Below are 115,343 nucleotides of genomic sequence, written 5' to 3' on the forward strand. Positions count from 1 at the left end.
AAAATTCAAAGTATGAGGTGATTTCATTACGAATAGCTTGTTGTGTAATCTCTATTCGCTGTTGTGGCGTTAAATGTGGAAGGGCGATTTGTAGGTTTAGTTCTATACTTTTTGATGTTTTAGTAATTTTTAAAGTATTGATTAACCCTGCCAACATACGAGCAAAAAAACGTCCAAATTTAATTGGCTGGCGGCTAAAAGTTTTGAGTAGGAAATAGTTCATGCTTTTTATATCTAATTTGGGTCATCTATCGCGGGAAAAGGAAGCAATAATTAAAAAAAGATAAAATTATTATAAATGAAATCATATTATTTAGACAGTTTTTATCAAATCAACGTATATAATGACATCATTTTAGATTAATTTGGATTGGAATTTTATGTCCGATTGGCCGCCAAAACCACAAAATGAACCTATAATCCCTAAACAAAATGGACCAGAATGGCAAATTCTCGAGAAGGCTGTACTTGCCTCTGTAGAGGAACAGCGTCGAAGTCGCCGTTGGGGTATCTTCTTTAAAACATTAACTTTTATTTATTTGTTATTCATTATTGTACTCATGGGTAAAGGCTGCTCAACCAGTAAAGAAGGATCTGCTGTAAGTAGCAGCAGTGCTCATCTGGCAGTGGTAGATATTATTGGAACTATTGACGCTTCAAGCAATCAATCTGTGAATAGTGAAGATACCAATAAAGCGCTTAAGCGTGCTTTTGAGGCATCAAACAGTAAAGCTGTTGCACTTAATATTAACTCACCAGGCGGTTCTCCAGTTCAGTCTGATGAAATCTGGCAGGAAATTCGTTATTTAAAAAAACAGCATCCTGATAAGAAGGTTTACGCCGTTATTGGTGATATGGGTGCATCGGGTGCATATTATATTGCTTCTGCTGCAGATGAGATTATTGTCAATCCATCGAGTTTAGTGGGCTCAATTGGTGTCATCATGCCTAACTATGGGATTACTGGTTTAGCTCAGAAACTTGGTATTGAAGATCGCACTTTAACAGCAGGAACGAATAAAGACATTTTAAGTATGACAAAACCGATTGATCCTGTGCAAAAGCAGCACATTCAATCTGTTCTTGATAATGTTCATACTCATTTTATTACCGCAGTTAAAGAAGGACGTGGAAAGCGTTTGAAATCTAATGATCCAGCTATTTTTTCTGGTTTGTTCTGGACTGGTGATCAAGCAATCCAGTTAGGTGTTGCTGACCGTTCAGGTAACATTACGAGCTTGATGCGTGAACTAAACCTTGATAATAAAGTTGACTACACAATTGAGCGTAACCCATTACAATCAATTTTAGGTCGTATGGGTGCACAAATAGGGCAAGGGGTAAGTGAATCTATTGCTCAAGAAGTGCAGACTCGTCAAAGCGCAAAATTACAATAAAATCTGTTTTAGGATAGCGGTATGTCAATGAAACCAGTTATACACTTTGCTCATGCGAATGGCGTACCCTCAAAAGTGTATCAAAAACTGTTTGACCAGTTGAAAGGGGAATATGACATTATTTATGTTCCCCTGATTGGTCCTGATAAGCGTTATCCTGTGACTAACCATTGGCCTTCTTTGGTTGATCAGGTGATTGATAGTATTGTGCGGCAGGCTAAAGGACGTAAAGTCATTGGACTTGGGCATTCTCTTGGTTCAGTTTTAACTTTGATGGCTTCTTTTCAGCGTCCTGAACTCTTTTCTCAAGTGATTATGTTAGACCCGCCTCTTATTTTAGGACGATATTCATTTGCATTTCACATGGCAAAACTATTTCGTCCTAAATTAGTTGATGCGATGACACCAGCAGGTTTATCTGCACGTCGTCGTGAACATTGGGAGTCGAGAGAACAGGCGGCCGAATTACTGCGTCCTAAAGGCTTTTATAAAGATTTTGATGAAGATTGTTTTCAAGCTTACATTGACTATGCTTTAAAAGAAGACTCGGTCCGCGGTGGAGTTACTTTAACTATTTCTCGTGAAGATGAAGTTGCAATTTTCCGAAAAAATCCTTCTTGGTGGTGGCTACCTATGCCAAAACCTAAGATGCCCGTACATTTAGTGGTGGGGAAAAAAAGTGATTTCTTAAAAAGAGGCTTTCCTCAAATGGCAAAGCGAAAAATGGGAATCCCGTTTACTGTGGTTGAAGGGGGACATATGTTCCCTCTAGAACATCCTATTGATACAGTGAACTCTATAAAGAAATTGATTCATACTCAGCCAAATTAATTTTTAAACTTATAAAAAAAGGACATGCTAGCATGTCCTTTTTTTATTTTTGCTTGTAAGTAAAATACTTTACCAATTTGCAAAACGAATAGGGTGTTTAAGAACTTGATCACGGAAATAGGCTTGGCCATTTTTCCATGTAAGTTGACCGTTACATAACCACTCTGCTACTTGTGGGTAAATAAAGTGCTCAAGTGTATGTACTCGATCTGCTAATGAAGCGGCAGTATCATGTTCTTTTACTTCAATGGCTGATTGAGCAATTGATTGACCAGAATCTAGTTCAGCAGTTACAAAGTGTACGGTACAACCATGTAAACGATCACCTGTGTTTAAAACACGTTGATGAGTGTTCACGCCTTTGTAAGCTGGAAGAAGTGAAGGATGTATGTTCAGCATTTTCCCTTGCCATTTATTGACAAAGGTGGGAGTTAAAATGCGCATGAAGCCGGCTAAAATAACTACATCCACTTGCCAAGCTAAGAGTTGTTGATGCATTGCTTCATCAAACACTTCACGAGTTGGAAAGTCTTTATGCGAAATAACAGCCGTAGCAATATTAGCTTTTTGAGCACGCTCTAGGGCATAAGCATCTGCTTTATTAGACAGTACACCTACAATTTGCCCTGATAGATTTGCATCTATCAAGGCTTGTAAATTACTGCCGTTCCCAGAGACTAGAACAGCAATTTTTATCATGCAAAGATCACACGAATTTTTTCGTCTGCACCTTCCACTGATTCAGCATTTTCTTGGATGTGTCCAATTTTCCAAGCTTTTTCACCTTGAGCATTAAGCACTTCAATTGCTTTTTCCGCATCATTTGCATCAACAGCAATGACCATACCTACGCCACAGTTAAACGTACGGTACATTTCAAAGCGTTCTACATTGCCTTCGCGTTGTAGAAGTTGGAATAATTCAGACCATTCCCAAGAAGCTTCATCAATGACAGCTTGTGCACCATTTGGTAATACACGAGGTAAGTTACCTGGTAAACCGCCACCAGTGATGTGTGCCATAGCATGTACATCAACTTGTTTGCATAGCTCAAGAACTGGTTTTACATAAATACGAGTTGGCTCCATTGCTACATCAGCAAGAGGACGGCCATCAATCGTTTGAGTTAAATCAACATTTTTAACGTCTAAAATTTTACGTAATAATGAATAACCATTTGAGTGAGCACCACTTGATGCAACACCAATAAGCACATCACCAGACTTTACTTTAGAGCCATCAATAATTTTACTTTGCTCAACAACACCAACAGCAAAACCAGCAAGATCGTAATCTTCGCCTTCATACATGCCTGGCATTTCTGCGGTTTCCCCACCTACAAGTGCGCAACCTGCAAGCTCACAACCTTTACCAATACCAGTAACAACATTTGCAGCAACGTCAACATTTAAGTGACCAGTTGCATAATAATCAAGGAAGAATAATGGTTCTGCACCACAAACTAAAAGGTCATTTACACACATAGCCACAAGATCTTGGCCGATTGTGTCATGACGATTAAGATTAAGTGCCAAACGTAATTTAGTTCCTACACCATCGGTTCCAGAAACTAAAACAGGCTCTTCATAACCTTTAGGAATTTTGCATAGTGCACCAAAGCCACCAAGTCCGCCCATTACTTCAGGACGACTTGTACGTTTAGCGACTGACTTGATACGATCGACCAGTGCGTCGCCCGCTTCAATGTCGACACCCGCATCTTTATAGCTTAAACCGGTATTTGGGGTAGAAGTTGAGTTGCTCATAAATGAAGTCTCCGCATTGGCGGCAGATTATAACCTGAATATACGAAACTCTTATGTTATTTATGCTCGAAAATGCTATCTTTAATAAAAATATTTTTTCATTTATAACGATTAAATCAAAAAAGGCTAGATTTTATGCAAGATCGTATACTGCGCCGTATTTTTTTACTCGCAGGTATTGTATTGCTGGTATGGGTATTGTACTTACTCAAGCCTGTAGTCATTCCTTTTATCGGCGCTTTTTTCCTGGCTTATTTATTCAGTCCACTTGTTGATGTTCTGGTAAAAATCAAATTGCCTCGCTGGTTAGCAATTAGCGTGGTGTTTATAGGAATAGGTGTAACTCTAACCATCGCTTTGTGGTATTTGGTCCCTCTAATCTGGAAACAATTGGTTTATGCCCGAGATAGTATTCCAGCTGGTATTCACTGGATTAACGCTACCTTTTTGCCTTGGGTATCTTCAACTTTTAATCTACAGGCAATGGAAATTGACACAGAGCAGATGTCTAAAGCTGTGATGGAATATGTTCAAACCAATTATAGTGCCGATAGTATTCAGTCAGTGTTATTAAAATTGGCCCAGTCTGGTTTGAATTTTATTCAGATTGGTGGAACAGTTGTTTTAATTCCAATTATTGCTTTTTATTTTTTACTAGACTGGGATCGTATGTTACAGAACTTACGTCGTCTCATTCCACGTCAATATGAAGCAACTACCTTGCAGATCGTTGGTGAATGCCATAGTGTTTTAGGGGCATTTGTTAAAGGTCAGTTTCTCGTCATGCTATTGCTAGGCATAGTATATGCGGTTGGTTTGCAGCTCATTGGTTTGGAAGTTGGTCTTATTATTGGTATGGTGGCTGGCCTTGCTAGTATTATTCCTTATTTAGGATTTGCAGTAGGTATTATTGCAGCGGTTATCGCAAGCTTGTTCCAGTTCGGATTGGACTGGATGCATTTATTACTCGTTGGTGTAGTTTTTATGATTGGCCAAGCGGTAGAGGGCTATATTCTACAGCCATTCTTACTGGGCGATAAAATTGGTCTATCTCCTGTAGCAGTTGTTTTTGCAGTATTGGCAGGCGCGCAGCTTGCAGGTTTCTTGGGAATGTTAATTGCATTGCCTGTTGCGGCTGTTATTGTAGTGTTGTTGAAACACTTAAGAGATAACTATGAAAGAAGCTCACTTTATGCTTCACCGTCTGCGTTAGTCATACAACAAGGTGATATTAAGCAAATTCATGTAGAAACCGAAAGCACTAAGCTTGATCTTGAGGTTAAAACACAGCAAGATACAGATAAAATGAAACCATCTGACCAGAAATAATTTCAAGGTTAATTCGATATATGCGTCAACTCCAACTGGATATAGAACCTCAACTTGATGCCCGAATCAGTGATTTCTCGGGACCAAGTTGGGGGAATGTAGTCGATGCTGTGCGTCAACTACATGCTGGTCTAGTCAGTAGGTTTTACATCTATGGTGGGGCAGGGACAGGTAAGAGTCATTTACTGTCTGCAATTTGTGACTCTTATTTAGAAATAGGCAAATCTGCAATTAAAGTTTCTTTGCTTGAACTCCTTGATGCTCCTATCGAAGCAATTACTTCTTTAGAGCATTATGACCTTGTTGCTCTGGATGATATTGAATCGATTAGTGGTGTGCCCCATTGGCAAAAAGCTGTCTTTCATTTAATGAATAATCACGAAGGGCAGTTGGTATTTTCTTCGCGTGTAGCACCTATCGAATTAAAGTTGGAATTACCAGACTTACAATCACGACTTACCCAAGCTGTCAGTGTTAAGGTGCCGAGTGGAAGTTTATATGCGGATCGCTATGCTTTGGTTACATCTGTAATGTCTAGACGTGGTATTCATTTTGATCAGCAAATTGTTGACTATTTATTGTTACATGGCCCTCATCAAGCTTCTCTTTTACTACAGACAGTTGCCCAATTAGAAAAATTACTCAAAGGCGAAAAAACAAAACTTTCGAATGCAACTTTAAGGCAAATTTATGCTTTGATTGATGAATATCAACAATAGATATTCTTTCATTTTGGTTTATTGCCTTGCCTAAATTTATAAAAACCTATTAAAAATAGAGTCTCTGGCATAAGATTTCTAATTTCAGAGCACTTGTATTTACATCTTTTTAAATTTCCTTCTAATTTTTAAATGAGTCAATTTTTGTATTTAAAAAAGTTTTTTGAATGTATGAAGCTTTTTGTAATCTGGTTCAAAAATGACTCTACAGACCGACCAAAATGTCTTGAGAAATTCTACTTGCTGTGACAAAGTACGCACAAAGGATGCGATTGCAAAAGTGAAAATTTTGCAATATTGACAAAAAAAATGAAAAAAGATGTAAGGAGATGGGTATGCTCAAACGGAGCATTGCTTTTGCTTTATTGGCTGCTGCTGGACACGCTTATTCTGCCGATATTCAAGTCACAAGCTTAATTGATGAAGATAAAGACGATACTCTATGTACGTTGCGTGAGGCCGTACAGTTTCTTAATTATCGAGCATCTTCCAATGCTGCTGATGTTGAAAAATATGCAACTGGTTATCACGGATGCGGAAATAAAGATGCCTCTTCAAATATTATTTTGAAGCGTGATAAAGAATATGCATTGAATAAAAGTATAACAATTACAGGGCCTCTCAATATTCTTACAGAGAGTGACTCTAGTTTTATTGATAATGATGCTCCAGGAACCCATAACGCTAGCATTAAAATGGCAGGTACAGACCGCCTGTTTAAAATTGATGATGATAATGTTGAAAAAACCTCTTTCTCAGTTTCTTTGAGTGACATTAATTTACAAGGGGCTGGCTCTAAAACTTCAGCATTAGATGGCGGGTTAATTTATAACCATGAACAATTAACTATTAAAAATTCACGTTTGCTTAATGGTTACGCCACTCGTGGTGGTGCAATTTATAATGCTGGTAATTTATCTAATACTACAAGAACAGCTGGTACAGTTACCCTTACCAATAATTTAATACAGAATAATAAAGCGGGTCAGGGAGCAGTTTTATATAGTGAAATGCCTCTTTATTACATTACTCAATCTGTTTTACGTGATAATGAAGTTACAGCCGCAGATAACGCTTTATTGTATGTTCAAACTAAGTTTGCAGATGAAAGTACTGGGGGATATTTAACTTCACGTGCTATTGGATTGAGTAATAGTACAATTTTTCATAATAAAGGTGGTTTTATTGCAAATATCCGAGATGGGATGTTTGTTAATAACATCACTATGATTAAAAATGACAAAGGACTATTTCTTGATGCTCCTCAAGGAAATGCTTCTGTTTCAAACAGTATATTAGTAGGGAATACTCTAAATTGTCAGGTAGGTACAACCGATAAAGCAGTTATACAAAGTAATTTGGTTACCGCAGAATGTAATCGAAATGCGACCTCAAAACTTCCAAATATTATCTATCCTAATAATGAAAAATTAATTGCAGGAACTACAGATGAAGGTGTCTGTGATGTAACAGCAAAAGAGGGATTGTTATGCCCATTTAGCACGCCTAAAGATAGCTTTTTAGGTTTTTTTAAACCTCGACTGTTAGAAAGTTATAATACTTTAGCTGATTCTTTAATTATTAATAAAGGTCGTTTATATAGTGATGCCACTTCAATCGGATTAGTAACCTGTGAAAGATACGATCAACGTGGTAAGAGTCGGAGTGGATATGATGAGCTCTGTGATTTAGGTGCAATCGAATATATTTTAAACACAGAAATGTCTTCAGTAGGTCAAGATATTAGATACGGCCAAGTTGCTAAATTTAATATTTTGGGTTCTTTAAGTGAAGCAGATCTAGTGACTCCAGCTACATGCAAGCGTTTATTTGGAGAGCGTGCTGATGGAAAAGAATGGCAACCAGGATGTCTTCGAATTAAACAAAGTACGGATACTCCAGTTTCTAAAGGTACTATAACTCTAGATCAAAATGGGAATGTAGTTTATACCCCGAATGGTAACTGGCATGGTGCAGATATTTTTAGCATTCAGGTTATTACGAGTGTGTCTCGTTTTAATGAAGGCGTAGAGTTTCAATATATTACTATCCCAACAAGAATTGTTCAGGACCCTGTATCTGGAATTGAAGATAAATCTGTCAGTACTGGCGGTGGGGGAAGTGTAGGCGGTGGTTTAATTTTAGGGTTATTTGGATTAATTGCATTACGCCGTTTCAAGTCATAAACAGGGATGTGGGCTATGAAAAATTATCAAAAAGCACTGGGTGTAATTACTGTTATCGCAGCAATGCCTTTAATGGCTCAAACAACAATAAAAGTTACAACATTTGCTGATGAAGATAATGAGAACATGAATGCATGTTCTCTACGTGAAGCTATTACAGCAGCAGAAATGCGTAAATCTTATGGAGGGTGTGAGGTTTCTGCAATTGATGCAAACTACACAATTCAACTAGAAGGAGGTATTTACACCTTAAATAAAGAATTAACCCCTAAAATTGGTTTGAATATTATTGGGAAAGAAGCGACAGATTGGGAGCGAAAAGGAGTTTTAACGAATGACTATCCAGCCCAAAAGGCGCTTGAAACTCGTATAAATGCTGGGGGAAAATCACGTATCTTTAATACAGCTGTTTACCAGCAACCTTTAACATTAACTAATATTATTTTAGAAAATGGTAAAAGTACTGAGTCTGGTGGTGCAATTTATGCTGGCGCTGATGTAACTTTAAAAAATAGTCAGATATTAAACTCACAAGCATCTAAAGGTGGAGCGATTTACCTTGGAGGTAATACTGCCAGTTTAACCATGAGTCATTCTTTAATTCAAAACAATGGCCAGACTTCAACTGAAGGTAGTATTCTCGCAATGAGTTGTATGTTTAATACTTCATATAGCGCGCGTACTATATCATTGGATTCAAATAGTTTTGTTAATAATGGATCGACTAGTTCGATAAGTGCTTTTAATTTTTGTGGTAGCCCTACAGCCTCCTTTACAAATAATACAATCGCAAAAAATATTGCCAGTCCGACTAACGGTAGTATTCTTAAATTTACAGGAGATGCTGATCCAGCAAAAAATCAAACCAGTAATTTAAGTTCGGCTAGTAGTTTAATATTGCAAAATAATACGATTGTTGAGAACTCAGCAAATACAACTTTTTTATATGATAAATTAGGTAATAAAAAATTAGATTTTAATGTATTAGCTTTTAATAACGGGTCTTATGCTTGCCGATATTTACTTGGAGCAGCAGCTGAGGAAAAAGATACTGGACTAGATTTGAGGTTTAATGCTTTAAATTTAACAGGCAATGCACCTAAATGTGATGTACCCAAAGAAGTAGTTCCTGAGGGCAACACTAACCTTGATGTAATAAATAATACTTTAAATACTTTATTAGAGCCTATAAAAGAGCCTAATGAAAATAATGGTTTTTTACCAATTTACTATCCTAAAAATAATTTTTCAGCGTCAGATTTAATTGATGTAGATTCAGAAAATAAAGTTACTTGCCAGACTCAAGACCAGCGTGGGTTAGCTAGGTTGGTAAGTAATACATACTATTATCAAACTTTAAATAAAAATAGTTGTGATATTGGTTCAGTTGAATTAATGAAACTTACGGCGGGTGATCTAGAAGGTTTAGGTAATATTTCATTTACGACTTTAATAGAGACATATCAAAAAAGCTATGATTTGTATGATAGCCTGCTTAAAGATCCAACTACACCATCAAACTTTATCGTTTACTATAAAGTCCGTTTAGCTGAATTTAAGGATTTACTTGATAAGTTTAAAAATGATACGGCTCATGTAAATACAAAATATCGAGCAATTTACATTGATTTAAAAAATTATGGTTTTCCTCTACCGACTGAAGACATTAACCATGTATTAAAGTTTTTTAATACGGCTGATTATAATGTTAAAGCAGAACCTTTGGGTGTGGCGCAAAAAGTAGAAGATTTAACTCCTGATACTAAAACTAAGGAAAACCAGAGATGTTTGTGGAATCCAGCAGTACAGCAAATTCTTTTTTATCGTGTTGATGATGATCCTACTTCAAGTACAACTAATGAATTTTGTAAATATACAATTACCACTAAAGCAGGTGTGGAACTTAGTAGTGGATTAATTAAAGCAAAATTTGCAAATATTGCTCCTGTTTCTGGAGATGGCACAATAACATTTAAGTATTTAGCAAATGAAATGATCCCTTTGAATTTACTCAAATATGCGAATGATGATGGTGATGGGCCAGTTAGTACACTTATTACAAAGCCTGATAAGCCTCAATTTTGGGTAAATGAAAAAGGTGTAGAGTTACCCATCTATTTACCAAGCAAAACTTCGAAAGATGGAATTTTTACGGTCGTTAAAGCAGATCGGGAAGGACCTTGTCCTGGTAAAGACAGTAAAAATACATGTTACGGTGGTAATATTTATATTCAAGCAAAAAATGTCTTTAACACTTTTAACGATACATTATCTTATAATGTCTATGATGCTAATGGATTAATTTCAGCGAAACCTGGGACAATTAATCTGATAAGTACCGCAACTACTACTGATGATTCTAGAAGTGGAGGCGGTGGTGGTAGCTTAGGAATTTTATCTATAGCATCTTTACTTGGTTTAGCGGTCTATAGACGCTACCGTAAATAAATTATATAAAATAAAAAGCCTCCAATTGGAGGCTTTTTTATGGAAAGTATATAAGTCATGAAACTCACGGTGTGTGAACTTCACATACTTATATTAATGTTCTAAATACTTATTCATATATTCTTCACGAATAGCTGTTCTTTCTTCACCATTCGCTTTAAGCATACGCTGACGTAAATCATTACGCTCTTGTGTACTCATTTTTTGCCATGCTTCACGCATTTTTTCTTTTTCAGCATCGGGGAGCTGAGTAAACCAGTCCATACGTTGCTGTAGGTTTGTACTTTGATTAGCTGGTAACTCTTTTAAGCTCTGGTAACGTTTAATAACTGCACGTTGTTCCTCTTCAGAAAGAGCATTCCATGTGTCATCAACTTGTGTATTGGCATCTTTAGAAAAAATCCAAAATCGTTCAAAACCTGCAAAACTGGTTTGCAAGAAACTTAATGAACAAAGGATAAGCGCTAATTTTTTAGCTGCCATGTTGTACTTTATCCTCACCCAAGACCATTAGCATTTCTAAATCTTCCACCATTTGTGGGGATAATTTAGGATTTACAATCACTTGATTTTGTGGCTTATCAACAATATCTGCTGAATTAGGTAAAATTACAAAACCTGTGATCGCTGCTGCAAGTGCAAAACCAGACATTTTCCAGACACTATAAAAAGAGGCTGGTTTTTGTTGAATATGGTCAAGCACATGATTCATGACCACTGTTTTATTTTTATGGTGATGTGCCAAACTATCAAGTTTAGACGTCACCTTTTTAGTGAAATCATCATGATTCATCAGAACCTCCCAAGGGATTTAAATGGGCCAAGTACTCTCTAAGTCCCTGAATTGCTCGGTGATAATGGGTTTTTACACTACCTTCGGTACAGTTCATGATCTGAGCTGTTGTGTGTGTGTCAAAACCTTCCCACGCACGTAACATAAATGCCTGTTGTTGACGAACAGGTAGCTTTGAAATCGCTTCTCGAATTTCTTCGATAGTTACTGCTTGATCGAGAAAATCCGCAGGATTAATGGCTTTTTCATCAACTACATCAATAATTTCGTCGTCGTCATTGTCCAGACTAACTTTTTTGAAGAATGAAAATGGGTTTGCTCTACGAGATTCTTTGCGGCGCCAATCCTGAAGTTTGTTGTTTAAAATCGTATAAAACAGGGGGTACCATTCTTCAGTACTTTTATCGGCATAAGATTTGTGTAAAGCAATAAATGCTTCTTGAACCAAATCCATTGCAATACCTTGTTGACCTTGGGTAGCGCTCTCCATCATCACCAAAGCACGACCAGTTACATCTTGCATGAAAACTTTCAGGCGTTGCTCAGCCGTGCTTGCATGAGCACTAGATGTTTCCGATCGAGACTTTTTAGGTGCTAAATCCATGGAGATGGAAAATCCTGTCATTGGACATACCCACCTTATCTTCAATATATCTCTTATATAACGTTGAAAAGAGGTGGGAGGTTGACAACAATCGGCTATTTTTTACTAGTGTAATTGATTTTTTTCATAAATATGTGAGATGTAAAATAAATTAACGTTTTATTGGCGTTGACGAACCATCTCAAAAAAACAAATAGATCCTGCAATTGCTACGTTTAATGACTCTTGTCCACCTGGTTGAGGAATAGTCACAGATTGTGCATGATCTAATGCGTAATCACTTGCACCTTGACCTTCGTTTCCTAAAATCCATACACAGGGTTTTGAAAGATCTTGTGAATAGAGGCTTGTTGAGTGATGAGAGCTCGTAACAAAAACTGGAATATGAAATTTTGGAAGAATATCTGTGAGTTGGAAGTTTTCAAAACAATGTAAGCTAAAATGAGCTCCCATACCTGCTCTTAAAACTCGCGGAGACCAAAGTGATGCAGAGCCTTGTGTGCAAATAATTTGTTTAATATTTGCTGCTGCTGCTGAACGTAGCAATGTGCCTACGTTACCAGGATCTTGGATATTTTCTAAAATCAAAGTATCTATGTTGTAATCGATCGTTGATGCAGTTTTAGGTAAATCGATAATAGCCAAACAAGGCAGACTCGTACCTAATGTACTCAAATCTCTATATAAAACTTCACTAATAACAAAGATATGACCTTGATGTAGATCGATTATTTCTTTTAAATCGTCGTGTTCTAATGCTTGTTCTGTTGTAAATAAAGAGAAAAGCTTCTTCTGTTGCTGTAGCCAAGCTAAACAAAGATGAGTGCCTTCAAGGACTGTTTGCTGGTGTTTTTTTCGGGCGTTACTAAGTTCGATTAATCCACGCAAATGTTTAATTTTTGCATTGTCTTTTGATTCTAAAAAAATAACAGCCATAAGGAAATATCCAACAAAAGGGCACCATCATACTATGATGCCCTAATTAATTAAAATTATTAATGATAGCTTGTTACGCGTTCAACTTCATTTTTAGAACCAATAATCACAGGAACTCGTTGATGAAGTTCTGTTGGTTCAATGTCTAAAATGCGAACACGGCCTGTAGTTGATGTACCACCAGCTTGTTCAATGAGCATACTCATTGGATTCGCCTCATACATTAAACGTAAGCGACCCGCTTTTTTCGGATCTTTTAAGTCATATGGATAAAGGAAAATACCACTGCGGCATAAAATACGGTGAATATCACCCACCATACATGCTACCCAGCGCATGTTGAAATCTTTTTCACGAACAGAGGTTTTACCTGCAAGTAATTCATCAATATATTGTTTTACAGGATCTTCCCAATGACGCTGATTAGAAGCGTTAATTGCAAACTCTTGAGTATCTGCTGCAACTTGAACATTGTCAGTAGTGAGCAAGAATGTTTGAGTTTCTGGGTCTAAAGTAAAGAATGCTACGCCATTTCCAACTGTTAAAGCCATCATGGTTGATGGGCCATAAAGTACATAACCAGCAGCAACTTGCTGTGTACCAGCTTGCATGAAATCTTCGGCTTGTGTTACCGCATTTTTTGCCGGCAGAATAGAGAAAATTGTACCTACACACATATTAATATCGATGTTACTTGAACCATCTAATGGGTCAAATAAAACCAGATATTTACCATTTTCTTGGGCTGGTGTGAACTCATCAAGCTCTTCAGAAGCAAGACCACCTACTTGTGGATGAGCTTTTAATGCATCGATTAAATAGTCATTAGAAATCACATCAAGTTTTTTCTGTGTTTCACCTTGAACATTTTCATTACCAGCACTTCCTAAAATACCAGCGAGCGCACCTTTTTGTAAGGCTTGATCGATAGTTTTACAGGTTGTGGCGATAGTATCGATGACTTGAGCCAACTCCGGTGTTAGATTCCCTTTTTGTTGTTCTAAAAATTGGGACAAGGTGAGGTTGGACATAGAAAATAGCTCCTGTGCTTCAAGCATCAAAATGAGTCAGATAAATACGTGGCATATTCTAGATGAGAATGTCACAAAATAAAAATTATCTTACTTTATTTGTGTTGGATTTATGCTTACAACCCCCATTTTAAGTGGTATGTTGATTATATAACAACGGACTGTATATTTTAGGAGAATCGAAATGACAACAAAGAAGTTTGATGCGACCCCAACTGCAGGTGAACCAATCAATCTAGATGAAATTTCGAAAGAGAATGTTCAGGATGCTTGGAAAGATTATGAGGCAAAACCTGAATATAAAGATTTTAATAAGCATGATTTGATTGAATCGATGCAACATTCTGAAGAAGAAAAGAAATCTTCCTAAGTTTTGTTATTATAAAAAAACGCTCATAAAAATATGAGCGTTTTTTTATGCATATTCTTTATTTTAATAAAGGGGGTACTGCTTCATAATTAATTTCAACGCGGCGGTTTTCTTTCCACGCAGATTCATCATGTCCTGCATTAACAGGAGCTTCTTTACCATAACTTACAGCTTCAAGTTGCTGTGGGTTTACGCCATTGGTAATTAAATAACTTTGCACAGCTTTAGCACGACGCTCACCTAAAGCCATATTGTACTCACGTGTACCACGTTCATCTGTATGACCAGTTAAAGCAACTTTTGAATTTGCATTTGCCATAAGAAATTGTGCGTGAGCTTGGAGAGTTTGATAGTCTTCAGTAGATAAGTCACTGCTGTCATAATCAAAATGAACAACGCGTTTAGCCAAAGCAGCTTTATTTGCCTCAGTTACACCTTTAGATGAAGCACCTGCCAAATTTTGAGCATTTAATGCTGCATCTTCACTTAAACCAGAAGTGTTTACCGTACTTGGATTTGTACCTGTTGTTGTAGTCGCTGCCGGTTTGCGGCTAGCACAACCTGTCATTACAAGTGCTACGCTAAGAAAGGGTAAAGCTAAATATTTGATTGATTTCATGATCATCTCCATCAATGGAATTAAAAGTTATTTTGGTGCCCATGCCGGTTCACGTACTTCACCTTGTTCACTTGGTAAATTCATACGGAAACGTCCATCAGTAGACATAATAGACAACAAGCCACGGCTGCCTTCACGAGTTGCGTAGACGACCATTTGCCCATTTGGTGAGAAACTTGGTGATTCATCTAAACTGGTTGGGGTAAGAATATTGGTGATGCCAGTATTAATGTCCTGAATTGCAACTTTATAACTGCTGCCACTTGGGCGATGAACAAGAGCAATCTTTTTGCCATCTGCACTCAGAGTTCCACGTGCATTAAATGAACCTTTAAACGTTAGACGTTTTACTGAGCCATCAGCAAAGGTATAACGATAGATTTGGGCAGAACCACCACGGTCAGAAGTAAAAATAAACGATTTTCCATCTGGTGTATAACGTGCTTCGGTATCAATTGCCGAGTCATTTGTCATACGTTTGACTTGGCGAGTTGATAAATCCATTTGATAGATTTCAGGGTTGCCATTCATAGATGCTGTAAATAGCATTGATTGGCCATCAGGTGAAAAACTCGGTGCGCCATTTAGGCCTTTAAAGCTTGTGAGTACTTCACGCGTCCCTGTAGATAAATCTTGTAAATAAATTGCTGGACGTTTGGTTTCAAATGAAACATAAGCAATTTTCTTAGCATCTGGTGTCCATGCTGGTGAAAGAATTGGATCACGAGATGACAAAACAGTTTTTGGTTGTTCACCATCCGTATCTGCAATTTGTAGAGTATAACGTTCTGCAGGAGTTGCCGGATTTCTGAGTACATACGCAATACGGCCACTAAAATCACCCGGAATGCCTGTAAGTGCCTGATAAATAGCATCACTCACCATATGGCCAGCTTGACGTATGCGTGAAGCAGGTACATTTAAAAGTTCATTTAAAATGTATTGCTGCTTTTGTACATCATAAAGTTGGTAATGAACTTCAAAACCTGTAGCTGTTTGTTTAATTTGTCCAGTAACTACATATGGAATTCCGGCAGCTTGCCAGTCAGAAGCTTGAATCTGATTGATTGCAGCATTAGCAGGTAAATTTTTAGATGAGCTTGTAAAGCGTCCAGAACGGTTTAAGTCAGTTTCAACAATAGGAGAGAGCCCATTGTCATTGTTAAACGGGACAATAGCAATTTTAGGTGCCTGATCTGGTGCTTTAGCAATTTCCAGATATAACTGGGCAAAAGCAGTTGTAGAAGCTAGAGGGCTTAATGCGGTGATCAATGCTAAAGATAGCAGGTGTTTGCGGCTCGTATTCATAAGTTTAAAGTCATAGCTGGTATTTTTGTGACTGTTGATTTTGTAGCATAGTTACATGCCTTAAACTATTTAAAGCATGTAACTCTTTCAAAATTATTGCGCTCTAAATGTAGAGGTAACACTTCTTGCTTCGCGCCTTGCATCTGGGTCTGATGGCATAGGATATGGCGCAGAGGCTTGAATTGCGGCCTTAATACTTGCATCTAAAGCATCATCTCCGCTTGAACGCGTGATTACAATTGAATTGACACTTCCCGAATCTGAGAGGGTAAAACGAACACCAACTGTTTTACCACTACTGCCTGTCGGGACATCCCAAGAGCGTCGAATTTTTTGCTCAAAATCACGTCTAGCTGAAGAAGCAACTTTTTTAGCTTCAGCTTTCTTTTGAGCTGCGTCTTCTTGTGCTTTTTGAGCAGATGCAGCTTTTGCCTCAGCCTCTGCTTCAGCTTTACGTTTAGCATCGTCAGCAGCTTTTTGTTGTTTGGCTTTTGCATCGGCATCGGCTTCGGCTTTGCGTTTAGCTTCGTCATTGGCTTTTTGCTGTTTAGCTTTTGCATCGGCGTCAGCTTTACGTTTAGCATCTTCATTTGCTTTTTGTTGTTTGGCTTTTGCATCGGCATCAGCTTTACGTTTGGCATCTTCATTTGCTTTTTGTTGCTTAGCTTTTGCATCGGCGTCAGTTTTGCGCTTAGCGTCTTCATTAGCTTTTTGTTGCTTAGCTTTTGTATCGGCGTCAGCTTTACGTTTAGCATCGTCAGCAGCTTTTTGTTGTTTGGCTTTTGCATCGGCTTCGGCTTTGCGTTTAGCTTCGTCATTAGCTTTTTGCTGTTTAGCTTTAGCATCTGCCTCAGCTTTACGTTTAGCGTCGTCATTGGCTTTTTGCTGTTTGGCTTTTGCCTCAGCTTCAGCTTTACGTTTAGCTTCTTGCTGGGCTAAAAGTTTAGCGTTTTCAGACTTTTGAGCCTCACGTTTCAGTTTTGCATCGGTCTCAGCTTTACGCTTAGCCTCTTCAGCGACTTTTTGTCTAGCCTTAGCATCTGCTTCAGCTTTCGCACTTTGTTCGGCTTTGCGTTTTTGTTCAGCTTCCGCTCTTGCTTTAGCTTCAGTTTGACGTTTAGCTTCAGCCTGCTGCTTTTGTGCTTCCTCTACACGTTGCTGCTCTGTTGCTTGTTTAGCTTTCGCCGCTTCCTCAGCCTTGCGTTTTTGTTCAGCTAATTTTGCTTGTTGTGCCTGTTCAGCTTTTTGCTTTTCAGCAGCGAGCTGCTGTGCAGTCGGAGGAGGGGGTACTGCTGGAAGATTTTGAGGAAGAGTTTCATCCACAATAGGGCTTAATACCTCTTTTGCTTCATTTGTAGCAGTTGTCTCTTGTTCAATTTCTTTCGCTAAAGGCGGGGGTAAATCTTCTGGCTTAACTAAAATAGTTGTTAGCTTTTTTGGCTGTTCAGGTGGTTTACTCAAGCCTAAAAAAAGCAAGCCAACAATGGCAATTGCATGAACTCCAATTGTAAAGCTCAATGCAATCGCATTTTGTTTAAAGTGTGGCTTTTGATTTTTATTCATAGCTTATTTTAAAGGCTCTGTCAGAAGGCCAACCTGAGTTAAACCTGCTTCTTGTAAACTTGCCATCAGTGATACGACTTCTCCATAAGGACGAGACTTATCACCATTGACTAAAACTGTGAGTTGTTTATTTTCTTGTTCAGCTTGCTTTTGTGCACCGCTTAAAACTTCTTCAAGTTTTTCACGAGACAATGGTTCACTATCTTTGTAATCTTCATACTGAAGATAAATATTGCCATCTTTACCAATAGTTACCATGGCTGGCATATCTTTTGATTCGATTGGATGGTTATTTGCTTGTGGTAAATCGACTTTAATACCACTAGTAATCATGGGAGCAGTCACCATGAAAATAACCAAAAGTACGAGCATAACGTCAATATAGGGTACGACGTTCATATCACTTTTTAGTGGTTTTTTTATGCGCTCAAAGCGCCCTGAACGCTGAATTGCCATTATGCATCTTCCTGTGATGAACCCACAGACTGACGTTGCAATAAAGCAATCATCTCTTCAGCAAATAAAGCACGATCAGAGTAAACACTTTCACTTTTAGACGTGAAGTGGTTAAAAGCCAATACAGCAGGAATTGCAGCGAATAAACCAATTGCAGTTGCAATAAGTGCTTCGGCAATACCCGGTGCAACAGTTGCCAGAGTAACTTGATCAACAGCAGCTAAACCGATAAAGGCATTCATAATGCCCCAAACAGTACCGAATAGACCGATATAAGGAGCTACAGAACCGATACTTGCTAAACTACCTAAGCCATATTCTAGGTGGCTCTGATCACGACTCAAACCTACACGTAAAATACGTTCAGTTCCTTCGATCGTTTGTGAAACAGGAGCCTGACGTTTTTTAAGTTTAAAAAATTCACTCAATCCTTGATAAAAAATATCTTCAAGACCTGAGCGTTTTGAGTTGAGTTGAGCATTGTTGTAAAGCGTATTGAGTTCAGCACCAGACCAGAACATTTTCTGGAAATGTTCATCTTCTTGATGTGCTTTTTTATAACTCATATGTAACTTGGCAATCAGATACCAACTAAAGATTGATGCTAATAATAAAATTAGCATGACCAACTGAACGACTGGACTTGCCTGTAAAATAAGGTCAGAAATATGCAGGGTTGATTCAATGTTTGTTGCCATAGTTACATATGCCGGTTGTTTTTTTAGTCTTGTTCCAATTCTTTACGAATAAGATCACGTATTTCTTCTGGAAGACGACGAGCTATCAGTTCTTTGCTTAAACATGCCAACTCAACCTCGCCAGAAGCAAGCAAGATTTCACCACGATAAATATTTTGTTGCAACACAAATGACGCAGCTTTACATGAAACTACACGTGCTGTAACAGTAATTAAATCATCCATTAAAATAGGACGCATGTATTTTACGTCAATTTTGTGTACGACAAAGTTGTAGTCTTTTTGATGCCAGTAATGATCAACGCCAGAAGCACGGAGCCATTCAGTACGGGTACGTTCCATATAGCGAATGTGGTTGGCATGGTAAACAATACCACCTGCGTCCGTATCTTCAATATAAACACGAATGTTGAATTCAAAATGATTCGCCATGAGAGGATTCCGTTTTAGTTCACTATAGAGCTTTGCATTTAAAATATGACTGCTGAATAAAACATCAATTTTATTCGAAGCCACGTATATGCTTTAAATACGGGGCAGTTTAGCAGATTGCATACTAAGTCCTATGGCACAACCTTTCAATTGCGATTGCTGTATTTCTAGTCTAAAAACGGTACATCTTATGGCTAGCATGCTTTTAAATTATGACGGTTTCCATGTGGTTTGAACTTGTTTTGATATATTCGGATAATCTAATACGAACCTTACATGTAACTCGGTTCCTGTTTTTAAGGCCTTGTCATCTACAATAAAATAAGGATTGTGATTCGGTGCAGCCTGACTTAAATCTTGATTTTCTGGTGTAGCTCCTAAGAAAACAAAGAATGAAGGCATCAGTTTGCCATAATATGCAAAATCTTCACTTGCACTCGCATTATGATCTAAAACATGTAATTTTGAATCTCCAGCAACTTTGGCTAAAGTTGGCTGAATAAGTTGAGTAAGGGTTTTATCATTCATGGTCACTGGTGCATAAGGTGCAATTTCAACTTTAGCAGTTACATCATTTGCTTGAGCATTATGCTCTATCATGACCGGTAAGATTTTTAAGATATTATTTCTTATTTGTTCGTTATTGGAGCGAATGGTCCCGATCATATTGACCTGTTCAGGAATTACATTTCCTGCAGTGCCGCCTTGAATATTGCCGATACTGATTACGCCCATACCTTCAGTCAGATCTGTTCTTCGGCTAATAAGACTTTGTAAATTATTAATCATCAGTGCAGATGCATAAATTGGATCTTTGCCTAACCATGGGGTAGAGCCATGGACCTGTTTGCCATTGACCTGAATACGTAAGTGATCTGCACTATTTAAAATGGCCCCATCTTTATAATAGAGATGTCCACTTTTCATGCCTGCCATGACATGCATTCCAAAAATAGCTTCTGGCTTATAGTCTTTAAAGGCGCCGTCTGCGATCATTTTTCTAGAACCGATTTGATCGCCATGAGTAAAATTATCTATATCTGCACCACCTTCTTCAGCAGGTTGCAAAACAAAAACAACTGTGCCCGATATTTTATCTTTATTAGCAGCCAAAATTTTTGCTGCGCCTAATAACATTGCAGTGTGTGCATCATGTCCGCAAGCATGCATCACATAAGTTTCTTTACCTTGATAAATTGCTTTTTGTTTACTTGCAAAGGGTAGGCCGCTTTTTTCTTCCATCGGCAGAGCATCCATATCAGCTCTAAGTGCGATGATAGGGCCGGGTTTGTCGCCTTTTAAAATGCCGATTACGCCAGTTTTTGCATAACCAGTTTTGACCTGAATGCCATAAGATTTCAATTCTTTTTGAACAAGGGCAGATGTTTTAAACTCCATATTGCCCAGTTCTGGATGTTGGTGAATGTTTTGTCTTAGCTGAATAATCTGATTTTCATTTTGTTGAGCAGCATCATTGACCCAATCTGCTAGGCTTAGCTGACTTATGAGGGCGAGTGGCAAAAATAAAGTGGCTTTCTTATACATGTCCTTATCCTAAAAATATTATTGTTCATAAGATTTAATATCTTGATTTCTTATAATTCAGTTTTTAAAAATATTAAAAAATCAATAAGGTATAAAGAAAGACTTAAAAGGTATCGAGTCGCTAATTGATTGATAAGACAATTGTTATTTTAGTTAAATAGAATAGTTAAATTAAAAAAAGGAAGAGAAAATTCTCTTCCTTTGGTTAGTTTTTAGGCTCAGGTGGGGTCAATCCAAACTGTAAATAAGATTGATTGGTTGCAATACGGCCTCGAGCAGTACGCATCACATAACCTTGTTGAATTAAATAAGGTTCAAGAACGTCTTCAAGCGTGCCGCTATCTTCAGCCATTGCTGCTGCAAGTGCTTCAACTCCAGCAGGACCACCATCAAAACGCTCTAGTAGCATGCTCAAATAACGTCGGTCTAGGGTGTCTAAACCTGCCTTATCAACATTGAGCATATCAAGCGCACGTTGCGCCATGTCATGGGTTACTTCACCTGTACCTTTTACTTGTGCATAGTCACGCACACGACGTAATAGACGATTGGCAATACGAGGTGTTCCACGTGCACGGCGTGCAACTTCTTCTGCACCCTCAACAGTAATGGGTACATTCATTAAGTTTGCAGAGCGCGACACAATATGAGTGAGGTCTTCTACAGAGTAAAACTCAAGACGTTGCACAATACCAAAACGGTCACGTAGAGGTGAGGTAAGTAAGCCCGCACGTGTAGTCGCAGCGACGAGTGTAAAAGGTGGTAAATCCAGTTTGATTGAGCGAGCAGCAGGACCTTCACCAATCATGATATCCAGTTGGTAATCTTCCATCGCTGGGTAAAGAATTTCTTCAATAACTGGAGAAAGACGGTGAATTTCGTCAATGAACAAGACATCGCCTTCTTCAAGGTTGGTAAGCATTGCAGCTAAGTCGCCCGCACGCTCCAAAACTGGCCCCGAAGTAGATTTAAGATTACCGCCCATTTCACGCGCAATAATGTTGGCAAGTGTGGTTTTACCCAAGCCGGGTGGACCAAAAATCAGCGTGTGATCGAGTGCTTCACCACGACCGCGAGCAGCGCCAATGAAAATTTCCATTTGTTCGCGTACTACAGGTTGCCCAATATAGTCGGCAAGTGAAGTTGGTCGAATCGCCCGATCAAAATGATCTTCTGGTTTTTCTGCTCCACTGATTAAACGGTCTTGCATAAGTGTTTTACTTCATCATTGATTTTAGAGCAGCGCGAATAATATCGGCTGATTCGGTGTAATCGGCTTTAACAGCAGCAACTGCTTTTTGTGCCTCAAGTGGCTTGTAACCTAAAGATTGCAAAGCTGCTTCTGCTTCTGCCACAGGAGAGTTTGCAGCAAACTGAATTTGAGGCAGGGTAGTCGCAGAAGAAGTTCCTTGAGCCAATGTTTTGAAACGGTCACGAAGTTCAATCATTAAGCGTTCAGCAGTTTTTTTGCCAACGCCCGGGACTTTGACCAACGTGTTGATGTCGTCATGCTCAATTGTATGCACTAGTAGCTCAACACTTAAAGTCGATAGAATCCCTAATGCCATTTTCGGACCGACACCATTTACTTTTAATAAGGTGCGGAAAATTATTTTTTCTTGAGCATCACTGAAACCGTAAAGCTGTTGAGCATCTTCACGGACAACCAAATGCGTCCATAACGTAACTTTTTGGCCTTTTTGTAATTGGCAAAATGTTGAAAGTGGCGTATCAATTTCATAACCCACACCATTTACATTCAGTAAGACAGTAGGGGCTTCTAGGGCAAACACTTCGCCAATTAAACATCCGATCATAGAGTAATTTCACTTATTCATAACTGTAAATCTGGTCGTTCTAACATTCATTGAAAACGACACAGGTTTTATTTCTTTCTATATCAAGCCAGCTTAAAACAAGCCAATTTTATTACCTTGTAACTCTTGAGCCAAGCTATAAGCCTGATGATCTGAGAACTTACTGATAATATCGAGTACTTGCATAATATTACTGTAGTGATTATTGCTAAAGTTAGCACCATACAGATTAAGGATAGACATTAAACGTTGTTCTTTAAAGCTCAAAGATTTATGTGGTGTGGTCAAAGGTACAAATGCATCCAAAATAGTCTGTAAACTTTGATGCGCAATAATTTCTAAACCAGACTTTTGTGGATGTTCAAAAATTTTATCACGTGCCAGATTTTTGGCTGTTTCGATACCAATGGCAATATCGGGTGAGCAATATTGTAAAAGGTTACCTTTAAGCTGACCGGTAATAATTTCATAATGATGTTTAGCAAAAGCCGTAGTAACTTCATCTACAAGACGTTTCATAACACGACCACGTAATGCTGAAATCTTTTGTTGCCATGTACTGTCTGGGTGTGACAATTCTTCAGGCTGACCATAATCGGCAATGAGGTTTAAGAAAATTGGTTCAACTTCTTGGTAACTCAGCATATTTAAGATAATGCCATCTTCTAAGTCAATTAAGGCATAGCAAATGTCATCAGCAGCTTCTAACAAGTAAGTCAGTGGGTGACGGCAATAATGATATTCACCTAACTGAATTAGTCCGAGCTGTTCAGCAATCTGTTTTAAAATTTCTTTTTCAGACTGATAACAGCCAAACTTTGCTCGCTGATGGGAAGGGCGATCACCTTGTGAAGCAATGGTTTTTGAAAGCCATGGATACTTTAAATAAGCACCTAAGGTTGCATAGGTTAAACGCATACCTCCATCATTTGGATGATAATCAATGCGGCTTAATAAACGTAATCCTTGAGCATTACCTTCAAACTGGCGAACATCGGCTTCTTCTTCGGGGCTTAGTTTCTTCAAAAAATCATCATGTGATGCATCATCGAACCACTCACGAATTGCATATTCACCTGCATGCCCAAAAGGTGGGTTACCAATATCGTGAGCCAGACAGGCTGCTTGAATAATTGCACCGACATCGGCAGGAGAAATCCAGACAGGTAATTCATTTTTTATTTTTTCTGCTGCGAGCATACCCATTGAGCGGCCAATACAGGAAACTTCAAGTGAGTGAGTTAAACGGGTATGAATGCCATCATGCTGTGCGAGTGGGTGAACTTGCGTCTTACGGTTTAGCTGACGAAAACTTTGAGAAAATATAATGCGGTCATAATCTTTATGGAATGGGCTACGAGCCAGTTCTGTACTGCTTTTTTTACTACCTAAACGAACTGCAGAAAGCAGCTCTAACCAACGCATTTGTTCCATTTATCATTATTCAAAACTGTAAAACCTGATCATGCCAAAAAAAAGTTAAAAGCACTAGCTTGGTGCGACATAGTTTGTCTTAGTTCAGGTTTTATTATGTTATTGAACAAACATGAAACAATTTATTTTTAGCTAGAATGCCTAAAAAAATGATTTTGAACAAAAAACTAATCACTTCTTGCAGAATTAGGTTACAGAATACTGATTCTACATCTAGCTGATTTTAGCAAGAAGCAGTAGAATATGCGCTCTCTCTAAAGTCACATTGCGGTAAGGTTCACAAGACCTGCCCGTGGAGCCAAAATCAACATGTTTATCGTGGCCGGTGCAGCAGCACATTCTTCTTTTAAGAAAGCTCAACTATTAACACGTTTATCGTCAATTAGTTCTGTTCAATCTTTTGACAGCCAATGGGTCTATTTGTTTGATCAAGCGCTCAACGAGCAGCAACATCAATCTGCTTTGCAATTATTGAATGACGGTGAGTCTTTTGAACTTCGTCAATCTGCAAGTGATGAGATTCAGATTTTAGTTACACCACGTGTGGGTACTATTTCACCTTGGTCTTCTAAAGCAACTGATATTTTCAAAAACTGTAATACGCCAGTGCATCGTTTAGAACGTGGTCTTTTATTTACGTTAAAAGGTGTTTCTGAACTTTCTAATGAAGTTAAACAAGTACTTCATGACCGTATGACAGAAACAGTTTTTGCTCAAATTGATGATGCAAAAGCATTATTTTCAGAAACGGCACCAAAACCATTAAATTCAATTGATATCTTAGGTCAAGGCAAAGAAGCTTTGGTTAAGGCGAATAATGAGTTTGGTTTTGCGTTATCTGAACAAGAAATTGATTACTTAACCGAAGCATTCGGTAAGCTTGGTCGTAATCCAAATGACATCGAGTTGATGATGTTTGCACAGGCAAACTCTGAGCACTGTCGTCATAAAATCTTTGGATCTGAATGGACAATTGATGGTGAAAAACAACCATTATCATTGTTCCAGATGATTAAAAACACTTATAAAGAATCTCCAACTGATGTGTTATCTGCTTATAAAGATAATGCTTCAGTGATTGTGGGTTATGATACGATGCGTTTTTATCCGAAAGCGGATGAAAATGGTCACTTTGTTTATAAATATAAGAGCCAAGCTGCTCATATTTTAATGAAGGTTGAAACTCATAACCACCCAACAGCAATTTCTCCATTTGCTGGTGCTGCAACTGGTTCAGGCGGTGAAATCCGTGATGAAGGTGCTACAGGTCGTGGTGGTAAACCAAAAGCTGGTTTAACAGGTTTTACAGTTTCGAACTTAAACATTCCTGGTTTTGAACAACCTTGGGAAGAAAACTACGGTAAACCTTCACGTATGGCATCGCCATTACAAATCATGATTGAAGGTCCATTAGGTGGCGCGGCATTTAACAATGAATTCGGTCGTCCTGCATTAAATGGTTATTTCCGTACTTTCGAACAGAATGTAAATGGTGAAGTGAAAGGCTTCCATAAGCCAATCATGATTGCTGGTGGTTACGGTAATATCCGTCCAGACCATGTAGAAAAAGATGCGATTCAACCAGGTGATTTACTCATTGTCTTGGGTGGCCCTGCAATGTTGATCGGTCTTGGTGGTGGTGCTGCATCTTCAGTAGATAGCGGTACAATGGGTGAAAGCCTTGATTTCGCGTCTGTACAACGTGAAAACCCAGAAATGGAACGCCGTTGTCAAGAAGTGATTGATACTTGCTGGCGTTTAGAAGACTTCAACCCAATCGTTTCTGTACACGACGTTGGTGCTGGTGGTCTATCAAATGCTATGCCTGAACTTGTGAATGATCATGAGTTAGGTGCGGTACTTAATCTTCGTAAGATTCCTTCATTAGAGCCTGGCATGAGCCCAATGGAAATCTGGTCAAATGAAGCACAAGAACGTTATGTTCTCGCAATTCGCCCAGAATCTTTGGATCAGTTCGAAGCAATCTGTGCGCGTGAACGTTGTCCATTTGCTGTGTTAGGTGAAGCAACAGAAGCGCGTCACTTAACAGTTGAAGATCCGTTGTTCCAAAACGATGCAGTTGATATCCCAATGCAAGTAATGCTTGGTGGTACACCACGTATGCAACGTTCTTATGAAACTATTGAACGTAGTGGCGATGAGTTTGATGCTTCAAAAGTTGATTTGAAAGATGCGATTTTCCGCGTATTGAAAAACCCTACAGTTGCGTCTAAATCATTCTTGATTACCATTGGTGACCGTTCAATTACAGGTATGGTTGCACGTGACCAAATGGTTGGTCGTTGGCAGGTTCCTGTTGCAGATGCAGCAGTAACAACAACAAGTTTGCAAGGTTTCACTGGTGAAGCAATGGCAATGGGCGAACGTCCACCAGTTGCATTGTTAAATCCAGCAGCATCTGCTCGTTTAGCAGTTGCTGAAGCAATTACCAATATTGCATGTGCGAACATTGAACAAATTAGTGATATCAAACTTTCTGCAAACTGGATGGCTGCTGCTGGTCAAAAAGGCGAAGACCAAGCATTGTTTGAAGGCGTGAAAGCAATTGGTATGGAAATGTGTCCTGCTTTGGGAATTGCGATTCCAGTAGGTAAAGACTCACTTTCAATGCGCACGACTTGGAATGATGACGGTGAAGATAAAGCCGTAACTTCTCCAATGACAGGTGTAATCACTGCGTTTGCTCCAGTGACAGATGTTCGTAAGACCTTAACACCTGAACTTAAAAATTTAGAAGATTCAGTACTTGTACGTATTGATTTATCTAAAGGTCAGTTCCGTTTAGGTGGTTCGATTCTTGCACAAGTATATAAAGCAATTGGTTCAATCACTCCGGACGTTGATAGTTTTGATGATTTCAAAGCGTTCTTTGCTTTAATCCAAGACTGGAACAACCGTGGCTTGATTCAGGCTTACCATGACATTGGTGATGGTGGTTTATTAGCCTCTGTAGCTGAAATGATGTTTGCTGCGCGTTTAGGTGTTGCATTAGAAGACCAAACTCAAGCAAGTTTGTTTGCAGAAGAAATTGGTGCAGTACTTCAAATCAAAGCAACTGATTGGGAAGCTTTACAAGCAGAAATCGCTGCTTCTAGCTTGAAAGATGCAATTGCTGTAGTTGGTCGTGTAAACAACACAGATCAATTATCTGTAAATGGTTTAACTTTAGATCGTGCTGAATTACAACAAGCTTGGTCTGAGGTATCTCATCAGATCCAACGTCTACGTGATAACGTAGAAACTGCTGATCAGGAATTTTCATTAATTACTGATAATGAGCACCAAGGTTTGATTGCTAAACCAACATTCGACTTGAATGAACCTGTTGAAGCGCCGTTTATCAACACACGTCGTCCAAATATGGCAATCTTGCGTGAGCAAGGTGTAAACGGTCATATTGAAATGGCAGCAGCCTTTGATAAGGTTGGTTTCAATACTGTTGATGTGCACATGAGTGATTTACTTGCTGGTCGTGTTAGCCTAAGTGATTTCGAAGGTTTAGTGACTTGTGGTGGTTTCTCTTACGGTGACGTAATGGGTGCTGGTGGTGGTTGGGCAAAATCAGTATTGTTCAACGCGAAATTACGTGATCAGTTTGAACAATTCTTCCATCGTGATGAAACGTTCAGCTTAGGTATCTGTAATGGTTGCCAAATGTTGTCACAATTAGCGCCACTTATTCCAGGTGCTGAACACTGGCCACGTTTCCACCGCAATATGTCAGAAGTTTTTGAAGCTCGTAGCGTAAACGTTCGTGTTGAAAAATCTGTTTCTGTATTGCTTGATGGTATGGAAGGTTCGATTTTACCGATTGCCGTAGCACATGGTGAAGGTCGTGCTGTTGCGAGTGAAAGTGCTCTTGCTGGTTTAAATGCTGGTAACCAAGTGGCATTGCGCTATGTTGACAGCCTTGGTAACCCAACTCAGCACTATCCATTGAACCCGAATGGTTCACCTGAAGCAATTACTGGTGTGACTTCTAAAGACGGTCGTGCAACGATTATGATGCCTCACCCAGAACGTACTTTCCGTGCGCTTCAGCATTCTTGGAAACCAGAAGAGTGGACTGAAGACGGTGCATGGTTGCGTATGTTCCGAAATGCGCGTAAGTTTATTGGTTAATGTAAAGATTGAAATAAGCCACCGTAAGGTGGCTTATTTATGTGTACTAGAATATTAAAAATAGTGGAGAAGAAAAATGAAATCAAAAATCCATTTTCGTGAGTTTGCGTTGCTCATGGCATTACTTATGTCGATTGTTTCTTTTTCTATTGATGCAGTTTTACCAGCTTTAGGTGAGATTGGACGTATTTTTGAATTAAAAAATAATAACCAGTCGCAATGGGTCATCATTGGTATTTTTTCTGGAATGACAATCGGACAGCTTATTGCGGGACCGTTATCCGATGCGATCGGGCGTAAACGGATTTTATTCACAGGAATTATTATTTATTTTCTGGGAAGTTTATTGTGCTTTTCCACACAAAGTTTTGAATGGTTCTTAGTCGGGCGCTTTATTCAAGGTATCGGTGTTTCAGGGCCTTATGTTGCTTCTATTTCAATTGTTAGAGATAAATACAGCGGAGCTCAAATGGCTCGCATTATGTCTTTAATTATGATGGTGTTTATGGTTGCTCCAGCAATTGCACCGAGTTTAGGACAACTCATTATTCATTTCTTTGGTTGGCGTGAAATCTTTGTTTTATATATGGTCTATGCCACAGTTGTGGGAGCATGGGTCGCTTTACGACTAGAAGAGACTTTACTTCCCGAAAATCGTTTACCTATGCGTATAAAAGCATTTAAGGAAGGCTTTAAAGAAGTTGTGAGTAATAAAACCACCATGAGCTATCTATTGTGCGCTGGATTCTGTTTTGGTGGATTTATTGGTTATTTAGGAACGTCACAGCAAATATTTATGCAGCAATTTGGCAAAACAGGGCAAGAGTTTAGTGCTTACTTTGCTGTGCTTGCGGGTGTGATGGGAATCGCATCATTTACAAACTCTAAAATTGTCATGAAGTTTGGTATGCGTCCAATCTGTATTTATGGCTTTCTTGGATTGTGCTTAATTTCTTTAATTTTCTTGTTGATTCAACTCTTAGGCGTAACGATATCATTTTGGATGTTTATGCTTTATGCCTGCATTTTATTTTTATTGTTTGGAACGCTCTTTGGTAATTTAAATGCGATTGCCATGGAGCCGATGGGGCATGTTGCTGGAATGGCGTCGGCTATTATTGGTGCAGCTTCCTCTGTATTGTCACTTATTCTTGCTTCTATCATTGGGCAGTTATATAACGGTACATTGATTCCAATGACCTGTGGTTTTGTGATTTTGTGTGGTTTAGCTTTTGCTATGACAATATATGAGAATAGATATTTAAAGAAATCGGATGCTTAAAATTATAAAGATGAAGATAGATTACTGAATTTTAAACTTTTCTTTAGACTAAGATTTGCATATGGATGAGTGCTGTTCTTTTAAGCGTTTTAGACAACTTACGAGACTATAGACATAGAGCTATTTATCCCAGTATGCTTGGTTCGAGGTTGGTTCAATTTTTGCTTTCTCTGTAACAACGATAAAAATCGGAGATCAAAATGATGAAAAATGAAAATCATATAAAAACGTTTTATAAAAAAGATAAGGGCTGGCACTGGTTCGGTTTAGCGCTTGCCATTCAAATATTATTTATTGGAGTAAATTATTTAGTAATGATGAACTGATTTTACTTGTTGGACTTTTAAAAGGGTATGATTTCAGCCCAACTCATAAAATCTTGAGTCATTTTTGTTATGTTAAAGCTGATTTATTACGTGCCTGAGTCACATCTTGAATTAACTAAACAAGCCATTTTCTCTGCTGGTGCAGGTGGTATCGGTAATTATGAGCACTGCGCATGGCAAGTAAAAGGAATAGGGCAGTTTAAGCCAGTTAAAGGGGCTGCTCCCTATATTGGGCAGCTAGATGAACTTGAACAAGTTGATGAGTGGCGTGTTGAAACAATTGTGCTTGAAGAAAAAGCAAGGGCTGTAGCGAAAGCATTAAAGGCAAGCCATCCTTATGAAGAGCCTGCCTTTGAGTTTATTCAAATCATAGAAATTGATTTTAATTAAACTGAGAGAAATCTGGTTTACGTTTTTGCATAAATGCCTGAACAGCCTCTAGCATTTCAGGTGAGCGAACACGTTGCATAAAGATTTCAGCTTCATGATCAACACATTCGATAATCTGTTCTAAATTATGCTTCATGAGCGCTTTAGTTTGTTTTAAAGATGCAAGAGGCAAGGCCGTTAAGTGTTGAGCAGTTTGTTGAGCTGAAACATAAGCATCTTCAACTACTTCATTGACTAAACCTGCTTGCACCGCAGTTTCTGCATTAAACTTTTTCGCAGTAAATAGCAGCTCAGCTGCTTTATGATAGCCAGCTTGTTGAACAAGTAATTGACTTGCGCCACCTTCTGGAGAAAGACCTAGGCTTACAAATGGAATTTGGAAAAGAGCGGTGTTGTCAGCAAAAACCAGATCTGCATGCAATAAAATTGTAACGCCAATACCAATTGCAACGCCTTTTACCGCAATGATAAGTGGTTTTGATAATTTGGCAGCGGCTTTAAGTAAAACGAATGGTGGAACTTCTCCGGCTGGACCCATGTTAGGATTTTGTACAAAACCCATAAAATCTTTCATGTCATTGCCAGCTGTAAAATCTTGTTCTACACCACGTAGAACGACTACTCTAACTTCTTTATTGAGATCGGCTTCATTCAGTGCTTTGGCAATCCATAAATAAAGTTCGCCGTACAATGCATTCTTTGCATCTGGGCGATTTATGGCTAAGGTGAGTACGCCACCTTCTAAATTTGCGTTTAAATGTTGATGAGGTTGTTGAATACAGCTAAGTGTCATCGTACTATCCTTGCTTTAAACCACGTTGTTAATTTTTAGGTTCTCATTATGGCGCATATTTTTTGTAATGAGCGTTACTGGTGAGTTCATAAAAAGTGAAAATCTAATTATGTATAAATTTGACTATCTCGTTTTTATAGGTCGCTTTCAACCATTTCATTTGGCTCATATGCAGACAATTGAAATTGCCTTACAGCAAAGCCACTATGTGGTTTTGGCATTAGGCTCTGCGCAAATGGAACGTAATATTAAAAATCCATTTCTTGCGATTGAACGAGAGCAAATGATTTTATCTAATTTTTCATTAGATGAACAAAAACGTATTAAATTTGTGCATGTGGTTGATGTTTATAATGATAAAAAATGGGTGAAACAAGTCAAATCTTTAGTGAATGGCGTGATTGAACCGAACTCAAAAGTAGGTTTGATTGGTCATTTTAAAGATGAGTCTTCTTACTATTTAAAACTTTTCCCTGAATGGATTATGGTTGAGCTTGATAGTTTGAAAGATTCTATTTCAGCCACTCCGATGCGTGAGGCTTATTATCGTGGTGAAATCCAAACTGAATTTTTTCCTGTAGGAACTATTCAGTTTTTGGATGAATTTCAAAAAACACGTATCTATCAGCAACTTCAACAACGCTTTGAAGAGGATGACCTCTCTAATCTAGATGAGTTTGAATAAGAGCATATAGCTTAAGCATCTGCCCAAAAGATAATTCGGTTGGAAAACGGATCGGTGATACTGAGTTCAAGTGTTTCCCAATCTGTTTTTTCAACTTGAGGTTTGGCGAACTTATAATCTTTTTGACTCAATTCGCTATGCAGCTCATAAATAGGTTCCCAGTAAATGCGGATTGCACTATGTGGGCTTGCATCTCCAAAATGCTCAGATAAATGAATAACGCAATCATCTTTGGAAATTTGTAGATATAACGGAAAGTTATCTTCAAATTGATGTTGCCAATCAAGTTGGAAACCTAAGAATTCAAGATAAAATGATTGGGCTAAATCAACATCAAAAATTCTTAAAATTGGGGTGATTGAACCTGATTGCATCATTTTTTCCTTTTAACGTGTACCAAATTGTTGAGTCCAATAGCTCTTTTGTTTTGCAGACTGATCAGAAGCACAAGCGATTGCGTAAGTTGTAAATTTGGGATTCATTAGATTACTACAATGTAGAGGACTCGGCAGCCATTTAGACATAACTTCACTCAAAGTTTTCTGGCCGCTAGCGACATTTTCACCATTAGCTTTACCGAGTGTATTATAAATTTTCAAACGTGACTTTAAGTCTAGTCCTGTTGAACTCACATGTCCGAGAAAGTTGTGTTTTGCCATATCTTCACTATGAGAAAGTGCACCTTTATATAAATTATTATTCCAACTCAGCGGTTTAGCAGCAGGGTAAAACTGTTGACCACACTGGCGTGATTGTTGGCGGATCTGATTAATTGTATTAAGTATGGCTTGTTGATAAGCAGGGTTTTGTAAATCTTGGCAGCTTATTTCAATAGCAGTTTTCTGAATTTGAGCAATTGATGGGGTGGTGTCGGTTGGCATGGGTAATGTATTTGTACTACATGCACAGATAAAAAGAGTCAAAGGCAGTAAAGAGTAATTTTTGAGTAGACTCATGTGAACGCCTTAAAATAATTATTCTAATGTTTTTATCATACGCCAATGTCAAATTATTGAGCAATTCTTTGCAATAAAAAAGCGAGTTTGATACTCGCTTTTTTATTGCATACCTTTATCAAACCGATTGAAGGGCTTTTAGGTCTTCAAGCACTTGTTCAGCATGTCCTGCTGCTTTGACTTTACGGTAGCTTTTAACTAAGGTTTTGTTATGGAAAATGAAAGTAGAGCGTTCAATTCCCATAACTTTTTTGCCATACATGTTTTTTTCTTTAATGACATCAAAATGATTACAGAGTACTTCTTCTTTGTCGCTAATGAGGTCAATCGTGAGCGCTTGTTTTTCAGTAAAGTTTTGATGTGCTTTTACCGAGTCGCGTGAAATACCGAAAATACGTGTACCTAAAGCTTCAAATTGGTCTTTTAAACAAGAGAAACCGACTGCTTGTGTTGTACATCCAGGGGTTGAATCTTTTGGGTAGAAATAAATGATTAACCATTCATTCTCGACCTCGGCTAAGTTCACTTCACCGTGGGTAGTAGGGAAAACCTGATTTGGTAATTGAATATTTTCAGTCATTTCTCATCCTTCAAAAAGCTAAATTTGATCTAATTCAAGTGGTAAAAAAGCATATTCTTCATGATAAACAATATTGAGTTTTCTTACAGGAATTGCTTTGTTAAAAATTGGTCCATCAATCACAGTTGTATGAAATTCACCGCCTTCACCACATGGATCAATACCGCGATTCTCAAGTTCTTGGATATATTCTAAGGTTAAAGTTTTTCCTAAATCTTCAATTGTCATGCCTAGTTTTAAGTTCACTGTCACAATGACGCTACGGAAACCAAGATTAATAAACTCTTCAACCACCTCACGATGTGGACGTAGCCAAAGAGGCATACCTAATTTGAGTCCCACTTGTTGAGTGATCCGATCATGCCAACACCCATGTTCAGGCATATCAAGGTCACCTGTAACGAGCACCTCGGCACCTTGTTGTTTTGCCTGAGTTAGTAATTCAATAAATTTAGCTTCATAGTCATTCCAGCTTGATGAAGCCATAAACACGGGTAAGCCGATTGCTTTAGCTTGTGCTTGAATAATATCAAGTGGCATGGCATGTGAACGAGAGCGCTGGCCTTGTTCTTCTAGCATGACAATTAGTCCACTAACCGTACCAGTTTGCATTGCGTGGTAGATTGCAAGTGAGCTGTCTTTGCCCCCACTAAATGAGACAATAGACTGTTTGTTAATTGCGTTGGTTTTCCATTGTTCTTGCATGGTTTATTTCAAATGAATTGGTCAAGATCGATTCCATTTTAACAGAGCTACAAAAAAGCCTGCATAAATGCAGGCTTAATTTGGAATAACAAAAGCTTATTTTTTAGGAGCTTGTTGTTGAGCTGCTTTCATTGCATCTTCAGTTAATTTTTCAAGTTTAGTTGTTAACTGAGGGCCAAAACATGCTTTAAGATCACGGTTTTGTTGTTGTACAAATCCTAGAGAGCTTGGGCTTTTCTTCGCATTGATTGCACTTTGGATTTCCCATTTTTGTGCTTCAGTTACTTTACCTTGTGCTTCAACTTGGCAGCTACAGAATTTGCTAACTTCAGATGAACTTAGTTTACCGCCTTTAGCTGTTTGATCTTTACAAACGTTAACTAATGCACCTTTAACGTTAGTACTTTTATATGCTGCTTGAACTGGGTTTTCCGCAGCATGTGCTGTACCAGCCATAAGAGCAACAGTTGAAAACAAAGATGAAAGAATAAGATTTGATTTTAACAACTTCATAAATTTTACCTACTTATTACGGTATATAGCGTGTTGGGTCGGCAACACCGGCCTCGATAAAGCCTTCTTTACGCAAACGGCAACTGTCACATTTGCCACACGCACGTCCTTGAGCATCTGCTTGGTAGCAAGATACCGTTTGACTATAGTCTACGCCATGTTCAATCCCTAAACGTATAATATTCGCTTTGGATAAATGTAACAGGGGTGTTTCAAATTTAAGTGGTTTTCCTTCCACGCCAGCTTTCGTTGCTAAACGTGCCATATTGGCAAAAGCGTCAATAAATTCAGGGCGACAATCAGGATATCCTGAATAATCAACGGCATTGATACCAATAACAATCGCTTCAGCATTGAATACTTCTGCTGCTGCTAAGGCATAGGAAAGGAAAATTGTGTTACGTGCTGGTACATAAGTTACAGGAATGCCTTCTTGTAATTGTTCTGGTACAGCAATGTTATGGTCTGTAAGTGCAGATCCACCTAAATTAGCCAAATCAATATTAATTACACGATGTTCAACACCTGCACGTTGAGTCAATGCTTTTGCTGCATCGAGTTCAGTGGTTGAGCGTTGACCATACATAAAACTAATAGCAATACATTCATAGCGTGCTTGTGCCCAAGCTAGGCAAGTGGTTGAGTCTAAGCCGCCTGAAAGTAAAACAATGGCACGAGGGCGCATATTTTTCTCCATATTCGGAATGATTTATTTTATTGAGTGATTAGCGACCTGATTCGTCATTCCACAGCAGTTTATGTAACTGAAGTTGGAAACGAACGGGTAATTTATCATCCAGTATCCACTGTGCCAGATCACGTGCTAGACGTGGCAGGCCAACAGCACCTTTTTCAACTGCAAAGGCAGGGGAGAACCAAACGGTACTAACTTTTTTATGCAGTTGATATTTTTCAACTTGTTGCTTTGACCATTCATAATCTTCGCGGTTACAAATGACGAATTTAATTTGGTCATGCGTAGTCAAATGATCAAGATTGCTGATGAGGTTACGATGTTCCTCACCAGAAGTTGGAGTTTTTAAATCGAGAACTTTAGAAACACGCGAATCTACTTTTGAGACATCGAGCGCGCCACTGGTTTCTAAAGAAACATCAAAGCCAGCTTCACATAGACGTTGTAATAAAATCAAACAGTTTGGCTGTGCAAGAGGTTCACCACCAGTTACACAAATATAAGGCGTTTGAAATTGTGTAGCTGTTTCAATGATATGTTCAAGTGAAAAACGTTCACCACCTTCAAAAGAATAAGTGGTATCACAATAGCTACAACGTAATGGACAGCCCGTTAGACGAATAAATACAGTCGGTAGGCCAGAGGCATTTGCTTCACCCTGCAACGAGTAAAAAATCTCGGTAATGCGTAAACCGGACGCAGGGTCTGAGACAGGGATTGCAGAGGAACGTAAGGAAGCCATTCTAGAAATACCACACTATATAAAAAATAAAATCTCTACGATCAGTGTTGACCGTAGAGATGTTTGATCAAACTGAAATTAGTCAGCGCGTAACAAATCGTTCAAACTTGTTTTTGCACGTGTTTGCGCATCAACTTTTTTCACAATAATTGCAGCATATAAGCTGTATTTACCATCAGCAGACGGCAAGCTACCTGCTACAACAACTGAACCTGCTGGAACGCGACCATAATGGATTTCGCCAGTTGCACGGTCATAAATTTTAGTCGATTGACCAATGAAAACGCCCATTGAAATGACTGAGCCTTCTTCAACAATAACGCCTTCAACGATTTCTGAACGCGCACCGATAAAGCAGTTGTCTTCAATAATGGTTGGGTTAGCTTGTAATGGTTCTAAAACACCACCGATACCTACACCACCAGACAAGTGAACATTTTTACCGATTTGAGCACATGAACCTACAGTTGCCCATGTATCAACCATTGTGCCTTCATCTACGTAAGCACCGATGTTGACATAAGAAGGCATTAACACTACGTTTTTAGCTTGGAAGCTACCACGACGTGCTACAGCAGGAGGAACAACACGAACACCTGCTGCTTTAAATTGTTCTTCAGTCCAACCAGAGAATTTAGTTTCAACTTTGTCGTAGAAACGAAGATCACATGACTCGATTGGTTTATTGTCATTGAGTTTAAATGATAATAAAACAGCTTTTTTTAACCATTGGTGAACAACCCATTCACCATTGATTTTTTCAGCAACTCGAAGTGTACCGTTATCTAAACCAGCAATTGCTTCTTCAACAGCTTGGCGGATTTCGCTTGGGCAATCTGCTGCAGTAAGGTTTGCGCGGTCTTCAAATGCTTGCTCAATGATCGTAGAAAGCTGAGACATGATCTTCCTTCCATAAAAAATTTTAAAGATTTTACACTAATTTGTGACAAGAATCTTTGAAAAAACGTGTTACGTTTAATCGAGGGTATAAATGAGGTAAATGAAATTAAGCTTATTAGATAATCAAGTGTTTTTTACACAAAAATGATTTGAAAATAAAAATTTAACTCAATTTGTATCAAAAAATAACAGAAATCTAGCATTTTTTGTATAAAAAAGACTCTAAGCTCTCTTTATTATGATTTTAGTCACAAGATGAATAAATTAAAAACAGAGCCTTTTGAGGAGAAAACTATGAAAGCATTACGTGTTTTAGTAACAACAACAGCTTTATTCGCTGCTGGTGCTGCAATGGCAGATGAAGCCGTTGTTCATGACAGCTACGCATTTGACAAAAACCAATTAATTCCTGTGGGAGTGCGTGCTGAGGTAGGTACAACTGGTTACGGTGGTGCTTTATTGTGGCAAGCAAACCCATATGTAGGTTTGGCACTTGGTTATAATGGTGGTGACATTTCTTGGTCTGATGACGTAAAAGTTAATGGCTCAACTTATGATCTAGATATGGACAATAACAATGTCTATTTAAATGCCGAGATTCGTCCATGGGGTGCAAGTACTAACCGTTGGGCTCAAGGCCTATATGTAGCGGCTGGTGCAGGCTATCTTGATAATGATTACGATTTATCTCGTAATGTTGATGCGACTCGTTCATTCCGTGTCAATAATCAAGACTTCCTTGCTAATGAGGGCGGAGTAAAAATTAATGGTAAAATGTCTTATAAAAATGACATTGCTCCATATTTAGGTTTTGGTTTTGCACCTAAAATTAATAAAAACTGGGGCGTATTTGGTGAAGTAGGTGCTTACTACACTGGTAACCCAACAGTTAAACTTGTTTCAACAGGTTCAGCTACTACTACTGGTGATCAGTCACTTGAAGAAGCAGTAAATGCGGAAGCGCGTAAAATCGCAAATGACGATAAATACCAATGGTTACCAGTTGGTAAAGTTGGTGTGAACTTCTACTGGTAAGATCCTAAAGAAAAAACGAGCTGCGGCTCGTTTTTTTTGTGTTTAATAAAAATAAAAGAGCTAAAAAGCTCTTTTATTTTTTCCTTAATTTTTATTCATCTGGATAAGCAATTTTCTTAAGGGCTTTAATATCAGCATCAGGTGAGCATAAAGAAATAAACTCATAACCATAGCCGCGTAATAGATGACCTTTACGAACCGCAATCCATGTCGTATTGACACCAAAAATATCAGTTTTAGTTTGTTTTAAACGATGATCACGCTCTGTGTCATAAGCTACATCATTGACAATTCCGACTCCCATGCCCAATTCGACATAAGTCTTAATAACGTCCGCATCAAGAGCAGACATTACGATATCTGCATCGAGGTGAGCTTCTTCAAAGGCTTTATCAATTTTAGAGCGACCTGTAAAACCGCCATGATAAGTAATGAGAGGGTAGTCTGCTAAAAGTTCAAGCGTAATCTTGTCCGCCTTCACTAAAGGATGATTTTGCGGTGTGATAATACTGTGTTGCCATTGATAGTAAGGAATACTCGCTAGATTTTCTTCAGTCGTTAAAGACTCTGTAGCAATTCCAATATCAGCCTCACCTTGTAAGAGCATTTCTGAAATTTCAACAGGGCTGGCTTGTTGTAAAATCAAATGAACTTTAGGAAATAACTTCTTAAATTGATTGACGATTGGAGGCAGTACATAACGTGCTTGAGTATGGGTCGTCGCGATCGTTAATGTCCCTTCATCAACTTTATTAAAGTCTTCCGCAAGACGTTTAATATTTTCAGCATCAACTAACATGCGTTCAACGATGCCAAGAAGAGATTGTCCTGGTTCGGTTAAACCTAAAAGACGTTTACCTTTTCGTATAAAAAGTTGTACACCTAGCTCATCTTCTAAATCTTTAATATGTTTACTTACGCCTGATTGGGACGTATAGAGCGCAGCTGATGCTTCGGTTAAGTTAAAGTTTTGGCGTACAGTTTCTCGGATAATTCTTAATTGTTGAAAGTTCATTCACACTTTTCCTTACCAAATATATTTCTTAAGCAACTTGATCTGCAAATAAGTGCAGTTGAGATGCACTTACCCAAACGGTTTGATTCGGTTTAAACGCATGTAATTTTGCAGCTTCATTGCTTAGAGCAATCTCAATTAAACGTCCATTACGGTCTTGTAATTCCGCCACAACTTTTCCAGCAATCCAGATTTCACGTACAAAAGTCGCTTCAATAGTATTAGCCTGCGGTTGCGAGTGAATATGTAACTCATCTGGACGCGCAAAAGCAATCACTTTTCCTTGAGGCGCCTCAACTAACGTTGGTAATTGAATACGGTCATTGCCAATACGGATAATACCGCCTGTGTTTTCACCTTCAAAACGATTTGCCTGACCCAAGAAATCAAATACAAATGGTGTTGATGGTTTTTCATAAACTTCACGAGGCGAACCGATCTGCTCTACATTACCTTTATTCATGACAATAATCTGATCGGCAACTTCAAGTGCTTCTTCCTGATCGTGGGTCACGAAAATTGAAGTAATATGCAATTCATCATGTAAGTTGCGTAACCAGCGGCGTAATTCCTTACGGACTTTGGCATCTAGCGCACCAAATGGTTCATCAAGTAATAATACTCGTGGTTCTACTGCCAAGGCACGCGCTAAAGCAATACGTTGACGTTGTCCGCCCGAAAGCTGAGCGGGGTAGCGGTCTGCCAAAAATCCAAGTTGAACTAGATCAAGTAAACGAGTAACGCGTTTTTTAATTTCAGCTTCTGAAGGACGTGTTGCACGTGGACGAACACGTAAACCAAAGGCAATATTGTCAAATACAGTCATGTGACGGAATAAAGCATAGTGTTGAAATACAAAACCGACCTGACGCTCACGCACATGTACATTGGTTGCATCTTCGCCTTCAAGTAACACTTGACCGCCATCAGCTGATTCTAGGCCCGCAATAATACGAAGTAGGGTAGTTTTACCGCAACCAGATGGGCCGAGTAGGGCAACCAGTTCACCTTCAGGAAAGTCTAGGGAAATATTTTTAAGCGCATGGAATGCACCAAAGTGTTTTTCAATATTTTTAACTTGAATACTCATGATTTCATTCCTTACGAATCAGTTGAATGTGGTTCTGGTTTGTCTTGATGTAGTTCTAACCACGTTTTCAATACCAGTGTTAATAGGGCTAAGAAAGCAAGTAATGAGGACACGGCAAACGCTGCGCTAAAGGTGTACTCGTTATATAAAATTTCGACATGAAGTGGCAGGGTATTAGTTTCACCACGGATGTGGCCCGAAACCACCGATACTGCGCCGAACTCACCCATTGCGCGGGCATTACATAGAATCACGCCGTAAATTAAACCCCATTTAATGTTTGGTAGAGTGACTTTCCAAAAGGTTTGCCATCCTGATGCGCCGAGTACAATCGCTGCTTCTTCTTCTTCAGTTCCTTGAGCCTCCATGAGTGGAATTAACTCACGTGCAACAAATGGAACTGTAATAAAGATGGTTGCTAAAACAATTGCGGGTACGGCATATAAAACTTTGATGTCGTGTTCCATTAACCATCCGCCAAACCAGCCTTGCGCACCAAAAATCAATACAATCATTAAACCGGCAATAACAGGTGAAACCGAAAAAGGCATATCAATGATGGTGGTTAAAATTGCCTTACCTCTAAACTGGAACTTAGAGACAGCCCATGCAGCGCCAACACCAAATATCACGTTAATTGGTACAGCAATTGCTGCGGTTAATAATGTCAATTTCACTGCTGATAACGTGTCTGGATCAATCAACGCTTGAACATAGACTTCAAGTCCTTGTTTAAATGCTTCTACAAAAACCAAAATAAGTGGCAACATCAAGCAGCTTAAGAAAAAAATCAGAGCCACGGTAATGAGTGTGTAACGTACCCAAGTTGGTTCACGTGTCGCATCTCGTGATTGCAATTTAAGCGCAAGCGCATTGCTGTCAGTATGTAGGTTCATGTTACATTTCTCCCTGTACGACGGTTTGCCCATGCTTGAAGTAAATTAATGGCAAATAAAATGATGAAAGAGAGAACTAACATGACCGCAGCAATCGTTGTTGCGCCTGCATAATCATATTCTTCAAGACGTGAAATGATCATGAGTGGAGCAATTTCTGTTTTAAACGGCTGGTTACCCGCAATAAAAATAACTGAACCATATTCACCCACACCGCGGGCAAATGCTAAAGCAAAACCTGTGAACAAAGCTGGTAGTAATATCGGTAAAATAATTTTAGTAATCGTCTGCCAGCGATTTGCGCCAAGTGCTGAAGCTGCTTCTTCAAGCTCAGTTTCGATATCACTGAGTACTGGTTGAACTGTTCTTACAATGAATGGAATACCAATGAAGACCAATGCCAACGTAATACCGATTGGGCTATATGCGACCTGAATGCCTAGAGGTTCGAGATATTGACCAATCCAGCCAGTAGGTGCATAGAGTGAGGTAAGTGCAATGCCTGCAACTGCAGTTGGAAGAGCAAAAGGTAGATCGACTAATGCATCAACCAGACGTTTCCCAGGGAAGTTGTAACGTACAAGGCACCAAGCCAGAAGTAAGCCAAACACAACATTAATAAACGCTGCTATTAAAGCTGAACTAAAACTGAGTTGAAGCGATTTTAAAATACGTTCAGACGTTAAGATTTCCCATAATCCGTCCCATCCAATTCCAAATGATTTGATAAAGACCGCGGCTAATGGAATAAGCACAATAAAAGACACATAGGCGAGGGTGAAGCCCAAAGATAGACCAAACCCAGGCAGCACTCGGGATCGCTGCGACATGATATTTCCTCAAAGAGAAAAGCCTGCTGAAACCAGTAAGCGAATAAATAAAGATAAACGGTGCGATATAAAGATGGGTATTAAGCAAATTTCAAAGAGAAATGAGTTTTTACCGGGTCGATAGATGAGTGACTACACATCGAATCTTCTGGAATCAGATAATTCAGCAAATCTGGAAACGGTCCAAAACCTGAAGCAACATTAATATGGCCGACTTCACCAAGATTAACTGGATTTAATTTCCACGACTTAGCAAGTTGTAAAGCATCAAAAAAGCCGAGCCATGGATCATTTTCACTAATGAGCAGAGATGTTGGGACATCAATTTTTAACTGATGAAAATATGCTTTGTAGTCAGTCAAACTATGGCGGGCAAAACCAGCTTCCCCAAAGCGTGCTGGATTTGCTGGAGCAACCAAAATAAGTTTCTTAACTTGGCCCTTTAACTCTGGATATTCAGCTAAAGCGGCAACACTGGTTAAGCAACCGAAACTATGCGCAACAATTTGTACAGGAGCTTGCGCTACTTGAACTGTTTTAACGAATTGTTCAACCCATTCACTTAATACTGGTCTATCCCAGTTTTTTTGCTCAACACGAGAACTAGACACGAGTTGACGCTGCAACCAAGATTGCCAATGCTGATGTTCACTTCCACCTACACCCGGAACAATTACAGTGTGAATCATGTCTGTTCTCCTTATCTTTAGTACAAAGAATTACTTCTCTGTACTATTGATTTTCACGATTTGATCGAAAACACCACCATTGTCAAAGTGTTGTTTTTGTACCTTCGTCCAACCACCAAATTCTTTGTCGATGGTTACAAGCTTCAATGGCTTAAATACATTGCTGTATTTCTTAAGAACGGCTGCATTACGTGGACGGTAGAAGTTACGTGCTGCAATTTCTTGGCCAGCTGGTGAATACAAGTAGTTGAGGTAACCTTTTGCAATCGTGAGGTTGCCTTTTTTAGTCGCATTCTTTTCAACAATTGCAACTGGAGGCTCAGCTAAGATCGAAAGAGAAGGGGTAATAATTTCAAATTTGCCTGGCTGTTCGCGAAGCGCTAAATGTGCTTCATTTTCCCAAGCAAGTAACACATCACCAATGCCACGTTCAGCAAAAGTAGTGGTTGCGCCACGAGCACCCGAATCTAAAACTTTAGTATGTTTATAAATTTGACGAACATACTCTTGTGCTTTTGCATCATTACCACCTGGTTGATGTTTTGCCCAAGCCCAAGCTGCAAGATAATTCCAACGAGCACCGCCAGAAGTTTTCGGGTTTGGTGTAATAATTTCTACACCTGGTTTGATTAAATCAGCCCAGTCTTTAATTTGTTTAGGGTTACCCTTACGCACTAAAAACACAATTGTTGAGGTGTACGGGGTAGAGTTCTGCGGTAACTTTTTCTGCCAGTCAGTTGGAAGTAATTTTGCTTTTTCAGCAATTTCATCGATATCTGCTGCAAGCGCTAATGTCACCACATCTGCATTTAAGCCATCAATCACCGCACGGGCCTGTTTACCAGAACCGCCGTGTGATTGTTTGAACTCAATATCTTGACCAGTACGTTGTTTCCAGTAAGTACCGAACTGTTTATTGAAATCTGTATATAACTCACGAGTAGGGTCGTAAGAGACGTTTAAAAATTCTTGGGCTGCAAATGATGAAACTGAAAGAAGTGCAGCGATAACCCCGACTTTTAACTGAGAAAAACGCATGAGATAATCCCTCAAAAAATATGAAATGTTCAAAACATGAACGCAGAATAGCGCTAGTCTTTATTCTAAAAAAATAATAAAAAACGAATTTAATATGAAAAAAATAGAAATAGTAAAAACAGATAAGTTATTCTTAAATCTTGATATACAACAAGTTTCAAAAGTAGATACGCAATCGGTATAATTTTTTAAAATCAGTCATTTATTATTTAAATGAAAGGTGTTGTATTGTTGGATCGTTTTAAGCAAAGGGTGGATTAAACATGTGGTGTTTTAAAAATGGTCAACCTGTTGAAACCATTCCTTTACTGGATCGAGCATTTCATTATGGAGATGGATGCTTTACCACAATTCGTATTTTTCAAAACCAGATTGAGCTTAAAGAAAGACATTGGGAACGCCTAAAACTTGCATGTCAAAAACTGTCTTTAACTGCGGATTTTGAATTAATAGAACAGAGTTTGCAGCAACTACAAAAGCAGCATCTTGTGCTCACTGGTACTTTAAAAATTGTGATTAGTCGTGGGATAGGTGACCGTGGTTATAGTTTGCCAAAGCATCAGGCTGATATTTATATCTGGTTTTATCCGAAAGCTTTAGAGCCATTTCAGCCGGACTTTATTCAGTGTGGCGTTTTAAATCAGGCTTTAGGTTTAACCATGCCAAGCTTAGTCGGGCTTAAATCTTTAAACCGTCTTGAACAAGTATTGCTAAAAAAAGAAGCAGATCAACTTGGGTGGGCTGAAGCATTAGTTACTGATGTACAAGGTTATATTGTTGAAGGGGTCAGTAGTAATTGTTTTATTCGTTTAAATGATAGATGGATTACTCCCGAACTTCGCTATAATGGCGTCCACGGTGTAATGCGGGCGGAAATTTTAGCGCGTATGCAGCACCATGGAATTGCCTGTGAAGTACGTATAATTGAGCTAGATGAAGTATCTGAAATACAAAGTCTATTCTTTTGTAATGCTTTACATCCTATGCGAGTGGTCACTCATTTAGGGGAGAAAACGCTAGAAACACAGGCATGCATAGATTTATTTCATCTCCTTAACTTAAATCAGATTCATTAATATGCCGAAGCCACCTGTGAATGCGAAAGCAAAAAACGCCAAGAAAAATAACAAGAAACAAGCTCCAAAATTTTCTAAGCGACTGGTTTTAATTGGCCTGTTTATTGTTTTAATTTCTATTTTTGCCATTTTATGGTCGAGTCTATTTAAAGCTTATCCGATTGAAGGCAAAAAACAGATGTTATCCATTACATCTGGTGAAACCTATTCTGGTTTTATTGATCGGTTGGCGAAAGAAGGCAAAATTAGCTTTCCAGTGGTATTAAAGCTTTATCAGAAATTTATGATTCATGACAGCATGAAAGCTGGTGTGTATGAAATTGAACAGGGAATGAGTGTAAGAGAAGTATTAGAGATGCTATCTGATGCAGATAATGCTCAGATGAACCGTGTTTTGGTTATTGAAGGCACAACTTTTAAACAGCTTATCACTGCATTAAAAAATGATAAAAACGTAGAAAATACAATATTAGATTTACCTGATGATCAGCTTATGAAGGCGCTTGGCATTCCTTATGGACACCCTGAAGGTTTGTTTGCACCTAATACGTATTTCTTTGCAAAAGGCGAGACTGACAAGAAAATTCTTACCGATTTATATCATCGTCAAATGAAAGCTCTAGATGCAGCTTGGGCAAATCGTGCGCCGAATTTACCTTATAAAGACAAATATGAAGCATTAATTATGGCTTCTATTGTTGAGAAAGAAACAAGTTTAGATAGTGAACTTACACAAGTTTCTGGCGTTTTTGTCCGCCGTTTAAAAATTGGTATGCGTTTACAAACTGATCCAACTGTTATTTACGGTATGGGCAATAACTATAAGGGAAATATTACCCGAGAAGACCTGCGTACCCCAACAGCATATAATACCTATACTATTAATGGCTTACCGCCAACTCCAATTGCTTTGCCAAGCCAAAAAGCAATTGAAGCTGCGTTGCATCCAGATGACTCAAATAACATCTACTTTGTAGCGACTGGCAATGGTGGGCATAAATTTACGGCAAGTTTGCAAGCGCATAATCAAGCGGTGCAAGACTATTTATCCGTGTTGAGATCGAAGAAATAAGGAAAAGAGATGTTTATTAGCTTTGAAGGCACGGAAGGGGTAGGTAAAACTACACTCATTCGAAAAATTCACCAGCATTTTGAAGAGCAAGGTAAACAAGTTGTTTTAACACGTGAACCGGGTGGTACACCGTTAGCAGAACAAATACGCTCTATGCTTTTGGCAGTGAATCATGATGAAAATATGAGCCATGATACCGAATTACTACTCATTTATGCGGCACGTGTTCAACACTTACAACAGGTCATTTTGCCCGCTTTAGAGTCTAATAAAATTGTATTAAGCGATCGTTTTACCGATGCAAGTTTTGCTTATCAATGTTCTGGTCGTGGCCTAAGCCAAGATAAATTACAGCTTTTAAATCAGAACTTTGTTTCACGCATGCCAGAGGTGACTTTCTGGTTAGATGCACCGATTGAACTCGGGATGGATCGTGCGCGTGAACGTGGAGCTTTAGACCGTTTTGAACAAGAAAAGTTAAGCTTCTTTACTAAGGTTCGTGAAGGCTATGAAACCTTATGGAAAGCTGAACCAGAACGTATTAAGCGAATAGATGCAACCCAAAGTCCTGATCAGGTGTTCGAACAGGCATTGCAATATTTAGGATAAGCAATTGGATGAGCCACTCTTATAAAAATGGGAGTGGTTAAAAATGACGTTAATTCTGTTTTAAAACGTCATAGAAAATATCTGCTATTTTCTTATGCTATCTTACATATGATTTATAGATTGAAGAATAACAAGGATGAAAAGCTCAAAAGAAGAAATCGTGGCATTTCTTGAAAAGGAATTTCCACCAAGTCTTGAACATTGCACGATTGAATCAGTCACGCCTAAAGCCGCAGTTGTTTATTATCATGTCGATCAAAGACATCAACGCCCTGGTGGCACCATATCTGGCCCAACCATGATGACCTTAGCAGATTTTGCTTTATATATTGCTATCTTAGGTGAAATCGGAATTATTGGTTTAGCTGTGACCACCAACTTTAATATTAACTTTTTACGCAAACCTGCGGGTGATCAAGACTTACGCAGTGAGTGTAAGCTCATGAAAGTAGGAAAGAGCTTGGTGGTGGGGGAAGTTTGGATTTATTCAGTAGGGTTGGATGAACCCGTTGCACATGTGACCGCGACTTATTCAATTCCACCTAAATCATAAATATCAAACCAAATAAAAAGCACAGTCTGAACTGTGCTTTTTTTGTAGAAAAACAACTTAAATATCAGTATTAACCAATGGCTGTTCTACTGCAAAATTTGGAGGAGTTAAAACTGTTTTACGAATCTCACTCGAAGTTTCAGGATAATCGAGTGTGTAATGTAGACCACGTGATTCTTTACGTTGCATTGCACAACGAACAATCATCTCAGATACGAGAACAAGATTACGCAGTTCAATCAGGTTCTTGCTCACACGATAGTCTTGATAGTATTCGGTAATTTCACGCTTTAACATTTCAATACGGTGTAAAGCACGTTCTAAACGTTTCGTGGTTCTGACAATACCGACGTAGTTCCACATGGTGGAACGTAACTCATCCCAGTTTTGTAAAATCACCACATCTTCATCTGGATTGGTGACTTGAGAGTCATCCCAACTTGGTACTTCTGGTAGTTTTAAATCTTTATCAAATTTATTTTCGATGTCTTTTGCTGCACTCATGCCATAGACGAAGCATTCAAGTAATGAGTTACTCGCCATACGGTTTGCGCCATGTAAACCGGTATAAGACGTTTCACCAATGGCATATAAGCCTTCAATATCGGTCTGGCTATTTGAGTCCACCACAACACCACCACAAGTGTAGTGAGCCGCTGGCACGACAGGAATCATGTCTTTGGTAATGTCGATGCCCAATTCGAGCAATCGCGCATAAAGTGTAGGGAAGTGTTCTTTAATAAACTCTGGTGATTTGTGAGTGATGTCTAACCACACATGGCGAATACCTAAGCGTTTGATTTCATGGTCAATAGTTCGTGCCACAATATCGCGTGGAGCCAGTTCCGCACGATCGTCAAAACGCAGCATGAAACGTTCACCATCAGGCAAGCGTAAATACGCACCTTCACCACGCATCGCTTCTGTAATTAAAAATGAGCGAGCTTGGGGGTGATAGAGACAAGTTGGATGGAACTGATTAAATTCCATATTGGCTACACGGCAACCTGCACGGAAGGCCATTGCAATACCATCACCTGTAGCAATATCTGGATTAGATGTGTACAGATAAGCTTTCATCGCACCGCCGCAAGCAAGCGCGGTGAATGGTGCAAGGAAGGTATGAACCTGTTCTGTGTTTTCATCTAAGGCATACAAACCAATAGCGCGATTCGCTTGGTCAACATGGCCTAATTTTTGCGAAGTAATTAAATCAATCGCAATATAGTTTTCAAAAATAGTAATATTTTTACGTTCTTTGGCACGTTCAACCAAGGTGGTTGAAATGGCCTTACCTGTTGCATCAGCAGAATGGATAATACGGCGCTGCGAATGACCACCTTCGCGGGTTAAATGAAGTTGTTCATCTTCATCTAAGGTAAACTGTACGCCTTGCTTTAAAAGAAAATCTATAGAAGGGCGACCGCCTTCTACGGTATGTTGTACCGCATCCATTTCACACAAATGAGCACCTGCAATCATAGTGTCATTAATGTGCTGTTGAATAGAGTCAGTCTCATCAAGAACAGCAGCAACACCACCTTGAGCGTAGAAGGTACTTGCTTCAGTTAAAGCAGCTTTGGCTAAAACTGCAATATTAAAATGATTTGGTAACGATAAAGCCAGGCTTAAACCAGCACCGCCGCTGCCCACAATAATCACGTCAAAGTGGTGAATTGTCTGTAAATTAGGCATGTCCATTCGCAACAATCTAAAACGTCCGTTAATGACACCCCTTTTTATCTAAAAAGGCAAGAGCTTAAGCGCTCTAACTCAGAGAAAAATTGCAATTGGCTTAAAAAGTTGCAATGCGTAAAATAATCATTGTGATGATGTCTTACAAATAAACATATTGTTACGCACAACCCCAAGGCGTTGTGATACAACAGTTTTATTCTTATTCTCGTAGACCAATTGTGGGTGAGCACCGAATGAAAACTCGCTATTTACAACAAGGAATGTATGCAGCGGTATTTACAGTTGCTGCTGTTCAGGCAAATGCTACTGTTGATTTTTCAAACCTCGTTGAACAAGTTAGTCCAGCCGTGGTGAGTGTAAACGTCGTAAAGAAAATGACTCAGGATGAACTATTGCAGCAGCAAGTTCCTGAAATTTTAAAACGTTTCTTTGGAAATCAGGTCATCATTCCGCAGCAACAAGGTCCACAAGAAAAAACCGCATATGGTAGTGCATTCTTTATTAGTAAAGATGGTTACCTACTCACCAACCACCATGTGATTGAAAATGCCTCACGTATTAGTATTACTTTAAATGATCGTCGTGAAATTGATGCAACGGTGGTCGGTAGTGATGAGCGTACAGACGTTGCATTGTTAAAAGTGACTGGAAATAGTTATCCAGCTTTACGTGTAGGAAATGTTGACCGCTTACGAGTAGGAGAGCCAGTTTTAGCAATTGGTTCGCCGTTTGGTTTTGACTATTCAGCTTCGGCAGGTATTGTCAGTGCTAAATCACGAAATATGAGTGGTGAAACGTCGGTGCCATTTATTCAAACTGACGTTGCGCTAAACCCAGGTAACTCTGGTGGTCCATTGTTTAACCAAAATGGTGAAGTGGTCGGTGTAAACTCTCGAATATTTAGTGGTACTGGCGGCTATATGGGCTTGTCTTTCTCTATCCCGATTGACGTAGCGATGGATGTGGCCGAACAGCTTAAAACTAAAGGTAAGGTAACGCGCTCTTATCTTGGTGTGATGATGCAAGACATTGACCGCAACCTTGCTGATGCTTACAAGTTACCAAAACCTGAAGGTGCTTTAATTACTCAAATTTCTCCGAACTCACCTGCACAAAAAGCAGGCTTGCGAGCCGGTGATGTAATTTTGAAATATAACGGTAATCCAGTATCGCGCACTAGTGAATTACTCTACGCATTAAACAAAGTACAGCCGAATCAAACTGTTCAGTTTGAAGTATTACGTGATGACAAAACCCGTAATATTTCAGCAACTTTAACGACTGCTCCAGATGAAACGCCTGCCACAGGTGCGCAAAGTACTGTATCTAAAGGACCAGTTTTAGGAATGAGCATTCGTGATTTAGCTGAGCCAGAAAAAAGTGCTTTAAGTGTAAAAGGTGGTATCTATGTACAAGATGTTCGCCGTGGTGGCTTAGCATCATTGTCAAATATCATTCCGGGTGATGTGATTGTTCAAGTCAACAATAACCAGATTTTAAATAGTCAGGATTTTGCAAAAGTTGTTTCTAACTTGCAAAAAAATACCGTAGCACGTGTCGCGATTATTCGTCAGGGACAACGCGCAATGCTTGGTTTACGTATTCAGTAAACTTAAAATGAAACAATGAGCCACCCTAAACATGGGTGGTTTTTTGTTATTTATCTTGAGCGTATAGTGATATCTACCTACACTTATTTCAGTTTAAAAGTTAATAAATAAGAGTGTGAACATTCGTGAGTAGTATTTTTGATTTACATATTCAGGTACAGCCACATCATATTGATGCGTTAGGACATGTGAATAATGTGATGTATGTACAGTGGATGCAGGATGTAGCTGCTGCTCATGTTGAAACCTTAGGAGTCGGGGTAACTAAATATCTCGAACTAAAACATGCAATGGTCGCGGTTGAGCATCATGTGCAATATCGTAAAGCTGCATTTGAAGGTGAACAAATTGTATTACGCACATGGTTAGATGATATCAACGCTCTTTATTCTTTCCGCCAGTATGTATTTTTCCGTCCATCAGATCAGGCTGTATTATTTGTTGGAAATACCAAATGGGCATGTATTGAAATTGCCACAGGGCGCCCAAAACGAATGTCTCCAACTTTTACTCATGCATACAAACCGCTTGATTCAAGCATAAATCCTTATGATTTTACTGTTTCATATGTTAGCTAGTAAAAAAGAGAGGCTGAAATTTGGAGTATTCATTTTCCATAGAAACTGATCGATTGGTTTTAAGTGATCTTACAGATGATGATAAAGATTTTGTCTTTGAATTATTTTCAAATTCAAGCGTACTCGAATTTTATGATTTAAAAGCCTTTACTGCATTAGAAGAAGCTCAGGCTCTGATTGAAAAAATGCATAAAAAATGGGACCAACGGCTAGGTTTTAGACATGCTATTCGTCTTAAACAAGATGCAACTATGTTGGGAACATGTGGAGTAAATGCTGTCAAACCGATTGGTAATAATTTTGCGGTAGTCATTGGTTATGAGCTTCATCCTCATGCATGGGGTTCGGGATATATGCATGAAGCTCTTACAGGGCTAATTCAATATTTGAAACAAGAGGGATTGTTCCAAAGAGAAATAAAATATGTTTGGGCTGAGATATTTGAGTCCAACATTAGATCTCAGCAAGTTGTTCACAAACTTGGATTCAAATTGATTGGAAAGACAGCTAATCATACTGACAATAATTTATCTGCAAGCCTGCTTAGATTTGAGCTAAAGCTGTACTGATTTACATACTCTTCAAAGAGAAATAGTTTCTTATGTTAAGAAGTTTAAAAAGCTTTTTTAAAAGAAAGAATTTATGTCTTTTTCATATCTGCAATCTGTTATAATCGCACGCAATTAATTTAACTGCTTTGGCTGTGTATTAAAACAAGCTACATAGCACTCTATATTTTCTCAAGGTAACCCATGGCGCAAGCTAAAAAATCCGTCGATATCAAAAATATACGAAATTTCTCGATTATTGCTCACATTGACCATGGTAAGTCTACATTGGCTGACCGTTTTATTCAGATGTGTGGTGGTCTACAAGATCGTGAAATGCAAGCCCAAGTCCTAGACTCAATGGAGCTTGAGCGTGAACGTGGGATTACCATTAAAGCCGCTTCTGTCACGCTGTATTACACTCATCCGAATGGTCAAGAATATCAACTTAACTTTATTGATACTCCTGGGCACGTAGACTTCTCGTATGAAGTTTCTCGTTCATTAGCCGCATGTGAAGGTGCGCTATTGGTTGTAGATGCTGCGCAAGGCGTAGAAGCACAATCAGTTGCAAACTGTTATACCGCAATTGAACAAGGTCTCGAAGTTCTTCCGATTTTAAATAAAATTGATTTGCCGCAGGCTGAACCTGAACGTGTAATTCATGAAATTGAAGAAATCATCGGGATTGAAGCAACAGATGCACCGACTTGTTCAGCAAAAACTGGTTTAGGTGTTGAAGGTGTTTTAGAACGTTTAGTCGATGTTATTCCAGCACCTGAAGGCGATCGTGATGCTCCATTGCAAGCATTAATTATCGACTCATGGTTTGATAACTACTTAGGTGTAGTTTCTCTTGTACGTATTAAACAAGGTCGTATCCGTAAGGGCGACAAAATGTTGGTTAAATCGACAGGACAAACTCATCCAGTAACTTCAGTGGGTGTATTTAATCCTAAGCATACTGAAACAGATATTCTTGAAGCTGGTGAAGTCGGTTTTGTTATTGCGGGTATTAAAGATATTTTTGGTGCACCAGTAGGTGACACTATTACCCTTGCTGCTACACCTGATGTTGCAATTTTACCGGGTTTTAAAAAGGTTAAACCGCAGGTTTATGCTGGTCTTTTCCCGATTGATGCGAGTGACTTTGAGCCATTCCGTGAAGCGTTACAAAAATTGCAGATCAACGACTCAGCTTTGTTCTTTGAACCAGAAAGCTCAGATGCATTAGGTTTTGGTTTCCGTTGTGGCTTCTTAGGAATGCTACACATGGAGATTGTACAAGAGCGTTTAGAGCGTGAGTATGACCTTGATCTAATCAGTTCTGCACCTACCGTAATTTATGAAGCATTAACCAAGAAGGGCGAAACGATTTATATCGATAGTCCATCAAAAATGCCAGACGGATCTACTGTAGAAGATTTGCGTGAGCCGATTGCAGAGTGTCATATCCTTGTTCCTCAAGAATACTTAGGGAATGTAATGACCCTATGTATTGAACGCCGTGGTGTTCAAAAAGATATGAAATTCTTGGGTAATCAAGTTTCTATTACCTTTGAAATCCCGATGGCTGAAGTCGTTATGGATTTCTTTGATAAATTAAAATCATGTTCTCGTGGTTTTGCATCGCTAGACTATAACTTTGTGCGTTTCGAAAGTTCAGCTTTAGTTAAGGTTGATGTATTAATTAATAGTGACAAGGTTGATGCCTTGGCTATGATTTGTCACCGTAATGACGCGCGTCATCGTGGTATTGCATTGGTTGAGAAAATGAAAGATTTGATTCCTCGCCAAATGTACGACGTTGCTATTCAAGCGGCTATCGGTGCACAAATTATTGCTCGTTCTACTGTAAAAGCAATGCGTAAAAACGTATTAGCGAAATGTTATGGTGGTGACGTTTCACGTAAGAAAAAACTACTTTCTAAACAAAAAGAAGGTAAGAAACGTATGAAACAAGTGGGAAGTGTTGAAATTCCACAAGAAGCGTTCTTGGCTGTATTGAAAGTAGAAAGATAAGAAATGAGGGTGGGAGAAGTAAGATATTACTTTTCCCTCACTTTAAGACAAGCAGCTAGGCTGCGAGTGAGGTCATGTGGATTTTGATTTTAATTTAATTCTTGTTCCAGTTACGCTGATTCTATTTGCAGTGTGGTTGTTAGATAAATTTGTATTCAAACAGCGTGCAAATAAAGGGCGCGGGAACGAAAATTTTGTTATTACATGGGCCTATGACTTTTGGCCAGTTTTAGCTGTAGTACTTGTACTTCGTTCATTTCTTTATGAACCATTTAATATTCCATCAGATTCTATGGTACCCACTTTAGAAACTGGTGATTTTATTTTGGTTAATAAATTTGATTATGGTGTGCGTTTACCTATCGTCAATAAGAAAATTATTGATGTAGGAGAACCAAAGCGTGGTGATGTGATTGTGTTCCGTTATCCACCTCAACCTACCATCAGCTATATTAAACGTGTAATTGGTTTGCCAGGTGATCATCTTGTTTATGATCATGGACAATTGATTATTAATGGACAAAAAATACCGAAAGTATCAACACAGTTTAGTCGTGAAAAAGATGTGTTAGATACCCCAACGTCTATTTATCATAAAGAGACGATTGGTGAACACACCTTTACGATGCGTGAGCTTGAAGGCGTAAATGTGGCACGTCAAGCACCGTTTATCAACTATGTTGAAAATGGTAAATATGCAAACCAAGACGGTTTATATTGGGAAGTGACTGTTCCAAAAGGACATTACTTTGCAATGGGAGATAACCGTGATCAAAGTGCAGACAGTCGTTTCTGGGGCTTCGTTCCTGAAGAAAATTTAACAGGGCGAGCATTCTATGTGTGGATGCATAAAGAACCGGGTTTACATCTTCCTAACTTTGGCCGAAATGGAAAAATAGATTAAAAACAACCATTAGGAAAAAAGAAATGCGTAAGGCACAACAAGGTACTTCGTATTTAGCAATTTTATTTGGGGTGGTTATATTTGCAGTTGCAGTAAAAACTGTACTTGCAGTTTGGCCAGCATATTGGGATGATCGATTGATTAATAATCAAATAGAAGAGCTTTTGCAAGAAAGCTCTTCTGAGATCACACCACGGAAGTTTGTGACACAAATGGATCAGCGACTGGAAATGAACAATATTCGTGATCTCCACTTTAAAGAGATTGCGCAAGTGTTTAATCAGTCTGGTCTGACAGTCAAAAAGAAATATGAAGTAAGAAAACCTTTCTTATCAAATATTGATTTAGTTTTAACATTTGAGAAGAGTTTTGATAAAACATCAGTTCAAACTAAGTGATCCTCGCTTATTGAGTCGCATCGGATATCAATTCAAGCAGCTTGAGTTGTTACAGTTAGCTTTGACTCATCGTTCGGTGAGTCATAAATACAATTACGAGCGCTTGGAATTTTTAGGCGATTCATTATTAGGCATGATTGTTGCCAATTATCTATATCATGCCTATCCAAATGAAAACGAAGGTCGTCTAACGCGTATGCGAGCGACTTTAGTCCGTCAGGAAGCTTTAGGTAAGATTGCAACCGATTTGCAACTTAGTCGGTGTTTAATATTAAGTACGGGTGAGTTGAAATCTGGTGGTCATCATCGGGAGTCAATATTAGCTGACACGGTAGAGGCCATTATTGGTGCAATTTATATTGATAGTGGTGATCTCAACTTACTTACAGATATTGTGCTAAAATGGTATGTACCCTATTTAGACCATATTGAACCTACGGATCAACTTAAAGACCCGAAATCACGTTTACAAGAGTATCTACAAGCACGTAAAAAACCTCTCCCTGTTTACGAGGTTGTAGATATTCAGGGTGATGCACCTCACCAGCACTTTAAAGTTGAATGTTTGATAGATGGTTTATCAAAGATTTATGGTGAGGGTTCAAGTCGTCGTTTTGCCGAGCAGGCAGCAGCGGCGGAAATTTTAAAGTTATTGGAGCAATAACCTGCATGTCGATGCATTCTGATCAAATCAATCCAGATTCAAATGATAACCAAGATCCTAATAATCTGATTGATCAATTTTTTAGTTCCAAAGGCGTGACAATTCCTTCGGATTTTAAGAGCGGATTTGTGGCGATTGTAGGACGTCCAAATGTGGGTAAATCTACCCTCATGAACCATTTATTAGGTCAAAAGCTCTCTATTACTTCGCGTAAACCCCAAACAACACGCCATAAAATTATTGGTATTGATTCGCGTGAAAAAATGCAGGCGGTATATGTAGATACCCCAGGTATGCATAAAAAAGAAGTACGCGCTATTAATAAAATGATGAACCGTGCAGCTCATTCTGCATTACGTGACGTCAATTTGGTCTTATTTGTTATTGATGCTTATAAGTGGACCCCAAATGATGACTTAGTGCTTGAAAAACTTAAGAATGCTGAAATGCCAGTTATCTTGGTGATTAATAAGGCTGATACTTTTGAAGATAAAAGAGATATTCTTCCTTTAATTCAAGAGCGTGCCAAGCTAATGAATTTTGCCGAGATTGTTCCTGTATCTGCATTACGCGGAGCAAATCTGGAACACTTGAGTGAAACGATTGAGAAGTATCTTCCTTATCAAGCACCTTTGTATTCATTTGATCAGATTACTGACCGTTCTGAACGCTTTTTAGCTAGCGAAATTATTCGTGAAAAAATCATGCGTCAGTTAGGTGAAGAACTACCTTATGATTTAACAGTACAAATTGAATCTTTCAAAACGGAAGAGGCTGCTGTTAATGAGAAAACTGGTCGTTTAAAACCAGCTTGTACCTATATTGATGCAACGATTTTTGTAGATCGTGCGGGCCAGAAAGCGATTGTGATTGGTGAAAAAGGTGCCAAGCTTAAAACAATCGGTATGGATGCTCGAAAAGACATGGAAAAGATGTTTGAGCAAAAAATTATGCTCACACTTTGGGTAAAAGTGAAGGGTGGCTGGTCTGATGATGAGCGTGCCTTAAAAAGCTTAGGATATAGTGATATCTAAAGGATAAGGATACTGGTATGAAAACAATTACATCATTGGTCGCTATAATTGGATGTACATTGATGTTACAAGGTTGTGTATATAAGCTTGTAACCGTACCAGTAGGTATCGCCTATAAAACTACAAAAGGTGTTGTCAAAGGTACAGCGGCTGTTGTAGGTGCGGTGATTCCTGATGGTGATGATGAGGATGACAAAAAAGAAAAAGAATCTGAGGAATAGTTTCTTTTTATGATGCGCAATGAAGTCCTCCATGGATATATGATTCATCACCGTAAGTACCGTGAAAAAAGTCATATTGTGCATCTTTTTACTCAGGAGTATGGGCGAGTCGATGGTATTTTAAGACAGACTCCGCCCCCTCAGTATCAACCTATCCGATTGCAAGCAACTGGTAAAAGTGAGCTGAAGAACTTTACTAAGTTAGAAATATTAAATCAGCCTGTTTTCTTTTTTGGTGACGCCTTTTTTGCCGGATTTTATTTAAGTGAAATCATTCTTCGGCTATGTCCACTAGAAGAGGCAATGCCTCAATCTTTTGAGCAATATCAGTTAACTCTATTGCAGTTACAGCAGCTCGCTTCTACTGATCAACCCGATCTTTTTTTAAGACAGATATTGCGTCAGTTCGAACATGTGCTTCTGCCTGAACTAGGGTACGCGCTTGATTTCTCAATTGATACTCAGCAGCAGCCGATTCAATCTCATCAGTTTTATCAATTTCAAGTGACCGAAGGTTTTGCTCCCGTTGCGCAGGCGAGTCGTTCCTCTTTGTCTGGAAAAGCGATTTTGTCTATGGTGGACTATGAGCAAGGGCAGGATTTTTCTCACGAACAACTGCAATTATTAGGTAAACTATACCGTCAAATGATTACATCGCTTTTAGGAGATCGTCCCCTAAAAAGTCGACAATTGTGGATTCAAAATACTCAAACTCAATCGTAATTAGGATTTATTTATGGCTGCATTGCTTGGTGTAAACATAGACCATGTTGCTACTTTAAGACAGGCGCGCGGTACTACTTACCCAGACCCTGTAGAAGCTGCTCTTATTTGTGAACAAGCTGGTGCAGAGGGGATTACCTTGCATTTGCGTGAAGATCGTCGCCATATTCAGGATGATGACGTACGCCGCATGCGTCCATTATTAAAAACACGCATGAATCTAGAGTTGGCTGTTACTGATGAAATGGTCGAGTTTGCGAAAGAAATTCAGCCACAGCATGTATGCTTCGTTCCTGAAAGACGCCAAGAAGTAACAACTGAAGGTGGTTTGGATGTAGTAGGTAACTTTGAAAAAGTTAAAGCTGCAACTCAGACTTTAGCTGCTATTGGCTGTGACGTATCATTATTTATCGATGCTGATCTAGCTCAAATTGATGCAGCAGTTGCGTGTGGCGCACCTACGATTGAGTTGCACACGGGTGCATATGCAGATGCCGCAACGGAGCAAGATCAACAGGCTGAATTGGCGCGTATTATTAAAGGTGTTGAATACGCAGCTTCAAAAGGTTTGGTGGTAAATGCGGGTCACGGACTTAACCTTAAAAATATTGCTCCAATTGCTGCTATCTCGCAAATTCACGAGTTAAACATTGGGCACTCAATTATTGCTGATAGCATTTTTGTAGGTCTTGTTCAAGCTGTCAAAGATATGAAAGCAGCAATTCAGGTGGCAGGATAATTGGTTATGTCGAGTATCAATTACGATGAACTAATGCAACCTGTTTTGGCCTTTTTAGGATGTCAAACGCCCAAAGCATGGTTAGATGAAGCGATCAATAATTTAGATATCTTGATGCAAGATCATGCTAACTGCGAAAAAAAAGCAGCTAGTACAGCAATGAACTTAATGTTCCGCTATAGCTTTTTCCCTGATTTGCAAGTGAAGCTTGCACAACTGGTGCGGGAAGAAATGCTCCATTATGAACAGGTGCTTGAGCTAATGGCCAAGCGTGGTCAGAAATGGGATGGCTTAAGTGCAGGGCGCTATGCAGGTGGGTTGCGTAAAGAGATTCGTACTTATGAGCCAGAAGCTTTAATTGATGTACTTGTGGTAGGTGCTTTTGTTGAGGCTCGCTCATGCGAACGTTTTCATGCACTTGCCCCACGTGTAGATGAAGAGTTAGGGCGCTACTATCGCTATTTGCTTAAGTCAGAGTCTCGTCATTTTGAAGACTATTTAGCACTTGCGCTTGATGTGGCAAACACTGCAAAAATGAAAAATCCTAAAGAGGATATTCAGCAGCGCATTGAGCATATTCGCGAGGTTGAAAAGAACCTGATTTTAACGCCTGATGATACCTTCCGTTTTCACAGCGGCGTACCTGCATAATCAAAAAAGTTGTAAATAAAAAAGTTTATCTTTCTAGGTAAACTTTTTTTATTTTAACCTTTAAATTTTTTAATTATTTTTTATAAGTGGTTAGCATCTGGGGATGCGGTATTTATTACCTGATACTCCTGATAAAATCATATCTATATAATTAATTTCCTTAAATATTGTTATCCATAATCAAATTTTTTATAAAATTCTTTTATTTTTTAAAGTAATAACGAATATTATGTAAATATAAAGATAGGTTTGTTCATAATCGGTTCAACTAAAGTAGTCGAATATTTTAAGGATATAAGAATGTTAGCATTAGTTACAGGCGCTTCTGCGGGTTTTGGTTATAGTATTTCAAAAAAACTGATTGAGTTAGGTTATAAAGTTATTGGCTGTGGAAGACGAGCAGAAAAGCTAAAAGAATTACAACAAGAGCTCGGGGAAAAATTCTATCCACTCGTATTTGATATGACAGATACAGTAGAAAATATAAATAAAGCATTGGTTGATTTACCAGCCGAATTCCAAATCAGTCAAATTGATTTATTGGTTAACAATGCTGGATTAGCATTAGGCCTAGAGCCAGCAGATAAATCAGATTTGGATGATTGGTACACCATGGTAGATACCAATATTAAAGGATTGATCACTGTTACGCGGTTAATTTTACCGAATATGGTGAAGAAAAAGTCCGGTTTAATCATCAATATGGGATCAATTGCAGGTACATACCCATATCCGGGTGGTAATGTTTATGGTGCAACCAAAGCATTTGTAGAGCAATTTAGTTTAAATCTTCGAGCTGATCTGTCAGGTACTGGCATCCGAGTGACTAATATTGAGCCAGGTCTTTGTGGTGGTACAGAATTTTCTTTGGTGCGTTTCAAGGGTGATCAGGATAAGGTAAATAGTCTGTATGATAAAAAGAACCCAATCTTGCCTGACGATATTGCAAATACGGTAGCGTGGGTCGCATCACAGCCTCCACATATTAATATTAACCGTATTGAAATTATGCCGACTTCTCAGTCTTTTAATCCTTTAAAAGTTGTTGAAGTAGAATAATAAGTTTAAAAATGACCTAAGAAGAGGATTGAAGGTGATATCTCTTTTTGATTTAGATTAGGTCATTGAATGAAACTAGTAGATTAATAATTAAATCCTCTATGTCGTCATAGGGGATTTTTTTATAGTTATTGAAAAAATTTATAGCAAAAAAAGCCCGCTTTAATGCTGCGGGCTTTTTTGTATTTGGCTCTCCCACCTGGGCTCGAACCAGGGACCTGCGGATTAACAGTCCGTCGCTCTACCGACTGAGCTATGGGAGAATCTGCATGCGATTATAAGGAGATTTTGAGAAGGGTCAAGTGAAAATCGCCATGTTTCCTTCATTTTTGTGTTGTATGCTTTTTATTTGATCAGTTGGGCGGTGAGCTGAGAAATTACTTGCGCTTTAAAAATTCAATTGCTAGATTCAAAACAGAACAAGCGTTTGAAGAAATTCAAACAGTGTGGATTTAAACCAACTTGCCAGCACTAAAATGGCTAAATCGGAGATAAGTATGAAAACACTTACTGTTGCCTCTATTTTTTCTAATTTTGATTTTTATCAACGCAATTATCTCAATATTTTAAGTCGACCAGACTCTTATTACATACCTGTAGAGGGTGCGTCGATTGATGCTTATCCTTTTAAAAAGCAGGACTTGTACTTAGGTGATTTATTACAGCTTTGGTTCAGTTCTAAATGGAATGTGCATAGTTCACTAAAAGTTTTAAAGTGTTCAAAAGCATTAGATCAATCTAAACCCCTATATATTTTTCAATTAGAAGGGGAGTTACTGCTGGGCAAAAATAAAGTTTTAGCTTGGTCTACTGAACATCAAGAAGTTATAGAACTTCAACTTAAAAATATTTGGGCACCTTATGTAGTGGCTCAAACTTGTGATCGTCCAGATAATCCAGATTACTCAATAAAAAAGGCAGCGGTTTAAGGCTGCCTTTTATGACTATGAACGAATAATCATACAGGTTGCTGTTGCATAGGCATAAAGTTTACCTTCCTCATCAATAATCTTTCCTTCGGAAATTCCTAAGTTTTTACTTATGTTAATGACTTTGCCTGTTGCAATTAAAGGATGGTTCTTTGGAATAGGACGGCACATTTTTACGTTAAGATCGATTGTTCCGTAACCTACACCAGCAGGTAACATCGTATGTACTGCACAGCCAGTCACAGAGTCTAAAACTGTAGCCGCAAAACCACCATGTACGCCCCCTAACGGATTTAGATGATTATGATCTGCTTGCGCTTTAAAAGTAACAGAACCTTCTGAGATTTCAGTAGGTTGCATAGGTATGGTTTTACTAATACTTGCTGCTGGAATATGGCTATCAATCATCGCTTGTAAAAATTCAAGACCAGTCATTTCCATGGGATTTTTCATTTTTGAGTCCTTTAATTTTATAAGTTCTTAAATGGAACTTAAGTTTAAATTATGATGTAAAAGTACTATTGTCAAGTTAGAAAAATGAAGTGATAAGTTCAGTTATAGTTTACAAACTTGTAAATTTTAATTAGACAGAATATTTTATGAAATTAAAAATATAAAACTTATCAATGGGAAATAATAATGAACGGTCAATGTTTATGTGGTAAGACTACATTTGAGGTAGAGCTAAAAAATCATGATGTGCATGTTTGCCATTGTTCGATGTGTCGCCGACAAACCAGTGGTGTTATTATGACGATTGATGTTGTACAAGGCAGTCTAAAGTTTATTCAACAAGAGCATCTGAGTATTTTTAACTCTTCCGAATGGGGAGAAAGAGGCTTTTGCAACGCTTGTGGAACTACAATTTTTTGGAGAACTAAGGATCAAGGCTACTGCAACATTAATGCATTTTCTTTAGATGAACCTGTAAATGACTTAAAGTTAGATCTAGAAATTTTTATTGATTCAAAACCCGCTTTTTATGCCTTTCAAAACAATACAAAAAAAATGACTGAAGCTGAGGTCGAGGCTTTATTTAATTCTGCTGAGTCATAAATAGTAGCTACGAATAAAATTTTTAAGCTTCTATTCATAAAAAAGAGGCCTCAACTTGAAGTTGAAGCCTCTTTTTAAAATTATAAATTACTTAGCTGTTTTTTCAGCTTCAATAGAAGCAATTGCAGCATCTACGCCTTCAATTGAGTCAGCAGCTTTTTTGATACGTGCTAACGCATCAACGAGTACTTCGTCAGCTGTTGCATATGAAATACGCATAAAACCGCCTAGACCAAATGCATCACCAGGCACTACTGCTACACCAGTTTCTTCTAGTAACCATTCAGAGAATTCTGTGCAAGATTTTAAGCCTTTTGCACGAATAAGAGGGCGAATGTTTGCATAGGCATAGAAAGCACCATCAGCAGGCAAGCAAGAAATCCCTTTGATTTCATTCAAGCCATTTACGACTAAGTCATGACGACGTTTGAACGCTTTAATCATTGGTTGAAGTACGTCTTGAGGACCATTCAATGCAGCTTCAGCAGCAACTTGCGAAATAGAAGTTGGGTTTGAAGTTGATTGAGACTGGATTTTTTTCATTGCGCCAATAATTTTTGCTGGGCCGGCTGCATAGCCAATACGCCAACCTGTCATCGCATATGCTTTAGAGACACCATTTAAAACAATCGTACGATCATATAAATCTGGAGCAACAGTTGCGATGTTGTAGAACTCATCTTCCCAACGAATTGGTTCATACATATCGTCAGATGCAACAAACACTTGTGGATGGCGACGTAATACTTCAGCTAAAGCTTCTAATTCAGCTTTGCTATAGATCATTCCTGTCGGGTTAGATGGGCTGTTTAATACAACTAAACGAGTGTTAGGGGTAATAGCCGCTTCTAATTGTTCAGGAGTAATTTTGAAACGTTGGTCTTCACCACATTTCACAATGACTGGAGTACCTTCAGCAATAATGACCATATCTGGATAGCTTACCCAGAAAGGTGCTGGAATGATAACCTCATCGCCTTTGTTTAATAGAGCAAGTGCCAAGTTAAAGAAGCTTTGCTTACCACCACATGAAACCAAAATCTGATTTGCTTGATAATCAAGATTATTATCGCGTTTAAACTTAGCAATAATTGCTTTTTTTAACCCAGGAATACCATCTACAGCCGTATATTTGGTGAAACCATTATTAATCGCTTCAATTGCAGCATCTTTGATGTGTTGAGGGGTATCAAAGTCTGGTTCGCCAGCACCTAAACCAATCACGTTCTTGCCAGCAGCTTTAAGTTCAGCAGCTTTGTTGGTTACAGCAAGTGTAGGGGACGGTTTGATAGCATTGACACGATCAGAAAGACGTACGTCCACGGCAATATTCCTCTTATGGGATTAAAAAATAAAAAGCATACTATCTTATCGCAAAAATTAAGTAATTTGCGGATGTGAACCTTTTCAGATGTAAAAAAGTTTAGTTTAGTAATCATCTTAAGCAATATTTATTCAATTGAAGCTTTTTTAGAAAGAAATGAGAAAATCATTTATAATAGGTCGCAATCGAAATTTCGAGAATGAATCATGACTGAGCAACAGCCAAAACAGAAAAAGGCTTTGGTGAAATTGCCATTCCCAATGCCGAATGATAGCAATGAAGCCGACGACGCGGTACACAACCAAGTGCGTCCAAAACCAGAGCAATACGCAGATAGAACGTGGATGCCTCCGCGTGGTACTCGTCGTTCTATGGGAAAACGCTAATCTCGAAAACAGGCAATATGCCTGTTTTTTTATTGATTAAATAAAATTTCCTGATAATAGCTTTTTTTCTTTTGGTACATGTGATGGTCAGCTCGCTTTAACATGTCCTCAATTTGTTCATTTGCTTGAGTTGTTGCATGTCCAATTGCAATGCTAATTGGGTGGCTTGAATAATATTGATTGTCGATATTAAAAAGCTCTTGAATGGTTTGAAGCATAATTAGAACATTCGCCTCATCTGCCCCCGGCATTAAAATTACGAATTCATCGCCACCTATTCTAGAAGCCGTATATGCTGTATTTAAAATGGCCTGACTTAAAATATTTCCGACGCGACGCAATAAGCCATCCCCAATATCATGACCAAACTGATCATTTGTTTCTTTTAATCCGTTCATATCTAAGAAAATTGAAGAAACAGGTCGAATAATACTCCGGTTTAAACGATTAAGTTCCTCTGTAAAAAAAGCGCGATTATATAGTTTGGTCAGGACATCGTGCTGCCCCAAATATTCAAGATAGTTTTCCGCTTTTTTTCGTGCGGTAATATCGGTAAGTGCAACCTGTACCAGTCCCCAAGTATCTTCATAACCCGGAAAAACGGTAAATTGAAGCAATACATTTCTTATTTGCCCATCTAAGGCATAGTTAATCGCTTCACGCTTATGATGAATATTACCTTGCCATAATTCGATGAGTTGTTCCCGAAAGGTTTCAATCATCTCTTCAGCAAAAATCTTGTGTGTATTTCTTAAAAGTGTCGACTTATCAGGAGCCTTAAATAAATCAAGAGTTGCCTGATTAACATCTAAAATCAGAATATCTTCTACACACTGACGGACAAACTCAGGATGGACATCTAGAAAAGTTCTAAAATCTTCAATACCTAATAACCTGAGTTGATCAATTCTATTTTTTATACGGCTGAAATCTTCGACCCAAAGAGAAGTGGGTGAATAGATGAACATAGACTCAGCCAAGCGACGATTTTTTGCTTCCTCGCGAAGCGCATTTTGATAAGGCGTAATGTCTTCTGTAGTAATTAATACACGCTCAAAGGTCGATTCAGAGCCAGGTAAAATTGAGCCTCTTAGCTGAACATCAATACGTTTGCCTGATAAGGTGTAATTTACGGTCGTACTTGAAAAGTGGGTTTTACCATTCCATAGTTCTTCAAGCTCAAAAATATGGGATTCGAACATTTCTTTTTTAAAAATAAGATTTAAATTCGAATATAGCTCTTCGTGAGTTCTTGCTTCAAAAAGTTCTAATGTTTTTTGATTAACACGAACAATTTTAATTTTATGTGCACATTCACTGATTAAGTTTTTATTTTGACTTAAAAATTCATGGAGGTTTTCAATACCTTGATTTCTCCATAAATCAAATTGTTGTTTAACTTCACTGAAATCCTCAATCCACATTGGAATTGGGCTAAGGTCAAAAATTGAAGAATCTAAAGTTTCCATATGTTTCTTTAAGTATTCAGTTTGCCTTAAAGTATAATGAGAAAAATTAGAATTTGGGAAGCTAAAGAACTTAAATTTATTAGAATAATTAAAAATATAAAGATTAAATTTAAGTGAAAAGAAAATAATGAGAAAGCAGATATTATCTGCTTAGCTCATAAATTTATAAGAAAAATTAACGATTAATAGGGTGGTCAATATTCTTTTCACCACGCCAGAGTTTGATAAAGTCTTGCTCGTCAAAATCATAAAGTTCCATGAGTGCAACCACAGCACTTACAAAAATCATGGCACCCTCAGAGTTTCCGTGCAGATCAAAAATTTTACCATTAAGCTTTCCTAAAATATCACTCAGCTCATGATCACGGCCTCGTCCATAACGATCCCGAGGGTATAGCTCTTCATTTAAAACAATAAGAGCAATGGCTTTTTCGGCACTTGATAAATCTGTTTTATCTAAGGCTTCTTCAAAAGATTCACTTCCATGATTAAAGTAAAAAATAACCTCATCATTAATGAAACTTTTCACCATCTTTTGGGTTAATGTCGGAAATTCAGAAACTGCATTATCTTCAACATAAGGTTTGAAAGATTCTGGAAAGATAACGTTGTGATGGATATCTTTGAACAGTGGTGCAATTTCAGAAACTTTATAACCTGCGATGCCACAACCTAAAGCCGTGACAAAATATTTCATTTTAGGATGATTTTTTGCATATATCTTAAAATCTTCAACATAGTGCTCAATCTGTGAAAGAGGCATTTGTTGAATATGTTCATTTAAGGTGGGAATTGCAAAGCTTTGACCAGCCCAGCCGCGACCTACACCTTCAACTGCTCCGAAGTGTTGACTGGCAACGCGTGCTGCACCGCTACCATGTTGTCCAGCAAGGTTACTTCCGAATACAAAAACTGTATCTTCGGGAAGTTCGGTTACAATACTTTCATCATGATATTGATAGGTCATGGTTATGCTTTTTATTTAATGGATAGCTTCATGTTGCAACTGATTAGGGTATTGGTCAAGTGTTAAGATGCTTAATCTTTTACATTGAATTTCCAACTCAATTTGCACTTTAAATTAAGATAAAAATCCCCATTAATGGGGGAGACGTTAAATTCAATTTTTTCATAAAGAGAGATAACTTTGAACGAAAATCAACCTTTTGATTTGGTCACTCATTATCAGCCAGCAGGTGATCAGCCACAGGCAATTGAAAAGCTGGTCAATGGTATCGAGCATGGTTTTCGTAATCAGTTATTGCTAGGGGTAACGGGTTCAGGTAAGACCTATACCATGGCAAATGTGATCGCTCAAACACAGCGACCTACAATTGTGATGGCCCATAACAAAACTTTGGCTGCCCAGCTTTATGGTGAGTTTAAATCTTTCTTCCCTAATAATGCGGTTGAATATTTTGTAAGTTATTACGATTATTACCAACCAGAAGCTTACGTTCCATCTTCGGATACGTTTATTGAAAAAGATTCAGCCATTAATGATCACATTGACCAGATGCGGTTATCAGCAACACGAGCTTTATTAGAACGTCGTGATGCAATTATTGTGGCATCGGTTTCTGCAATTTATGGTTTGGGTGACCCGAATGCTTATATGCAAATGTTGCTGCATGTGGTTGAAGGCGACCGAGTAAGCCGCGATGAAATCATCCGCCGATTGGTTGAAATGCAATATACGCGTAATGAACTTGAATTTTTACGTGGTACTTATCGCATTCGCGGCGAAATTATTGATATTTTCCCAGCGGAATCTGATCAACATGCGATTCGTATTGAACTATTTGATGATGAGGTTGATTCAATCCGTTGGTTTGACCCGCTAACTGGTAAAATGGTTCGTAAAGTTTCTCGGATAACGATTTATCCGAAAAGCCACTATGTGACACCAAAAGATCATTTGACCCGTGCTATCGATACAATTAAAGATGAATTACAAGATCAGCTCAAATTCTTCCGTGAACATGACAAATTGCTTGAAGCACAACGTATTGAGCAACGGACACGTTACGATCTGGAAATGATGCAACAGTTGGGTTATACCAATGGTATCGAAAACTATTCGCGTCATTTGTCAGGACGCCCGTCTGGTGAAGCACCGCCGACTTTATTCGACTATATTCCAGAAGATGCTTTGCTCATTATTGATGAATCACACGTTACTGTTCCGCAAATTGGAGCGATGTATAAAGGTGACCGGTCACGTAAAGAAAACTTAGTGAATTATGGGTTCCGTTTGCCAAGTGCGCTTGATAACCGTCCGATGAAATTTGAAGAGTGGGAGCGTATTGTACCGACGACCATTTTTGTAAGTGCAACGCCTGCTAAATATGAATTAGAAAAGTCAGATCAAATCGTTGAACAAGTGGTACGTCCAACAGGTCTAATCGACCCTGAAATTGAGATTCGTCCTGTCTTAACCCAAGTAGATGATGTTCTTTCTGAAATTAATATTCGTAAAAACTTGAATGAACGGGTATTAATTACCACTTTAACAAAGCGTATGGCAGAAGACCTGACTTCTTATTTAAAAGAATATGGCGTTAAGGTCGCTTATCTCCACTCAGATATTGATACGGTTGAACGCGTTAAAATTATTCATGAACTACGTACAGGTGTATTTGATGTTTTAGTCGGCATTAACCTGCTACGTGAAGGTCTGGATATGCCTGAAGTTTCTTTGGTTGCTATTTTAGATGCAGATAAAGAGGGTTTCTTACGTTCGGAACGTTCACTCATTCAGACGATTGGTCGTGCTGCACGTAATGTGAAAGGTAAAGCAATTTTATATGCTGACCGAATTACCGATTCTATGCAAAAAGCAATAGATGAAACTGATCGTCGTAGAGCCAAACAAATTGAATTTAATGAGTTGCATGGTATTACACCGCGTAGTGCTGTTCGCCAGGTTGTCAAAGAAATTGACTCGGGTGAGGTACTTTCAGACGACGAGATTGATGAAAAAGTACTTGAGCAAGCACAAGCATTGAGTGCCGATGAAAGACATATTCTTTCAGATCCTAAACTGTTTAGTAAGCATATTACTAAGCTTGAAAAAGATATGTTAAAGGCCTCGAAAGATTTACAGTTCGAGCAAGCAGCGCGGATACGTGATGAAATCATTCGATTAAAAGCGCAAATGTTGCAATAAACGAATACATAACGCTACATAATGTGTTTAAAAAACAAGCTACTGTAGATGTTTGAGTTCTTTTGTATTCACAACTAATCGTTGAGGGCAACAATGGCATTTCGAAATAATGTTCCGCAAGCCAGTTGGCGTTTGGCTAAAATTGCGTTGGGCGGTGTTGTTTTGGCTGGTTTAGCTGTTGGAACGTATGTCTATGCTCAGCCGAAACCTTTGCAAACCGTTTATAAAGTTGAACTGGACCGATATTTAGGTGTCTGGTATGAGGTCGCCCGTAAGCCTGTTTTTTTTCAAAAAAAATGTGCTTACAACGTATCTGCAACTTACACCTTAAATGAAAATGGAAATGTGGTTGTAGATAATCGCTGTTATGACAATAGAAAACAATTACAGCAATCTATTGGTGAAGCCTTTGTCGTAAATCCGCCATATAACACGAAATTGAAGGTGAGTTTCTTACCGGAAGCTGTGAGATGGATTCCAGTCATTCGTGGAGATTACTGGATTTTAAAAATAGATGAAGACTATCAAACTGTTTTAGTAGGAGAACCTTCTCGTAAATATCTTTGGGTGTTATCAAGAACACCTCATCCTGAACAAGAAGTGGTTGATGAATATCTAAATTATGCAAAAACATTAGGTTTTGATATTCGTGATATTATTCATACAGAACATAAAGAATAGCTGTAGATGTGTGATTAATAAAAAACCATGTTTTTACATGGTTTTTTCTTTTTTATAGTGGATAAATCAAGTATTGTGGTGAGCTGTTTTTACTAAAGTATAAGAGGGTGATGATGTTTAAGGGCGTGAGCTTGTCTGTCATGGCATCTATCACTTTTGGTGTACTTTATTTTTATACTCAGTTGTTAAGTCAGCTTGATAGTGAACAGACTTTTGGATGGCGGATTATTGCAACACTACCAGTTCTCACTTTGTTTATGTGGTGGAGCGGTGATTTAGGGTATATAAAAAATATCTACCAGCGTATTTTGGCAAAGCCGTCTTTATTATTGTTGTTAATCACAACCTCTGTTTTAACTTCAGTACAACTTTGGCTGTTTTTATGGGGGCCAATGCATGGTCGAGGCCTACAAGTATCTTTAGGCTACTTTCTATTGCCGCTTGTTCTTGTCTTGGCTGGAAGTGTGCTGTATGGCGAAAAAATATCAAAATTTCAATGGGTCGCAATTATTCTTGCAGTCATTGGAGTGGGCCATGAGATCTGGCGTTTAGGAAGTATTGCTTGGGAAACTGCACTGGTTGCAGTTGGCTATTCTGCCTACTTTTTATTACGTAAGACCATTAAAACAGACAATTTAGGCGGCTTTTGGTGGGATTTAGTCATTATTCTGCCGATTGCAATTTATTTGACCCATACGGGTTTACTCCCTTATAGCAAATTTATAGACCAACCGAGTCTTGCGTTGGTCATTGTTGGGCTTGGAATTTTAAGTGCTATTGGTTTAGGAAGTTATATTCTGGCAAGTCGCTTTTTACCATTAGTCGTGTTTGGGCTTTTAGGATATTTGGAACCTGTGTTACTAGCTTTAGCTTCTTTAGTTTTAGGGGAGAGTATTGGCCAAGAAGAATGGTTCACTTATATTCCGATTTGGTGCGCAGTATTTGTGTTAGTTTTAGAAGGTGCAGTTCACCTTTATCAGCAACGTCAAAAAGCCAAAAATTTGCAGCTTAACATCGCGAAATATCAAAAAAGATTAAAAAATGATGAGCTTGATTAGAGGCTCAGAATTTAAAAAGTAAGAAAAAGCAAAAATTTAGCTGCTTTAAACAATAAAATAATAAAAAATAATTATAGGTATTTTATGAATTTATGATGAATTTTAGGAAAATCTAATCACTAACGTCAGCTTTTGATTCATTCTTGCCAATAATTCCATTACAATTACGGGGTTTAAAAAATCACGCCTAGATATAATTAATTAGAGGACGTATCTGTGAGCAAAGACACTATCATCGCCCTGCATGCTGAACACCAAGGCCGTTGGAAAAACCGTGAAGAAATCGCGGAACGTATGATTGCATTAATCGGACAATTATACCGTGAAAAAAATATTGTCGTATCTGTTTACGGTCGCTCTTTAATTAACCGTTCTGTTATCCAAATTTTGAAAACTCACCGCCGTACACGTGTTGTAGACGTTGAGCTTTCTGTTGTAAATACATTCCCAATTTTAGAAGCTTTAGCTAAGCTTGAAAATATTGGTTCTGCAGAAGTTGATATCGGTAAACTTGCTGTTGAATATAAAGAAAAAGGCGGTGATGTTGATGCTTTTGTTGCTCAAGCAGTTGAGTCAATCAAAGGTAGCGCAACTTCTGAACAACCTAAAGATGTCGTTCTTTATGGTTTTGGTCGTATTGGCCGTATCTTGGCTCGTTTAATTATTAGCCAATCAGGTCTAGGTCGTGGCTTAAGCCTTAAAGCAATTGTTGTGCGTAAATCTTCTGATGGTGATTTAGCAAAACGTGCTTCTTTACTTCGTCGTGACTCTATTCACGGTACTTTCGCTGGCACAATCGCTGTTGATGAAGAAAACGAAGCAATCATTGCGAATGGTAACTTCATTAAAGTGATTTATGCGTCTAGCCCAAGTGAAGTTGACTATACTGAATACGGTATTTCAAATGCACTTTTAATCGACAATACTGGTAAATGGCGTGATGCTGAAGGTCTAAGCCAACACTTGAAATGCCCAGGCGTTGCACGTGTTGTATTGACTGCACCAAGTAAAGGCGAAATGAAAAACGTTGTATTTGGGGTAAACAACACAGACATCTTAGATGAAGACAAAATCATCTCTGCTGCAAGTTGTACAACAAATGCAATTACTCCAATTCTTAAAGTATTGGATGACAAATATAAAGTTCTTAATGGACATGTTGAAACTGTTCACTCATTTACAAATGACCAGAACTTGATCGACAACTACCATAAAGCAGATCGTCGTGGTCGTGCTGCTACTTTAAACATGGTAATTACAGAAACTGGCGCAGCTAAAGCAGTTGCTAAAGCATTACCTGCATTAAAAGGTAAGTTAACTGGTAACTCTGTACGTGTTCCTACACCAAACGTATCTCTTGCTATCTTGAACTTAACGCTTGATAAAGAAATTGATCGCGAAGAAGTGAACGAATACATTCGTCAAATTTCAATTAACTCTAGCCTTCAAGGTCAAATTGGTTATACCAACTCGACTGAAGTTGTATCGAGTGACTTTATCGGTTCTCGTACTGCTGGTGTATATGACGCCCAAGCAACGATTACTTCTGGTAACCGTTTAACTGCTTATGTTTGGTACGATAACGAAGTAGGTTATAGCTGTCAGGTATTACGTATCGCTGAACAAATGTGCGGCGTAAGCTACAAAAAAATCCCAGCAGAATTGAATGCTTAAGATCATTTAACGATCTATAAAAGATTTTCACAAAAAGACCCAGTTTAGACTGGGTTTTTTTACAACCGTACAAAATATATGCTGACTATTTTTTGTAAATAAATGAGAATATGAATTAAGGAAAAAAAGAAAATAGTAAGGGATTGGAATTGTCGCAGTTTAAACGTTTGTTGGTCGTTTTTATATTCATCATTATTGCCAATTTATGTGGTGTACTCATTGCAATATGGGTGTTTAAGCATTTTAATATTTATATTCCACTGAAGAATCAGGCAGTTGCTATTGACTTGCAAGAACCCCTACAGGTTAAAGTTAAAGTACAAGATGCTTTAAATGTTGATGTAAAAGGGCGGGTAAATGCCAGTATTCCAATTGATGAGCAATTAAATATTCCATTAACACAAACGTTAACTCCGCGTGTTTATTTCGATAATATGGTGCCTATTAGCACAACAATTCCTGTCAAAGAAGTATTAAAAGTTGAGCAAAATTTACCAATTGATACGAAGGTTCAAGTCAGAGTTTTGGGGCGCGACATTACCTTACCGTTAAAGGGATCAATTCCATTAAAACTTGATGTTCCGATTGATATTAATGTTCCGCTTGAGCAAAAGGTTCATTTGAAATTTGATGCGCCAGTGCGGACAGTATTAAAAGAAAATTTACATATTCCTCTAAAAGCAAGATTAGATACAAATATTCCAATTGAGGGTAATTTGAGTGTCCCTGTTAAAACAGCGCTAAATGCTTCAGTTGATGTTAAAAACACATTGCCTGTGAAGATCGCAAATGGTGAGTTAAAAATTCCTCTGTCCAGTATGCGATTAAATCGGGTATTAGGTTCAGAAACGTCGCAGACAACAGCTGATCAATAGGGTGGATGCTAATGTTTCGTTCACTCAAGAGTATGCTCATCAGTTTCATTTTAATGATGATACTTGCCGCTGTTATGTTTTGGGTATATCTCAATATTCAGGCAAATGTAGTGGTTTCGGCTCATAACGCAGATATTAGTTTACCTGACTCTTTAGAAACAAAGATTCAAGTTGGCAACACTTTGCAAGTCCAATCTATTGGTAAACTTGATACAACATTGGATATAGACCGTCAACTGACTCTACCGCTGAAAGGGAAATATTTAGCAGATATCAGTTTTGCTATAGAGACACCTGTTACAGTAAATGTTGATTACACAACAACTCTAAAAATTGATCAAGTTATGCCTCTCGAAACAACGACAGATTTAATTTATCAAAATAAGTTTTTGCCTAAATTTCCACTTAAACTTGATATTCCCATAAAGTTAGATGTGCCTTTTCAGTTAAAGCGTAGTTATACCATTCCAATTAAAATTGTTTTTGATGGTCCTGTTTATTTTGAATTCGATGAGCCAGTAAATTTATCGGTTAAACATCAGTTTAAACCAAGTCTACAAGTGAATGATCCTATGGAAATGGGGAATGTCTCTTCATTTAATGCCATTATGTATAATTCGGTTCCAAAAACAAAAGCAAATCTTGATATGCAAATGACCTTACCTCTACGGAATGTTCATCCTTAAAAATTAAATAGTCATCCTGCATTTTATTTTCAATATCGGCTGTATTTGTGGATCTAAAATGCTTCTGATGACTTAAATATAAAAACAGATCGTTATAAATAGGAATTGTCCCATTTTATATTCGAGAATTTTATGAAAATATGGCAGAATAGGCGGTTTTAGAGTTTTTAGAGGATTGGCAGATGCGCTTTGTTGATGAAGCAGTCATTACCGTAGAGGCTGGCGACGGTGGCAATGGCGTAGCCAGTTTTCGCCGTGAAAAATTTGTCCCATTTGGTGGCCCAGATGGTGGTGATGGCGGACGTGGTGGAAGTATCTATATTCAAGCTGATGATGATACGAGTACGCTAGTCGATTACCGTTACACACGTAAGTTCCGTGCTGAGCGCGGAAAGAATGGTGCAGGCGCTAACTGTACCGGACGTGGTGGTGAAGATGTGGTTTTAAAAGTACCCGTTGGTACAACAATTGTTGATACAGATTCAGGCGATATTATTGGCGATTTGGTTGAAGACGGCCAAAGAATTCTGGTTGCAGGTGGTGGTGATGGTGGTTTGGGGAATACTCACTTTAAATCATCAACTAACCGTGCTCCGCGTAAATGTACGACTGGTATAAAAGGTGAATTTCGTGAAATTCGCCTTGAATTAAAAGTATTGGCAGATGTTGGTTTATTGGGCATGCCAAATGCTGGTAAATCAACCTTTATTCGTGCTGTAAGTGCTGCAAAACCAAAAGTGGCAGACTATCCATTTACAACCATGGTTCCAAATCTAGGTGTAGTAGATGCTGACCGTCATCGTTCATTTGTAATGGCCGATATTCCTGGGTTGATTGAAGGTGCAGCAGAAGGTGCAGGTTTGGGAATTCGTTTCCTTAAACATCTGGCACGTACGCGTATCCTTTTACACATTATTGATGTGCAGCCAATTGATGGTTCAGATCCGGCGCATAATGCAAAAGCAATTATGAACGAGTTAGTTAAGTTTTCACCTACTTTGGCTAAACTACCAGTTGTTTTAGTACTGAATAAACTTGATCAGATTGCTGAAGAAAGTCGTGAAGAGTGGTGTCAGCATATTCTAGATGAACTAGAGTGGACTGGACCTGTCTTTAAGACATCGGGCTTATTAAGTGAAGGAACGAAAGAGGTTGTGTATTACCTAATGGATCAGCTTGAACAACAACGTGAACGCGAAGTTGAAGATCCTGAATATGCAGCAGAAGTAAAAGCTTTCCGTGAACAACTAGAAGTTGAAACACGTGAACAAACCATTGCGGCAAAAGAAGCATATCGCGCTATGCGTCGAGCACAACGTCTTGAAGGCATGTTAGGCGATGATGATGATTTTGACGATGATGAAGACGACAATGATGTAGAAAGCGTCTACGTTCGTGACTAGAAAACCGAGGAAAACATGATAGAAGTGGTCGATGGGCAACGTCAGCTCAGTGAGTGTAAACGAATCGTTGTTAAAATCGGATCATCTTTACTCACAGCCAATGGGCAAGGTTTAGATTTGGATGCTATTTCGCATTGGGCGAAACAGATTGCAGATCTACACAATGCCGGACACGAAATTATTTTAGTGTCTTCTGGAGCTGTGGCAGAAGGTATGGTTCGTATGAAGCTTGCGAGTCGACCCACCGATCTACCCAGTCTACAAGCCTGTGCTGCGATTGGGCAGATGGGTTTAATTCATACTTGGTCTAGTGTGCTTGAAGAACATGGTATTCGTACTGCTCAGGTTTTACTGACACATGATGATCTGGCGGACCGCCGTCGTTATTTAAACTCATGTGATGCTTTGCAAAACTTGATTGATTGGCGTGTGATTCCGGTCATTAATGAAAATGATACGGTATCTACCGATGAGATCCGCTTTGGTGATAACGATACTCTAGCTGCGATGGTTGCAGGTCAGGTTCATGCAGAATTGCTGATCATTTTAACGGATCAGCAGGGTATGTTTGACTCAGATCCACGTCATAACCCTGATGCTAAATTACTTTCTACTGTTCGTGCTATGGACGATGTTTTATTCGAAATGGCTGGCGGTGGCGGTGTACTCGGCAGAGGTGGTATGGTGACTAAGGTTCGTGCCGCACGTTTAGCTGCTAAGTCAGGTTGTCCAACGCTCATCGCAAGCGGTGAAAGTGATAATGTCTTATCACGTGCGATGTCGGGTGAAATGCTAGGTACGTTGTTTACGACAGATAAAGACCGTATGACTGCTCATCAACAGTGGCTCGCTGCTCATTTACAGACAGCAGGCCGTCTAGTAATTGATGATGGTGCTATTGAAGCGATTAAATTGAAACATCGCAGTCTACTCCCTGTCGGGGTTAAAACTGTTGAAGGGCATTTTGATCGTGGTGATGTGGTTGAATGTGTCGATAAACAAGGTAAACGTATTGCAGTGGGTCGAGTTAATTTTAGCTCGCGATCTGCTGAAATTATTAAAGGCTTAGCCTCTGATAAGGTTTATCAAGTGCTTGGTGAAGCCCGTTCACTTGAAATGATTCATCGTGATCATATGGCAATTTATTAAGTTATGTTTAAATAAAAAAGCTCGCTTTATGCGAGCTTTTTTTCTGGTGTTAAACGAGGTAGCACACGGTCTTCACCCACCATGTACGGATGTGTGGCGAGACTCAACATATCTAGGTCTTCCGAGCTATTACCGTAAGCATAAATTTGATGATAATGCTGTAGCGTATATTGCTGATGTACTCTTAATTTCTTTTGTTCACTACTACAATCTGGGGTGGAGTAGTAACCTGTCACTATGCCGTTTTTAATTTGAGTTTCAGTACAAATTAATTCGATATCTAGTAACTTGCACAGTGGGGCAAGGTAGACATCAATTGAAGCCGAAACCAGTACGACCCGATCACCACGTAACTGGTGGTGTTGTAACTGTGCGAAAAGTTCAGGTGAGAGTGCAGAGACTAGCTCTTGTGCGTATTCTTCACCTAATCTTTGCAGTTCAATTGCGGAGGTATCTTTGAACATGCTGCGAAATAACTTGGCGCGCATCGCATGGGCTGGATAAAAGTTAAGATAGTAGGCTTGAATCCATGGCAGAATTTTCAAGCCTTGCTTAACAATGTGGCGCTTAGATAAAGCATAAAAGATGAACCCTGTAAAACTGTCTTTGCTACACAAGGTTCCATCAAAATCGAACAGGGCGAGACTCTTTATAGTCTTATTCGTTTCGCTCGTTGCATACATGATTCATATCGTCCGTTTACGCGGGTTGCATACCAGTTGGTATTATAGTCACGACTTAATTTTGGCCCAGAAATAACGACTTGCGGCATAATTGCATAGATAGGATCTTTACCTGTCTTCGCTTTATAAAGTTTAGTTAGGGCAATATAGGTTTGTGTACTTTCAAACTTTTTCTCTTTTTCTAATTTAAGATCATCACGAATTTGTCTTGGCGTAACTAATACATTATTTTTTGCAAATACGGTAATCAGTTCTTTTTCTGACTGGCTCTGAGTCGGGCGCGGATCACCATCTTTTGTGTAAAGAAGTAGATCACCATCAAGGCTTATTTCTGTATCTGTTAGGTCATTTAGCATGCTTTGAAAAGCAGCATTACGGCTAGAATACATGCCTGAGTTGTAGTCTGCAAATCGATAAATGGCTTTATCATAGTCTGCTGGATAAACCATTAAACGATGAATGCCATAATATAAACCGCCATATTCAGTATATAAGTCATCACGAAGTGCAGCGGTACTCATGCTTGAACGTTTATTGGCTTTTGCATAGTTAATATGGACTTGCATAGAACCCAAGGTCGTAATAGGGTTCATTTTCTCGCCAATATCTTGACCAACCAATTTGGCCGCACCTGTTAATGCACTGACATGGTAATGCTTAGCCATAAAATCAAAAATTTCTCGATAAAGTAAGTCGAGGTCTTTTTCGGTTTTAACTTTACGCATTTGGCTCATATAGTTGTTATCAGGAGAAGGCTGAGTTTTTAGCACTTCTTCAAAATAACCAGCAATTGTTCCACCAATGGTTTTGCCAAGCTTATCTTCAAATTTTTCATTTAAACGTGTACTAACTTCTTCAACTGCTTTTTGCCCTAATCCCGGCACTTGAGGGTTGGCTACAAAGTTAGATTCCTGATCAACTACTGCCACAATACTACAGACATTTGTCTTGGTTTTAGGAATATCCAAGTCTTTCATAATGTCGTCGATATCTTTAGCCCACGATTCACGGTCATGCACACGTGATGGAATTAGACGTTTAATCTGTTTGCTTTCTAGTTCAGGCTCATCATTGTTTGACCACCAAGCTTTATCACCACAAGCAGCTAAACTCATGCACACGGCGACCATACCGAATGATTTTAATAAAAAACGGGAAGACAACGGTTTGTTCATGGCGAGGAAAGCACCTGCATAAAAAGATGAGCCGATTAAGCGGATGAAGTATACTATGTTGATCATCAATTGTATGAATATATATGTATATTGGTCCCTATCAACTGTCAAATAATTTAATCGTTGCTCCTATGGCTGGGGTCACTGACCGCCCATTTAGAACGCTCTGTAAGTATTTTGGCGCAGGCCATGCAGTCAGTGAAATGATGACTGCCGATAAGACTTTGCAGATGAGCAAAAAAAGCCTCTACCGCGCAAATTTTGATGGGGAACTCGCACCGATTTCTGCACAAATTGCCGGTTCTGATCCTGAGCAGTTAGCTGAGGCTGCACGTCATCAAGTGGCAAATGGTGCCCAAATTGTTGATATTAATATGGGATGTCCTGCCAAAAAAGTATGTAATAAACTCGCAGGTTCGGCTTTATTACAAGATGAAGATTTGGTGGCACGAATTCTTGATACGGTGGTCGCTGCTGTTGATGTTCCTGTTACCTTAAAAACCCGATTGGGCTTTTTAAATGGTCAAGAAAATATTTTAAGGGTAGCAAAAAGAGCAGAAGAGGCGGGAATTGCTGCACTAGCCTTACATGGTCGTACACGTGAAGATATGTATTTAAATACAGCACGTTATGATTTGATAAAACATGTCAAAGAATTAATCAATATCCCACTTATTGCGAATGGGGATATTGATAGCCCTGAAAAAGCTAAATATGTACTCGATTACACTGGTGCTGACGCGATTATGATTGGTCGTGCTGCTCAAGGCCGACCATGGATTTTTCGTGAAATTGCTCATTATTTGAAAACTGGAGAGCATTTAGCGGCACCTAATATTGAAGAAGTGAAGCAGGTGTTATTGGGGCATTTATCAGAACTTTATCAATTTTATGGTGAATATTCTGGCTGCCGTATTGCCCGTAAACACATTGCTTGGTACACAAAAGGATTACGTTCAAGTAACGAATTCCGCCAAAATATGTATAAAGTTGAAAGTACTGCCGAGCAAGCAATAGTGGTTGAAAACTATTTTAATCAGTTATTGGCTCAAGGTGATTTGATGAGCGATGTCCAAGTCGAGCAAATTAATTTATTGCAAACTCATTAAATAAAAAGCCAGTATCTTCACTGGCTTTTTAAGGTCTTACTCATCTTCTAATATTTCTACTACTAACTGATTAATTAGATCAGCAGAATCTAGTTCTCTTATCTGCGATACATTACTACCTGCCCAAAAAGCACCATATCCATAGTCTTGATGTTTGCTTGCAATCGCATTTAACTGTTTCGCTAAATCATAGGCATATGGATATTCTGGTTGAGGTGGGCGATTTGGTAAATCAATTTGTGTATGCCAGTGGTTCAATAGACCACGGGCTGGACGACCGGAAAGACTCGCACTGATTTGTGTTACTGGTTCATTAAATAAAGCTTTACGATATTCAACAGATGCATTGGATGATCGACATTGAACAAAAGCGGTCCCCAGTTGAACAGCCGCAGCACCTAAGCTCAACATATGCCGCGCTTGTGCTCCATTCATAATCCCACCGGCGGCCACGACAGGCAACTTGCAGTGTTTTACAATAAGCTGTACTAAATCGCTAGTTTTAATTGCTGCATCAAAGGTTTTATTAAAGATTCCACGATGACCACCTGCTTCAATACCTTGAGCAATAATAATATCTATGCCAGCAGCTTCAATGGCTTGCGCTTCAACTAAATTCGTAGCAGAAACCATTGTTAAAATTCCTGCATTTTTTAAAGCCTGAATTTGATGAGAATAGGGAATGCCAAAATGGAAACTAACAGCTTTAGGTTTTGTTTCTAATACGATATTTAAAAAGTCATCATTATCAAGAAAACTTGGATAAATGCAGTTTAAATTTTGAGGAGGTTGCTCACCAAACTTTTCAAATTGAGGACGTAAATATTCAATCCATTGTGCTGAAGTTTGAGGATTAAGTTGCTCTGGTTGATGGCAGAAAAAATTAACCTGAAAAGATTTCTCTGTAAGTGTTTGGGTTTTTAAAATCTGTTCGCGCGCACTTTGTGCCGTGTTTGCTCCGAGTCCTAATGACCCAAGTCCACCTTGATTAGAAACTTCCGCGGCAAGTTCGGGGGTAGATACACCTGCCATGGGCGCAAGAAAAATTGGATGTTTAATTTCAAGTTGTTGTAACAGGGTCATTTTATTCACCTCATTTCTTTATGTTCACCATAACGTGGAATTTGAATCAAGAGCAAATAATATTGGCTATTTAGTTTTTAAATATTTAATTATTGAATGTTCATAAGTTCTATTTTTTTAAAGTGGAGTAACGTTAAATAATGAGCCAATCCAACTTGAAAAAGCCATTGCTAGAATACCCCACAATGTAATGCGTAAACTGCCTTTAAGTTTAGAAGTACCTGCAAAATAACTTGAAAGGGCGCCTAAGATAGCTAAAGCAATAATCCCTGTAACGAGAACACTTTGCATAATTAAATGTTCAGGAGTAAATAAGATTGCGAGCATCGGAAAAAAAGCGCCAAAAGAAAACGATGCGGCGGATGAAAGAGCGGCTTGAACTGGGTTTGCAGCCGTATTTTCATGAATACCTATTTCATCACGGGCATGCGCACCTAAAGCATCATGTGTTGTGAGCTGTATCGCAACTTCTTTTGCTAACTCACTTGAAAGCCCTCTAGAGATATAAATTTGAGTTAACTCATCTAATTCTTTCTGAGGATATTTTTTTAATTCTTTTTCTTCAATTGCTAAATCTGATTTTTCAATATCTTCTTGAGATTTAACGGAAATATATTCTCCGGCAGCCATTGAGGTTGCACCAGAAATTAATCCGGCAATACATGTAATTAATAGAGTGTGTGAGTTGGCTCCACTAGCTGCCATGCCCATAATTAAGCTAGTGACGGAAATAATTCCATCATTGGCCCCTAATACGGAAGCTCTTAACCAGCCTGAACGGTGAATAGCATGATGTTCTACATGATGTGGAAAAGCCATAATTTTTCCTTATAAATTCTTTATAGATGCTATGAAATTTTACAATTTATTGATCAAAAAATATGTCATTATTATAGAGAGTTTAGCGATAAGACAGAATAGATCAATAATAAAAACGGAGACTAAATTATTTATATAAAACATCGTTAACCTAAATTAACGATGTAACTCATTATTTTTAATTATGATATTTATTGACCATTTAAAAAAATTGACCCCTAATAACTCTAATTTACTGTAGAGGTGGAAATGAAAAATAGCAAAACAATAAAATCTCTAACCCGTTCCTTTATCGTTATCGGTTCGCTTTGTCCAACTTTAGGCTTCTTAACTATTGAAACTACATTTGCCCAAGAAATCGTTAATCAAGAATATAAACCTGGTAACCCGATTTATGATAAATGGGACCAATTTTATAAAATTGAGAAGACTCAACCTGAAAATGCGGAGAAGTTATTATTAGAACTCGGAGAGATGACACCACAAGATATTAAGGTATGGAAAAGTTTAACCTATTTACAGATTAGATTAGGTAAGCAAGAGGCTGCTTTACAAAGTCTAAGAAAAGCAGAGGCATTAGATCCAGCAGATGACACTTTAAAATTACAAGAAGCTTATCTGCTTAATTCTCAGAAAAATAATAAAGAAGCTTTGGTAGTTTTCAAAGAACTTACACAATCTAAAGATGCTGATATTGCCAATAAAGCCACACAAGCTGTAAAAAACCTGAGTGGAGGAGAGGTGAAAACTTATTTCCGCGATGTTTATTTTGCGCCTTCATATGAGTCACGTTATGACGATGTAATTTTCCCACTCAAAGCTCGTTATGGTAAGAACTTTGATAATGGTCGAGCACAAGTGTATGGCTTTTTAAACTTAAACCGTGACACTCAATCTCAAGGCGGGGTACGTCCTGAAATTATTGATGAAAATGCAGTGACGCTAGGAATAGGGGCTAATTATCAACCTTGGACTTCAATCCCTGTGCGTGTATATCTAGAAGTTGGCGGAAGTTACGATCTGATTGACCGTAATAGAGATAAATTTCGTGAAAGTGTAGTGGGTGGCGTTACGGGTTACCAAGAGTGGAATTCTCAAAATAATTGTAATAATTCACTTTGCTTTAATGATTATTTCACCGACTTGTATGGTAACGCGGCAACTTATTCTAGAGAAGATTATAACGTTATTGGGGATTTACGATTACGTACGGGGTTGAATGTCTATAAAGGCGAGAATGGAACTGTCCAAGCTTATGTGAAATTGCATGGCTTAGCCGATAGTAAGGATGAATATTACAATAATTTATTTGAATATGGCCCCGGTATTTCGTGGCAGCCTTTTAATTATCAACCTATAAAATTACGGATCGAACGGCTATATGGCAATTATTTTAAAGATGTGCCAATAGATACAAAAGATCATTACAACAATACTCGAGTAGAACTCGTCTTTTATAAGGATTTTTAAAATGAAGAAAATTTTTATATCTATTGTATTTGGAACCCGTCCTGAATTAATCAAACTTGCCCCTGTTATTTTATTGGCAAAAAAAGATTCGCGCTTTCAAGTTGAGGTTATTTTTACGGGGCAGCATGATGAGTTGGTAAGGGATGCAATAGATTTCTTTGGGGTTGAAATTGATCATCGTCTTAAAATTATGAATGCTGGACAAAGTCTTAATCAGTTATTAATACATGGTTTGAGTCAAATTGAACAGGTATATACAGATGGTCAGAAAAGAGATGCAATTGTTATTCAGGGCGATACAACGACTGTTTTAGCGGCAGGCTTAGTCGCGTTCTCTATGAAGATTCCAGTTGCACATGTCGAGGCTGGTTTACGTTCTTATGATTTAGACCATCCTTTTCCAGAAGAAGGAAACCGTCAGTTAGTTTCTCGTATTACAAAATGGCATTTTGCTCCTACTGAACAATCAAGACGGAACTTACTCAATGAACAAATATCGCCAGAACTCATTACTGTTACAGGCAATACGGTTGTAGATGCTGTGTATTTAGGACGTAAATTAATTTCTGAAAAATCGGGTTTGAAAAATCAGCTTGAACCTTATGGAATTCAATTAAAGCAAGATGACAAAGTTGTGCTTATTACGGCTCATCGCCGTGAAAACTTTGGTGAAGGAATTCAAAATATTTGTAATGCAGTTGAGCATTTAGCGAAGGGGCACCCTGACTTACATTTTATTTGGCCAGTTCATTTAAACCCTGCCGTACATGATGTAGTACATGATAAATTTAAAGACCATGCTCAAATCCATCTTGTTAAGCCGCTAGATTATCCAAGTTTATTGGCAGTTATAGACCGATCTACTTTTATTTTGACCGATTCGGGTGGCTTGCAAGAAGAGAGCCCATCATTTAATAAGCCCGTTTTAATCTTGCGAGACACCACAGAAAGACCTGAAGTTGTTGAAGTTGGAGCAGGTGTTTTGGTCGGGACCAGCCAACAAAGAATTATTGAAGAAGCTGAAAAGCTACTCACCGACCAACAGCACTATGAAAAAATGGCGCATGTAGAAAATCCATTTGGTGACGGGCAAGCAGCTCAACGTATTCTCGATCAAATTGCGCAATCTTATGAGTTAGCATAATTATGAGTTAAAGGTTTATTCTCACTTACGGAGGTATTCTTACCACCATAAGTGAGGCGATACCACAAGCTCACAATATTGACGCACCAGCGGTTCATATAGTGAGGACCATCAAAAATATAGACAGTTTTTCCTTCATATGCTTTCAGTTGAGAAATAATTTCCCAAGGATAGGCAGCTCTAAATTGTCCATTTTTTTTAACTCTAAAGGCTTCTAGCACTATAATTACTTTATCTTTTCCAAGCTTTTGTTCAAGTTGTTCTAAAATATGTTTGGCTTGCTGAGGGGATCTTACACCTACGCCAACCCCATCTTGGAAGAAAACACCGTTATGTTCCGGTAACCAGCTTTTAACCCATAAATCGTAATTTTCAGGTTCGCTTTCACCACTATAAATACTCACCCAAACTGGTACTGGAAGTTTAGTTAAAACCTGACCTAAAGCACTTACTCTTAACCATGTTGGATCTGCTTCCACGGGAAAATAATAACCTTTAGGCACCGTTTTTTGCTCTTTTATAATTTCTGCAGATTTTTCCCCTAACTCAGTTACATTTGCCCGAGCTTTAGGCTCATTATATTCACCAGCTAAGCCCAAGATTAGATTTTTAGCCCACGGCTCTTGTTTAATTTTTTCTAAATTAATTGCTTTTTCCCATTGAGGAAAGTTTGACTCTTTCCACCATGATTTAGACTCAACAACAGACCACTGGGGAACAAATGTGTTAACACCCAAATAGTGCCAGTTTCCCTCTGGTGGTGTCGTGTTATTGTCAGGTTGCCAAAAAATTCCTTCAATATGTGGGGCTTGTCCTTGATGTCTGAACAACCCCGCGCCAGCCATAACACTACATATAATTAAAATAATAAAAGCAGCTATTTTAATTGGTATCTGTTTTTTCATTATTTCGTCTTAACCAGTACCACAAGAAGATAATTATTATCATAATTGCAGAGATAATCACAACCAATAAGAAGAAAGAAGATTGTTGGACTAAAGGTGCTTTTTGATTTCCGACAATGAGTTTTTGTAAAACATAAATATTTCCATTTTCTGAAACCAACATTTTTGTCACGTTATTTGGAATTTTATGCTGTATTTTTTCCCAAAGATGCATAAAGCTTTGTGCGCCACCTTCTGAGTCGGTAATCACATCAAAACGGTTATTGTTATAACTCACAATAAAACCATTAACAGCAGCAGGTGCATAAATAATATCTTGATGCATTAATACCTGTTGTCGATAAATATCTTTATTCACACGAACATTTATTGATTGAGGTGCATTTGGTGAGAAACGTACAAGGTTTAGCGGAATAGGAGCGTCTGTTAACAACATTTTTTTAGCAACTTGGCCCAGAATAATAGCAATATTTAAAGCGCCAGATTGGTCATCAATGGCAATGGTCGGAGTAGTGGCCAGAGTCATAGAAATTGCAGCTACTCCATTTTTGAGTTTATGTGGGAGTTTTACTGTCGATTTGGCCGTATCAATCCATAGTGAACCATGAGCATTAGGTAAACACTGAGAATTGGCGATCACTGAGTTTTCAAGTTTTAGGCTGAAATTGGTTGTATTTGAAATCGCTTTTGCAAAAATATTGAATTGTCGATTTACCGGGTCTGAAGCAAGGTCAGCTGTTTTCATACTTCCTGCTAACCCACCATCAAGCCAGGCTGTAATATTTGAACCTTGTAATAAACCACTTTGAATACGAAGAGCGATCTGTCCTTGCAAAATATCAGTGGGTTGCCATACAGCTGGGAAATCAAGAAATAAGTTTTTTTCAGCATGGTTCAATCTGAAATCTTCAATACCTAAGTCTGCAAGTGTATTAATTTTCTTAAATTGGGCCCAAGCTGGGTTTGAAATAGTCGTTGGAAAAATCGCACTTCCTGTATTAAGTTGCTGCACATAAGAGGGATTAATTAATCCATTTATAGCAGCAGTGAGTTCTTGTGGTGTGTGATAAGTAATTGAAAGAGTCGGCACACCTTCTGCTGGTTTAGCAATTTGTACTAAGGCTCCACTTTTAAGCGGACTAGATGAATGAATCACTTCAATAATAAAATTTGTTTCAGGGTTTAAGTTGGTTTGACCTGAATCAACCCATTCAATTGGCGTTATTGAGGTCCATGAACTTGCTAATCTAGCCAGCATGGAAGCTTCTACAATCTCTTTACGGTTATATTTTAAAATACCAACAAATGGAGTAGGCCGTCTCGCTTGTGGATTAGCTAAAGCATCTGGTAAATCTTTTAAACGGTATTCATTACGAATAGGCGTAAAATCGAGTTGAGAATTACTTAAATAAGTTAAGTGATCAATATCTTCAGAACAAAAAGAATCCTTAGTTTGATTCAGAGTGGTGGGTTTCGCATATTGCTGAATAATAAAATCTAAACGATGAAAGCCACTCTGACTTGCTGGGATATCAAATTTGAATTGACCGTCCCCACTCAGCGTAGTGTTATAAATGAGTTTATCATCATATTTTACGAGTAAAGTTGTATCACTTTCAGTGGAATAATCACTTGAAAACTGAATGTTTTGCCACTGAGCACCTTTTCCAATATAGAAAAAATGGGGCTCGACCGTATATTTAGTGGAGGTACTAATATCGTCTAGTTCCCATGTGTTTGCATAACTAGAAGCCACAAACATGAAACTGGTGCTGGCAAGGAGTGCTTGAACCATTTTGTAGAAATTAGAAGAGTATTTCATTTTTTTTTCTCCTTGCTACGTTCCGTTTTGTACCATTGAAGGGAGTTGCCCTGTATTTTATTTTTAAGCATGTCATATGCCGCTTTAAATACAATAAATAGAAATATTTGTGAGTAAGTTACATAAGATAAAACAGAGTAAAAATAGAGTTCTGGTTTGGCCCTTTCTAAAGATAGGGTAAACCACATTTGTGCAACGTACAGGCAAAACGAGAGGCCCCACAATAATGTGAACGGACCAGGAACCGAAATACCTGCAATACCGAGTAACCCAAGGGCTAAAGTAATATGACTCCAGAGTAATGCGGGTACGAAAAGTACGTAGCACATAATGTTATTCAGAATTTCAATTCCGATAGGAAAAGGTGTTCTTAACGCTACAGGTAAATATTTACGAGTCACATAAAAATTACCTTGAGTCCAACGTGAGCGCTGTTTAATAAATACACTCAAAGATGGTGGATCTTGCTGCCAACCAATTGCGTAGGGTACCCATTTAATTCTTTTTTGGCCGATAAAAATCCTAAAACTCATTTCAGTGTCATCGACCAATGATTTCTCATCAAAACCACCTAAGGTTTCTAATGCATCACGCCAAATGACATAGTTGGTACCCATCAATGTGGATAGTTGGAAACGTTGCCAACGTCCGCCTTGAAAAATCCATTGGAAAAAGATGAACTCAATGGCAATAAAGCGAGTCAAAATACTATCTTGCCAATTACGGGTTCTTACTTTGCCATTTACAGCCACTAATTTTTTATCGGCAATTAGCGTTTGGGCTAAGAGACGGACACAATCAGGCTCAGGTGTACTATCTGCATCATAAACAACAATGAGTTCACCTTTGGCATGGGGTAAGCCATTATTAAGCGTTCTAGATTTACCTTTGCCTCCCATTCCTTTAGGAACATTGACAATTTTTATGCAAGGATAAATTTGCGCTAGATTTTCGGCAATTTCTAGGGTGTTATCTTTAGAACCGTCATTAATGAGCAAAACTTCATATGCTTCGGCTGGATAATCCTGTTGAGCGATTGCATGTAAAGTATCTTCAATCACTACGCCTTCATTATATGCAGGAATCAAAACACTCAAAACAGGCCATCTATCTGGCACAGGCAGGTTCTGCAACTCTTTTTCTGCTGTTTTTGAATATTTCCAAGCCTGATAACTTAACCAAGCCCAGAATGCTTGAGGAATCCAGATTCCTAAAAAACCAAATAGGAAGAGAATATCAATGGGAGCCATTTGATTTAACCCTCCTGATAATAGACGAGATCAGCAATAACAATAAAATCACCCCGATGACCAAGGAGATCCATGAAATATAGCTGCCGAAGGTACCAAGAAGGTCAGGATAGGTACTGGTTAAAATCAAATCGAGTGGAACTACGACTGTGCTTAAAGCAATAAAGATGTATCCAATAAAACTAGTTTTTACATGTTCGGGCGTACTTATGTAATTGATATGATTAAATCGCCATGATATTCCGAGTTGAGGGTATCGAATATTTGTGGTTGGTAAATCAGCAGGAGGATTAATAATAATTTCATAACCCGAAATATGGCCATCAAAACTTTTAGCCGAATAAAATAAATGCTGTTTTTGTCTGATCTCTCTAGAGGGCAGAGGAAGTTCCAGTGGATTAAACTGAACAATATAGCTGCCCGCAGTTTGTGAAATTAGGTTTTCATCCCAACCTGTAGAAACAAACGCAGCCATTGGTCGTAATCCAATTGCGGTTGAAAATGTCGCTTTTGCTGGAAAATATTTAGGTTGTTCTGGTTTGAAAAGTACAATGGGAATTGCACCTTGGGTGACAGCTTCTTTTAATAAGAAATAATGAGAAAAGCTAAAAACCTCATCTGGTAATATGATACCGGGCTTTATACCTGTATGAATAAGCCTTTGAAAACTATCCGAACTGATCTGGTCAATTGTAAAGACAGGCCACCATGTGTCCTGTGATGGGAAAAACATGGAAAGGTCATTAATACGCTGAACTTCGGTTTTTGTTTGTTCAGCTTTAATTTCACAATGATAATATTGACGATAGAACTGCTGCAAAGTGCCATCTGGATATTGGCTAGAAGCAATAATAATTCCACAAATATTAAGAAGATTAGACATTAAGTAATCTCCTCTTCAGGTGGAATCTGAATAACTTTATATTCGACTTCAAGCCGCAGAGTCATAATTTCTTTTAGCTTTTTAATAAATTCAGGTTCTTCTTCTGTTTTTTGTTTACGAATAACAATACTGTATATCGTTTCTAGATCATCATCTGCAAACTGGAAAACAATTTCTTGGGGATGATGCTGGCTCAAAATTTTAATCATTTCATTTTGAGTCGTTTTCCATACATCATCGCCTAACATTTCTTTAATTAAGCTTCGGTTGAGAATTCTAATTTCAAAGACTTCATAGTCTTGTATGTGATGATGATCAAGAAGTTTAAAGAAACTACGTTGAAAATACTTGAGTGCGCTAAGCGGGAAAATATCACGGCGATAATTTCGATCATAACTCTGTATATCACGATATTTTTGAACGTTAATTTCAATATTGTGGCGTACAGCACTAAGGAAAAGAGGAATTAGGGGAATAATAAAAAGTAAAAGGAGCTGACGCTCAATATGTGTTTGTGCCCCCAGGTCGAGTAAAAAATATACTGCAACGCCTACGAAAGCGAGTAAGCCAACAATTAAAGATGCGCCGACTTCTAAAAAAGCACCAGAAATTAAAAGAATAAGGATAAAAATCCAGCTTCCTCTAAAACTTACAGGTAGCCACTCATACGCCACCATTCCCATAAAGAGGTGAGCTGCGATAATCCATAAGACGAGTGTTCTTCCAGGGTTCTTTTGTTGCATGCGCTCTCTAGTCCCTTTTTGTAATGTTAATTTTTATACTTTTCTAATGAACTGTGATCTTTTTGAGGTTATTGTTGTGTTTATCCTTTTATAAATCCCTTTAAGATTATTTTTAGAGTAAAGTCACAATATAGTCAAATATTGTTATTATTTTTAATTAAAAATAAACAGATAAGACCTAATTCTTATCTAAATACTATTGAATGTTTCAATTGCTTTAATACGTGTTTCTTTTAAGTCAACAATTGGTTTTGGATAATTCAATTGAAGATTAATTTTAGTTGAGTAGGGTTCATGAATTATTTTATTGTCCAGATGAGCTAATTCATTCACCCATTGACGAATATAATCTCCATTTGGGTCAAATTTCTTAGATTGAGCAATAGGGTTAAAAATTCGGAAATACGGTACAGCATCAGTTCCAGTCGATGCACACCATTGCCAGCCACCATTATTCGCAGCTAAATCACCATCGATTAAATGTTCCATAAACCATTGTTCACCAACTCGCCAATCGATGAGTAGGTTTTTACACAAAAACATAGCGGTAATCATGCGGACACGATTATGCATCCATCCTGTTTTTTGTAGCTGGCGCATGCCCGCATCAATAATCGGTATGCCTGTTTGACCATTTTGCCATGCGACCAAATGCTCTTGATTATTTTCCCACTTAATATTTTGAGTATTTTTCTTAAAAGGATAGTGTTTAGAGACGTGCGGAAAATCAAATAAAATATGTTGATAAAATTCACGCCAAAGAAGCTCATCTAACCATGTTTGTTGGCCTTCATTTAATAGATGAAAGTTGCCATGTTCGTCTCGAAAAAGGGCTTGTAAACATTGACGAATAGATAAAATTCCAAGATTTAAATACGGAGAAAGTTGGCTAGTTCCTTTTACATTTGGAAAGTCACGTTCTAATTTATAAGTAGATAAATGATCCTCAATAAATAAATCGAGCTGCTCCAGAGCAAAATCTTCTCCAGTAGACCATAAGTCTTGTTGTTCTTTCGAAATTGATGAGTCAAACAAAGCTTTAATATCTTCTAGACCTAAACTTTTTATATTTGAAAAAGACTGCGGATAGGCATTTTGCTTTTCAGGAATTGGATAGCACTGGGGCAAACCACTTATATCTAGTTTTGAATAACAAGCTTTTTTGAATGCACTGAAAACTTGATACGGTTGCTGTGACTGATTGCGAATGGAACGTAAAGGGAAAATCGTACGATCATGAAATAAAAAAAGCTCTTTACTCTGCTGATTTAAAGCTTGTTGTACAGTTTTATCTCTTTTCAACTCATTCACACCTACTTCTATATTTGAGTAAACATTTTCGATATTGAGTTGCTGAACGAGTTTAGAAATATAGTCTGCAATATCTTTCCAGTAGGGAATGACTTGAATGATAAGTGGAATATTAAGCTGTTCTAATTCTTTTTTGAGTTGTTGAAGCTGGCGTAAATAGAAATTAATTTTTATAGGCGCATCGTGATGTATTTTCCATTGCTCAGGCGATAGAATAATTAACCCAATCGAAGGGCCTTGCTGGCAGGCATGCCATAACGCAGCATGATCCCGAACTCTCAAATCCTGACGAAACCAAATAAGCTGATTTACGTTTGACATGAAAGATACCCTTATAAAGTTGAGTGAGTTAGAGGTTTGTTATCCAGATATTATATAAAAATAAATACATAAAAAAAGCAAAGCCGAAGCTTTGCTCTTATCATCTTTAAAGATGAATTAGTGGTGATGACCACCAGCACCGTGTACGTGACCGTGATCTAATTCTTCTTCAGAAGCTTCACGGATTTCTACGATTTCAACTTCAAAAGTTAAATCTTGACCAGCAAGTGGGAAGTTAGCATCAACAACAATGTTGTCACCTTCAACCGCTTTAACAGTTACGATCTGTACGCCGTCATCTGTTTGCGCTTGGAATTGCATACCAGGTTGAATGTTCTCAACACCTTGGAACATTTGAGCTGGAACTTCTTGAACTAGGTCTGGGTTGTATTCGCCATAACCTTCAGCTGCTGGTACATTAACAGTAAATTTTTCACCAACAGTTTTACCTGTTAATGCATTTTCTAAACCAGGAATGATATTGCCTGCACCGTGCAAATAGGCAAGTGGTTCACCTTGAGATTGATCAAGTGTTTCACCCTCAGCGTTTGTTAATTTGTAGTGGAATGAAACCACGTGGTTATTTGCAATAGCAGTCATGTTTTTGATCCATTCAATCAATTAAAGCGTACATCATAAAGTGAAAAATAAATTTTGTAGACTACAAAATTTGAATCTTTAACACTTTTATATAATGCGTTTTTATCTAAATAGGGATGAACTTAAAAAATTCAACTCAATATAGTTTAATTTTTGGACGTACACGTCTTGTAAGTAAATCTTTCATTGTGAGTAGTCCAGCCTGTGTGTACCCGTGAATCGTTGCTTGATGTAAACGATATAAAGATACGTACATTGTTTTGGCAATATAACCTTGCACACTTACATCGCCAAGTAATTCTCCAACGGCTTTATTACGGCTTAAAGACACAAGCGAACCTTTGTCGTTAAAGCTAAACATGGGTTGTGATCGGCCATTAAGTCGAGCAGCCATAGCATCGACTAAAAAGCTCGCTTGTTGGCTTGCAACTTGAGCACGCGGGCCAAGTGGAGGGTATCTTGCATCAAGTTGGCAACGGGCGCAATCACCAAAAGCAAATACATTTGGGTCGGAATAGGTTTGTAATGTTGCGTAGACCATCAGGCGGTTAATATTATCGCGTTCAAAATCAGTAAAGCTTTCTAAAACTTTTGGTGCTTTTACACCAGCAGCCCAGACAGTAATATCACTTTTTAATTGATCACCATTACTAAAATAGATGGAATGCTCATCAATTTTTTCAACGCGATGTTTTGTTAAAACTTCAATGCCCATTTTTTTGAGCTGTTTTGCACTATGCTCAGCCGTTTTTTCACTTAGAGCAGGTAAAATGCGCTCAGAAGCCTCAATTAGGGTAATTTTAACTTGGTTGGGATGAATCTTTTTTAAACCATATCGATAAAAGTTTTTAGTAGTTTCAATTAACTCGGCAGCAAGTTCTACACCTGTTGCACCTGCACCCACGATTCCAATATTTAAAGTCCGCTGATTTGGCTGATTTTGAGCTTCAATATAAAGATGTAATAAATCTTGCTGAAAAATATCGGCTTGTTTTCTGCTATCGAGGAAATGACAGTTTTCACGTACGCCCGCTGTATTAAAGTCATTTGACACAGAACCAAGCGCTAAAATAAGCGTGTCATAACTCAGCTCTTGTAGATGAGTTTGTTGATCCTTAGAAACTTGAGGGGGAATTAACTCAATTATTTTTTTATCTTTATTAACTCCAACTAATGTTCCAAGCACAAATTCATAGTGATGCTTTTCTGCATGGGCAAAATAGTTAGTTTGTTCTTCGTGTGGATTTAAAGATCCGGCAGCAATTTCATGAAGTAAAGGTTTCCAGATATGCGTCAAGTTTTGGTCAATTAACGTAATCTTCGCTTTATGAGTTTTCCCAAAAGTTTCACCGAGTTGTGTCGCAAGCTCTAAGCCTCCAGCACCACCACCAACAATTACAATATGATGTAAATTTTGGGTCATTTTTATCACCTAATTATTTTTCTATAAAAAAAGATGGCTGAATTATGCCATCTTTTATTTATAAAATTTATTGTGCATCTGTGCACAATTTGATGTTTTTAGTGCGAATCTAAAGGGTAGAGTTTTGCAGCACTATGTTCACTCGATGAAAAAATAGAGAAGAGGCTAGAAAACCACATCATGATTCTTTGGAAAATATTGGCTTCTTCAATATGTACGTTATCTTCAATTTGAAGACTACGGATCAGCTGGTTGTTTTGATAAATAGATACTGTTGCCAAACTCATGACTTTCATTAATGGCGCAGTTAATTGTTTTTCATTTAGTTCAATGTTTACATGTGTTTGAGTCTTTTCGAGTGGCGCAATCACTTTTGGCTGTAAATTGCTATCAAGTACTTGAATGCGTTGAGTCACATTGTCAAAAGTATTTAAGTCAATTGGTGCTGGGTCTGCATATAGCGACGTTGTTACAATCGTCGGCTGCTTTGTTGCGACCTTAAACATTTTTAGAGTCGATTTTACAACAGGCAGTTCGGCAATTAATTTCTGCTCAGGAATAATGACTTCATCGCGTGTGTAAGCATAAGCAAGGTTCATTAACTTATCTGCAATCTCAGCTCGTTTTACCGCACTCGGTGTACCTAAAACAATGACCAATAAACGTCTTTGAGCTAAGTCAGATGAGAATGAAGGACGTGAAGCTGTTAAAGCCAAATTATAACCAGCAGCTTTAGTATAACCAGTTTTTAGACCGTCAACAGATGGGTCATATTTCAGTGCAAGGTTTGTTGCATGATGGAAGCGTTGGTTGTAGCTAAAGCTTGGCATTTTTGAATAATGTAAATATTCAGGAGTTTGTTTAATTAAAGCCTGACCTAATAAGCTTAAATCATGAGCCGTAGTGTAATGATCAGGCATCGTAATTCCGGGAGGATTACTAAAATGAGTATCTTTCATGCCCAAAGCTTGAGCTTCCTGATTCATACGTTGTACAAAGTGAGGCACATCACCAGAAATTTTTTCAGCTAAAGTCACTGCTGCATCATTCGCAGACATCACAATTAAACCTGCCAATAGCTGATCAACTGAAATTTGTTCACCAGCTTTAAGATACATTTGTGATTCATCCCACTGCACGACACTTACTACCGGTGTTGCAGTAATGATTTCTTCTTTTTTCAGCTTTCCAGCTTTAATCTCTTTTAAGGCAATATAAGCAACCATCATTTTGGTTAAAGATGCTGGTGCGCGCTGCACATGACTATTGTGCTCAGCAATAATTTGACCCGATTGAGTATCTACAATAGTCCATGCGGCGGCCTCAACACTTTCAGGTGCAATATTGAGTAACGCAGCATTGGTTAGGGTAGTGCAGAAAATACTGAAGAGGGTAAAAAGAGATAGAAAAAATTTCACGGATGACCTTAACTTTTACTGGCAAATACGGGACACAGATGCACAGCATGCTATGCCTTTTTTTAATTGAAGGCTAGTGGAAATTGTTGCCAAAAAATACATGTACGCAAGACGATACAAAAAAGTGATAATCTAATGTGAAGCCGTTCTTATTTTTAAATTGAAGAATTTATGTTGCATTATCAAATTGAGTTCGATGATTACAAACAACACCTTGTTCACGTGACAATTCGTTTTTTAGCCAATCCGAATCAGGAACTTTGGCTACCAACGTGGATTCCGGGTAGTTATCTAATTCGAGAGTTCTCAAAACATATTGAATCCGTTAAAGCTTATGATGAAGCTGGACGTATGCTGGACATTAAAAAAACGAGCAAGAATCGCTGGCGTTTATTTAATACAGATCACGAATTAATGACGATTGAATATGATGTCTATGCATATGATTTGTCTGTACGTGGCGCATACGTAGACCAGACGCGTCTATATATTAATCCGGCGTGTGTATGTTTGGCTTTAGATGGACAGGAACAGTCTGCTTGTGAAGTCGAAGTTTTCTTGCCAGATGAGTTAAAGCATTTTCAGTTAGCAACCGGCTTAGCTTCAAAAAGTTTAGTCAAAGGGCGCTTTACTTTAAAAGCCGATGATTATGATCAATTGATTGATAGCCCGTTTGAACTGGCTGATCAAACGCGCTTTGGCTTCGAAACACATGGCATTGAACATGAGTTTGTAATTTCTGGTCCACATAATGCCAATATTGATCGCTTAAAAACCGATATTGAAAAGATTTGTGCAGCTGAAATAAATATGTTTGGTTCAGCGCCATTTAAAAACTATACCTTTATGACGATGGCAACAGGGAATAGTTATGGTGGATTAGAACATTGCAATAGTACAAGTCTGATTACACCACGCGACGATTTACCAAAATCGAATGAACCAAGTGAACCTTCTAAAGATTATCAACGCTTTTTAGGCTTATGTAGTCATGAATATTTTCATTCATGGTTAGTAAAGTTTATCCGTCCTGAAAACTTTGCAAATTATAATTTGCACCAAGAAGGCTACACATCTTTACTTTGGATATTTGAAGGCTTTACTTCATATTATGATGACCTGATTTTATTGCGTAGTGGCGTCATTTCTCAGAAGTCTTATCTTGATTTACTCAAAGCACAAATTGATCGCTATTTGCAAAACCCAGGTCGTTTTGTTCAAACAGTTGCCGAATCAAGTTTTGATGCTTGGATCAAATTTTATCGTCAAGATGAAAACTCAAATAATGCAGGTACCAGTTATTACAATAAAGGTGCTTTGGTTGCACTGTGCCTAGATTTAGGTTTACGCCTACGTGGTTCTAGTCTTGATGCTTTAATGCGTCGGTTATATGAAAATACTCAAAATGGTATGCAAGTAAATGAGCGAACCATTTTTGATTTATGTAAAGAACTGACGGGTGATAACTGGATTGAACAGATTAATCATTTGATTAACACGACTGATGAATTACCACTTGATCAGTTGCTTCCTGAATTTGGCTTAAGCTATAGAGTTAAAACTGACAAATCTTTGCCATTAGGCTTGAAACTTGTCGATAAGCCAGAAGGCGTACTCGTGCAAAGTGCTCGCCGTGAAAGCGCTGGAGCAAAAGCAGGTATTTCTGCCAATGATGTGGTTATTGCAATTGATGGTTTAAAAGCATCTACTAAGCTTATCGAGAAGTATGCAAAACAGGGTGGTACTTATACTGTATTTGCTTTCCGTCGTGATGAGTTAATATCTTTTGCAGTCGATTGCGCTACATCTGATTTAACAGAAGTTGAACTTGTCGTTGAAGATCAAGCTAAAACTGAAAAATGGTTAAAAGCATAGATTAAAGCTAAATAGTTTATAAAAAACCGATGTTTTGCACATCGGTTTTTACTTTTAAGTACGTCCAAATGGTGAAATCTGTTTTACCTTTGAGTTTATTTTGAATGAAAAGTATAATAATTGTCAGAACACTGAAAGATATCTCATGTAATTTAATGATGTTTAATGCCTGAAAAGTGATCGGAATGTGTATATTACAATGACTTAGATATTAGAAAATTATCTATATATTTTAATTATGTATTATTTCGCTACGAAATGTCGTTATCACTGGATATTTCGTTGACTGAAAGGCAATGAGAGTCGATACTCTCAGGGTTTTATTTAAGCATATCGGTTCGTAGGCACTGGGCCAAAAGCTCGGTCCTCAACACTCAATCAAACGGAAGGGGCTATATATGGCTGGTGAAAAGTCAACTATTATTTACACACTGACTGACGAGGCGCCACTATTGGCGACCTATTCGCTACTGCCGATCATTGAGACCTTTACTAAGCCAGCTGGCATCGAGATTATTAAAAGTGACATCTCTGTAGCTGCACGTGTGCTCGCAGAATTCGCTGAATACCTAAGTGAAGAGCAAAAGGTAACTGACAACCTTGCAGAGCTAGGTCGTCTTACACAAGATCCAGATACTAATATTATCAAACTCCCGAATATCAGTGCGTCTGTTGCGCAATTAACTGCATGTATCAAAGAGCTTCAATCAAAAGGTTATGCAATTCCTGATTATCCGGAAAATCCTACAAACGAAGAAGAAAAATCAATCAAAGCTCGTTATGGTAAGTGCCTTGGTTCAGCAGTAAACCCTGTCCTCCGTGAAGGTAACTCTGACCGTCGTGCTCCAGCAGCAGTTAAAAATTACGCAAAAAAACACCCTCATTCAATGAGCGAGTGGAAACAGTGGTCACAAACTCATGTTTCACATATGGAAGAAGGTGACTTCTACCATGGTGAAAAATCAATGACACTTGATCGCGCACGTAATGTGAAAATGGAACTTATCACGAACAGTGGTAAGAGCATTGTTCTTAAGCCAAAAGTTGCGCTACAAGACGGCGAGATCATTGATTCAATGTTCATGAGCAAGAAAGCACTTTGTGATTTCTATGAAAAAGAACTTGATGACTGTAAAGAAGCGGGTATTTTGTTCTCTTTACACGTAAAAGCGACAATGATGAAAGTTTCACACCCGATCGTTTTTGGTCACTGTGTGAAAATCTATTACAAAGAAGCTTTCGAAAAACACGGTAAGTTATTTGACGAATTAGGTATTAACGTCAATAACGGTATGGCTGGGTTATACGAGAAAATCGAAACGCTTCCAACGTCATTACGTGAAGAAATCATTGAAGATTTACATGCTTGTCAAGAACACCGTCCTGCACTTGCTATGGTTGACTCGGCAAAAGGCATCACAAACTTCCACTCACCAAACGACATCATCGTTGATGCTTCTATGCCTGCAATGATCCGTGCTGGTGGTAAAATGTGGGGTGCTGATGGTAAGCAATATGATGCTAAAGCTGTTATGCCAGAATCAACATTTGCCCGTATTTACCAAGAAATGATCAACTTCTGTAAGTGGCATGGTAACTTCGATCCGAAGACTATGGGTACTGTACCGAACGTTGGCTTGATGGCTCAAAAAGCTGAAGAATACGGTTCTCACGACAAGACTTTTGAAATTTCGGAAGCTGGTATTGCAAACATTACCGATCTTGACACTGGTGAAGTGTTATTGACTCAAAATGTTGAAGAAGGTGATATCTGGCGTATGTGTCAGGTTAAAGATGCTCCGATTCGTGACTGGGTAAAACTTGCAGTAACTCGTGCGCGTAACTCAGGCATGCCTGCGATCTTCTGGCTTGACCCATACCGTCCACACGAAAATGAATTGATCAAGAAAGTACAAAAGTATTTAAAAGATCATGATACGAATGGCTTGGATATTGAGATCATGTCTCAAGTTCGTGCAATGCGTTACACACTTGAGCGTGTAGTACGTGGTCTAGATACTATTTCTGTGACTGGTAACATCTTACGTGACTACTTAACTGACTTGTTCCCAATTATGGAACTTGGTACTTCTGCGAAAATGTTGTCTATCGTTCCGCTTATGGCGGGCGGTGGTATGTACGAGACGGGTGCGGGTGGTTCAGCGCCAAAACACGTACAGCAACTTGTTGAAGAAAACCACTTGCGTTGGGATTCGCTTGGTGAGTTCCTTGCTTTAGCAGCTTCTTTAGAAGAAATGGGTATTAAAGAAAATAATGCTCGTGCTAAGTTACTTGCGAAGACGCTTGATGAAGCAACTGACAAGTTACTTGATAATGATAAGTCTCCATCGCGCCGTACGGGTGAGATTGATAACCGTGGTAGCCATTTCTACTTGTCACTTTACTGGGCTGAAGCACTTGCTGCACAGGACGAAGATGCTGAGTTAAAAGCTAAATTTGCTTCACTGGCAAAAACTTTAGCTCAAGAAGAACCGAAGATTGTTGCTGAACTTGCTCAAGTACAAGGTAAACCAGCTGACATCGGTGGTTACTATGCAATTGATAAAGCAAAAGTAGATGCAGTAATGCGTCCAAGTGCTACATTCAATGCAGTTCTTGCAACTGTTAATGCTTAATTCGTTAGTAAATAGCTTAAGGGCCGGTGCATATGCACCGGCTTTTTTATTTTTAGAAAAATAAAAGGCATTAAAAAAGCCCACCTAGGTGAGCTTTGAAAATTTACATCTTATCGATCATTACGGCCACGACCACGTGGTGCTTTAGCATTTGGACGAGTTGTACCATTGGTTTTACGACGTGGTTTTTCACCTTCATCCATCTGCCAAATACGTTTTGTACCAGACTTCTTCGTAGAACCGTCTTTATTCTTGCGAACCATTGGTTTGCCGCCTGTACCACCTGGTTTTTTCACATATGAACGTGAACGATAAGGTTCTTCAGCTGGAACATCTTTAAAGTCAGGGTAAAGCAAAGGCTCAATTTCTTTAACATCACCAGGTTTTAAACCGAGTTGAACTAAATCAATTGAACCAATTTTAGTACGAATTAAACGTAAAGTTGGAAAACCTACCGCAGAAGTCATACGACGAACCTGACGGTTACGGCCTTCGCAAATTGAAATTTCGATCCAAGATGTTGGAATATTTGCACGAAAACGTACAGGCGGGTTACGTTCCCATAACCATTCAGGTTCACTGACTTTAATGGCTGTCGCAGGAAGCGTCATACCATCGTTAAGTTCTACACCTTTACGAAGCTGCTCAAGCGCTTCTTCAGTTACATCGCCATCAACTTGAACTAAATACGTTTTGTATTTTTTATTTGCAGGGTTAGTAATGAACTGATTCAAACCACCATGATCAGTTAAAAAAACTAAACCCTCAGAGTCCATATCAAGACGGCCTGCCAAACGCAAAGTCGGGTCATCAACAAAGTCAGAGACGGTCATATGCGCTTCGTCTTTACGAAACTGGGAGAGAACGTCATATGGTTTGTTGAGAATGACAATTTTCATAAAAAATGACTTCTTCTTTCAAATAACTAGAGAAAACATTGAGGTTTATTTAAGTGAGAAATCTTATTATTTCTCATATAAATCCCAAAAATGATTAATTTCAATTAAGCTATTATGCGTTAAGAAGAGTTGAAAGTATTGTGTATCGATAATTATTTTTAGTTAATTAAGTATTATAAAAGGGAGAATTCACATAATGGGTTATCAGAAGATCGTGGTTCCTGCAGATGGCGACAAAATTAAAGTAAATGCAGACCTGTCACTGAATGTACCAAATCATCCAATTATTCCTTTCATTGAGGGTGATGGTATTGGTGTGGATATTACACCAACCATGAAAGCAGTCGTAGATGCTGCTATTTTAAAAGCTTACGGTGGCAAGCGCTCAATCGAATGGATGGAAGTGTATTGCGGTGAAAAAGCCAATAAAATTTATGGCAGCTATATGCCAGAAGAAACTTTTGAAGCACTTCGTGAGTTCGTTGTCTCAATCAAAGGTCCTTTAACGACACCAGTGGGTGGCGGTATTCGATCATTAAATGTTGCCTTACGCCAAGAATTAGATTTATATGTTTGCGTACGTCCAGTGCGTTGGTTTGAAGGCGTACCTTCACCAGTTCAACACCCAGAATTAACAGACATGGTCATCTTCCGTGAGAATTCGGAAGATATCTATGCAGGGATTGAATGGAAAGCCGATTCTGAAGAGGCTAAGAAAGTCATTAGATTCCTTCAAGAAGAAATGGGTGTGACAAAAATCCGTTTCCCAGAAGGCTGTGGTATTGGAATTAAACCTGTATCGAAAGAAGGTTCACAGCGTTTAGTACGCAAAGCCATTCAGTTTGCAATCGAAAATGATAAACCTTCGGTGACGCTTGTTCACAAGGGTAATATCATGAAATACACCGAAGGGGCGTTCAAAGAGTGGGGCTATGAGCTGGCTCTAGATCGTTTTGGTGGAGAACTGATTGATGGCGGCCCATGGGTTAAAATTAAAAACCCAAGAACTGGTAAAGACATCATCATTAAAGATGTGATTGCAGATGCGTTTTTACAACAAATTTTAATGCGTCCAGCTGATTACTCTGTTATTGCAACGCTTAATTTAAATGGTGACTATATTTCCGATGCGCTCGCAGCAGAAGTAGGCGGCATTGGTATTGCACCGGGTGCAAATATTGGTGGTGCAATTGCAGTTTATGAAGCAACTCACGGCACTGCGCCTAAATATGCTGGTCAAGATAAAGTAAACCCAGGTTCTATCATTTTGTCTGCAGAAATGATGCTACGTGATATGGGCTGGACAGAAGCTGCTGATCTGATCATTAAAGGAATTTCAGGAGCGATTGCCGCTAAAACCGTAACTTACGATTTTGAGCGTTTAATGCCGGGTGCAACCTTGTTACGTTGTTCTGAATTTGGTGATGCGATTATTAAGCACATGGGAGAGTAATCTTCTATAAAAAAGCCCTCGGTTGAGGGCTTTTTTTATTGCAAAAATTCAGGGTGCTTAGTGGTCTTCGTGATGCCGACTTTCTTTTGATAACTCTGATCTAGGGCCTGAATAATCAGAACAAAGGCAATTAAAAATAGGGGGAAGAACAGAGATTTCATGATTCGGTTTCTCCGAGAGTTGAGATGTAAGTAGGACGTACAGGAAGTAAAAGGCAAACTGCAAAGAGTAGAACGATTCCACCCAGAAGAAAGAGATGTGCATAAGACCAATGCAAATGATGCAAAGTACTAATGACAACACCACCTAAAAGCTGAGTGCTAGCAAACCCAATCGTGGCCAGACTCCATAGCTTTTGATAACGCTGTTCATAAATCTGTAGCAGACTATAAGAGCTAATAAACACCGTTGCGGGAGTAAGTAATCCTGTAAGAAGGGAAGATAAAGCGAGTAAAGAAGTGGTCTGGGAAAAGAAAGGTAAAACAACAGCTAGACAATAAATGGCATATAACCATTTAATGGTGTGTAAATATCCTATTATTCTGCTTAAGCAATAAGCGACAAATGCACCAATGCAGCTTCCTGCTCCATAGAGAACCCAAAATAAATTCCTTTGTTCTAATGAAAAATGCAAAGTTCCAGATAAATAATCCATCCAGAATAGAGAGTGAGGAATATAAGCAAAGGCACTGCACATATACGCAATAATAATGATAAGACCTAAACGTGATTTTTGTGAGGCTTGCAGGTTTGTAGATTGCGGCTTAATCATCTGAGCATTATTACGACTTAATAATTGATAAAGCAGTACGCTTCCTAATATGGAGATGCCCGCAAAAATATCCCAAACATAATGCACAGGTATATTTTTAAGTACAGGAATAATAATGGTGGCAGATAACACACCCACGCCAATCCCGCTAAATCCTAAAAAATTAACTTTTAATCTTTGCGTGGTGGGAATGTATTTCATGGCAAAGCTCGGAGCTAAAATCATAAGTAAGCCGCCAGCAATACCAGAAACCGTACGCCAGAAAATGAACCATGCCAGAGGCATATCCATGAATGAGCAGCATAGTAGGCTGAGGCTACCGGCAATAGTTGAGAGTACGATCATGGATGGGATGTACTTTTCTTTAATACTCAATAACGCCAATAAGGCACCAATGAGATATCCCAATAAATTTGCACTCCCTAAGAAGCTGGCAAAATCATGGTTCCAGTGATATTGCTCAATCATGATGGGCATGAGTGCAGTATAGGAAAATCTGAACACTCCAATACCCAAACAAGTTGCCAAAAAGACAAGTAAGCTCATTCGATAAAACGTAAACATGAGAAGACTCTCAATTTTTTTATTATTAAAAGCTAGTTTTGTGATCATTAAAAATGATTTAATAAGATGATAGTTATCTTGTTTTGAGATAGTGTAATGTTATTAAAGTCACTAGAGTTTTTCTTAGCGGTCGCAGAGAGTGGAAGTTTTTCATTGGCTGCACAAAAAATGTATACCGTTCAATCGAATATCACGAGCCATATAAAAAAACTTGAAGAAGAGTTGGGGGTGATTTTATTAAATCGCCATAACCCAGTGACGCTAACCAATGCAGGACAACAGCTACATAGTTATGCCGTTCAAATGCTTGCACTACACCATAAAGCTAAAAGAATCTTTCAAGAGGGTGGAATTGATCCTGCTGAATCAATCCGACTTGGAAGTATGGAGACCACTGCTGCGATACGTTTGCCACAGTTACTCAATCAATGTATGCAGCAATATCCTACCTTACCCATTGAGCTCCAAACTCATCCGACACGTTATTTATTAAATGCTGTACATCAGGGTGAATTGGACTGTGCTTTTGTGGCATCTAAACATTCCATTCCTGAGTTATATAGTTTTCCAGTGTGGCATGAAGAGCTGGTTCTGGTTTGCCCTAAGCAACAAGAGAGCTTTCCAGACATGGCAACTCTTGCAAAAACAAGGTTTATAGCATTTCGGCAAGGTTGTTCATATCGACATGCAATAGAGCTTTTCTTGAATGACTTTAGTATTCCACCTTCGCAAATTATGGAAATGGGGAGTCTGGACGGTATTGTGAGTTGTGTAGAATTGGGTGTTGGTTTTGCTTTATTACCTAAGTCTTATCTGGCAAAAGTTGCGGATAAAGTGTCCGTCAATTGTTTTGGCCTAAATACGGAATCTGCTTTTTTCACTACATATTTAGTTGCCCAGTTACCAGAAACATGGGGAACCAATTTAAAGCAATTTATTTATTTTATTGAGCAACAATTTGAATTAAAGGTTGCTTAGGTAGAGGCTGATTTTTATACATAAATATCTTACGTAATTTATAAATTAAAAGTGATATATATGTATTTAAAAGTCATTTTATATTCTCACGCAGGTTTGTAATCATCTTGATGCTATAAAATTGTTGAAAAGGGTAGTTTATATAGGCCGGCTATGGTCAAATATGCCCCCTTGAAAGATGACACAAGCAATAATTTGGAGTTTGGGAATGAATATACCCTTAATCATCAATATTGTGGTTTTTGTCGGGTTAATATTTTTACTCGCCCAAACACGTAAAACGGACTGGAGCTTATCCAAAAAAGTTCTGGCTGGCTTAATTCTAGGTGTGGTGTTTGGCTTAGGACTACATTTGATTTATGGCGGTGGCCATCCGATTCTTGCTGAATCTATTAGCTGGTTTAATATCGTTGGAAATGGCTATGTAAAACTTTTACAAATGGTCGTCATGCCTTTGGTATTTGTGTCTATTTTGGGAGCGGTTGCAAAATTACACCAAGCATCGTCTTTAGGCAAAATCAGTTTTTACACGATTGGTACTTTACTATTTACAACGCTGATTGCTGCACTCGTAGGGGTATTTGTTACTAACCTGTTTGGCTTAACGGCAAAAGGCTTGGTGCAAGGTGCTGCTGAAACTGCGCGCTTAACTGCCATTAATACAGATTATGTAGGCAAAGTTACCGATTTAAGTGTGCCGCAATTTATTCTTTCCTTTATTCCAAGTAATCCATTTGCTGAATTAACTGGTGCCAACCCAACTTCAATTATTAGTGTGGTTATCTTTGCCGTGTTCTTAGGTATAGCAGCACTTAACCTAATGAAAGATGATGAAGAAAAAGGTCAGCGTATTTTAATTGCAATCCAGACTTTACAGTCTTGGGTAATGAAGCTTGTTCGTTTAGTGATGACGCTTACTCCTTATGGTGTTTTTGCGCTCATGACTAAAGTTGTGGCAAGTTCTAACGTAGCAGATATCTTAAACTTAGGCGGTTTCTTGGTGGCGTCTTATTTAGGCTTGGCGATTATGTTTGTCGTACATGCCATTATTTTGACGCTTACAGGTGTTTCTCCACTTAAATTCTTTAAGAAAGTTGCTCCAGTTTTAACGTTTGCATTTACCAGCCGTTCAAGTGCTGCCAGCATTCCACTGAGCATTGAAGCACAAACTCGTCGTTTAGGTATTCCTGAATCTATAGCAAGTTTCTCTGCTTCTTTTGGTGCGACAATTGGTCAAAATGGTTGTGCTGGTTTATATCCAGCAATGCTAGCGGTAATGGTCGCGCCAACGATGGGAATTAACACGCTAGATCCAATGTGGATTGCATCGTTAGTCGGTATTGTGACTTTAAGTTCAATTGGTGTGGCTGGTGTTGGCGGTGGTGCAACTTTCGCTGCACTGATCGTACTTCCTGCAATGGGCTTACCTGTAACTTTGGTTGCGCTTCTTATTTCAATTGAACCATTAATTGATATGGGACGTACTGCGCTAAATGTAAATGGTTCAATGACTGCGGGTGTTGTTACCAGTCAATTTATGGGCCAGACAGATAAAGAAATATTAAACAGTGAAGATGAAATTGAATTAACACATCATTAATAAACTGTAAGAGACGACTCAATCTTATGGGATTGGGTCGTTTTTTTATGTGTGAATAATGGCTGTAATGCTAATTTTTAAAAATCTGTGTCTGTTTATATTTAAAAAAATTGAAGACAATGAGTTAATTTAAAAGAGTTGAATATCATGAAAATGTATCAAGTCGATGCTTTTACAAAAGAGTTATTTCGTGGAAATCCCGCCGCTGTGGTTGTTGAAAAAGAATGGCTAGATGCAGATTTAATGCAGAAGATAGCATTTGAAAATAACTTGTCTGAAACTGCTTTTGTCAAAATCATAGACTCTGAAAATTATGAAATCCGTTGGTTTACTCCAACAGTTGAAGCTGATTTTTGTGGGCATGCCACTCTTGCTAGTGCTTTTGTAATATTTAAAGATTTTACCAAGAAAAAGACGATTAATTTTCATGTACGAAATTTAGGACTTTTTATAGTTCATCAAGATGAAGACGGCAAAATTAGAATGAATTTTCCAATTTGTAAAGCTCATCAAGTTGAAGATTATCCGGCTATTTTACGTCAAGCTTTAAGCAAACCTTTTAAAGCGGTTTATCAAAATCCTTACGCTTATGTCATTGAATATGAGTCAGTTCAAGATGTATTAAATGAACAGCCCGACATGAATTTGCTAAAAAAATTAGGTAAGTTACGTACTGCTGTTACAGCAAATGATGTGGATGTTGCAATAACATCAAAAGCCGACCAGCAATATGATTGTGTCTCTCGCTATTTTGCACCTGTCGCGGGTATTGATGAAGACCCCGTAACAGGTTCAATTCATACTGCTATAGCACCGTTATGGGCAGAAAAGCTTGGAAAAAATAATATTGTGGCTTATCAGGCTTCTAGCCGCGGAGGCATTTTATATTGCAATGTTCTGTCTGAAGAACGTATTGAAATTTCAGGATATGGGAAACTTTATATGCAAGCTGAAATTTTTCTTTAAAATATAAGGCCGTTTAAATAAACGGCTTTTTTTTCAAAACTTTACTATTAATGTCAGCTTAAATTTCCTACTATAGTCCCACAACTATTGATTTTTTATTATTCAAATTAATTGGTATTTATATGTTTATGCAGTTTAAACAACTGACTCTCTCCCTATGTATTCTTAGTTTAAGTGCTGCGTCTTGGGCACAAACCACACTAGTAAAAAGCAAGCAAAATATTGAGGAATATAAATTAGATAACGGTTTTCGGATTGTACTTGCACCGAATGACAAAGAAAATAAAATCTTTATTAATACCATTTATTTAACAGGTTCATTAAATGATCCGCAAGGCAAAAGCGGCTTAGCTCATTTGCTTGAGCACTTGGCTTTTAAGGGGACAAAAAATGTTAAAGGGGAAGAATTCCAGCGTCGTTTAGATCAATATACGTTGATGACGAACGCAAGCACAGATTATTATTCGACCAAGTATACCAATATCGTTCGTCCAGAAAAGACTGCACTCAATGAAGTGTTGTATCTTGAATCTGAACGTATGGATAAATTGGTTCTACAAGAAAAGTTTGTTCCTTCCGAAATTGAAATCGTAAAGCGTGAACGTGAAGTTCGTATGGATCAGCCTTTTGCTGTCCTGATGGATCAAATGTGGAAATCGGCTTATGGCAATCAATATTTAGGTCGTTTACCGATTGGTGATTTACCTGAGCTTAAATCTATTAAAATGCCTGAGCTAGACCGTTTTTATCGTAGTTGGTATGCACCGAATAATGCCGTCATGGTTGTTTCGGGTAAATTCGATAAAACAGATGTCTTAAAAACAATTGATCAATATTTTAGTCCAATCGCGGCGCGTGATGTTCCTAAGGCTGTACAGATTCCTGTACTCGATTCTACAAAAATAAAAAATCGTCAGTTTGTGGTGAAAAAGGGGAGCGATCTGGCGAAGTTCCATATCTATATGAATGGAAAAAACACCAAAATTCAGCCGACACTAGCGTTAGCTCCTTTGTTATATACCATGCAACCAAGTGGTCATCTATATCAGAACATGGTTGAAACTGGTATTACCACAAATGTTGATGCGAGTACGTGGTTAGACCAAGATTTTAATGTGGTGTTTCTAGGCGCTATTTATGCACCAAGTAATGACCCTAAAAAAGTTGAAAGCTCTTTGCTAGCGGGTATTGAAAAAGGAAAGCCTTTTACTGAAGTGGAATTAAATCGTGTTAAGAGTTTAATGAAAACTCAAGGCGACTTAATCACTAAAGATGCGGTAGCACTTGGTTCACGTTTGAGTGATTACACGGTCGCTGGTGGGCAATGGGATCAATATTTTAAAGACCTTGATTCGGTAAAAAACGTTAAGCTAGATGATGTGAATCAAACTTTAAAACAGTTCCTTGTTGCTGAGCATCGTATTGACGGTGATATTTTGCCAACACCTGAAGATCAGAAAAAAGCTCAACAACAAAACTCAAAAGATGCGCCTAAAACCTTAGATCAGGTAGAAGCAAAGGCAGAACCTTTAAAAGACCCGAAAGCTTATCAACAAGAAGTTACTGAGTTTTTAAAAACTTCAAAACAGTATGTAGAAAGTAATGAGAAAAAGATTATTCGTGGAAAGCTGAAAAATGGAATGAAGTATGCTCTATTCCCAGTTGAAACACGTGATGATCGTACTTATGCCACAATTACGATGGATTTCGGAACAGAGAAATCTTTATTTAATAAAGGTACGGTAGTCGATTTAACTTCATATTTGTTGCTGCGTGGTTCCGATAAATACAGTTTGCAGGATATTGCCGATAAATCGATTGATGCGGGCGGCGCGGCTTATGCAAGTGCTGACGGCAATGGCATGACCATTAATATTCAGTCTAAATCAGAAAAATTTGATGAATTTTTCGAGTTTGTTCTTGATGTGATGAAAAATCCGAAATTTGAGCAATCTCAATTTGATTTAATTAAATCGCAAAGTTTATCAAGCCTTGATCGTCCTTATACCGAGCCAGATGTAGTAGCGGGCTTAACACTTTCACGTTTGCTTGAAGAGTATCAACCGGGCGATTTGCGTTATCACTTTGAACCTGAACTGGCAAAACAGCAATTGAAAAATGCCACTCAAGAACAAGTGAAAGAATTGTACGAGCATTTCTTTGCAATGAACCATGCTCAAATCGCGATTACGGGCAAGTTTGATGCGAAAAAAATGCAGAAATTACTTAATCAGGAATTTGGTCGTTGGAATGGTAAACAGCCTTATCAAAAAATCTTGATTAATCATGTCGATTTTCCAGCTCAGCAAGTTCATGTTTTATCTGAGCAGCGCGAATTTGGTAGCTACCAAAGCGTGCTTTCACTGCCAGTTGGGAAAAACCATCCAGATGCATCTGCTCTCATTTTGCTTAACTATATTTTAGGTGAGTCTCAAATTTCATCACGTTTGGCTCAAGAGCTTCGTGAGAAAAATGCATTAGTGTATGGTTTTGGAAGTGGGTTGCAACTTGATCGTGATACGAATGTTGGGGCCTTAAGCATTAGCGCTAATTATACTTCGGGTCGCTCAGCGCAGGTTTCTGCCTCAATACATAAAGTGTTGAATGACTTGTTGAAAAATGGTGTGACAGAGCAAGAGCTTGAAGCTGCAAAAGCAGATATCATGAAAAAACGTGTTACGGCATTAGAAGATGAACGTAATATTCATGGCATGTTAAATCTCCAGCTTGAGTCAGGTAAAACATTACAAGACCGTGTAAAACACGATCAAAATCTGACTAAACTGACTGTTGCTGATGTAAATGCAGCAATTAAAAAATATATTAAACCTGAACATTTAGTTGAGGTAATGGCTGATCAATATGGTCAGGCAGCAAAAAAATAAAGTCTTCTTTTAAATAAAAAGCCACTCAATTGTGGCTTTTTATTTGGGTATTTAAATCATATTAATGATCATGTTTATGCGCATGAAAATCTTCATTTTTACGGAAACGTAAATAATTTTCGAACTGTTCACAGTACTCATCAAAGTTATCTTCAAGCATCATTTGAAATTGTTGCACAAGATAAGACATGACTTGATCTTTAGCATCACGCATTTCATCGCCATCTTTAAAATTATTTGCTGCTACCCATGTGTTAAAACGGGCGCTAGCAAACAACATTGCTGCACTCACTTGACCACGCAGCTCAGCTGGGTCTGGTTTTTCACCTTTTGGCGGGCGACAAAAATCATTCGCTTGTTTGATAAATTCATCCGCACGCTCAAAGAAAACCGCATTTAAAGCTTCTTCTTCAGTAACATCTGTTGCATTGATCTTTTGAGACATGACTTATTCCCGCAAAAATAGAGCTGCTTATTATAGGCAAAGCCTTGCGGAAACAAAACCTTTGCCTTAGTCTGTAAATAGCCTAAGTATCGGGAGGTTTAATATGCAAGATGCAATTGCTATTCAAAGTTTAAAAACGGATATCGCTTTATTACGACAGCATATTTTCCCGCCTCAATATTTAGAACATGTGGAAGGGCTGCCGATCTATTATGGTTTACAACAAGAAGTCGAAATCTATTACCAACAATGGCAAAGTTTAATTGAAAGGGCACAAGAACTTTTTCAGCCTTTTATGGAAGATGAATTACCAGATGCCATTCATTTGCCAAGTCATTTAAATTTACCCTTGTTCTTTTTTCATGTAGACCGAATTCGGATTAATAAAACACGTGCGAAAGAGTCTAAAACTTTCCGCGGCGTTGCAAGTCTTATTGAAAAATGTGGGCAGTTCGAAACAGATCAGATTTTTACAATGCAAGAATGGTTGCAGAGTGACGATACTGCTGCACTGGTGGCTCATCGTGAATTTATCGACTTAAGAACCTATGTATTCCAACATGGCCAAAGTGAATATACCCGTTCACGTTTTTATACCAATGGTATTGTGTTAGGGGTTGAGCCGCATTTTAAATTAGTCGATGCCCGTGATAAGCCAAGAAAGCAACGTAGTGATAGCTATAATGACCCGTTAGCAGATAACGGTGTATGGAAAGTATTTGGTAAGTACCGATAAAAAGTCGCTGCACGTTTACAGCGACTTTTTATAAATTACCAGAACGTTTCAGCCTGACTAAAAGTTTGTAAAGCTTTGGCGGACCGCTTTTGTAAGTGAGGCTGTTTGGCTTTTACCCATCCTAGTGCAAACCAGAAAGACGAGTCATTTTCTACAGCTTTATTGAAAATACCTTCAGCAATAAACAAATCGTTATATTGACCTAAAGTATTTTGTACAGGTTGTAGCTGTTTTAAATATTGCTGTACTTTTTGGTCAGAATAAAGACTTGAAATAAACTCAACACAATAACGTAACTGCTTAGCTGTCTTGCGTATTTTATGCTGCTGGGTGACTTCAAGCTCAGAGAAATGTTCAGCATTGCTGATCACTTTATGATGTAGCTTATCTAAACTCTTTTTAATATGTTTTTTTAACCCACCTCTTTTGTTCTTTGAATCTTCTTCTGAATACGCAAATGCTAATAAATCGAGTAATAGTTTAATCGTGTCCGAAGATGTAAAGAGTATTGAGAGCTCTTTTAATGGCTGTGCCGAAACGGGTAGTAAAAGCTCAGGTGAGCCATGTTGCTTAATGATTGGTAACACCTCGGTGCGAATAGCATCTTCATCACGAGTGTCTCCAAGCTGGCGGAAAAGCTCAGCAATTTGTTCTTCCCAAAGAGGATTTACCTCGTTTGACCAGCTAGAAAAATGTTTAAGTGCGCTACGTAAACGGCGCAAACTTACACGTGCCTGATGAATATGTTCAGCTTCGGCAATGCCATCGGCAATTGCAGCCATATTTGGTAAAAATTGTCCTAAACAGTTTTCTACAATCTTTTTGAGGGCCTGTTCAGCAGTAATATCTTTATTTAATGTTAGCGCTTTGGCATGAACAGCGGGTGAAGCCGCTTGCCCCAGCGCTAATAAATTACCACGCTCGGCTTTACTTCTTACATCGAGCCAAAGGGTATAACGATTAATCCATTGCTGTGCAAACTGAATAAGTGTTTTAACTGCGCCTTGTTTAAGTTCAAATTCAACTTCGCAAATTATGCTTTGAGCAGTTGCAGTTTTTACGACACCGTCATCAAGGCAAACTTCAATCGCTGTATTGTCTGCTTCAAACACATGATAAGTACGCTGTACATCCGTTTCAAATTGCAAACTTAATTTTTTAGCTTCTTTGCCTAGGGCTGTATTAAGTAAATCAGTCACTACTTTATTGTCTTGATATAACTCAAGGTTTAAATCAGGTTCTTGGACACATTTGCCTAAAAAAACTTCTTCTTCAACGCGGTGTAAATGGCTTTGACCAGCAGCTTTAAAGGTTTGGACCCAAAGATCATTTTCTTTACGCAAACGTAGCGCCATGCCATTTTTTGCGAGTAATCGATCGGGGGTGTCGTAATATTTTGCCTGTAGATGAATCTGCTGTGCTTTATGCTTTTTTAAGTATTGTTGAACAGATTTTTTCTTCGATTCAGGTAACTGAAACTTAAGCTCAACTTCAACCATAATGTATCTCCCTGAATCAGTTATTTAAACTATCTTGAATGAGTATAATAGCTTAGTACTAAAAGTAATGGTTTTGATAGAGAAAGTTACAATCAAACATATGACGCTATGCTTTTATTTCGGTGTACAATCAGGTGATGTTTTGATCAAATAAAAATCAGGAAGATGATCGTGAATGCACCCATAAACTTTAACCATGAAGCTCAGCCAGAGTTTGAGTTGCCAATTAAAAACTATCAGGAATTTTATCGTTTTTACTTAACTGAACACCGTAACATCATGAGCAGACGCTTACATGTGGTGGGTAGCAGTATTGGCATATACTTTTTTTCAAAAGCCATTCGTAAAAAACAAGCCAAATATGTACTCTATGGTTTGGTAGCGGGTTACGCAAACGCTTGGGTTGGACATTTTGTGTTTGAAAAAAATAAACCTGCGAGTTTTAAACAACCTTTCTATAGCTTTATTTCTGATTGGCGCATGTTATCTGATGTTGCACGTGGTCGTTTGAGTTTGATTGATCGTAAACACGATAAGATTCCAAGTTAATTTTTATTTCTATTCTTAATAGACCGATTGGTACTGGTAAGCCCATATCAATCGGTACTTATGATGACCTATAAATCCGTTATACTAGCGAAGTTTTTTAAAGCAAGAGTAGAGTATGCGCGGTTTATATCTGATTACCAATGATGACCCAATCCAATTATTATTAGAAAAACTAGATGCCGCGCTCGCAACTCGTCAGGTCGCAATTTTACAGTACCGCCGTAAAAAAATAGAAAAAGCCAACCAACCTGCTGAAGTTGGGCAAATCAAACTATTGTGTGAAAAATATCAGGTTCCTTTTGTGATTAATGATGACCTAGAACTGGCTGCTCAGTTTGGTTTAGGTGTGCATTTAGGGCAAAGTGACGGTGAAATTACAGATGCAAAATCTCAGTTACCACAAAATGTCATTATCGGTCGTACTTGCTTGAACTCTCTAGAGCTTGCCCAAAAGGCGATTGCAGATGGTACAACTTATATTGCATTTGGTGCTGTCTATGCGACCTCTACAAAACCTGAAGCAGGTAATGTGGGTATTGAAGTGATTAAGCAGGCAGCAGCTCAATATGATCTACCGATTTGTGCTATTGGCGGCTTAACTGTTGAAAACTCAAAACCTGTGATTGAGGCTGGGGCTGACCTGTGTGCCGTCATTAGTGATATATTAGGCCGATCAACTGCTGAAATTCCTGCCCGTGTACAGGCGTGGGCACAATTATTTTCTTAAGCTTTCAAAATTATTTTTTAGATATTTAAGACGAGCATTTCCATGAGTTTATCTCCAAAGCAAGAACAGTTATTTAAACAAGCCAGTAAACACATTCCAGGTGGTGTGAACTCTCCGGTACGTGCCTTTAATGGCGTTGGAGGAACACCTGTTTTCATCGAGAAAGCGAAAGGTGCATATTTGTGGGATGTTGATGGTAAGCGCTATGTTGACTATGTTGGTTCGTGGGGACCAATGATTTTGGGCCATGCTCATCCAGAAATTATTAAAGCAGTACAAACAGCCGCAGAAGATGGTTTAAGTTTTGGTGCACCGACCGTACACGAAACAACGTTGGCAGATATTATCTGTGAAATCATGCCATCAATTGAATTGGTACGTATGACGAACTCTGGTACAGAAGCGACCATGACGGCTATTCGTTTAGCGCGTGGTTATACTGGCCGTGACAAAATTGTGAAGTTTGAAGGTTGCTACCATGGGCATTCTGACTCGCTGTTAGTAAAAGCAGGTTCGGGCTTACTCACTTTAGGTGAAGGTGAACCAACTTCAAAAGGTGTTCCAGTTGACTTTGCTAAACACACTTTAACCCTTCCATACAACGATATTGCTGCATTAAAAGAGTGCTTTGCTAAGTTTGGTCATGAAATTGCGGGTGTAATCATTGAACCTGTCGCAGGTAACATGAATATGGTGAAACCAATTGACGGTTTTTTACAAGCCATTCGTGATGTGTGTGATGAATATAAATCTGTCTTTATTATTGATGAAGTCATGACAGGTTTCCGTGTTGCATTAGGTGGCGCTCAATCAGTTTATAACGTTAAGCCAGACTTAACGACCTTAGGTAAAATTATTGGTGCTGGCTTACCCGTAGGTGCATTTGGCGGTAAACGCGAAATCATGGAATGTATCGCACCTTTAGGTGGCGTATACCAAGCAGGTACTTTATCTGGGAATCCACTCGCTATGCGTGCTGGTATTGAGATGTTCAAACATTTGCGTCAACCAGACTTTTACAGCAACTTATCAGCTCAACTTGAAAAGTTACTTGCAGGTTTACAAGCAGCAGCTGATGAAGCGGGGATTCCATTTAAAACTCAGCAAGCTGGGGCAATGTTCGGATTGTATTTTACCGATCAAGAAGACATTACAAGTTTCGACTCTATGTTGGCATGTGATATTGAAGCTTTCAAAAAGTTCTTCCATGGCATGCTAAAGCGTGGGGTAAACTTGGCACCGTCAGCATTTGAAGCAGGCTTTATTTCATCTGCTCATTCTGATGAAGATATCGAATATACGATTCAGGCTGCAAAAGAAACATTCGCCGAAATGAAGTAAGCAAAAAGCCCGTTTAAAACGGGCTTTTTAATTTGGACCATTTTTATATTTGTAGAGAACGATGTTTTATCCATTACCTCGAAAAATCCAATTAGCAGCAAATACTTCAAATTGGTCAATTGAGTCTGCGCAAAGTATATTGCTATTAGTTGGGCTAAATGAACTTAAAGTTTTACCTGATTGGGCGCACCAGCCATTAGCCGATCATTTAGAATTACTAAGTAAAAGAGCACAGGCACTCGAAATTCCAGTTATTTTTATTGATACATCTCAGCTTCAACAAACCATGTTGCAGTTGGGGCAGCGACTGTCATCAAATAGCAAAGCCCAAGTTGTGATGGCTGGTGATTTGTCACCTCTGTTTAAACAAGTCATGCAGCTTGTTTTATCTATTACCGATTATGTAGCTATTGTAAATGATGCGATCTTGGCGGCTAATCTAGAGCAGCATATTCAATGGGTTGAAAAGATCAGTTTTGACCATATAAAACATTTAAATACACAGACCTTAATGCGCCTATGGTCTTTAAGTACGCCGTCTGAATATATCTTGTCGGATAAAGGAATTTTATTGGCCATTGCTGAACAGGTTGGACGACATCCTATGGAAGTTCACCCTGAAATTGATTTAAGAAACTACGGATTAAATCAATCTGCTGTGAATTATCTAGTCGACCTATGGCGTGCGAACGGTGCAAGCCTGAGTGCTGAAGAGGTGATGCAAGCACCTACCATGCAACATATTATGCAGTTATTGAAGCATTGACTCACCATAGACCCAACGTGCGCCATAATATTTGCAAATTATGCTGTTAATTTACCCGAACGGCATTGTAATTCGGACGTAAGCTTTTTATTATTGCCCGCTTGTTTTTCATCTTACCTTGGGAATACAACTTTGAGTGATTTTCTAAGTGAACATCTGATCTATCGTGATGATGATTTTATGGTGATTCATAAACCTTCGGACATCTTGAGTGTTCCGGGTAAGGGTGATTTACATGATAGCGTTCTGACAAGGTTGGTTGCGATTGAGCCTAAAACTTTGCTCATTCACCGTCTAGATCGAGACACTTCAGGTATTTTGGTATTTGGTTTATCCAAACGTGGTCAAAGTGCGATTGCACGCCAATTCCAAGACCGTCAAACTTCAAAAATATATGAAGCACTAGTTGCTGGTCATTTAGAGGGTGAGGGGACTGTAGATATTCCCGTTATCTATGATCCAAGTCGACCACCTTTACATATTGTCGATGCTTCTCACAATAAGCCTGCTTTAACCCATTGGCAGGTTCTAGAAAATTTTCAGATTCAGGGACAACCTGTAACGCGTGTGAAATTAACACCAATTACGGGTCGATCCCATCAACTCCGTGTACACATGCAATATCTTGGGCATCCAATTGTAGGTGACACGCTGTATGCAACACCGGAGCAGCAACTTGTTCCGCGTTTGTGTTTGCATGCCAAACAGTTAAGTTTTAATCATCCTGTCACAGCAGAAACATTAACTTTTGACTGTCCTGTACCGTTTTAATGTAAAAATTTTAATGCGTGATTTTTTGTAGCAAAGTCATTTAATTGGTTTTTGCTTCAAAATTTTGCTTTAAAGACTACATAAAAAGATGCAAAAATAAGCTAATTTGCATCGTACAATA

General features: G+C 38.4%; 112 protein-coding genes, 1 tRNA gene and 2 pseudogenes (1 of these 115 cut by a window edge). 58 read left to right on the forward strand and 57 right to left on the reverse strand.

Translation table 11 applies throughout. The features are described 5' to 3' along the window. Positions 1-223: the 5' portion of a lysophospholipid acyltransferase family protein gene (locus HL290_RS00475; protein WP_017391828.1), read on the reverse strand. 737 nt of this gene lie to the left of the window's left edge; only the first 223 of its 960 coding nucleotides appear in the window; the start codon lies at positions 221-223; the stop codon falls past the left edge of the window. 157 nt (positions 224-380) lie between these two features. On the opposite strand from HL290_RS00475, the gene sppA reads away from it, so the two are divergent. Both sppA and HL290_RS00485 read left to right on the forward strand, forming a co-directional pair. Further along, the gene (gene sppA / locus HL290_RS00480; RefSeq protein ID WP_017387852.1) at positions 381-1,397 is read left to right on the forward strand and encodes a signal peptide peptidase SppA; all 1,017 of its coding nucleotides are present in this window, start codon (positions 381-383) and stop codon (positions 1,395-1,397) included. Positions 1,398-1,418: 21 nt separating this feature from the next. Next, positions 1,419-2,228, forward strand: coding sequence for an alpha/beta fold hydrolase (locus HL290_RS00485; RefSeq protein WP_198495297.1), 810 nt, complete (start codon positions 1,419-1,421; stop codon positions 2,226-2,228). 69 nt (positions 2,229-2,297) lie between these two features. Here HL290_RS00485 and purN read toward each other — a convergent pair whose 3' ends face one another. Then, the gene (gene purN / locus HL290_RS00490) at positions 2,298-2,927 is read right to left on the reverse strand and encodes a phosphoribosylglycinamide formyltransferase (protein ID WP_198495298.1); all 630 of its coding nucleotides are present in this window, start codon (positions 2,925-2,927) and stop codon (positions 2,298-2,300) included. Further along, a complete protein-coding gene (gene purM, locus HL290_RS00495) occupies positions 2,924-3,994 on the reverse strand; it encodes a phosphoribosylformylglycinamidine cyclo-ligase (protein WP_004643711.1) in 1,071 nt (356 codons plus the stop codon). The genes purN and purM overlap by 4 nt, the downstream gene beginning before the upstream one ends. Positions 3,995-4,129: 135 nt before the next feature. Here purM and cxpE point away from each other — a divergent pair, with 135 nt between their 5' ends. The 4 genes from cxpE to HL290_RS00515 all read left to right on the forward strand — a co-directional run bounded on the left by cxpE (position 4,130) and on the right by HL290_RS00515 (position 10,676). After that, positions 4,130-5,323, forward strand: a complete 1,194-nt coding sequence (cxpE, locus tag HL290_RS00500; protein ID WP_198495299.1) for a chloramphenicol efflux transporter CxpE — start codon at positions 4,130-4,132, stop codon at positions 5,321-5,323. 20 nt (positions 5,324-5,343) lie between these two features. Continuing rightward, positions 5,344-6,042 carry a DnaA regulatory inactivator Hda gene (gene hda / locus HL290_RS00505; RefSeq protein ID WP_003650214.1) on the forward strand — a complete coding sequence of 233 codons (699 nt, stop codon included), beginning with the start codon at positions 5,344-5,346 and terminating at the stop codon, positions 6,040-6,042. Positions 6,043-6,377: 335 nt separating this feature from the next. After that, the gene (rbtA, locus tag HL290_RS00510; RefSeq protein ID WP_198495300.1) at positions 6,378-8,228 is read left to right on the forward strand and encodes a rhombotarget A; all 1,851 of its coding nucleotides are present in this window, start codon (positions 6,378-6,380) and stop codon (positions 8,226-8,228) included. A gap of 15 nt (positions 8,229-8,243) precedes the next feature. Next, the gene (locus HL290_RS00515) at positions 8,244-10,676 is read left to right on the forward strand and encodes a CSLREA domain-containing protein (RefSeq protein ID WP_198495301.1); all 2,433 of its coding nucleotides are present in this window, start codon (positions 8,244-8,246) and stop codon (positions 10,674-10,676) included. Positions 10,677-10,769: 93 nt separating this feature from the next. Here the strand turns inward: HL290_RS00515 and HL290_RS00520 are convergent, their stop codons facing one another. From HL290_RS00520 to HL290_RS00540, 5 genes are all read right to left on the reverse strand, one after another. Continuing rightward, positions 10,770-11,159, reverse strand: coding sequence for a DUF3106 domain-containing protein (locus HL290_RS00520; RefSeq protein ID WP_004790640.1), 390 nt, complete (start codon positions 11,157-11,159; stop codon positions 10,770-10,772). Then, positions 11,149-11,469 (reverse strand): hypothetical protein, encoded by a 321-nt coding sequence (locus HL290_RS00525; RefSeq protein ID WP_004643705.1) that lies wholly within the window; start codon positions 11,467-11,469, stop codon positions 11,149-11,151. Before HL290_RS00525 ends, HL290_RS00520 begins: the two co-directional genes overlap by 11 nt. After that, positions 11,459-12,073 (reverse strand): RNA polymerase sigma factor, encoded by a 615-nt coding sequence (locus tag HL290_RS00530; RefSeq protein WP_005045802.1) that lies wholly within the window; start codon positions 12,071-12,073, stop codon positions 11,459-11,461. Before HL290_RS00530 ends, HL290_RS00525 begins: the two co-directional genes overlap by 11 nt. Before the next feature lie 159 nt (positions 12,074-12,232). Next, positions 12,233-13,009 (reverse strand): TrmH family RNA methyltransferase, encoded by a 777-nt coding sequence (locus tag HL290_RS00535; protein WP_198495302.1) that lies wholly within the window; start codon positions 13,007-13,009, stop codon positions 12,233-12,235. Positions 13,010-13,068: 59 nt separating this feature from the next. Next, positions 13,069-14,040 (reverse strand): class 1 fructose-bisphosphatase, encoded by a 972-nt coding sequence (locus HL290_RS00540; protein WP_198495303.1) that lies wholly within the window; start codon positions 14,038-14,040, stop codon positions 13,069-13,071. 184 nt (positions 14,041-14,224) lie between these two features. Between HL290_RS00540 and HL290_RS00545 the strand changes: the two genes are divergently transcribed. Next, positions 14,225-14,410: an NF038105 family protein gene (locus HL290_RS00545; RefSeq protein ID WP_003650227.1), complete on the forward strand. Its 186-nt coding sequence runs from the start codon at positions 14,225-14,227 to the stop codon at positions 14,408-14,410. 58 nt (positions 14,411-14,468) lie between these two features. Here HL290_RS00545 and pal read toward each other — a convergent pair whose 3' ends face one another. The 10 genes from pal to HL290_RS00595 form a co-directional block, all read right to left on the reverse strand. Next, the gene (pal, locus tag HL290_RS00550) at positions 14,469-15,029 is read right to left on the reverse strand and encodes a peptidoglycan-associated lipoprotein Pal (protein WP_009393712.1); all 561 of its coding nucleotides are present in this window, start codon (positions 15,027-15,029) and stop codon (positions 14,469-14,471) included. Between the two features lie 27 nt (positions 15,030-15,056). Next, positions 15,057-16,337 (reverse strand): Tol-Pal system beta propeller repeat protein TolB, encoded by a 1,281-nt coding sequence (gene tolB / locus HL290_RS00555; protein WP_042898545.1) that lies wholly within the window; start codon positions 16,335-16,337, stop codon positions 15,057-15,059. Between the two features lie 93 nt (positions 16,338-16,430). Continuing rightward, the gene (gene tolA, locus HL290_RS00560) at positions 16,431-17,900 is read right to left on the reverse strand and encodes a cell envelope integrity protein TolA (RefSeq protein ID WP_198495304.1); all 1,470 of its coding nucleotides are present in this window, start codon (positions 17,898-17,900) and stop codon (positions 16,431-16,433) included. Between the two features lie 3 nt (positions 17,901-17,903). After that, positions 17,904-18,356 (reverse strand): protein TolR, encoded by a 453-nt coding sequence (gene tolR, locus HL290_RS00565; protein WP_004790658.1) that lies wholly within the window; start codon positions 18,354-18,356, stop codon positions 17,904-17,906. After that, the gene (tolQ, locus tag HL290_RS00570; RefSeq protein ID WP_003650232.1) at positions 18,356-19,054 is read right to left on the reverse strand and encodes a protein TolQ; all 699 of its coding nucleotides are present in this window, start codon (positions 19,052-19,054) and stop codon (positions 18,356-18,358) included. Before tolQ ends, tolR begins: the two co-directional genes overlap by 1 nt. A gap of 23 nt (positions 19,055-19,077) precedes the next feature. After that, entirely contained in the window at positions 19,078-19,485 is a 408-nt protein-coding gene (gene ybgC, locus HL290_RS00575) for a tol-pal system-associated acyl-CoA thioesterase (protein WP_004643695.1), read from the reverse strand. A 210-nt stretch (positions 19,486-19,695) separates the two neighbouring features. Next, the gene (locus HL290_RS00580) at positions 19,696-21,030 is read right to left on the reverse strand and encodes a M20 family metallopeptidase (protein WP_198495305.1); all 1,335 of its coding nucleotides are present in this window, start codon (positions 21,028-21,030) and stop codon (positions 19,696-19,698) included. Positions 21,031-21,235: 205 nt separating this feature from the next. Continuing rightward, positions 21,236-22,240, reverse strand: a complete 1,005-nt coding sequence (ruvB, locus tag HL290_RS00585) for a Holliday junction branch migration DNA helicase RuvB (RefSeq protein WP_004643694.1) — start codon at positions 22,238-22,240, stop codon at positions 21,236-21,238. A gap of 7 nt (positions 22,241-22,247) precedes the next feature. Then, a complete protein-coding gene (gene ruvA / locus HL290_RS00590; protein WP_005038862.1) occupies positions 22,248-22,847 on the reverse strand; it encodes a Holliday junction branch migration protein RuvA in 600 nt (199 codons plus the stop codon). Between the two features lie 93 nt (positions 22,848-22,940). Beyond that, the gene (locus HL290_RS00595; protein ID WP_003650236.1) at positions 22,941-24,281 is read right to left on the reverse strand and encodes a deoxyguanosinetriphosphate triphosphohydrolase; all 1,341 of its coding nucleotides are present in this window, start codon (positions 24,279-24,281) and stop codon (positions 22,941-22,943) included. A gap of 309 nt (positions 24,282-24,590) precedes the next feature. On the opposite strand from HL290_RS00595, the gene purL reads away from it, so the two are divergent. The 4 genes from purL (at position 24,591) to HL290_RS00610 (ending at position 30,422) form a co-directional block, all read left to right on the forward strand. Then, entirely contained in the window at positions 24,591-28,424 is a 3,834-nt protein-coding gene (purL, locus tag HL290_RS00600) for a phosphoribosylformylglycinamidine synthase (protein ID WP_198495306.1), read from the forward strand. Between the two features lie 76 nt (positions 28,425-28,500). Continuing rightward, positions 28,501-29,706 carry a multidrug effflux MFS transporter gene (locus HL290_RS00605; protein ID WP_198495307.1) on the forward strand — a complete coding sequence of 402 codons (1,206 nt, stop codon included), beginning with the start codon at positions 28,501-28,503 and terminating at the stop codon, positions 29,704-29,706. 200 nt (positions 29,707-29,906) lie between these two features. Beyond that, positions 29,907-30,032 carry a KGW motif small protein gene (locus HL290_RS18750; protein WP_005038867.1) on the forward strand — a complete coding sequence of 42 codons (126 nt, stop codon included), beginning with the start codon at positions 29,907-29,909 and terminating at the stop codon, positions 30,030-30,032. A gap of 69 nt (positions 30,033-30,101) precedes the next feature. Beyond that, on the forward strand, positions 30,102-30,422 hold the full coding sequence (locus HL290_RS00610) for an NGG1p interacting factor NIF3 (protein WP_198495308.1): 321 nt from the start codon (positions 30,102-30,104) through the stop codon (positions 30,420-30,422). On the opposite strand, the gene HL290_RS00615 is transcribed toward HL290_RS00610, so the two are convergent. Continuing rightward, positions 30,415-31,215, reverse strand: coding sequence for an enoyl-CoA hydratase-related protein (locus tag HL290_RS00615; RefSeq protein ID WP_198495309.1), 801 nt, complete (start codon positions 31,213-31,215; stop codon positions 30,415-30,417). The genes HL290_RS00610 and HL290_RS00615 overlap by 8 nt on opposite strands. Positions 31,216-31,324: 109 nt before the next feature. On the opposite strand from HL290_RS00615, the gene HL290_RS00620 reads away from it, so the two are divergent. Further along, a complete protein-coding gene (locus HL290_RS00620; RefSeq protein ID WP_198495310.1) occupies positions 31,325-31,900 on the forward strand; it encodes a nicotinate-nicotinamide nucleotide adenylyltransferase in 576 nt (191 codons plus the stop codon). Positions 31,901-31,911: 11 nt separating this feature from the next. Here HL290_RS00620 and HL290_RS00625 read toward each other — a convergent pair whose 3' ends face one another. The 8 genes from HL290_RS00625 to dapD form a co-directional block, all read right to left on the reverse strand. Next, positions 31,912-32,274 carry a glyoxalase superfamily protein gene (locus tag HL290_RS00625; RefSeq protein ID WP_004643686.1) on the reverse strand — a complete coding sequence of 121 codons (363 nt, stop codon included), beginning with the start codon at positions 32,272-32,274 and terminating at the stop codon, positions 31,912-31,914. Positions 32,275-32,286: 12 nt separating this feature from the next. Beyond that, positions 32,287-32,856 (reverse strand): CAP domain-containing protein, encoded by a 570-nt coding sequence (locus HL290_RS00630; RefSeq protein WP_198495311.1) that lies wholly within the window; start codon positions 32,854-32,856, stop codon positions 32,287-32,289. A 118-nt stretch (positions 32,857-32,974) separates the two neighbouring features. After that, positions 32,975-33,436, reverse strand: a complete 462-nt coding sequence (locus HL290_RS00635; RefSeq protein ID WP_198495312.1) for a peroxiredoxin — start codon at positions 33,434-33,436, stop codon at positions 32,975-32,977. Between the two features lie 18 nt (positions 33,437-33,454). Next, entirely contained in the window at positions 33,455-34,141 is a 687-nt protein-coding gene (locus HL290_RS00640; RefSeq protein ID WP_198495313.1) for a diphthine--ammonia ligase, read from the reverse strand. A gap of 96 nt (positions 34,142-34,237) precedes the next feature. Next, positions 34,238-34,654 (reverse strand): hypothetical protein, encoded by a 417-nt coding sequence (locus HL290_RS00645; protein ID WP_017387866.1) that lies wholly within the window; start codon positions 34,652-34,654, stop codon positions 34,238-34,240. Between the two features lie 16 nt (positions 34,655-34,670). Continuing rightward, a complete protein-coding gene (gene queC, locus HL290_RS00650; RefSeq protein ID WP_004643680.1) occupies positions 34,671-35,339 on the reverse strand; it encodes a 7-cyano-7-deazaguanine synthase QueC in 669 nt (222 codons plus the stop codon). 40 nt (positions 35,340-35,379) lie between these two features. Further along, the gene (gene queE, locus HL290_RS00655; protein ID WP_198495314.1) at positions 35,380-36,090 is read right to left on the reverse strand and encodes a 7-carboxy-7-deazaguanine synthase QueE; all 711 of its coding nucleotides are present in this window, start codon (positions 36,088-36,090) and stop codon (positions 35,380-35,382) included. A gap of 78 nt (positions 36,091-36,168) precedes the next feature. After that, positions 36,169-36,990 carry a 2,3,4,5-tetrahydropyridine-2,6-dicarboxylate N-succinyltransferase gene (gene dapD / locus HL290_RS00660; protein ID WP_004643678.1) on the reverse strand — a complete coding sequence of 274 codons (822 nt, stop codon included), beginning with the start codon at positions 36,988-36,990 and terminating at the stop codon, positions 36,169-36,171. Positions 36,991-37,284: 294 nt separating this feature from the next. Here dapD and carO point away from each other — a divergent pair, with 294 nt between their 5' ends. Continuing rightward, positions 37,285-38,025 carry an ornithine uptake porin CarO type 3 gene (carO, locus tag HL290_RS00665; protein ID WP_198495315.1) on the forward strand — a complete coding sequence of 247 codons (741 nt, stop codon included), beginning with the start codon at positions 37,285-37,287 and terminating at the stop codon, positions 38,023-38,025. 91 nt (positions 38,026-38,116) lie between these two features. Here the strand turns inward: carO and HL290_RS00670 are convergent, their stop codons facing one another. The 6 genes from HL290_RS00670 to HL290_RS00695 all read right to left on the reverse strand — a co-directional run bounded on the left by HL290_RS00670 (position 38,117) and on the right by HL290_RS00695 (position 43,583). After that, on the reverse strand, positions 38,117-39,040 hold the full coding sequence (locus tag HL290_RS00670; protein WP_004790709.1) for a CysB family HTH-type transcriptional regulator: 924 nt from the start codon (positions 39,038-39,040) through the stop codon (positions 38,117-38,119). Between the two features lie 28 nt (positions 39,041-39,068). Continuing rightward, positions 39,069-40,130, reverse strand: coding sequence for a sulfate/molybdate ABC transporter ATP-binding protein (locus tag HL290_RS00675; RefSeq protein ID WP_003650279.1), 1,062 nt, complete (start codon positions 40,128-40,130; stop codon positions 39,069-39,071). 11 nt (positions 40,131-40,141) lie between these two features. Continuing rightward, positions 40,142-41,026: a sulfate ABC transporter permease subunit CysW gene (gene cysW, locus HL290_RS00680; protein WP_004643676.1), complete on the reverse strand. Its 885-nt coding sequence runs from the start codon at positions 41,024-41,026 to the stop codon at positions 40,142-40,144. Next, entirely contained in the window at positions 41,023-41,856 is an 834-nt protein-coding gene (gene cysT, locus HL290_RS00685; protein WP_003650283.1) for a sulfate ABC transporter permease subunit CysT, read from the reverse strand. Before cysT ends, cysW begins: the two co-directional genes overlap by 4 nt. Positions 41,857-41,936: 80 nt before the next feature. Next, on the reverse strand, positions 41,937-42,545 hold the full coding sequence (locus tag HL290_RS00690; protein WP_004643675.1) for an alpha/beta hydrolase: 609 nt from the start codon (positions 42,543-42,545) through the stop codon (positions 41,937-41,939). 30 nt (positions 42,546-42,575) lie between these two features. Next, positions 42,576-43,583 (reverse strand): sulfate ABC transporter substrate-binding protein, encoded by a 1,008-nt coding sequence (locus HL290_RS00695; protein ID WP_004643674.1) that lies wholly within the window; start codon positions 43,581-43,583, stop codon positions 42,576-42,578. Positions 43,584-43,846: 263 nt separating this feature from the next. Between HL290_RS00695 and pabC the strand changes: the two genes are divergently transcribed. From pabC to HL290_RS00715, 4 genes are all read left to right on the forward strand, one after another. Then, positions 43,847-44,659, forward strand: coding sequence for an aminodeoxychorismate lyase (gene pabC / locus HL290_RS00700; RefSeq protein ID WP_198495316.1), 813 nt, complete (start codon positions 43,847-43,849; stop codon positions 44,657-44,659). Between the two features lies 1 nt (position 44,660). Beyond that, on the forward strand, positions 44,661-45,731 hold the full coding sequence (gene mltG, locus HL290_RS00705) for an endolytic transglycosylase MltG (RefSeq protein WP_198495317.1): 1,071 nt from the start codon (positions 44,661-44,663) through the stop codon (positions 45,729-45,731). Between the two features lie 9 nt (positions 45,732-45,740). Further along, positions 45,741-46,340 carry a dTMP kinase gene (gene tmk, locus HL290_RS00710; RefSeq protein WP_198495318.1) on the forward strand — a complete coding sequence of 200 codons (600 nt, stop codon included), beginning with the start codon at positions 45,741-45,743 and terminating at the stop codon, positions 46,338-46,340. A gap of 136 nt (positions 46,341-46,476) precedes the next feature. Next, the gene (locus HL290_RS00715) at positions 46,477-46,893 is read left to right on the forward strand and encodes a PaaI family thioesterase (RefSeq protein ID WP_003650294.1); all 417 of its coding nucleotides are present in this window, start codon (positions 46,477-46,479) and stop codon (positions 46,891-46,893) included. 57 nt (positions 46,894-46,950) lie between these two features. On the opposite strand, the gene nadB is transcribed toward HL290_RS00715, so the two are convergent. Next, a complete protein-coding gene (gene nadB / locus HL290_RS00720) occupies positions 46,951-48,594 on the reverse strand; it encodes an L-aspartate oxidase (protein WP_198495319.1) in 1,644 nt (547 codons plus the stop codon). 230 nt (positions 48,595-48,824) lie between these two features. Between nadB and HL290_RS00725 the strand changes: the two genes are divergently transcribed. The 13 genes from HL290_RS00725 to HL290_RS00785 all read left to right on the forward strand — a co-directional run bounded on the left by HL290_RS00725 (position 48,825) and on the right by HL290_RS00785 (position 59,742). Beyond that, complete coding sequence (locus HL290_RS00725) at positions 48,825-50,201, forward strand: Do family serine endopeptidase (RefSeq protein WP_192833949.1); 1,377 nt, start codon at positions 48,825-48,827, stop codon at positions 50,199-50,201. 125 nt (positions 50,202-50,326) lie between these two features. Next, complete coding sequence (locus tag HL290_RS00730; protein WP_198495320.1) at positions 50,327-50,779, forward strand: acyl-CoA thioesterase; 453 nt, start codon at positions 50,327-50,329, stop codon at positions 50,777-50,779. Between the two features lie 20 nt (positions 50,780-50,799). Further along, positions 50,800-51,348: a GNAT family N-acetyltransferase gene (locus HL290_RS00735; protein WP_198495321.1), complete on the forward strand. Its 549-nt coding sequence runs from the start codon at positions 50,800-50,802 to the stop codon at positions 51,346-51,348. 183 nt (positions 51,349-51,531) lie between these two features. Further along, complete coding sequence (gene lepA / locus HL290_RS00740; RefSeq protein WP_003650302.1) at positions 51,532-53,349, forward strand: translation elongation factor 4; 1,818 nt, start codon at positions 51,532-51,534, stop codon at positions 53,347-53,349. 76 nt (positions 53,350-53,425) lie between these two features. Continuing rightward, positions 53,426-54,253 carry a signal peptidase I gene (gene lepB, locus HL290_RS00745; RefSeq protein ID WP_198495322.1) on the forward strand — a complete coding sequence of 276 codons (828 nt, stop codon included), beginning with the start codon at positions 53,426-53,428 and terminating at the stop codon, positions 54,251-54,253. A 23-nt stretch (positions 54,254-54,276) separates the two neighbouring features. Further along, positions 54,277-54,651, forward strand: coding sequence for a DUF4845 domain-containing protein (locus HL290_RS00750; RefSeq protein WP_198495323.1), 375 nt, complete (start codon positions 54,277-54,279; stop codon positions 54,649-54,651). Next, the gene (gene rnc, locus HL290_RS00755; RefSeq protein ID WP_004643662.1) at positions 54,623-55,315 is read left to right on the forward strand and encodes a ribonuclease III; all 693 of its coding nucleotides are present in this window, start codon (positions 54,623-54,625) and stop codon (positions 55,313-55,315) included. Before HL290_RS00750 ends, rnc begins: the two co-directional genes overlap by 29 nt. Positions 55,316-55,326: 11 nt before the next feature. Beyond that, on the forward strand, positions 55,327-56,349 hold the full coding sequence (era, locus tag HL290_RS00760; protein WP_080028321.1) for a GTPase Era: 1,023 nt from the start codon (positions 55,327-55,329) through the stop codon (positions 56,347-56,349). Between the two features lie 17 nt (positions 56,350-56,366). Then, positions 56,367-56,570: an NF038104 family lipoprotein gene (locus HL290_RS00765; RefSeq protein ID WP_004790744.1), complete on the forward strand. Its 204-nt coding sequence runs from the start codon at positions 56,367-56,369 to the stop codon at positions 56,568-56,570. 9 nt (positions 56,571-56,579) lie between these two features. Then, a complete protein-coding gene (recO, locus tag HL290_RS00770) occupies positions 56,580-57,293 on the forward strand; it encodes a DNA repair protein RecO (protein ID WP_005045856.1) in 714 nt (237 codons plus the stop codon). Positions 57,294-57,306: 13 nt separating this feature from the next. Further along, positions 57,307-58,032, forward strand: a complete 726-nt coding sequence (gene pdxJ, locus HL290_RS00775) for a pyridoxine 5'-phosphate synthase (protein ID WP_016137382.1) — start codon at positions 57,307-57,309, stop codon at positions 58,030-58,032. Between the two features lie 6 nt (positions 58,033-58,038). Then, the gene (locus HL290_RS00780) at positions 58,039-58,683 is read left to right on the forward strand and encodes a tRNA-(ms[2]io[6]A)-hydroxylase (protein ID WP_004643658.1); all 645 of its coding nucleotides are present in this window, start codon (positions 58,039-58,041) and stop codon (positions 58,681-58,683) included. A 300-nt stretch (positions 58,684-58,983) separates the two neighbouring features. Continuing rightward, on the forward strand, positions 58,984-59,742 hold the full coding sequence (locus HL290_RS00785; protein WP_151743905.1) for an SDR family oxidoreductase: 759 nt from the start codon (positions 58,984-58,986) through the stop codon (positions 59,740-59,742). 187 nt (positions 59,743-59,929) lie between these two features. On the opposite strand, the gene HL290_RS00790 is transcribed toward HL290_RS00785, so the two are convergent. Further along, positions 59,930-60,005, reverse strand: a tRNA-Asn gene (locus HL290_RS00790). Positions 60,006-60,057: 52 nt separating this feature from the next. On the opposite strand from HL290_RS00790, the pseudogene HL290_RS00795 reads away from it, so the two are divergent. Beyond that, a pseudogene (locus HL290_RS00795) lies at positions 60,058-60,198 on the forward strand (hypothetical protein); the annotation flags it as partial. Positions 60,199-60,239: 41 nt separating this feature from the next. Then, the gene (locus HL290_RS00800; RefSeq protein ID WP_198495325.1) at positions 60,240-60,671 is read left to right on the forward strand and encodes a hypothetical protein; all 432 of its coding nucleotides are present in this window, start codon (positions 60,240-60,242) and stop codon (positions 60,669-60,671) included. Positions 60,672-60,686: 15 nt separating this feature from the next. On the opposite strand, the gene HL290_RS00805 is transcribed toward HL290_RS00800, so the two are convergent. After that, positions 60,687-61,124: a PaaI family thioesterase gene (locus HL290_RS00805; protein ID WP_198495326.1), complete on the reverse strand. Its 438-nt coding sequence runs from the start codon at positions 61,122-61,124 to the stop codon at positions 60,687-60,689. A 186-nt stretch (positions 61,125-61,310) separates the two neighbouring features. Here HL290_RS00805 and HL290_RS00810 point away from each other — a divergent pair, with 186 nt between their 5' ends. Beyond that, positions 61,311-61,727 (forward strand): GFA family protein, encoded by a 417-nt coding sequence (locus HL290_RS00810; protein WP_198495327.1) that lies wholly within the window; start codon positions 61,311-61,313, stop codon positions 61,725-61,727. An 87-nt stretch (positions 61,728-61,814) separates the two neighbouring features. Here the strand turns inward: HL290_RS00810 and HL290_RS00815 are convergent, their stop codons facing one another. Beyond that, on the reverse strand, positions 61,815-63,050 hold the full coding sequence (locus tag HL290_RS00815) for a pyridoxal phosphate-dependent aminotransferase (RefSeq protein ID WP_003650326.1): 1,236 nt from the start codon (positions 63,048-63,050) through the stop codon (positions 61,815-61,817). Between the two features lie 207 nt (positions 63,051-63,257). On the opposite strand from HL290_RS00815, the gene HL290_RS00820 reads away from it, so the two are divergent. Further along, a complete protein-coding gene (locus HL290_RS00820) occupies positions 63,258-63,437 on the forward strand; it encodes a hypothetical protein (RefSeq protein WP_005038911.1) in 180 nt (59 codons plus the stop codon). Positions 63,438-63,469: 32 nt separating this feature from the next. On the opposite strand, the pseudogene HL290_RS00825 reads toward HL290_RS00820, so the two are convergent. Then, positions 63,470-64,906: pseudogene (locus HL290_RS00825) on the reverse strand (diguanylate cyclase domain-containing protein); the annotation flags it as partial. A gap of 175 nt (positions 64,907-65,081) precedes the next feature. Next, positions 65,082-65,873 (reverse strand): hypothetical protein, encoded by a 792-nt coding sequence (locus HL290_RS00830; protein ID WP_005045867.1) that lies wholly within the window; start codon positions 65,871-65,873, stop codon positions 65,082-65,084. A 180-nt stretch (positions 65,874-66,053) separates the two neighbouring features. Here HL290_RS00830 and uvrB point away from each other — a divergent pair, with 180 nt between their 5' ends. From uvrB to proB, 8 genes are all read left to right on the forward strand, one after another. Further along, positions 66,054-68,075, forward strand: a complete 2,022-nt coding sequence (gene uvrB / locus HL290_RS00835; protein WP_005038916.1) for an excinuclease ABC subunit UvrB — start codon at positions 66,054-66,056, stop codon at positions 68,073-68,075. Positions 68,076-68,168: 93 nt separating this feature from the next. Continuing rightward, complete coding sequence (locus HL290_RS00840; RefSeq protein ID WP_198495329.1) at positions 68,169-68,756, forward strand: lipocalin family protein; 588 nt, start codon at positions 68,169-68,171, stop codon at positions 68,754-68,756. A gap of 110 nt (positions 68,757-68,866) precedes the next feature. Next, on the forward strand, positions 68,867-69,814 hold the full coding sequence (rarD, locus tag HL290_RS00845; RefSeq protein ID WP_198495330.1) for an EamA family transporter RarD: 948 nt from the start codon (positions 68,867-68,869) through the stop codon (positions 69,812-69,814). A 216-nt stretch (positions 69,815-70,030) separates the two neighbouring features. Then, positions 70,031-71,488: a glyceraldehyde-3-phosphate dehydrogenase gene (locus HL290_RS00850; RefSeq protein ID WP_003650341.1), complete on the forward strand. Its 1,458-nt coding sequence runs from the start codon at positions 70,031-70,033 to the stop codon at positions 71,486-71,488. Positions 71,489-71,637: 149 nt separating this feature from the next. After that, a complete protein-coding gene (locus tag HL290_RS00855; RefSeq protein ID WP_004643644.1) occupies positions 71,638-72,363 on the forward strand; it encodes a hypothetical protein in 726 nt (241 codons plus the stop codon). Between the two features lie 11 nt (positions 72,364-72,374). Continuing rightward, positions 72,375-73,049 (forward strand): hypothetical protein, encoded by a 675-nt coding sequence (locus tag HL290_RS00860; RefSeq protein ID WP_004643643.1) that lies wholly within the window; start codon positions 72,375-72,377, stop codon positions 73,047-73,049. Positions 73,050-73,231: 182 nt separating this feature from the next. Continuing rightward, positions 73,232-74,452: an Obg family GTPase CgtA gene (gene cgtA / locus HL290_RS00865; RefSeq protein WP_003650347.1), complete on the forward strand. Its 1,221-nt coding sequence runs from the start codon at positions 73,232-73,234 to the stop codon at positions 74,450-74,452. 15 nt (positions 74,453-74,467) lie between these two features. Next, positions 74,468-75,601, forward strand: a complete 1,134-nt coding sequence (gene proB, locus HL290_RS00870; protein WP_004643640.1) for a glutamate 5-kinase — start codon at positions 74,468-74,470, stop codon at positions 75,599-75,601. A gap of 26 nt (positions 75,602-75,627) precedes the next feature. Here the strand turns inward: proB and HL290_RS00875 are convergent, their stop codons facing one another. Both HL290_RS00875 and HL290_RS00880 read right to left on the reverse strand, forming a co-directional pair. After that, complete coding sequence (locus HL290_RS00875) at positions 75,628-76,284, reverse strand: HAD-IB family hydrolase (RefSeq protein WP_005038925.1); 657 nt, start codon at positions 76,282-76,284, stop codon at positions 75,628-75,630. Next, positions 76,251-77,459: a DUF1615 domain-containing protein gene (locus HL290_RS00880; RefSeq protein WP_198495331.1), complete on the reverse strand. Its 1,209-nt coding sequence runs from the start codon at positions 77,457-77,459 to the stop codon at positions 76,251-76,253. The genes HL290_RS00875 and HL290_RS00880 overlap by 34 nt, the downstream gene beginning before the upstream one ends. A gap of 83 nt (positions 77,460-77,542) precedes the next feature. On the opposite strand from HL290_RS00880, the gene dusB reads away from it, so the two are divergent. Continuing rightward, on the forward strand, positions 77,543-78,568 hold the full coding sequence (dusB, locus tag HL290_RS00885) for a tRNA dihydrouridine synthase DusB (RefSeq protein WP_017387890.1): 1,026 nt from the start codon (positions 77,543-77,545) through the stop codon (positions 78,566-78,568). 36 nt (positions 78,569-78,604) lie between these two features. Here the strand turns inward: dusB and HL290_RS00890 are convergent, their stop codons facing one another. Together HL290_RS00890 and HL290_RS00895 are read right to left on the reverse strand one after the other, a co-directional pair. Next, positions 78,605-79,651, reverse strand: a complete 1,047-nt coding sequence (locus HL290_RS00890) for an NAD(P)H-dependent flavin oxidoreductase (RefSeq protein ID WP_198495332.1) — start codon at positions 79,649-79,651, stop codon at positions 78,605-78,607. Positions 79,652-79,768: 117 nt separating this feature from the next. After that, on the reverse strand, positions 79,769-80,470 hold the full coding sequence (locus tag HL290_RS00895; protein ID WP_133747112.1) for a VIT family protein: 702 nt from the start codon (positions 80,468-80,470) through the stop codon (positions 79,769-79,771). A 249-nt stretch (positions 80,471-80,719) separates the two neighbouring features. Between HL290_RS00895 and HL290_RS00900 the strand changes: the two genes are divergently transcribed. Beyond that, positions 80,720-81,940, forward strand: a complete 1,221-nt coding sequence (locus tag HL290_RS00900) for a tetratricopeptide repeat protein (RefSeq protein WP_198495333.1) — start codon at positions 80,720-80,722, stop codon at positions 81,938-81,940. A 1-nt stretch (position 81,941) separates the two neighbouring features. Continuing rightward, a complete protein-coding gene (gene wecB / locus HL290_RS00905; RefSeq protein WP_198495334.1) occupies positions 81,942-83,084 on the forward strand; it encodes a non-hydrolyzing UDP-N-acetylglucosamine 2-epimerase in 1,143 nt (380 codons plus the stop codon). Here the strand turns inward: wecB and HL290_RS00910 are convergent. The 9 genes from HL290_RS00910 to HL290_RS00950 form a co-directional block, all read right to left on the reverse strand. Then, complete coding sequence (locus tag HL290_RS00910; protein WP_198495335.1) at positions 83,069-83,989, reverse strand: hypothetical protein; 921 nt, start codon at positions 83,987-83,989, stop codon at positions 83,069-83,071. The two genes, wecB and HL290_RS00910, sit on opposite strands and share 16 nt — an antisense overlap. Then, on the reverse strand, positions 83,967-85,811 hold the full coding sequence (locus HL290_RS00915; RefSeq protein WP_198495336.1) for a hypothetical protein: 1,845 nt from the start codon (positions 85,809-85,811) through the stop codon (positions 83,967-83,969). Before HL290_RS00915 ends, HL290_RS00910 begins: the two co-directional genes overlap by 23 nt. After that, positions 85,808-87,061: a glycosyltransferase family 2 protein gene (locus HL290_RS00920; RefSeq protein WP_198495337.1), complete on the reverse strand. Its 1,254-nt coding sequence runs from the start codon at positions 87,059-87,061 to the stop codon at positions 85,808-85,810. The genes HL290_RS00915 and HL290_RS00920 overlap by 4 nt, the downstream gene beginning before the upstream one ends. Further along, positions 87,048-87,944 (reverse strand): hypothetical protein, encoded by an 897-nt coding sequence (locus tag HL290_RS00925; protein WP_198495338.1) that lies wholly within the window; start codon positions 87,942-87,944, stop codon positions 87,048-87,050. Before HL290_RS00925 ends, HL290_RS00920 begins: the two co-directional genes overlap by 14 nt. Continuing rightward, a complete protein-coding gene (locus HL290_RS00930; RefSeq protein ID WP_151744638.1) occupies positions 87,944-88,687 on the reverse strand; it encodes a hypothetical protein in 744 nt (247 codons plus the stop codon). The genes HL290_RS00925 and HL290_RS00930 overlap by 1 nt, the downstream gene beginning before the upstream one ends. 189 nt (positions 88,688-88,876) lie before the next feature. Beyond that, positions 88,877-90,319 carry a cryptochrome/photolyase family protein gene (locus HL290_RS00935; protein WP_198495339.1) on the reverse strand — a complete coding sequence of 481 codons (1,443 nt, stop codon included), beginning with the start codon at positions 90,317-90,319 and terminating at the stop codon, positions 88,877-88,879. Positions 90,320-90,436: 117 nt separating this feature from the next. Further along, complete coding sequence (locus HL290_RS00940) at positions 90,437-90,919, reverse strand: FKBP-type peptidyl-prolyl cis-trans isomerase (protein WP_003650377.1); 483 nt, start codon at positions 90,917-90,919, stop codon at positions 90,437-90,439. Between the two features lie 136 nt (positions 90,920-91,055). Further along, complete coding sequence (locus HL290_RS00945) at positions 91,056-92,342, reverse strand: NAD(P)/FAD-dependent oxidoreductase (RefSeq protein WP_198495340.1); 1,287 nt, start codon at positions 92,340-92,342, stop codon at positions 91,056-91,058. Between the two features lie 98 nt (positions 92,343-92,440). Continuing rightward, positions 92,441-93,760: a D-alanyl-D-alanine carboxypeptidase PBP6B gene (locus HL290_RS00950; protein ID WP_045429688.1), complete on the reverse strand. Its 1,320-nt coding sequence runs from the start codon at positions 93,758-93,760 to the stop codon at positions 92,441-92,443. Positions 93,761-93,931: 171 nt separating this feature from the next. Here HL290_RS00950 and HL290_RS00955 point away from each other — a divergent pair, with 171 nt between their 5' ends. Beyond that, positions 93,932-95,635, forward strand: coding sequence for a M61 family metallopeptidase (locus HL290_RS00955; protein ID WP_198495341.1), 1,704 nt, complete (start codon positions 93,932-93,934; stop codon positions 95,633-95,635). Between the two features lie 398 nt (positions 95,636-96,033). Then, a complete protein-coding gene (locus HL290_RS00960) occupies positions 96,034-98,271 on the forward strand; it encodes an NADP-dependent isocitrate dehydrogenase (RefSeq protein WP_004643621.1) in 2,238 nt (745 codons plus the stop codon). A 110-nt stretch (positions 98,272-98,381) separates the two neighbouring features. Here HL290_RS00960 and HL290_RS00965 read toward each other — a convergent pair whose 3' ends face one another. After that, complete coding sequence (locus tag HL290_RS00965; RefSeq protein ID WP_003650388.1) at positions 98,382-99,170, reverse strand: rRNA large subunit pseudouridine synthase E; 789 nt, start codon at positions 99,168-99,170, stop codon at positions 98,382-98,384. A 196-nt stretch (positions 99,171-99,366) separates the two neighbouring features. Here HL290_RS00965 and icd point away from each other — a divergent pair, with 196 nt between their 5' ends. Then, positions 99,367-100,623, forward strand: coding sequence for an NADP-dependent isocitrate dehydrogenase (gene icd / locus HL290_RS00970; RefSeq protein ID WP_003650391.1), 1,257 nt, complete (start codon positions 99,367-99,369; stop codon positions 100,621-100,623). Between the two features lie 35 nt (positions 100,624-100,658). Here icd and HL290_RS00975 read toward each other — a convergent pair whose 3' ends face one another. Both HL290_RS00975 and HL290_RS00980 read right to left on the reverse strand, forming a co-directional pair. After that, a complete protein-coding gene (locus HL290_RS00975) occupies positions 100,659-100,784 on the reverse strand; it encodes a hypothetical protein (RefSeq protein ID WP_017391875.1) in 126 nt (41 codons plus the stop codon). Continuing rightward, the gene (locus tag HL290_RS00980; RefSeq protein ID WP_198495342.1) at positions 100,781-102,007 is read right to left on the reverse strand and encodes a YbfB/YjiJ family MFS transporter; all 1,227 of its coding nucleotides are present in this window, start codon (positions 102,005-102,007) and stop codon (positions 100,781-100,783) included. The genes HL290_RS00975 and HL290_RS00980 overlap by 4 nt, the downstream gene beginning before the upstream one ends. A gap of 48 nt (positions 102,008-102,055) precedes the next feature. Between HL290_RS00980 and HL290_RS00985 the strand changes: the two genes are divergently transcribed. From HL290_RS00985 to HL290_RS01000, 4 genes are all read left to right on the forward strand, one after another. After that, positions 102,056-102,937 carry a LysR family transcriptional regulator gene (locus HL290_RS00985; RefSeq protein ID WP_198495343.1) on the forward strand — a complete coding sequence of 294 codons (882 nt, stop codon included), beginning with the start codon at positions 102,056-102,058 and terminating at the stop codon, positions 102,935-102,937. Between the two features lie 208 nt (positions 102,938-103,145). Further along, a complete protein-coding gene (locus tag HL290_RS00990) occupies positions 103,146-104,537 on the forward strand; it encodes an L-cystine transporter (protein ID WP_198495344.1) in 1,392 nt (463 codons plus the stop codon). A 147-nt stretch (positions 104,538-104,684) separates the two neighbouring features. Continuing rightward, a complete protein-coding gene (locus HL290_RS00995) occupies positions 104,685-105,503 on the forward strand; it encodes a PhzF family phenazine biosynthesis protein (protein WP_198495345.1) in 819 nt (272 codons plus the stop codon). A 122-nt stretch (positions 105,504-105,625) separates the two neighbouring features. After that, the gene (locus HL290_RS01000; RefSeq protein WP_198495346.1) at positions 105,626-108,388 is read left to right on the forward strand and encodes a M16 family metallopeptidase; all 2,763 of its coding nucleotides are present in this window, start codon (positions 105,626-105,628) and stop codon (positions 108,386-108,388) included. Positions 108,389-108,449: 61 nt separating this feature from the next. Here HL290_RS01000 and HL290_RS01005 read toward each other — a convergent pair whose 3' ends face one another. Then, a complete protein-coding gene (locus HL290_RS01005; protein ID WP_004643612.1) occupies positions 108,450-108,833 on the reverse strand; it encodes a DUF3144 domain-containing protein in 384 nt (127 codons plus the stop codon). Positions 108,834-108,936: 103 nt separating this feature from the next. On the opposite strand from HL290_RS01005, the gene HL290_RS01010 reads away from it, so the two are divergent. Beyond that, positions 108,937-109,569 carry a hypothetical protein gene (locus HL290_RS01010; protein ID WP_005038977.1) on the forward strand — a complete coding sequence of 211 codons (633 nt, stop codon included), beginning with the start codon at positions 108,937-108,939 and terminating at the stop codon, positions 109,567-109,569. Between the two features lie 35 nt (positions 109,570-109,604). Here the strand turns inward: HL290_RS01010 and HL290_RS01015 are convergent, their stop codons facing one another. Then, a complete protein-coding gene (locus HL290_RS01015) occupies positions 109,605-111,068 on the reverse strand; it encodes a CYTH and CHAD domain-containing protein (RefSeq protein ID WP_198495347.1) in 1,464 nt (487 codons plus the stop codon). Positions 111,069-111,233: 165 nt separating this feature from the next. Here HL290_RS01015 and HL290_RS01020 point away from each other — a divergent pair, with 165 nt between their 5' ends. The 5 genes from HL290_RS01020 to HL290_RS01040 all read left to right on the forward strand — a co-directional run bounded on the left by HL290_RS01020 (position 111,234) and on the right by HL290_RS01040 (position 115,222). After that, positions 111,234-111,617: a DUF962 domain-containing protein gene (locus tag HL290_RS01020; protein WP_017387907.1), complete on the forward strand. Its 384-nt coding sequence runs from the start codon at positions 111,234-111,236 to the stop codon at positions 111,615-111,617. 115 nt (positions 111,618-111,732) lie between these two features. Further along, complete coding sequence (thiE, locus tag HL290_RS01025) at positions 111,733-112,344, forward strand: thiamine phosphate synthase (RefSeq protein WP_198495348.1); 612 nt, start codon at positions 111,733-111,735, stop codon at positions 112,342-112,344. Between the two features lie 42 nt (positions 112,345-112,386). Further along, positions 112,387-113,685, forward strand: coding sequence for a glutamate-1-semialdehyde 2,1-aminomutase (hemL, locus tag HL290_RS01030; RefSeq protein WP_004643606.1), 1,299 nt, complete (start codon positions 112,387-112,389; stop codon positions 113,683-113,685). 61 nt (positions 113,686-113,746) lie between these two features. Beyond that, positions 113,747-114,451, forward strand: coding sequence for an acyl carrier protein (locus tag HL290_RS01035; protein ID WP_198495349.1), 705 nt, complete (start codon positions 113,747-113,749; stop codon positions 114,449-114,451). Between the two features lie 132 nt (positions 114,452-114,583). Further along, positions 114,584-115,222, forward strand: coding sequence for an RluA family pseudouridine synthase (locus HL290_RS01040; RefSeq protein ID WP_003650418.1), 639 nt, complete (start codon positions 114,584-114,586; stop codon positions 115,220-115,222). The last annotated feature ends 121 nt before the right edge of the window (positions 115,223-115,343 follow it).

Source organism: Acinetobacter sp. AC1-2, from assembly GCF_016124155.1.
In the GTDB taxonomy this organism is placed as follows: Bacteria; Pseudomonadota; Gammaproteobacteria; order Pseudomonadales; family Moraxellaceae; genus Acinetobacter; species Acinetobacter calcoaceticus.

Excerpts from the sequence above, each read along its gene's own strand:
- sppA (WP_017387852.1), top strand. The coding sequence starts at position 381 with ATGTCCGATTGGCCGCCAAAACCACAAAATGAACCTATAATCCCTAAA.
- HL290_RS00485 (WP_198495297.1), top strand. The coding sequence starts at position 1,419 with ATGTCAATGAAACCAGTTATACACTTTGCTCATGCGAATGGCGTACCC.
- purN (WP_198495298.1), bottom strand. The coding sequence starts at position 2,927 with ATGATAAAAATTGCTGTTCTAGTCTCTGGGAACGGCAGTAATTTACAA.
- purM (WP_004643711.1), bottom strand. The coding sequence starts at position 3,994 with ATGAGCAACTCAACTTCTACCCCAAATACCGGTTTAAGCTATAAAGAT.
- cxpE (WP_198495299.1), top strand. The coding sequence starts at position 4,130 with ATGCAAGATCGTATACTGCGCCGTATTTTTTTACTCGCAGGTATTGTA.
- hda (WP_003650214.1), top strand. The coding sequence starts at position 5,344 with ATGCGTCAACTCCAACTGGATATAGAACCTCAACTTGATGCCCGAATC.
- rbtA (WP_198495300.1), top strand. The coding sequence starts at position 6,378 with ATGCTCAAACGGAGCATTGCTTTTGCTTTATTGGCTGCTGCTGGACAC.
- HL290_RS00515 (WP_198495301.1), top strand. The coding sequence starts at position 8,244 with ATGAAAAATTATCAAAAAGCACTGGGTGTAATTACTGTTATCGCAGCA.
- HL290_RS00520 (WP_004790640.1), bottom strand. The coding sequence starts at position 11,159 with ATGGCAGCTAAAAAATTAGCGCTTATCCTTTGTTCATTAAGTTTCTTG.
- HL290_RS00525 (WP_004643705.1), bottom strand. The coding sequence starts at position 11,469 with ATGAATCATGATGATTTCACTAAAAAGGTGACGTCTAAACTTGATAGT.
- HL290_RS00530 (WP_005045802.1), bottom strand. The coding sequence starts at position 12,073 with ATGGATTTAGCACCTAAAAAGTCTCGATCGGAAACATCTAGTGCTCAT.
- HL290_RS00535 (WP_198495302.1), bottom strand. The coding sequence starts at position 13,009 with ATGGCTGTTATTTTTTTAGAATCAAAAGACAATGCAAAAATTAAACAT.
- HL290_RS00540 (WP_198495303.1), bottom strand. The coding sequence starts at position 14,040 with ATGTCCAACCTCACCTTGTCCCAATTTTTAGAACAACAAAAAGGGAAT.
- HL290_RS00545 (WP_003650227.1), top strand. The coding sequence starts at position 14,225 with ATGACAACAAAGAAGTTTGATGCGACCCCAACTGCAGGTGAACCAATC.
- pal (WP_009393712.1), bottom strand. The coding sequence starts at position 15,029 with ATGAAATCAATCAAATATTTAGCTTTACCCTTTCTTAGCGTAGCACTT.
- tolB (WP_042898545.1), bottom strand. The coding sequence starts at position 16,337 with ATGAATACGAGCCGCAAACACCTGCTATCTTTAGCATTGATCACCGCA.
- tolA (WP_198495304.1), bottom strand. The coding sequence starts at position 17,900 with ATGAATAAAAATCAAAAGCCACACTTTAAACAAAATGCGATTGCATTG.
- tolR (WP_004790658.1), bottom strand. The coding sequence starts at position 18,356 with ATGGCAATTCAGCGTTCAGGGCGCTTTGAGCGCATAAAAAAACCACTA.
- tolQ (WP_003650232.1), bottom strand. The coding sequence starts at position 19,054 with ATGGCAACAAACATTGAATCAACCCTGCATATTTCTGACCTTATTTTA.
- ybgC (WP_004643695.1), bottom strand. The coding sequence starts at position 19,485 with ATGGCGAATCATTTTGAATTCAACATTCGTGTTTATATTGAAGATACG.
- HL290_RS00580 (WP_198495305.1), bottom strand. The coding sequence starts at position 21,030 with ATGTATAAGAAAGCCACTTTATTTTTGCCACTCGCCCTCATAAGTCAG.
- ruvB (WP_004643694.1), bottom strand. The coding sequence starts at position 22,240 with ATGCAAGACCGTTTAATCAGTGGAGCAGAAAAACCAGAAGATCATTTT.
- ruvA (WP_005038862.1), bottom strand. The coding sequence starts at position 22,847 with ATGATCGGATGTTTAATTGGCGAAGTGTTTGCCCTAGAAGCCCCTACT.
- HL290_RS00595 (WP_003650236.1), bottom strand. The coding sequence starts at position 24,281 with ATGGAACAAATGCGTTGGTTAGAGCTGCTTTCTGCAGTTCGTTTAGGT.
- purL (WP_198495306.1), top strand. The coding sequence starts at position 24,591 with ATGTTTATCGTGGCCGGTGCAGCAGCACATTCTTCTTTTAAGAAAGCT.
- HL290_RS00605 (WP_198495307.1), top strand. The coding sequence starts at position 28,501 with ATGAAATCAAAAATCCATTTTCGTGAGTTTGCGTTGCTCATGGCATTA.
- HL290_RS18750 (WP_005038867.1), top strand. The coding sequence starts at position 29,907 with ATGATGAAAAATGAAAATCATATAAAAACGTTTTATAAAAAAGATAAG.
- HL290_RS00610 (WP_198495308.1), top strand. The coding sequence starts at position 30,102 with ATGTTAAAGCTGATTTATTACGTGCCTGAGTCACATCTTGAATTAACT.
- HL290_RS00615 (WP_198495309.1), bottom strand. The coding sequence starts at position 31,215 with ATGACACTTAGCTGTATTCAACAACCTCATCAACATTTAAACGCAAAT.
- HL290_RS00620 (WP_198495310.1), top strand. The coding sequence starts at position 31,325 with ATGTATAAATTTGACTATCTCGTTTTTATAGGTCGCTTTCAACCATTT.
- HL290_RS00625 (WP_004643686.1), bottom strand. The coding sequence starts at position 32,274 with ATGCAATCAGGTTCAATCACCCCAATTTTAAGAATTTTTGATGTTGAT.
- HL290_RS00630 (WP_198495311.1), bottom strand. The coding sequence starts at position 32,856 with ATGAGTCTACTCAAAAATTACTCTTTACTGCCTTTGACTCTTTTTATC.
- HL290_RS00635 (WP_198495312.1), bottom strand. The coding sequence starts at position 33,436 with ATGACTGAAAATATTCAATTACCAAATCAGGTTTTCCCTACTACCCAC.
- HL290_RS00640 (WP_198495313.1), bottom strand. The coding sequence starts at position 34,141 with ATGCAAGAACAATGGAAAACCAACGCAATTAACAAACAGTCTATTGTC.
- HL290_RS00645 (WP_017387866.1), bottom strand. The coding sequence starts at position 34,654 with ATGAAGTTGTTAAAATCAAATCTTATTCTTTCATCTTTGTTTTCAACT.
- queC (WP_004643680.1), bottom strand. The coding sequence starts at position 35,339 with ATGCGCCCTCGTGCCATTGTTTTACTTTCAGGCGGCTTAGACTCAACC.
- queE (WP_198495314.1), bottom strand. The coding sequence starts at position 36,090 with ATGGCTTCCTTACGTTCCTCTGCAATCCCTGTCTCAGACCCTGCGTCC.
- dapD (WP_004643678.1), bottom strand. The coding sequence starts at position 36,990 with ATGTCTCAGCTTTCTACGATCATTGAGCAAGCATTTGAAGACCGCGCA.
- carO (WP_198495315.1), top strand. The coding sequence starts at position 37,285 with ATGAAAGCATTACGTGTTTTAGTAACAACAACAGCTTTATTCGCTGCT.
- HL290_RS00670 (WP_004790709.1), bottom strand. The coding sequence starts at position 39,040 with ATGAACTTTCAACAATTAAGAATTATCCGAGAAACTGTACGCCAAAAC.
- HL290_RS00675 (WP_003650279.1), bottom strand. The coding sequence starts at position 40,130 with ATGAGTATTCAAGTTAAAAATATTGAAAAACACTTTGGTGCATTCCAT.
- cysW (WP_004643676.1), bottom strand. The coding sequence starts at position 41,026 with ATGAACCTACATACTGACAGCAATGCGCTTGCGCTTAAATTGCAATCA.
- cysT (WP_003650283.1), bottom strand. The coding sequence starts at position 41,856 with ATGTCGCAGCGATCCCGAGTGCTGCCTGGGTTTGGTCTATCTTTGGGC.
- HL290_RS00690 (WP_004643675.1), bottom strand. The coding sequence starts at position 42,545 with ATGATTCACACTGTAATTGTTCCGGGTGTAGGTGGAAGTGAACATCAG.
- HL290_RS00695 (WP_004643674.1), bottom strand. The coding sequence starts at position 43,583 with ATGCGTTTTTCTCAGTTAAAAGTCGGGGTTATCGCTGCACTTCTTTCA.
- pabC (WP_198495316.1), top strand. The coding sequence starts at position 43,847 with ATGTGGTGTTTTAAAAATGGTCAACCTGTTGAAACCATTCCTTTACTG.
- mltG (WP_198495317.1), top strand. The coding sequence starts at position 44,661 with ATGCCGAAGCCACCTGTGAATGCGAAAGCAAAAAACGCCAAGAAAAAT.
- tmk (WP_198495318.1), top strand. The coding sequence starts at position 45,741 with ATGTTTATTAGCTTTGAAGGCACGGAAGGGGTAGGTAAAACTACACTC.
- HL290_RS00715 (WP_003650294.1), top strand. The coding sequence starts at position 46,477 with ATGAAAAGCTCAAAAGAAGAAATCGTGGCATTTCTTGAAAAGGAATTT.
- nadB (WP_198495319.1), bottom strand. The coding sequence starts at position 48,594 with ATGGACATGCCTAATTTACAGACAATTCACCACTTTGACGTGATTATT.
- HL290_RS00725 (WP_192833949.1), top strand. The coding sequence starts at position 48,825 with ATGAAAACTCGCTATTTACAACAAGGAATGTATGCAGCGGTATTTACA.
- lepA (WP_003650302.1), top strand. The coding sequence starts at position 51,532 with ATGGCGCAAGCTAAAAAATCCGTCGATATCAAAAATATACGAAATTTC.
- HL290_RS00750 (WP_198495323.1), top strand. The coding sequence starts at position 54,277 with ATGCGTAAGGCACAACAAGGTACTTCGTATTTAGCAATTTTATTTGGG.
- era (WP_080028321.1), top strand. The coding sequence starts at position 55,327 with ATGCATTCTGATCAAATCAATCCAGATTCAAATGATAACCAAGATCCT.
- HL290_RS00765 (WP_004790744.1), top strand. The coding sequence starts at position 56,367 with ATGAAAACAATTACATCATTGGTCGCTATAATTGGATGTACATTGATG.
- recO (WP_005045856.1), top strand. The coding sequence starts at position 56,580 with ATGATGCGCAATGAAGTCCTCCATGGATATATGATTCATCACCGTAAG.
- pdxJ (WP_016137382.1), top strand. The coding sequence starts at position 57,307 with ATGGCTGCATTGCTTGGTGTAAACATAGACCATGTTGCTACTTTAAGA.
- HL290_RS00780 (WP_004643658.1), top strand. The coding sequence starts at position 58,039 with ATGTCGAGTATCAATTACGATGAACTAATGCAACCTGTTTTGGCCTTT.
- HL290_RS00785 (WP_151743905.1), top strand. The coding sequence starts at position 58,984 with ATGTTAGCATTAGTTACAGGCGCTTCTGCGGGTTTTGGTTATAGTATT.
- HL290_RS00800 (WP_198495325.1), top strand. The coding sequence starts at position 60,240 with ATGAAAACACTTACTGTTGCCTCTATTTTTTCTAATTTTGATTTTTAT.
- HL290_RS00805 (WP_198495326.1), bottom strand. The coding sequence starts at position 61,124 with ATGAAAAATCCCATGGAAATGACTGGTCTTGAATTTTTACAAGCGATG.
- HL290_RS00810 (WP_198495327.1), top strand. The coding sequence starts at position 61,311 with ATGAACGGTCAATGTTTATGTGGTAAGACTACATTTGAGGTAGAGCTA.
- HL290_RS00820 (WP_005038911.1), top strand. The coding sequence starts at position 63,258 with ATGACTGAGCAACAGCCAAAACAGAAAAAGGCTTTGGTGAAATTGCCA.
- HL290_RS00830 (WP_005045867.1), bottom strand. The coding sequence starts at position 65,873 with ATGACCTATCAATATCATGATGAAAGTATTGTAACCGAACTTCCCGAA.
- HL290_RS00840 (WP_198495329.1), top strand. The coding sequence starts at position 68,169 with ATGGCATTTCGAAATAATGTTCCGCAAGCCAGTTGGCGTTTGGCTAAA.
- rarD (WP_198495330.1), top strand. The coding sequence starts at position 68,867 with ATGATGTTTAAGGGCGTGAGCTTGTCTGTCATGGCATCTATCACTTTT.
- HL290_RS00860 (WP_004643643.1), top strand. The coding sequence starts at position 72,375 with ATGTTTCGTTCACTCAAGAGTATGCTCATCAGTTTCATTTTAATGATG.
- cgtA (WP_003650347.1), top strand. The coding sequence starts at position 73,232 with ATGCGCTTTGTTGATGAAGCAGTCATTACCGTAGAGGCTGGCGACGGT.
- proB (WP_004643640.1), top strand. The coding sequence starts at position 74,468 with ATGATAGAAGTGGTCGATGGGCAACGTCAGCTCAGTGAGTGTAAACGA.
- HL290_RS00875 (WP_005038925.1), bottom strand. The coding sequence starts at position 76,284 with ATGTATGCAACGAGCGAAACGAATAAGACTATAAAGAGTCTCGCCCTG.
- HL290_RS00880 (WP_198495331.1), bottom strand. The coding sequence starts at position 77,459 with ATGAACAAACCGTTGTCTTCCCGTTTTTTATTAAAATCATTCGGTATG.
- dusB (WP_017387890.1), top strand. The coding sequence starts at position 77,543 with ATGTATATTGGTCCCTATCAACTGTCAAATAATTTAATCGTTGCTCCT.
- HL290_RS00890 (WP_198495332.1), bottom strand. The coding sequence starts at position 79,651 with ATGACCCTGTTACAACAACTTGAAATTAAACATCCAATTTTTCTTGCG.
- HL290_RS00895 (WP_133747112.1), bottom strand. The coding sequence starts at position 80,470 with ATGGCTTTTCCACATCATGTAGAACATCATGCTATTCACCGTTCAGGC.
- HL290_RS00900 (WP_198495333.1), top strand. The coding sequence starts at position 80,720 with ATGAAAAATAGCAAAACAATAAAATCTCTAACCCGTTCCTTTATCGTT.
- wecB (WP_198495334.1), top strand. The coding sequence starts at position 81,942 with ATGAAGAAAATTTTTATATCTATTGTATTTGGAACCCGTCCTGAATTA.
- HL290_RS00910 (WP_198495335.1), bottom strand. The coding sequence starts at position 83,989 with ATGAAAAAACAGATACCAATTAAAATAGCTGCTTTTATTATTTTAATT.
- HL290_RS00915 (WP_198495336.1), bottom strand. The coding sequence starts at position 85,811 with ATGAAATACTCTTCTAATTTCTACAAAATGGTTCAAGCACTCCTTGCC.
- HL290_RS00920 (WP_198495337.1), bottom strand. The coding sequence starts at position 87,061 with ATGGCTCCCATTGATATTCTCTTCCTATTTGGTTTTTTAGGAATCTGG.
- HL290_RS00925 (WP_198495338.1), bottom strand. The coding sequence starts at position 87,944 with ATGTCTAATCTTCTTAATATTTGTGGAATTATTATTGCTTCTAGCCAA.
- HL290_RS00930 (WP_151744638.1), bottom strand. The coding sequence starts at position 88,687 with ATGCAACAAAAGAACCCTGGAAGAACACTCGTCTTATGGATTATCGCA.
- HL290_RS00935 (WP_198495339.1), bottom strand. The coding sequence starts at position 90,319 with ATGTCAAACGTAAATCAGCTTATTTGGTTTCGTCAGGATTTGAGAGTT.
- HL290_RS00940 (WP_003650377.1), bottom strand. The coding sequence starts at position 90,919 with ATGACTGCTATTGCAAATAACCACGTGGTTTCATTCCACTACAAATTA.
- HL290_RS00945 (WP_198495340.1), bottom strand. The coding sequence starts at position 92,342 with ATGACCCAAAATTTACATCATATTGTAATTGTTGGTGGTGGTGCTGGA.
- HL290_RS00955 (WP_198495341.1), top strand. The coding sequence starts at position 93,932 with ATGTTGCATTATCAAATTGAGTTCGATGATTACAAACAACACCTTGTT.
- HL290_RS00960 (WP_004643621.1), top strand. The coding sequence starts at position 96,034 with ATGGCTGGTGAAAAGTCAACTATTATTTACACACTGACTGACGAGGCG.
- HL290_RS00965 (WP_003650388.1), bottom strand. The coding sequence starts at position 99,170 with ATGAAAATTGTCATTCTCAACAAACCATATGACGTTCTCTCCCAGTTT.
- icd (WP_003650391.1), top strand. The coding sequence starts at position 99,367 with ATGGGTTATCAGAAGATCGTGGTTCCTGCAGATGGCGACAAAATTAAA.
- HL290_RS00975 (WP_017391875.1), bottom strand. The coding sequence starts at position 100,784 with ATGAAATCTCTGTTCTTCCCCCTATTTTTAATTGCCTTTGTTCTGATT.
- HL290_RS00980 (WP_198495342.1), bottom strand. The coding sequence starts at position 102,007 with ATGATCACAAAACTAGCTTTTAATAATAAAAAAATTGAGAGTCTTCTC.
- HL290_RS00985 (WP_198495343.1), top strand. The coding sequence starts at position 102,056 with ATGTTATTAAAGTCACTAGAGTTTTTCTTAGCGGTCGCAGAGAGTGGA.
- HL290_RS00990 (WP_198495344.1), top strand. The coding sequence starts at position 103,146 with ATGAATATACCCTTAATCATCAATATTGTGGTTTTTGTCGGGTTAATA.
- HL290_RS00995 (WP_198495345.1), top strand. The coding sequence starts at position 104,685 with ATGAAAATGTATCAAGTCGATGCTTTTACAAAAGAGTTATTTCGTGGA.
- HL290_RS01000 (WP_198495346.1), top strand. The coding sequence starts at position 105,626 with ATGTTTATGCAGTTTAAACAACTGACTCTCTCCCTATGTATTCTTAGT.
- HL290_RS01005 (WP_004643612.1), bottom strand. The coding sequence starts at position 108,833 with ATGTCTCAAAAGATCAATGCAACAGATGTTACTGAAGAAGAAGCTTTA.
- HL290_RS01010 (WP_005038977.1), top strand. The coding sequence starts at position 108,937 with ATGCAAGATGCAATTGCTATTCAAAGTTTAAAAACGGATATCGCTTTA.
- HL290_RS01015 (WP_198495347.1), bottom strand. The coding sequence starts at position 111,068 with ATGGTTGAAGTTGAGCTTAAGTTTCAGTTACCTGAATCGAAGAAAAAA.
- HL290_RS01020 (WP_017387907.1), top strand. The coding sequence starts at position 111,234 with ATGATCGTGAATGCACCCATAAACTTTAACCATGAAGCTCAGCCAGAG.
- thiE (WP_198495348.1), top strand. The coding sequence starts at position 111,733 with ATGCGCGGTTTATATCTGATTACCAATGATGACCCAATCCAATTATTA.
- hemL (WP_004643606.1), top strand. The coding sequence starts at position 112,387 with ATGAGTTTATCTCCAAAGCAAGAACAGTTATTTAAACAAGCCAGTAAA.
- HL290_RS01035 (WP_198495349.1), top strand. The coding sequence starts at position 113,747 with ATGTTTTATCCATTACCTCGAAAAATCCAATTAGCAGCAAATACTTCA.